This is a genomic window from Bradyrhizobium sp. JR3.5, assembly GCF_054057015.1.
Window position 1 is genome coordinate 6,196,317 of sequence record NZ_JBSRYV010000002.1, and the last position, 115,343, is coordinate 6,311,659.

84 protein-coding genes and 9 pseudogenes (1 of these 93 only partly in view) are annotated in these 115,343 nt (G+C 62.8%); 52 read left to right on the plus strand and 41 right to left on the minus strand.

All coding sequences use genetic code 11. The features are described 5' to 3' along the window. The 10 genes and pseudogenes from ACVWW1_RS46360 to ACVWW1_RS46405 form a co-directional block, all read left to right on the plus strand. A pseudogene (locus ACVWW1_RS46360) lies at positions 1–641 on the plus strand (amidohydrolase) (it extends 1,028 nt beyond the left edge of the window). Then, entirely contained in the window at positions 641–1,729 is a 1,089-nt protein-coding gene (locus ACVWW1_RS46365) for a CobW family GTP-binding protein (RefSeq protein WP_456660501.1), read from the plus strand. Before ACVWW1_RS46360 ends, ACVWW1_RS46365 begins: the two are co-directional and overlap by 1 nt. 133 nt (positions 1,730–1,862) lie before the next feature. Next, positions 1,863–2,333, plus strand: a pseudogene (locus tag ACVWW1_RS46370) (ABC transporter substrate-binding protein); the annotation flags it as partial. 133 nt (positions 2,334–2,466) lie between these two features. Further along, entirely contained in the window at positions 2,467–3,087 is a 621-nt protein-coding gene (locus ACVWW1_RS46375) for an ABC transporter substrate-binding protein (RefSeq protein ID WP_456660827.1), read from the plus strand. A 1-nt stretch (position 3,088) separates the two neighbouring features. Then, positions 3,089–3,820, plus strand: coding sequence for an ABC transporter ATP-binding protein (locus ACVWW1_RS46380; RefSeq protein WP_456660502.1), 732 nt, complete (start codon positions 3,089–3,091; stop codon positions 3,818–3,820). Further along, on the plus strand, positions 3,807–4,505 hold the full coding sequence (locus tag ACVWW1_RS46385) for an ABC transporter ATP-binding protein (RefSeq protein WP_342722814.1): 699 nt from the start codon (positions 3,807–3,809) through the stop codon (positions 4,503–4,505). Before ACVWW1_RS46380 ends, ACVWW1_RS46385 begins: the two co-directional genes overlap by 14 nt. 16 nt (positions 4,506–4,521) lie before the next feature. Further along, on the plus strand, positions 4,522–5,388 hold the full coding sequence (locus ACVWW1_RS46390; protein ID WP_097676476.1) for a branched-chain amino acid ABC transporter permease: 867 nt from the start codon (positions 4,522–4,524) through the stop codon (positions 5,386–5,388). Positions 5,389–5,393: 5 nt separating this feature from the next. After that, positions 5,394–6,413 carry a branched-chain amino acid ABC transporter permease gene (locus tag ACVWW1_RS46395; RefSeq protein WP_456660503.1) on the plus strand — a complete coding sequence of 340 codons (1,020 nt, stop codon included), beginning with the start codon at positions 5,394–5,396 and terminating at the stop codon, positions 6,411–6,413. Positions 6,414–6,478: 65 nt separating this feature from the next. Beyond that, a complete protein-coding gene (locus tag ACVWW1_RS46400; protein ID WP_456660504.1) occupies positions 6,479–8,491 on the plus strand; it encodes a copper amine oxidase in 2,013 nt (670 codons plus the stop codon). Between the two features lie 26 nt (positions 8,492–8,517). Further along, on the plus strand, positions 8,518–8,793 hold the full coding sequence (locus ACVWW1_RS46405; RefSeq protein WP_456660505.1) for a hypothetical protein: 276 nt from the start codon (positions 8,518–8,520) through the stop codon (positions 8,791–8,793). A 123-nt stretch (positions 8,794–8,916) separates the two neighbouring features. Here ACVWW1_RS46405 and ACVWW1_RS46410 read toward each other — a convergent pair whose 3' ends face one another. From ACVWW1_RS46410 to ACVWW1_RS46420, 3 genes and pseudogenes are all read right to left on the minus strand, one after another. Beyond that, positions 8,917–10,269 (minus strand): aminotransferase class III-fold pyridoxal phosphate-dependent enzyme, encoded by a 1,353-nt coding sequence (locus ACVWW1_RS46410; RefSeq protein ID WP_456660506.1) that lies wholly within the window; start codon positions 10,267–10,269, stop codon positions 8,917–8,919. Positions 10,270–10,388: 119 nt separating this feature from the next. Next, positions 10,389–11,055 (minus strand): annotated as a pseudogene (locus ACVWW1_RS46415) (HAD family hydrolase). Continuing rightward, the gene (locus tag ACVWW1_RS46420) at positions 11,052–12,314 is read right to left on the minus strand and encodes a Tm-1-like ATP-binding domain-containing protein (RefSeq protein WP_456660507.1); all 1,263 of its coding nucleotides are present in this window, start codon (positions 12,312–12,314) and stop codon (positions 11,052–11,054) included. Before ACVWW1_RS46420 ends, ACVWW1_RS46415 begins: the two are co-directional and overlap by 4 nt. A gap of 218 nt (positions 12,315–12,532) precedes the next feature. Between ACVWW1_RS46420 and ACVWW1_RS46425 the strand changes: the two are divergent. The 5 genes and pseudogenes from ACVWW1_RS46425 to ACVWW1_RS46445 all read left to right on the plus strand — a co-directional run bounded on the left by ACVWW1_RS46425 (position 12,533) and on the right by ACVWW1_RS46445 (position 17,383). Next, positions 12,533–14,018 (plus strand): annotated as a pseudogene (locus ACVWW1_RS46425) (aldehyde dehydrogenase). After that, complete coding sequence (locus ACVWW1_RS46430) at positions 14,015–15,403, plus strand: transaminase (protein WP_456660508.1); 1,389 nt, start codon at positions 14,015–14,017, stop codon at positions 15,401–15,403. Before ACVWW1_RS46425 ends, ACVWW1_RS46430 begins: the two are co-directional and overlap by 4 nt. Further along, a complete protein-coding gene (locus ACVWW1_RS46435) occupies positions 15,403–16,200 on the plus strand; it encodes an SDR family oxidoreductase (RefSeq protein ID WP_456660509.1) in 798 nt (265 codons plus the stop codon). Before ACVWW1_RS46430 ends, ACVWW1_RS46435 begins: the two co-directional genes overlap by 1 nt. Positions 16,201–16,253: 53 nt before the next feature. Next, positions 16,254–17,024, plus strand: a complete 771-nt coding sequence (locus ACVWW1_RS46440) for an SDR family NAD(P)-dependent oxidoreductase (RefSeq protein WP_456660510.1) — start codon at positions 16,254–16,256, stop codon at positions 17,022–17,024. 98 nt (positions 17,025–17,122) lie between these two features. Then, positions 17,123–17,383: a hypothetical protein gene (locus ACVWW1_RS46445; RefSeq protein ID WP_176532249.1), complete on the plus strand. Its 261-nt coding sequence runs from the start codon at positions 17,123–17,125 to the stop codon at positions 17,381–17,383. A gap of 181 nt (positions 17,384–17,564) precedes the next feature. On the opposite strand, the gene ACVWW1_RS46450 is transcribed toward ACVWW1_RS46445, so the two are convergent. Then, on the minus strand, positions 17,565–17,939 hold the full coding sequence (locus ACVWW1_RS46450; RefSeq protein ID WP_176532248.1) for a hypothetical protein: 375 nt from the start codon (positions 17,937–17,939) through the stop codon (positions 17,565–17,567). Positions 17,940–18,266: 327 nt separating this feature from the next. Between ACVWW1_RS46450 and ACVWW1_RS46455 the strand changes: the two genes are divergently transcribed. Both ACVWW1_RS46455 and ACVWW1_RS46460 read left to right on the plus strand, forming a co-directional pair. Next, positions 18,267–18,896, plus strand: a complete 630-nt coding sequence (locus ACVWW1_RS46455; RefSeq protein WP_456660511.1) for a hypothetical protein — start codon at positions 18,267–18,269, stop codon at positions 18,894–18,896. A 285-nt stretch (positions 18,897–19,181) separates the two neighbouring features. Beyond that, on the plus strand, positions 19,182–19,739 hold the full coding sequence (locus ACVWW1_RS46460; protein WP_456660512.1) for a DUF3617 domain-containing protein: 558 nt from the start codon (positions 19,182–19,184) through the stop codon (positions 19,737–19,739). 27 nt (positions 19,740–19,766) lie between these two features. On the opposite strand, the gene ACVWW1_RS46465 is transcribed toward ACVWW1_RS46460, so the two are convergent. Further along, a complete protein-coding gene (locus ACVWW1_RS46465; RefSeq protein WP_456660513.1) occupies positions 19,767–20,204 on the minus strand; it encodes a hypothetical protein in 438 nt (145 codons plus the stop codon). 238 nt (positions 20,205–20,442) lie between these two features. Here ACVWW1_RS46465 and ACVWW1_RS46470 point away from each other — a divergent pair, with 238 nt between their 5' ends. Continuing rightward, positions 20,443–31,479, plus strand: a complete 11,037-nt coding sequence (locus ACVWW1_RS46470) for a DUF5801 repeats-in-toxin domain-containing protein (RefSeq protein WP_456660514.1) — start codon at positions 20,443–20,445, stop codon at positions 31,477–31,479. Further along, positions 31,394–32,689, plus strand: a complete 1,296-nt coding sequence (locus ACVWW1_RS46475) for a calcium-binding protein (RefSeq protein WP_456660515.1) — start codon at positions 31,394–31,396, stop codon at positions 32,687–32,689. Before ACVWW1_RS46470 ends, ACVWW1_RS46475 begins: the two co-directional genes overlap by 86 nt. 75 nt (positions 32,690–32,764) lie before the next feature. Here ACVWW1_RS46475 and ACVWW1_RS46480 read toward each other — a convergent pair whose 3' ends face one another. The 6 genes from ACVWW1_RS46480 to ACVWW1_RS46505 all read right to left on the minus strand — a co-directional run bounded on the left by ACVWW1_RS46480 (position 32,765) and on the right by ACVWW1_RS46505 (position 40,832). Further along, entirely contained in the window at positions 32,765–33,775 is a 1,011-nt protein-coding gene (locus ACVWW1_RS46480) for a transglutaminase-like cysteine peptidase (RefSeq protein ID WP_456660516.1), read from the minus strand. Between the two features lie 222 nt (positions 33,776–33,997). Continuing rightward, positions 33,998–35,245 carry an HlyD family type I secretion periplasmic adaptor subunit gene (locus ACVWW1_RS46485; RefSeq protein ID WP_456660517.1) on the minus strand — a complete coding sequence of 416 codons (1,248 nt, stop codon included), beginning with the start codon at positions 35,243–35,245 and terminating at the stop codon, positions 33,998–34,000. A gap of 15 nt (positions 35,246–35,260) precedes the next feature. Next, the gene (locus tag ACVWW1_RS46490) at positions 35,261–37,426 is read right to left on the minus strand and encodes a type I secretion system permease/ATPase (protein WP_456660828.1); all 2,166 of its coding nucleotides are present in this window, start codon (positions 37,424–37,426) and stop codon (positions 35,261–35,263) included. 254 nt (positions 37,427–37,680) lie between these two features. Continuing rightward, entirely contained in the window at positions 37,681–39,396 is a 1,716-nt protein-coding gene (locus tag ACVWW1_RS46495; RefSeq protein WP_456660518.1) for a TolC family outer membrane protein, read from the minus strand. 294 nt (positions 39,397–39,690) lie between these two features. Beyond that, positions 39,691–40,146 carry a hypothetical protein gene (locus tag ACVWW1_RS46500; protein WP_456660519.1) on the minus strand — a complete coding sequence of 152 codons (456 nt, stop codon included), beginning with the start codon at positions 40,144–40,146 and terminating at the stop codon, positions 39,691–39,693. A 149-nt stretch (positions 40,147–40,295) separates the two neighbouring features. Beyond that, on the minus strand, positions 40,296–40,832 hold the full coding sequence (locus ACVWW1_RS46505) for a LabA-like NYN domain-containing protein (protein ID WP_456660520.1): 537 nt from the start codon (positions 40,830–40,832) through the stop codon (positions 40,296–40,298). 902 nt (positions 40,833–41,734) lie between these two features. Here ACVWW1_RS46505 and ACVWW1_RS46510 point away from each other — a divergent pair. The 10 genes and pseudogenes from ACVWW1_RS46510 to ACVWW1_RS46555 all read left to right on the plus strand — a co-directional run bounded on the left by ACVWW1_RS46510 (position 41,735) and on the right by ACVWW1_RS46555 (position 57,608). Beyond that, positions 41,735–42,028, plus strand: coding sequence for a hypothetical protein (locus ACVWW1_RS46510; protein ID WP_456660521.1), 294 nt, complete (start codon positions 41,735–41,737; stop codon positions 42,026–42,028). A 974-nt stretch (positions 42,029–43,002) separates the two neighbouring features. Next, positions 43,003–43,434: pseudogene (locus ACVWW1_RS46515) on the plus strand (DUF4347 domain-containing protein); the annotation flags it as partial. A 42-nt stretch (positions 43,435–43,476) separates the two neighbouring features. After that, positions 43,477–47,928: a beta strand repeat-containing protein gene (locus ACVWW1_RS46520; RefSeq protein ID WP_456660829.1), complete on the plus strand. Its 4,452-nt coding sequence runs from the start codon at positions 43,477–43,479 to the stop codon at positions 47,926–47,928. A 1-nt stretch (position 47,929) separates the two neighbouring features. Then, on the plus strand, positions 47,930–50,611 hold the full coding sequence (locus ACVWW1_RS46525) for a beta strand repeat-containing protein (RefSeq protein ID WP_456660522.1): 2,682 nt from the start codon (positions 47,930–47,932) through the stop codon (positions 50,609–50,611). Beyond that, positions 50,496–51,323 (plus strand): annotated as a pseudogene (locus ACVWW1_RS46530) (Ig-like domain-containing protein); the annotation flags it as partial. The gene ACVWW1_RS46525 and the pseudogene ACVWW1_RS46530, both read left to right, overlap by 116 nt. Positions 51,324–51,411: 88 nt before the next feature. Next, a pseudogene (locus tag ACVWW1_RS46535) lies at positions 51,412–51,594 on the plus strand (Ig-like domain-containing protein); the annotation flags it as partial. 24 nt (positions 51,595–51,618) lie between these two features. Continuing rightward, positions 51,619–53,982, plus strand: a complete 2,364-nt coding sequence (locus ACVWW1_RS46540) for a beta strand repeat-containing protein (protein ID WP_456660830.1) — start codon at positions 51,619–51,621, stop codon at positions 53,980–53,982. Between the two features lie 194 nt (positions 53,983–54,176). After that, positions 54,177–55,910, plus strand: a complete 1,734-nt coding sequence (locus ACVWW1_RS46545; RefSeq protein WP_456660831.1) for a type I secretion system permease/ATPase — start codon at positions 54,177–54,179, stop codon at positions 55,908–55,910. A gap of 119 nt (positions 55,911–56,029) precedes the next feature. Then, positions 56,030–57,289 carry an HlyD family type I secretion periplasmic adaptor subunit gene (locus tag ACVWW1_RS46550; RefSeq protein WP_456660523.1) on the plus strand — a complete coding sequence of 420 codons (1,260 nt, stop codon included), beginning with the start codon at positions 56,030–56,032 and terminating at the stop codon, positions 57,287–57,289. A 130-nt stretch (positions 57,290–57,419) separates the two neighbouring features. Continuing rightward, positions 57,420–57,608 (plus strand): hypothetical protein, encoded by a 189-nt coding sequence (locus ACVWW1_RS46555; protein WP_456660524.1) that lies wholly within the window; start codon positions 57,420–57,422, stop codon positions 57,606–57,608. A gap of 565 nt (positions 57,609–58,173) precedes the next feature. Here ACVWW1_RS46555 and ACVWW1_RS46560 read toward each other — a convergent pair. Next, on the minus strand, positions 58,174–59,748 hold the full coding sequence (locus tag ACVWW1_RS46560) for a hypothetical protein (protein ID WP_456660525.1): 1,575 nt from the start codon (positions 59,746–59,748) through the stop codon (positions 58,174–58,176). Positions 59,749–60,425: 677 nt separating this feature from the next. Beyond that, entirely contained in the window at positions 60,426–60,593 is a 168-nt protein-coding gene (locus ACVWW1_RS46565; protein WP_456660526.1) for a hypothetical protein, read from the minus strand. A gap of 108 nt (positions 60,594–60,701) precedes the next feature. Here ACVWW1_RS46565 and ACVWW1_RS46570 point away from each other — a divergent pair, with 108 nt between their 5' ends. From ACVWW1_RS46570 to ACVWW1_RS46650, 17 genes are all read left to right on the plus strand, one after another. Then, positions 60,702–60,917, plus strand: a complete 216-nt coding sequence (locus ACVWW1_RS46570) for a hypothetical protein (protein WP_456660527.1) — start codon at positions 60,702–60,704, stop codon at positions 60,915–60,917. 68 nt (positions 60,918–60,985) lie between these two features. Beyond that, positions 60,986–61,492, plus strand: a complete 507-nt coding sequence (locus tag ACVWW1_RS46575) for an A24 family peptidase (RefSeq protein ID WP_456660528.1) — start codon at positions 60,986–60,988, stop codon at positions 61,490–61,492. A 1-nt stretch (position 61,493) separates the two neighbouring features. Further along, entirely contained in the window at positions 61,494–62,462 is a 969-nt protein-coding gene (gene cpaB / locus ACVWW1_RS46580) for a Flp pilus assembly protein CpaB (protein ID WP_456660529.1), read from the plus strand. A gap of 8 nt (positions 62,463–62,470) precedes the next feature. Continuing rightward, positions 62,471–63,661: an AAA family ATPase gene (locus ACVWW1_RS46585; protein WP_456660530.1), complete on the plus strand. Its 1,191-nt coding sequence runs from the start codon at positions 62,471–62,473 to the stop codon at positions 63,659–63,661. Beyond that, positions 63,658–65,103, plus strand: a complete 1,446-nt coding sequence (locus ACVWW1_RS46590; protein WP_456660531.1) for a CpaF family protein — start codon at positions 63,658–63,660, stop codon at positions 65,101–65,103. Before ACVWW1_RS46585 ends, ACVWW1_RS46590 begins: the two co-directional genes overlap by 4 nt. Beyond that, complete coding sequence (locus ACVWW1_RS46595; protein WP_456660532.1) at positions 65,103–66,029, plus strand: type II secretion system F family protein; 927 nt, start codon at positions 65,103–65,105, stop codon at positions 66,027–66,029. Before ACVWW1_RS46590 ends, ACVWW1_RS46595 begins: the two co-directional genes overlap by 1 nt. Beyond that, on the plus strand, positions 66,026–66,934 hold the full coding sequence (locus ACVWW1_RS46600; RefSeq protein ID WP_456660533.1) for a type II secretion system F family protein: 909 nt from the start codon (positions 66,026–66,028) through the stop codon (positions 66,932–66,934). Before ACVWW1_RS46595 ends, ACVWW1_RS46600 begins: the two co-directional genes overlap by 4 nt. 19 nt (positions 66,935–66,953) lie before the next feature. Continuing rightward, positions 66,954–67,592 carry a methyltransferase family protein gene (locus ACVWW1_RS46605; RefSeq protein ID WP_456660534.1) on the plus strand — a complete coding sequence of 213 codons (639 nt, stop codon included), beginning with the start codon at positions 66,954–66,956 and terminating at the stop codon, positions 67,590–67,592. A gap of 27 nt (positions 67,593–67,619) precedes the next feature. Beyond that, positions 67,620–68,057 carry a hypothetical protein gene (locus tag ACVWW1_RS46610; RefSeq protein ID WP_456660535.1) on the plus strand — a complete coding sequence of 146 codons (438 nt, stop codon included), beginning with the start codon at positions 67,620–67,622 and terminating at the stop codon, positions 68,055–68,057. A gap of 9 nt (positions 68,058–68,066) precedes the next feature. Continuing rightward, positions 68,067–69,395, plus strand: coding sequence for a pilus assembly protein TadG-related protein (locus tag ACVWW1_RS46615; RefSeq protein ID WP_456660536.1), 1,329 nt, complete (start codon positions 68,067–68,069; stop codon positions 69,393–69,395). Between the two features lie 60 nt (positions 69,396–69,455). After that, the gene (locus ACVWW1_RS46620; RefSeq protein ID WP_456660537.1) at positions 69,456–69,806 is read left to right on the plus strand and encodes a pilus assembly protein; all 351 of its coding nucleotides are present in this window, start codon (positions 69,456–69,458) and stop codon (positions 69,804–69,806) included. 413 nt (positions 69,807–70,219) lie between these two features. Further along, positions 70,220–70,522 carry a hypothetical protein gene (locus ACVWW1_RS46625; RefSeq protein WP_456660538.1) on the plus strand — a complete coding sequence of 101 codons (303 nt, stop codon included), beginning with the start codon at positions 70,220–70,222 and terminating at the stop codon, positions 70,520–70,522. Further along, positions 70,482–71,789, plus strand: coding sequence for a type II and III secretion system protein family protein (locus ACVWW1_RS46630; protein ID WP_456660539.1), 1,308 nt, complete (start codon positions 70,482–70,484; stop codon positions 71,787–71,789). The genes ACVWW1_RS46625 and ACVWW1_RS46630 overlap by 41 nt, the downstream gene beginning before the upstream one ends. A 688-nt stretch (positions 71,790–72,477) precedes the next feature. Then, positions 72,478–72,945, plus strand: a complete 468-nt coding sequence (locus ACVWW1_RS46635) for a tetratricopeptide repeat protein (protein WP_456660540.1) — start codon at positions 72,478–72,480, stop codon at positions 72,943–72,945. Positions 72,946–73,373: 428 nt separating this feature from the next. After that, positions 73,374–74,570 (plus strand): glycosyltransferase family 87 protein, encoded by a 1,197-nt coding sequence (locus ACVWW1_RS46640; protein WP_456660541.1) that lies wholly within the window; start codon positions 73,374–73,376, stop codon positions 74,568–74,570. A gap of 1,153 nt (positions 74,571–75,723) precedes the next feature. Beyond that, complete coding sequence (locus tag ACVWW1_RS46645; protein WP_456660542.1) at positions 75,724–79,134, plus strand: MSCRAMM family protein; 3,411 nt, start codon at positions 75,724–75,726, stop codon at positions 79,132–79,134. Positions 79,135–79,420: 286 nt separating this feature from the next. Continuing rightward, positions 79,421–80,854 carry an SdrD B-like domain-containing protein gene (locus tag ACVWW1_RS46650; RefSeq protein ID WP_456660832.1) on the plus strand — a complete coding sequence of 478 codons (1,434 nt, stop codon included), beginning with the start codon at positions 79,421–79,423 and terminating at the stop codon, positions 80,852–80,854. Between the two features lie 86 nt (positions 80,855–80,940). Here the strand turns inward: ACVWW1_RS46650 and ACVWW1_RS46655 are convergent, their stop codons facing one another. From ACVWW1_RS46655 to ACVWW1_RS46685, 7 genes are all read right to left on the minus strand, one after another. After that, positions 80,941–81,291 (minus strand): hypothetical protein, encoded by a 351-nt coding sequence (locus ACVWW1_RS46655; protein WP_456660543.1) that lies wholly within the window; start codon positions 81,289–81,291, stop codon positions 80,941–80,943. Further along, a complete protein-coding gene (locus ACVWW1_RS46660; RefSeq protein ID WP_456660544.1) occupies positions 81,260–82,531 on the minus strand; it encodes an ERF family protein in 1,272 nt (423 codons plus the stop codon). Before ACVWW1_RS46660 ends, ACVWW1_RS46655 begins: the two co-directional genes overlap by 32 nt. Continuing rightward, positions 82,515–83,327: a YqaJ viral recombinase family protein gene (locus tag ACVWW1_RS46665; RefSeq protein WP_456660545.1), complete on the minus strand. Its 813-nt coding sequence runs from the start codon at positions 83,325–83,327 to the stop codon at positions 82,515–82,517. The genes ACVWW1_RS46660 and ACVWW1_RS46665 overlap by 17 nt, the downstream gene beginning before the upstream one ends. A gap of 1,281 nt (positions 83,328–84,608) precedes the next feature. Beyond that, on the minus strand, positions 84,609–85,028 hold the full coding sequence (locus ACVWW1_RS46670; protein WP_456660546.1) for a hypothetical protein: 420 nt from the start codon (positions 85,026–85,028) through the stop codon (positions 84,609–84,611). 308 nt (positions 85,029–85,336) lie between these two features. Further along, complete coding sequence (locus ACVWW1_RS46675) at positions 85,337–86,155, minus strand: terminase large subunit domain-containing protein (RefSeq protein ID WP_456660547.1); 819 nt, start codon at positions 86,153–86,155, stop codon at positions 85,337–85,339. Further along, positions 86,148–86,636, minus strand: a complete 489-nt coding sequence (locus ACVWW1_RS46680) for a hypothetical protein (RefSeq protein ID WP_456660548.1) — start codon at positions 86,634–86,636, stop codon at positions 86,148–86,150. Before ACVWW1_RS46680 ends, ACVWW1_RS46675 begins: the two co-directional genes overlap by 8 nt. 353 nt (positions 86,637–86,989) lie before the next feature. After that, complete coding sequence (locus ACVWW1_RS46685) at positions 86,990–87,118, minus strand: hypothetical protein (protein WP_456660549.1); 129 nt, start codon at positions 87,116–87,118, stop codon at positions 86,990–86,992. 171 nt (positions 87,119–87,289) lie between these two features. On the opposite strand from ACVWW1_RS46685, the gene ACVWW1_RS46690 reads away from it, so the two are divergent. Then, positions 87,290–89,845: a hypothetical protein gene (locus ACVWW1_RS46690; RefSeq protein WP_456660550.1), complete on the plus strand. Its 2,556-nt coding sequence runs from the start codon at positions 87,290–87,292 to the stop codon at positions 89,843–89,845. A 64-nt stretch (positions 89,846–89,909) separates the two neighbouring features. Here ACVWW1_RS46690 and ACVWW1_RS46695 read toward each other — a convergent pair whose 3' ends face one another. Next, positions 89,910–90,656, minus strand: a complete 747-nt coding sequence (locus ACVWW1_RS46695) for a hypothetical protein (protein ID WP_456660551.1) — start codon at positions 90,654–90,656, stop codon at positions 89,910–89,912. 586 nt (positions 90,657–91,242) lie between these two features. Further along, positions 91,243–91,509: a hypothetical protein gene (locus tag ACVWW1_RS46700; RefSeq protein WP_173642050.1), complete on the minus strand. Its 267-nt coding sequence runs from the start codon at positions 91,507–91,509 to the stop codon at positions 91,243–91,245. Positions 91,510–91,974: 465 nt separating this feature from the next. Here ACVWW1_RS46700 and ACVWW1_RS46705 point away from each other — a divergent pair, with 465 nt between their 5' ends. Both ACVWW1_RS46705 and ACVWW1_RS46710 read left to right on the plus strand, forming a co-directional pair. Then, positions 91,975–93,108 (plus strand): Y-family DNA polymerase, encoded by a 1,134-nt coding sequence (locus ACVWW1_RS46705; protein ID WP_456660552.1) that lies wholly within the window; start codon positions 91,975–91,977, stop codon positions 93,106–93,108. A 215-nt stretch (positions 93,109–93,323) separates the two neighbouring features. Then, on the plus strand, positions 93,324–93,533 hold the full coding sequence (locus ACVWW1_RS46710) for a hypothetical protein (protein ID WP_176532218.1): 210 nt from the start codon (positions 93,324–93,326) through the stop codon (positions 93,531–93,533). A 183-nt stretch (positions 93,534–93,716) separates the two neighbouring features. Here the strand turns inward: ACVWW1_RS46710 and ACVWW1_RS46715 are convergent, their stop codons facing one another. Further along, on the minus strand, positions 93,717–94,523 hold the full coding sequence (locus ACVWW1_RS46715; protein WP_456660553.1) for an SGNH/GDSL hydrolase family protein: 807 nt from the start codon (positions 94,521–94,523) through the stop codon (positions 93,717–93,719). Between ACVWW1_RS46715 and ACVWW1_RS46720 the strand changes: the two genes are divergently transcribed. Then, positions 94,510–95,463: a hypothetical protein gene (locus ACVWW1_RS46720; RefSeq protein ID WP_456660554.1), complete on the plus strand. Its 954-nt coding sequence runs from the start codon at positions 94,510–94,512 to the stop codon at positions 95,461–95,463. The two genes, ACVWW1_RS46715 and ACVWW1_RS46720, sit on opposite strands and share 14 nt — an antisense overlap. Positions 95,464–95,853: 390 nt before the next feature. On the opposite strand, the gene ACVWW1_RS46725 is transcribed toward ACVWW1_RS46720, so the two are convergent. The 10 genes and pseudogenes from ACVWW1_RS46725 to ACVWW1_RS46770 all read right to left on the minus strand — a co-directional run. Further along, entirely contained in the window at positions 95,854–97,179 is a 1,326-nt protein-coding gene (locus tag ACVWW1_RS46725) for an NAD(P)H-dependent oxidoreductase (RefSeq protein ID WP_456660555.1), read from the minus strand. A gap of 5 nt (positions 97,180–97,184) precedes the next feature. Beyond that, positions 97,185–97,748 carry a dTDP-4-dehydrorhamnose 3,5-epimerase gene (gene rfbC, locus ACVWW1_RS46730; RefSeq protein WP_456660556.1) on the minus strand — a complete coding sequence of 188 codons (564 nt, stop codon included), beginning with the start codon at positions 97,746–97,748 and terminating at the stop codon, positions 97,185–97,187. Positions 97,749–97,768: 20 nt separating this feature from the next. Next, positions 97,769–98,749: a GHMP family kinase ATP-binding protein gene (locus ACVWW1_RS46735; protein ID WP_456660557.1), complete on the minus strand. Its 981-nt coding sequence runs from the start codon at positions 98,747–98,749 to the stop codon at positions 97,769–97,771. Between the two features lie 130 nt (positions 98,750–98,879). Continuing rightward, positions 98,880–99,947, minus strand: a complete 1,068-nt coding sequence (locus ACVWW1_RS46740; protein ID WP_207836904.1) for an NAD-dependent epimerase/dehydratase family protein — start codon at positions 99,945–99,947, stop codon at positions 98,880–98,882. Next, entirely contained in the window at positions 99,940–101,193 is a 1,254-nt protein-coding gene (locus tag ACVWW1_RS46745) for an HAD-IIIA family hydrolase (RefSeq protein WP_456660558.1), read from the minus strand. Before ACVWW1_RS46745 ends, ACVWW1_RS46740 begins: the two co-directional genes overlap by 8 nt. Continuing rightward, positions 101,193–101,438 carry a hypothetical protein gene (locus ACVWW1_RS46750; protein WP_456660869.1) on the minus strand — a complete coding sequence of 82 codons (246 nt, stop codon included), beginning with the start codon at positions 101,436–101,438 and terminating at the stop codon, positions 101,193–101,195. Before ACVWW1_RS46750 ends, ACVWW1_RS46745 begins: the two co-directional genes overlap by 1 nt. After that, positions 101,338–101,943, minus strand: coding sequence for an SIS domain-containing protein (locus ACVWW1_RS46755; RefSeq protein WP_456660559.1), 606 nt, complete (start codon positions 101,941–101,943; stop codon positions 101,338–101,340). Before ACVWW1_RS46755 ends, ACVWW1_RS46750 begins: the two co-directional genes overlap by 101 nt. A 66-nt stretch (positions 101,944–102,009) precedes the next feature. Further along, the gene (locus ACVWW1_RS46760; protein ID WP_456660560.1) at positions 102,010–103,191 is read right to left on the minus strand and encodes a glycosyltransferase family protein; all 1,182 of its coding nucleotides are present in this window, start codon (positions 103,189–103,191) and stop codon (positions 102,010–102,012) included. A gap of 35 nt (positions 103,192–103,226) precedes the next feature. Further along, positions 103,227–103,937: a GMC family oxidoreductase gene (locus ACVWW1_RS46765; RefSeq protein WP_456660833.1), complete on the minus strand. Its 711-nt coding sequence runs from the start codon at positions 103,935–103,937 to the stop codon at positions 103,227–103,229. A gap of 112 nt (positions 103,938–104,049) precedes the next feature. Next, positions 104,050–104,892: pseudogene (locus tag ACVWW1_RS46770) on the minus strand (GMC family oxidoreductase); the annotation flags it as partial. A 243-nt stretch (positions 104,893–105,135) separates the two neighbouring features. Between ACVWW1_RS46770 and ACVWW1_RS46775 the strand changes: the two are divergent. Beyond that, positions 105,136–106,461 (plus strand): lipopolysaccharide biosynthesis protein, encoded by a 1,326-nt coding sequence (locus ACVWW1_RS46775; protein ID WP_456660561.1) that lies wholly within the window; start codon positions 105,136–105,138, stop codon positions 106,459–106,461. Positions 106,462–106,965: 504 nt separating this feature from the next. Here ACVWW1_RS46775 and ACVWW1_RS46780 read toward each other — a convergent pair. The 3 genes and pseudogenes from ACVWW1_RS46780 to ACVWW1_RS46790 all read right to left on the minus strand — a co-directional run. Next, positions 106,966–108,039, minus strand: a pseudogene (locus ACVWW1_RS46780) (O-antigen ligase family protein); the annotation flags it as partial. Between the two features lie 24 nt (positions 108,040–108,063). After that, on the minus strand, positions 108,064–108,414 hold the full coding sequence (locus ACVWW1_RS46785; RefSeq protein ID WP_456660562.1) for a class I SAM-dependent methyltransferase: 351 nt from the start codon (positions 108,412–108,414) through the stop codon (positions 108,064–108,066). Further along, positions 108,395–108,805: a hypothetical protein gene (locus ACVWW1_RS46790; RefSeq protein ID WP_456660563.1), complete on the minus strand. Its 411-nt coding sequence runs from the start codon at positions 108,803–108,805 to the stop codon at positions 108,395–108,397. Before ACVWW1_RS46790 ends, ACVWW1_RS46785 begins: the two co-directional genes overlap by 20 nt. Positions 108,806–109,401: 596 nt before the next feature. Here ACVWW1_RS46790 and ACVWW1_RS46795 point away from each other — a divergent pair. Further along, positions 109,402–110,571, plus strand: a complete 1,170-nt coding sequence (locus tag ACVWW1_RS46795; RefSeq protein WP_456660564.1) for a glycosyltransferase family 4 protein — start codon at positions 109,402–109,404, stop codon at positions 110,569–110,571. An 87-nt stretch (positions 110,572–110,658) separates the two neighbouring features. Here ACVWW1_RS46795 and ACVWW1_RS46800 read toward each other — a convergent pair whose 3' ends face one another. The 5 genes from ACVWW1_RS46800 to ACVWW1_RS46820 all read right to left on the minus strand — a co-directional run bounded on the left by ACVWW1_RS46800 (position 110,659) and on the right by ACVWW1_RS46820 (position 115,149). After that, positions 110,659–111,063 (minus strand): recombinase family protein, encoded by a 405-nt coding sequence (locus tag ACVWW1_RS46800; RefSeq protein WP_456660565.1) that lies wholly within the window; start codon positions 111,061–111,063, stop codon positions 110,659–110,661. 162 nt (positions 111,064–111,225) lie between these two features. Further along, positions 111,226–111,408, minus strand: a complete 183-nt coding sequence (locus ACVWW1_RS46805) for a sugar transferase (RefSeq protein ID WP_456660566.1) — start codon at positions 111,406–111,408, stop codon at positions 111,226–111,228. A gap of 13 nt (positions 111,409–111,421) precedes the next feature. Continuing rightward, positions 111,422–112,384, minus strand: a complete 963-nt coding sequence (locus ACVWW1_RS46810; protein ID WP_456660567.1) for a sugar transferase — start codon at positions 112,382–112,384, stop codon at positions 111,422–111,424. 68 nt (positions 112,385–112,452) lie between these two features. Next, positions 112,453–113,445 (minus strand): NAD-dependent epimerase/dehydratase family protein, encoded by a 993-nt coding sequence (locus ACVWW1_RS46815; RefSeq protein ID WP_176532201.1) that lies wholly within the window; start codon positions 113,443–113,445, stop codon positions 112,453–112,455. 195 nt (positions 113,446–113,640) lie between these two features. Further along, complete coding sequence (locus ACVWW1_RS46820) at positions 113,641–115,149, minus strand: right-handed parallel beta-helix repeat-containing protein (protein ID WP_456660568.1); 1,509 nt, start codon at positions 115,147–115,149, stop codon at positions 113,641–113,643. Positions 115,150–115,343 lie beyond the last annotated feature (194 nt).

Genomic DNA, 115,343 nt, shown 5'->3' on the forward strand with positions numbered 1-115,343 from the left:
GAAGCTCGGCCTCGCGGCGAAGATCCATTGCGCGGGAGACGCAGCGGTGACGCAGGCGCTCGACGCGATCGATGTGGTGCGCAGCTTCAACGGCCCGACCCACCTGATTCACCAGATCGCGCATGCGAGCTACATCGCGCCCGACGACATCAAGCGTTTCGCCGAGCTCGGCGTCGCGGCCGATCTGTCGCCGATCATTTGGTATCCGACCATCTTCCTCGAGGCGCACAAAGCCGCGATGGGCGAGGAGCGGGCGCAACGCTTCTGGCCGAACAAGGACCTGAAGGCGGCCGGCGCGTTGATGGCCGGCGGCTCGGACTGGCCAGTGATCCCGATCCCCGATCCCTGGCAGGGCATCGAAGGCATGGTGACCCGGCAGAATCCAACCGGGGATTTTCCCGGCAAGTCGTTGTGGGCCCGAGCAGGCGCTCGATCTCGCCACCGTGATCGACATCTACACCATCGACGCCGCGCGGGCGGCCGGCCTAGGCCAAACGATCGGCTTGATCGAGGTCGGCAAGTCGGCCGACCTGATCGTGCTCGACCAGACGATCTTCGACATCCAGCCGGACCAGCTCGCCGACACGCGGGTCGAGATGACCTTCTTCGAAGGCCGCAAGGTCTACGAGCGGGGTGCGTGATGATTGCTGTGGATCAGATCCCGGTCACGGTGCTCACCGGCTTCCTCGGCAGCGGCAAGACCACCGTGCTGAACCATCTGCTGCGCCAGCCGGAGCTCAATGGCGTCGTCACCATCATCAACGAGTTCGGCGAGGTGGCGCTGGATCATCTGCTGGTCGAGAGCAGCGAGGATCGTCTCGCGCTGCTCGACAATGGCTGCATCTGCTGCTCGGTGCGCGAGGATCTGATCGAGACGCTGGCCGATCTCGCCGGCCGCCGCGCCGCCGGCACCGTCCCGCCGTTCCACCGCGTGCTGGTCGAGACCACCGGGCTCGCCGATCCCGTGCCGGTGCTGCACACGCTGATGACAGCGCCCGACGTCGTTGGCCGCTACCGGATCGACGGCGTGGTCGCGACCGTCGATGCCGTCAACGGCATGCGCACCCTCGAGGCGCACGTTGAAGCCGTCAGGCAGATCGCGGTCGCCGACCGGCTGCTCGTGACCAAGACCGACCTTGCAGCCGATGATGCACTCGCGCAGCTCGACGCGCGGCTCGGCGCGATCAATCCGGTCGCGACGCGCGCGCATGTGCGGAACGGGGTGGTCGATCCGGCGAAGGTTCTCGATGCCGGTCTGTTCGATCCGTCGGCCCGCTCGGCCGATGTGGTGCGCTGGTTCGATCTGGCGTCGCAGGCGGCGAATGCGCCGCATCATCACGCCGAGCACGATTGCGACGGCGCAGAATGCGGCCATCACAGCCACCACGCGCACGATGCCGGCGTATCCTCCTACAGCCTGATCATCGACGAGCCGATCCAGCGTGACGCGTTCGCGCGCTGGCTCGATTATGTCGCTGCGCTCAAGGGCGAGGACCTGCTGCGCTTCAAGGCGATCGTGCATGTCGCCGAACAGCCCGATGCGCCGGTCGTGGTGCATGGCGTGCAGCATGTGTTCCATCCGCCGATCACGCTGCAGGGCTGGCCGTCGGCGGACCGGCGCTCGCGGCTCGTCTTCATCGTGCGCGGCATCCCGCGCCGGATCATCGAGAACACCTTGTGCAAGTTCGCAGCAGTGAGCCGTGCGGCGATCCAGCGATCGGCGGCCTAGGCAGGATTCACTTCAGACAATTGTTTCAGGGGAGAGGGACATGACGGAGAATTCGAAGACCAACTCGTCCATCGGCCGGCTCAACCGGCGCACACTGCTGAAGGCGGCCGGTGCGACCGGTCTCGCATCGGCGATGAACGTGCCGCTGGCCAACATCGCGCGCGGCGCCGGCAGCACCATCAAGATCGGTTGGGTCGGTTGCCTCTCCGGCGTCCGGGCGCCGTTTGCCGAACCCGACACCTGGATTCATGAACGCATCAAGGCCCGCCTCAAGGATGGCCTCAAGATCGGCGGCAAGACCTGGCAGGTCGAGTTTGTCTTCAAGGACAATCAGTCCGATCCGAACCGCTCGTCGGTGGTTGCGAGCGAGCTGGTGCTGCGCGAGAAGTGCGACCTGATCCTGATCGAGGACGGCGACGCGCAGGCACCGGTGCAGGAGCTCGCCGATGCCCGCGGCATTCCCTCGATCTCGACCATGGTGCCGTGGCAGGGCTGGATGTTTCCGCGCAAGTCGACGCCCGATAAGGGCTTCCCCTACAGCTATCACTTCTTCTGGGGCGCCGATGATGTCGTGAAGAACTTCCTCGGCATGTGGCAGTCAGTCGAGACCAACAAGAAGGTCGGCACGCTCTATATCGACAATCCCGCCGGTCAGGCGTTCTCCGACCCGAAGGTCGGCTTGCCCGGGCGGCATTACGCAGGCGGGCTATCAGGAATTCTCCGCCGGAAAATTCCAGATTGCGACCGACGACTTCACCAATCAGGTGTCGTCCTTCAAGAACAATGGCGTCGACATCGTCTCCGGCTTCACTTACGGCAATCACTGGGTGACGCTGTGGAATCAGGCGGCCCAGGCCGGCTTCAAGCCGCAGATCTGCACGGTGGCGGCGGCGTTCCTGTTTCCAAGTGCGGTGAATGCGCTCGGCGATCGTGGTGACGGCATGTCCACCGAAGTGTGGTGGACGCCGGCCTATCCGTTCAAGTCGTCGCTGACCGGACAGACCGCCGCCGAACTCGCCGCGGAATGGGAGAAGACGACGGGCAAGCAATGGACCCAGCCGATCGGCTACGCCCATGCCTTGTGGGAGGTTGCGCTCGCCGCATTGCAGAACAGCGATCCGAAGGACAAGAACTCGCTGCGCGATGCCGTCGCGGGTCTCGACATGGAGACGGTGGTCGGACCGGTGAGGTTCAAGGGAACGCCGATCAAGAACGTCGCGGTGACGTCGCTGTCGGGCGGGCAATGGCGCAAGACCAGGGGCGGCAAGGCGAAATACGAGCTCTTGATCGTGCACAACGGGACGGCGCCGTTCATCCCGAAGCAGGCCGATCTCGCATTGCTGTCGAAGCTCGCCTGAGATGGCACCGCTTCTGCGCGTCAGCGGGCTCTCGAAGCGTTTCGGCGAGATCGTGGTCGCCGATAACGTTCGTTTCGAGCTGGCGCGCGGCGAGTGCCTCGGCGTGATCGGCCCGAACGGCGCCGGCAAGAGCTCGCTGTTGAACCTGATCGTCGGCCTGCTCACGGCCGACGGCGGTTCGATCATGCTCGACGATAAGGAGATCTCAGGCCTGCCGCCGCATCGCCGGGCGCGGCTGGGGCTCGGGCGCGCGTTCCAGATCCCGCAGCCGTTTCCGCATCTGTCGGTCTACGAGAACGCGCTGGTCGCGGTGTCCTACGGCGCGGGCCTGTATGGCGAGGCGGCATCGATCTGGACGATGGAGGTGCTGCAGCGCACCGGGCTCGACGCCAAGGCGGACAAGCTCGCGGGCGCCTTGCCGCTGATCGACCGCAAGCGGCTGGAGTTCGCCAAGGCGCTGGCCTCGAAACCCAAGCTGATCCTGCTCGACGAGATCGCGGCCGGGCTGACCGAGCCCGAGGTCGAGCGCCTCGTTGCCATCATCAAGTCGGTGAAGGCAGATCACGCCATGATCTGGATCGAGCACATTCCGCACGCTTTGCGCGCAGTGTCGGATCGGATCCTGGTGCTCGATTTCGGCCGCAAGGTGCTGGAGGGGCCGCCGGCCGAGGTCATGGACAGCGCGGTGGTGCGCGAGATCTACATGGGATTGAAGGCCGATGGCGTTGCTTGATGTGAACGGCCTGCAGATCTTCTATGGCGATCTCCAGGCCGTGTTCGACATGAATTTCACGGTCGCCGACGGCGAGGCGGTGGCGTTGGTCGGCGCCAACGGCGCCGGCAAGTCCACGTTCCTGAAGGCGCTGGTCGGGTTGAACGAGGAGCGGCGAGGGGCGGTGCATTTCGACGGCATCGACATCTCGCAGATGCCGGCGGAAGAGGTGTCGCGGCTCGGGCTCATCATGGTGCCCGAGGGGCGCTTGCTGTTCGATTCGCTGACCATCGAGGAGAACCTGCTGATGGGCAGCGTCAACCGTCGTAAGGGCAGCTGGACGCTACGGCGGGTGTTCGACCTGTTCCCGATCCTGGAAGAGCGGCGGCGGATGTTTCCGGGCCAGCTCTCCGGCGGCCAACAGCAGATGGCGGCGATCGGCCGCGCACTGATGTCGAACCCGCGGCTGTTGCTGTGCGACGAGATTTCGCTCGGGCTCGCGCCCGTCGTGGTCGAGCAGATCTATCGCTCCTTTGCCGACATTCGCCGCGAAGGCACCGCCGTCGTGCTGGTCGAGCAGGATGTCAAGCGCGCGCTCGCGACGTCGGAGCGGATCTACTGCCTGTTAAAGGGACGGGTGTCGCTAACCGGCCCGGCGCAAGGGTTGCAGCCGGAACAGCTGACGCACGCCTATTTCGGTAACTAGCCAGGATTGGCACGATATGATCTGGGTTGAGACATTGATCAACGGAGCCCTGCTGGGCGGGCTCTACGGCCTGCTCGGCATAGGGCTCGCTCTGGTGTTCGGCGTGATGCGCGTCGTCAACATCGCACACGGCGAATTCATGGTGCTGAGCGCGTTCTGCGCGGTGCTGCTTTCCAACCTGTTTCCGCAGGTGTCGCCGCTGCTGATGCTGATCCCGGTGATCGCGCTGTCGTTTGCAGTCGGCTGGCTCTATCAGGCGGCCATCGTCAACCGCGTGGTGACGTCGCCCGATCCGCTGTCGCCATTGCTGCTCACCTTCGGCGTCTCGGTGATCCTGCGCAACGTCATGGTCGAGATATTCGGCGCCGACGTGCGCAGCCTCCAGGTCGGCGAGCTGTCGCGCGCCAGCCTCGAGATCGCCGGCCTCAACATCGGCATCATGCCGTTGCTCACGCTGGTGCTGGCCGCACTGCTGTTCATGGCGCTGCAGCTCGTGCTGCGCCATACCGAGTTCGGGCGGATCGTGCGCGCCACCGCCGACCGCCGCGACATCGTCCGGCTGTCCGGGGTCAAGCCGGATCGGGTCTACAACTATGTCATGGGCCTGTCGCTCGCGCTTGGCGCGATCGGCGGCGTGCTGCTTGCGGTGCGGTCGAGCTTCACGCCGTTCTCCGGCGCCGAACGGCTGCTGATCGCCTTCGAGGTCGTGGTGCTCGGCGGGCTCGGCTCGTTCTGGGGCGCATTGCTCGGCGGCATCGCGCTCGGCATGGCGCAGTTGATCGGGCTGAAGATCGATCCGAATGCGGGGCTGCTCTATGCGCACCTCCTATTCTTCATCATGCTGTTGATCCGCCCGTCGGGTCTCGTGTCGAGCAGGGTATGACGCAGATGCCGACACGGACAATTCTCCTTGCCTGTGCCATCGTGCTCGTCGCTGCTATCGCCGGCGCGCCCTTCGTGCTGAACGAGGGCATCCTGCGGCTCGCGACCGAATGCCTGCTGCTGCTGACGATGGCGCAGATGTGGAACCTGCTGGCGGGCTACGCCGGGTTGGTGTCGCTCGGCCATCAGGTCTTCATTGCCTTCGGCGCCTATGCACTGTTCATGACCTCCGGTTGGCTCGAGGTGACCCCGATCTGGGTGCTGCCGGTGGCGCCGCTGGTGGCCGCGGCCGTCGCGGCGATCATCGCCTTTCCACTGTTTCGTTTGCGCGACGCCTATTTCTCGATCGCGATGTGGGTGTTCGCCGAGATCATCGGCGCCTTCACGATGAAATCGCAGGCGATCGGCGGCACCTCGGGCGTGCCGCTCGCCACCAGCAAGCTGATCGATTTCGACTGGTTTGAGCCGACCATGTTCTGGCTGGCGGGCGGCCTGACGCTGGTCACCATCGCGGCGCTGTACAAGATGATGACCTCGAGCTTCGGGCTCGGGCTGATGAGCGTGCGCGACAATGATCTCGCCGCGATGAGCGTCGGGGTCGACGTCCGGCACAATCGCTTCATCGCCTTCGTGCTCTCCGCGGCTGGGTGCGGGCTTGCGGGTGCGTTGAGCTTCATGGGCAATCTGTTCATCGCGCCGCTCGCGGCGTTCGACGTCAACTGGTCGGTCTACATGATGTTCATCGTGATCATTGGCGGTATCGGAACGCTGGAAGGCCCGATCCTCGGCGTCATCATCTTCTTCGGCCTGCGCGAATTGATGACCGGGCCGCTCGGCCTGTCCGGCGGCTGGTATCTGGTCGGGCTCGGTATCATTGCCGTCGTCGTGATGATCGTGGCGCCGCGCGGCATCTGGCCGGCCTTGCGCGATCGCCTCGGCGTGCGGCTGCTCGACGTCCACCGTGTCGCGCCACGGCCGGCCGCGGCCACCATCCTGCCGGGCGCATCGGAACGGGTTACCGGATGAGGCGGGCCTTCACGCCGTCACCATTGCTTGTATTCTGACAGTTCTAGCTTTGCGTGGAGGGTGTGATGGCTCTGATATTCCGGGGATGCGGATCGGCATTGGCCGGCCTGGTTGCGATGACGATGGCGGCGCCGCTGCCGGCGCAGGCCGAGCGCAGGATGTGGCCGCAGGCGGCCGCGACGCACCCGATGGATGGGCTGACGACGGACGAAATCCGTTCGGTCTCCGAAATCCTCCGTGGCGCCGGCAAGCTCGACGATGCGGCGCGGGTCGTCTCCATGACGGTCGACGAGGACCCCAAGGACGAGGTGCGGGCGTGGAAGCCCGGACAACCCTTCGCGCGGCGGGCGAATGCGACGCTGCTGAGCGGCGGACATCTCTACGAAGCGCATATCGATCTTGCCGCGCGCAGCCTGCTCGGCTGGGATGAGATCAGGGATCATGAGGCCGCGCTGACGATCGACGAGCTGATGTCGGCCGGCGATCTGCCGAAGCAGGACCCGCGCTGGATCGCCGCGATGGCCAAGCGCGGCATCACCGATTTCCGCAACGTCATGTGCCTGCCGCTGACGGTGGGGCCGGTGAGCGACCCGGCCCTGAAGGGCCGCCGCCTGCTCAACGTGCCCTGTGTCGACACCACCGGCGCCGCCAACAATCTCTGGGGCAAGCCGATCGAGAACCTGGTCGCCCAGGTCGATCTCAAGAGCAGGACGGTGCTCTCGGTGACCGATCTCGGCGTGCTGCCGCCGCCGGCGCAGACGCCCTCGCATGCCTATGCCGAATCCGGAAAATACCGCAAGCCGCCGAAGCCGATCGAGATCACCGCGCCCGAGGGCAGCAATGTGAAGGTGGAGGGCGGCCAGGTCCACTGGGACAATTGGTCGTTCCATGTCCGTCTCGAGCCGCGCGTCGGCGCGGTGCTGTCGTTGATCCGCTACGACGATCACGGCACGTTCCGCGACATCGCCTATCAGATCTCGGCGAGCGAGATGTTCGTGCCCTATATGGATCCGGCGCCGACCTGGTCGTTCCGCGGTTATATGGATATCGGCGAATACGGCTTTGGCGTGCTCTCCAGCGAATTGCAGCGCGGCATCGATTGCCCAGAAGGCGCGCATTTCCTTGATCTGACGATCTCGGACACCAAGGGCATGCCGGTTGTCTCCAAGGGCGCGGTCTGCATCTTCGAGCGCCCGACCGGCGATCCGATCTGGCGCCACAGCGAGCTCATCAACAACACCGCCGAGGTGCGGCCGAACAACGAGCTGGTGGTGCGGATGGCGCCGGTGGTCGGCAATTACGACTATCTGGTGGACTACGTGTTCGACCGCGCCGGCAACATCGACGTGCGGCTCGGCGCCTATGGCATCGATGCAACCAAGGGCGTCGCAAGCCGAACCTTGAGCGATCCGACGGCGAAGCAGGACACGGCCTACGGGACGCTGGTCGACGAGCGGCTGCTGGCTGTCAATCACGATCACTACATGACGTTCCGGATCGACATGGACGTCGACGGCACCGCGAATCGGCTGGTCGAGGACCGCTTCAGCGTCCGCCGGCTGGATGAGGGCCAGCGCAAGAGCCTTTGGCAGGTCGACACCAGGCCGGTCGCGAACGAAGGGCCGATCACGACGCCGCTGAACGCGGCGCAGTTCAGGATCGAAAGTACGGGCAAGACCAACAAGCAGGGCTATCGCACGAGCTATCAGCTGATGCCCGGACACTCCGACGTCTCATTGCTCGCCAAGGACGATCCGATCCAGCTCCGCGCCGGCTTCAGCGCCTACACGCTATGGACCTCGGCCTACGCAAGGGACGAGAGATATGCCGCAGGCATGTACCCGAACGAGAATCCTGAGGTCGATGGCTTGCCGAAATGGACCGCCGCAAAGCGGCCGATCGAGGATCGTGACCTCGTGCTGTGGTACACGGTCGGCTTCCGCCATGTGCCGCGCGCCGAGGATTGGCCGGTCATGCCGGGCCTTTGGCACGGCTTCCGGCTCCGCCCGTTCAACTTCTTCGATCGCAATCCCGCGCTCGACGTGCCGCCGATGGTGAATGCCAGGGACGCCAAATGAGTGGCCGCGTGCATCGCACGGGAGCCGTGGCCGGCGCGCTGCTGGCGTTGTTGGCGGCGCAGCCGGTCGCGTGGGGCGCGACGGCCGAAAACAGCGCTGACGATGCGTCCTTGCTCTATTTGAGCAGCGGCGACTGGGAGCGCCAATCCGCGCCGCGCAAGGTCGCGCTCGCGGCCGACTTCATGCGGATCTTCTGCACCGACCAGAAAATGTCGGCGGCATCGCTCGCCGATTGCCTCGACCGCGACAAGGCGGATGGCGCGCCGTTCGAGCGTGCTATCGCTTGCGTTGGCGCACGATAACTTTGGTGTAGTCCTATCCCCGTCATTGCGAGCGAAGCGAAGCAATCCATCGCGCAGCGTGTGGAGGTATGGATTGCTTCGTCGCTGTCGCTCCTCGCAATGACGAAGAGGCCTTACAACGTCTTAGCCGGCCGCTGAGAGGCCGGCGTCGATCCCTTCGGCTATTGCCTTCACATCCGATGAGGTGAGGATCAGGGGCGGGGACAGAATGAGGTTGTTGCCGGAGACGCGCAGCATCACGCCGGCCTCGTAGGCGGCATCGGCAACCTTCGCCATCGTCTTCTTGTCGGCGGGCTTCTTGCTGTCGCGATCGGCGACGAGCTCGAGCGCGGCCATCAGGCCCTTGCCCCTGACGTCGCCGACCAGCGCATGCTTCGCCTTGAGCGCGGCCAGCGCCTGCGCGAGGTCCTTGCCGCGTGCGGCGGCATTCTCGTCGAGCTTGAGGCGGCGGGTCTCGGCCAGCGCGGCAAGGCCCGCGGCGCAGCCGACCGGGTGGCCCGAATAAGTATAGCCATGCCCAATCGAGCCGAACGTGGTCGTGTCAGTCTCGAAGGTTTCCGCGACCTGCTCGCCGATCAGCGTCGCGCCGAGCGGGAAATAGCCCGAGGTGATCGCCTTGGCCATCGTCATCATGTCGGGCTTGACGCCCCATAGCCGTGAGCCCGACCAAGCGCCGGTGCGCCCGAACCCGGTGACGACCTCGTCGGCGATCATCAGGATGCCGTGCCGGTCGCAGATCTCGCGCGCCAGCTTCATGAAGCTGTCCGGGGGCACGATCACGCCGCCGGCCCCTAATACCGGCTCCATGATGAAGGCCGCGATGGTATCGGCGCCCTGGAATGCGATCTCTTCCTCCATCGCCGCCGCGCACAGCTGCGCGAGCCTGGCAGGATCGGTCTCGTTGAAGGGATTGCGGTAGGTCGACGGCGCCGGGATATGGAATACGCCTGGCAGCATCGGCTCATAGTTGCGGCGGAAATTGGCGTTGCCGTTGACGGAGGCGCCGCCGAAATGGGTGCCGTGATAGCCCTTCTTCAGCGCCAGGAACTTGGTGCGGTCGGCCTGGCCCTTGATCTTCCAGTATTGCCGCGCAAGCCGCAGCGCGGTCTCGACCGAGTCCGATCCGCCCGACGTGAAGAAGGCGCGAACCATGCCTTCCGGCTTGAACCATTCGGTGAGCTCGTAGGCGAGCTCGATCGAGGGGCCGCTCGAGGTGCCGCGGAATCCTGAATAATACGGCAGCGCGCTGAGCTGGTCCGCGATCGCCTTCTTGATCGGATCGCAGCTGTAGCCGAGGTTGACGTTCCACAGGCCGCCGACCGCATCGATCACGGTGTTGCCGTCGATGTCGGTGACGTGGACGCCTTCGCCCTTCATCACAATCCGCGGCGGCTGCGCCCGCATCTCGGCGGGATGGGCCATCGGATGCCAGATCGGCTTGGCGTTGTTCTCAACCAGGAAGTTTCTGTCGCGCATGATCGCTCTCTGTCCGGCTGGAGTCTTTTCCGTTCCGATGGAATCGGAACGGGGCTCCAGATTCTAGTTTTGACGCGTTTTCTTCACGCGAACCGGTACCCACTTCGCTCGAAAACGCTTTAGTCGAATTGCAGCCCGAAGTGCCGAAGGGCCTCGCGGTAGGACGCGGCTGGGCTGCGTACGTCAAACAGCACCGTGCGCATGTTGTACGCGGCGGCGCCCGTGATGTTGCGGCGCTGGTCGTCGACGAAGACGCAATCTTCTGCTTCCAGCGCCAATTCGTCCAGCACGCTTTGATAGGCGCGCGGATCGGGTTTCAGGATCCCGGTATGGGTCGCGTCGACGACGGTGTCGAAGCGCTTGAGGATGGAGAGGCGGGTGCGAAACTCCGCACCGTAGAACAGGTCGAGCTCGTTCGAGAGGATCGCAAGCCGGAAACCGGCGTCGGCGGCGAGGGCGATCGCGCGCACCGCCTCGGGGCGGATCACAGTGTCGGGATCGGCACCGCGCGCGCGTTTCACGAAGGTTTCCATGTCGCACCAGTCCTCGCCGACCATGCGCCCGACCTCGCGGCTGCGGGTCAGCCAGTAATCGCGTTCCGAAATCTCGCCGCGCTGCATGGCAGCCCAGAGCGGATCGCTGTCGGGGGGCAAATGGTCCGAGCCATTTCAGCGTGCACGGCGCGAGTCCGAGCGCGCGCTCGGTCAGATCATGGGTCTCGAACAGGGTCTTCGAGATGACACCGCCGAAGTCGAGCACCAGCGCCTGGGCGAGCGGTCGCGTCATGCGGCAGCCGTCGCGCGGCCGGGGCGGACAATGCCGGCCGCGACCCATCGGTCGAAGATACCGAGCACCGTTTCGTTGAACGCCGCGCTGTTGATGTGGTCCTTGATCTCGTGCAGTTCGACCGGCGGCTGGATCGCCGACCGCATCGCGTCGACAAAGGCGGCGAGGGCGTCGGGGTCGTGCAGGGCTTCGCCTTCGCGGTCCCATTGCTGGATGCCGCCGGCGGGCAGCACAAAGGCGACGGGCGCGCTGGCGCCGGCGAGCTTCTCCGCAATCGCGTGGGCGATCCGGCGGCGATCGGAGGCTCCCGAAGTCGCCGACGCGAGCAGCCGGTTGTGCGCGTGGAACGGCCGATCCGAGAGCTCGTTCGGAATCCCAAGCCAGGCCGGGAAGTCGACCATGTCGACCGCCCCGGGGGCGACGATCTGCGGAATGCCGGCTCTGCCCGCATTCTCGAGCCGGTCGGCGCCTGAATTGACCACCGAGCCGGTGAGCTGATTGGCGACCTCCTGCAGGCTGAGGTCCAGCACCGCGGCAAAGCCACCCTGGGCGGCGATCGACTCCATGGCACGGCCACCCATGCCTGTGGTGTGGAAGACGACCACTTCATAGCCGCGCTGCTCGAGCTGCGGCTTGAGCTCCACCATGTAGCGCAGGCAGCTCTTGCCGAGCGAGGTGATCGCAACGACCGGCCGGTCCCGACTCGGCTTGACGGCGCTTTTCGCCGCGCCGACGATCGCGCCGCAGGCTTGCGACAGCACGGCGGTGCAGGTGCCGTTGAGGCCATAGAGGCCGCCGGCCCACAGGATCATCATCAGATCGGCGGCGACGCGCTCGGGCGGAATCAGATGCGAGAAGGCGACGGTCGAGACGATCAGCTTCGGCAGGCCGAGCGGCAGCGCCTGCGCGACGTCGAGCGCGAGGTCGGTTCCCATCGTACCGCCGATCGCGATCACGCCGTCGATGGCATCGCGCGCCGCAAGCTCGCGCGCCAGATTTGCGGCGCCAATCGCCATCAGGGACATCGCGGAGTTTTCGTCGCCGCTGGATGCGATCGCCGCGATCGTGGTCTGCGCAGCGGATGCCACCGCGTGCTTGTCATGTGCGGGTTGATACGGCGGATCGCCGAGCACGCTGATGTCCATCATGATCGTGCTGCCGCCGGCGCGCGCGATGCACTCGCTCATGAACAGCAGTTCGTCGGCCTTGGTGTCTCCAGTGCCGATCAGAAGAATGCGGGGCTGCGTGATCTCGGGCATGACCTTCGGCTCGCCGGCGGCGTGAGGGATGTGGACGAGTTGGTTTGCACCCAGCGGGCAGGGCGTTCGGCCATCGTGCGATCACGCTATGAGGGCGCTGGCCGCGGCGACATCCACCTATCGGTTGATTGCTGCCAAAGCCTTGATTTGGCGAGGATTGCACCATGCCAGCGGTCCTCGGTCGGGAGCCGCTTTTGTCACCGTCATGATGATCGCGCATGCAGCAAGCCCAGATCGATCTGTTACGCTCGGCCGCAATTCCGGCCCAGCAGCTCTTCATCGGCGGCCGGCCGGCGCAGGCGATCGGCGAGGCACGGCTCGATGTGGTGTCGCCGATCGACGGCAAGGTGCTGACGACGATTGCAGACGGCGACGCGGCCGATGTCGACCTTGCGGTGAAGCGGGCACGACAGGCCTTCGAGCAGGGAAGTTGGTCGCGCGCGGCACCGGCGCAGCGCAAGAAAGTGCTGTTGCGGTTCGCCGATCTGATCGAGCAGCACGCGCTCGAGATCGCGGTGCTCGGTGTGCGCGACAACGGCACCGAGATCGGCATGGCCTACAAGGCCGAGCCGCTGTCGGCGGCCGGCACCGTCAGGTACTACGCCGAGGCGATCGACAAGGTGTATGGCGAGATCGCGCCGACCTCGGGTGACGTGCTCGGGCTCGTGCATCGCGAGCCGCTCGGTGTCGTCGGCGTCATCGTGCCTTGGAATTTCCCGCTGATGATCGGGGCGTGGAAGATCGGTCCCGCACTCGCCGCCGGAAACTCGGTCGTGGTCAAGCCGCCGGAGCTGGCATCGCTGACCCTGCTGCGGCTCGCCGAGCTTGCGACCGAGGCAGGCCTGCCGGACGGCGTGCTCAACGTCGTCACCGGCCGCGGTGCATCGGCCGGCGAGGCGCTCGCGCTGCATATGGATGTCGATGTGCTGGCCTTCACCGGCTCGGGCGCGGTCGGCCGCCGGCTGCTGGAATGCTCGGCGCGGTCGAACCTGAAGCGGGTTCATCTCGAGCTTGGCGGCAAGTCGCCCAACATCGTCTTCGCCGATGCGCCCGACATCAAGCATGCGGCCAAGGTCTCTGCGAACGGCATCTTCAGGAATTCGGGCCAGGTCTGCGTGGCGGGCTCGCGGCTGCTGGTGCAGTCCGCGATCTATGATCGCTTCATGGATGAGCTGCTCGACGCCACCGCAAAGCTCAGGGTCGGCGATCCCCTCGATTTGACGTCGGATATCGGCGCCATCTCGAGCCAGGTGCAGTTGCGCAAGAACCTGGACGCGGTTGCCCGCGCGGAAGCGCAGGGTGCGAAGCGGCTGGTCGGCGGCGAGCAGATCCACGTCGAGAGCGGCGGCAACTTCATGGCGCCCGCGATCCTCACCGAGGTGGCGCCGTCGATGGAGGTCTGGCGCGAGGAGGTGTTCGGCCCGGTACTGGCGGTCACGCGGTTCGACGGCGAGGATGAGGCCACGGCGCTCGCCAACGCGACGCCCTATGGACTTGCGTCGGCGGTGTGGACCGGAAGCCTGTCGACGGCACATCGCATGGTGCGCGCCATCAAGGCCGGCGTCGTGCACGTCAACGCCTATGGCGGCGCCGATATCACGGGTGCCGCTCGGCGGCTTCAAGCAATCCGGCTTTGGACGTGACAAGTCGCTCCACGCGCTGGACGCCTATACCGACCTCAAGACCGCCTGGATCGCGCTATGACATCAGCAACTACTGAGCGCGCAGGCGTTCTGAACCGTTTGCTCGATGCCGAGCAGGAGCGCTTTCGGGCACTGCATCCGCGCTCGGCGGCGGCCTGGCAGCAAGGCAGGCAGCACTACCTCTATGGCGGTCCGTCGCACTGGATGCGGCGCTGGGCCGGCGGTTTTCCGATCTATGCCGAGGAGGCGCACGGCGCGCATATCAGGGACATCGACGGCCGCGACTACATCGACTTCTGCCTCGGCGACACCGGCGGCATGTGCGGCCACGCGCCCGAGGCAGTGACGGAAGCCGCGCTGGCCCAGCTCAAGCGCGGCGCGACCATGATGCTGCCGACGGAGGGCAGTATCTGGGTCGGCGCCGAGCTGTCGCGCCGCTTCGGCCCGAAATACTGGACGCTGACGACGTCGGCGACCGATGCCAACCGCGCCGCGATCCGCATCTCGCGCATGATCACCGGCCGCCGCAAGGTGCTGGTGTTCTCCGGCTGCTATCATGGCGGCGTCGAGGAGGCCCATGTCGAGATCCGCGACGGCCGCGTCGGCCTGCGTAACATGATCCATTCCAACGGCATCGATCATGATGCCGTGAGCCGGGTGGTCGAGTTCAACGACGTCGCGGCGCTGGAGGCGGCGCTGGCGCAGGGCGATGTCGCCTGCGTGCTGACCGAGCCGCTGATGACGAATTTCGGCATGATCCCGGTCGACCCTGGTTTCCACCAGGCCCTGCGCGATCTGACCCGCCGCGCCGGCACCGTGCTCATCATCGACGAGACCCATACGCTGTCGTGCGGACCGGGCGGCTACACGGAGGGCCACGGGCTCGAGCCCGACATCTTCGTCGCCGGCAAGGCGATCGCGGGCGGCATCCCCGCCGGCGTGTTCGGTCTGAGCGAGGAGATTGCCGAGCGGCTCTGGAAACGCGTCCCCCATGTCAATCCGCGCGAGCGGCAGTCGGCGCATCTTGGATTCGGCGGCACGCTCGCCGGCAACGCGCTGACGGTCGCGACCATGCGCGCGGTGCTGGAGAAGGTCCTGACCTCAGCGAATTACGAACGGATGATCGGATCCGCGACCTGGCTCGCGCAGGAGGCGCGCCGGCTGATCGAGGCGGCCGGACTGCCCTGGCACGTCACCCAGATCGGCGCGCGTGCCGAGATCATGTTCATGCCACGGCCGCCACGCAGCGGCGCCGACGTCATTGCCGGCCGGCAACCCGATCTCGAGACCTTGCTGCATGCGTTCTACATGAACGAGGGCATTCTGGTGACGCCGTTCCACACCATGCTGCTGATGTGTCCGGCGACGTCGGAGCGGGACGTGGACAAGCACACGGCGGTGTTCGCGCAGTTCATCGATCTGCTGCGCGGCGCGGGAGCAATCTGATGCAGGCGCTTCCGTTCAATCTCGACGGCCGGGTCGCCATCGTCACCGGCGGCGGCCGCGGGATCGGTGCGGCCATTGTCAGGCGTCTTGCGCAGGCGGGTGCGACCGTGGTGATCGCCAACCGGACGCCTGACGTGGCCGCGGTGCTGGCGCGCGAGCTCGCAGACGATGGACGGGCCGCGCATTGCGTTCCGTTCGACCGGCTCGATCGCAGCGGCTTGCGTACGATGATTGACGATGTCACCGTCAAGTTCGGCCGGCTCGATATTGTCGTGCACAATGCCGGTGGTTGTCCGTGGGCATCGCTTGACAAGCTCGACGAAGCCAAGCTTGACGAGACGCTGACGCTCAATCTGAACGCCAGCATCTGGCTCGCACAGGCTGCGATTCCGCATATGCGCGCCGTCAGCTTCGGACGCATTCTGGTGACATCCTCGGTCTCGGCGCGCGTTGCGATGGGCGGCGGCGCGCATTACTCGGCGGCAAAGGCCGGCGTCAACGCGTTTATCCGCGGCGCCGCCTTCGAGCTCGCGCGCGACGGCATCACGGTCAATGGCGTCGAAGCCGGCTTCATCGAGAAGCCCGGCCGGGGCACCATGAGCGCGCCGGAGAACAAGGCGAAGCTCGAACGCTTCATCCCGATGGGGCATATGGGGAGCGCGGACGACATCGCCTGCGCGATGCTCTATCTCGCCTCCACTGAGGCCAAATATGTCACCGGGCAGACCATCGTCGTCGACGGCGGCTCGACGCTGCCGGAGACCGGATTTGCCGTCGAACGGCAGTGGGGGCTCTAGATGAGCATGATCCTTTCGGAAGACCGGTTTCCACTTTTCCGGATCATGCTCTGATGCCGCGGCTGGACGGAAAGACCGCGCTGGTGACCGGCGCAGCCACAGGGATCGGCCGGGCCACGGCTTCACTGCTGGCATTGAGCGGCGCGCGCCTCGTGCTGTTCGGGCTCGGCGACGCCGAGCTTCAGGCCGCCGCAGCGGAGTGCGGAGGGCAGGCGGTCCATGGCGACGTCACGCGTCCGGACGACATTGCCAATGCCGTCGCCGCCTGCGGCGCCAGGCTCGACATCGTCGTCAACGCCGCCGGCTTGATCGTGCCGGATCAGCCTGCAAGCGTCTCCGACGAGGTCTGGGCCAGGACGCTTGATGTCAACCTCACAGGGACCATGCGGGTCTGCCGGGCATCCCTGCCGCTGCTCCGGCAGCGCGGCGGCGCGATCGTGAACATCGCCTCGGTTGCCGCATTCAATGCCAGCCCGGACAGCACAAGCTACGCCGCCAGCAAGGCGGCCGTCGTCGCCTATACGCGTTCGCTGGCCTATGCCCACGGCGCCGACGGCGTTCGCGCCAATGCCGTGGCGCCCGGCTGGGTGCGGACGCCGATGAGCGCCCATGAAATGCAGCTGCTCGCGGACCAGAATGGCACCACCGCCGAGACCGAATTTCGCGGCGTCGAGCGACGGATCGCTTTGGGACGGATGGCCGAGCCTGCCGAGATCGCGGCATGCTGCCTGTTCCTCGCTTCCGACGAGGCGTCCTTCGTGACCGGTGCGGTGCTGGTCGCCGACGGCGGTGGCCGCTCACCGACGCAAAACCGCGCCGTGTAGACGGCCGGTTGGCGTCGCGGCGCGGGCGGCCGGCACCTTGATAAGGACCGCCGGATTTGGCACTCTCGAGTCGTCACGTCATTCGATCGAGGGGCGTTATGAACAAGTCATTTTCTGTGATCATTGCCGCGGCTGCTTCAATCGTCGTTCTGTCATCGACGGCGGCGCGATGCGGCGACTATCCGTTTGGGGATCCGCCGTACCGGCTGGACTACGTGCAGGAACCTCAGATCGAATCGGGCTGCTGGAAGTGGAATTGGCAGCAATATCAGTGGCAGGACCACTGCCCGGTCTACGTCTATCCGAAGGCGTATATGTTCTCGCGATCGTCGCGCGTCGTGCTCCGCACCAAGGGGTGAGGAGCGGCCGGCATCATGATGTGCTTTTGTGTCACCCCAGTCGGCGTGGCGCGGAGCGCGCAGTAGATCGGGCCGAATCGCTATCGCGCTCGACCGTCTTGTTTGGGCACGAACTCCGCGCAAGCGCGGAGCGCTTGTCGCGAGGGAAGGCTGCTTCGCGGTTTTCCGGATCAGGCTTTGATCAGTGCGCGATGGCGCAGGCCACCTGGTGGTGCTTGCCGAAGTTGAGCAGCGCGTTTTCGCGGAAGCCGTCCAGCCAGATGCCGTGACCGGCATAGCGATAGCCGACTCCCATCGGCACCAGCCGCACATGCACGCCGCCGGAATGACCGGTCAGCAGCGAGGCGGTGACCACTTCGCCCTCGACCGACACGGCGCGCGGGCACAGCGGATACTGATGGCCATTCTCGCAGGTGAAGACGATCTCGGTGCAGGTGCCGGCCGGTGCTTTCGTAATCAGGCCGAGGTCCGCGGCCGCCGCCGGCCGGGAAGCGCCTGATAGCGTTGCGCCCAAGGCCAACATGCCCGCGACCATGTAGCAAATCCGAATACGCATCAGTGCCCCCTCGTCCAGCGATAGGCTAAGTAATTGAGCAAAAAATATCTCGCGCTAAATGAGCAAAAAAAACCTCCAAGGTCAAACCTGTCCGGTGCGCTTTCAGGTCCCGTCCTTCGACTGCTCGCGCGTTTTGTGGCCTGATGTTGCGCCCTGGGCGGCGGCGCAGGCCCAGGGCCGCATGAGGGGAGCGCCGAGTGTTGCAAGTTTGCTGCAGTGAGTCGGAATTCGGCTAGAAGCTGTCGGGTAGGGTTAACGCGCCTTTACTGGCCACAATTGGCCTGCAAGTGGTGTGACGTATTGAGTCGTGTTCCGGGGACTGCTTCAATGATCGGACCGGACCGCATCACGAACGGACTCGAACGAACGTCGGGGGTGGGAATGGACTTCCGTGGTGGCATTGCAGGTTCGCTACTGGCTTTAATGATTGTCTCGATGCCGTCGCTGACGGTTCATGCACAGACGCCAGTTCTTCAACCGGCGAACGGCCGGGCTACGGCGGTTCAACCTGGCCAGAACGATCAGTCCTTTTCCGGCCCGAGCTTCCGTAAGGGCTTGTGGCGCTTCATAAGGACGCTCGACGTCGTCAAGACCGCGAACAAGAACTTCAAGTATCGGGTGGTCAACGCGGAAACGACGCGCTGTGTTGACCCGACTTACGCCATGAAGGCGACCTTTTCGTCGGAGCCGGTCGGAAGCTGCGTCTCGGACAAGCCGGAAAAGGTCGGCAACAAATACACCTTTGGGCACCGGTGCGATTACATGGGCGCGGTTAGCACTGTCATCACCGTGCGCAGCGACGAGGCCTATACCGAGCTGAATGAGGTCAGTACTGGCGAGCATCCCAGGACCGACATGGTGGTCGCAACGAGGATTGGCGACTGTGACGGCGGCGGCGCAGCTAACTCTGCCGCAGCTAACTCTGAAGTGTCAGCTGCGGCGCGTTTGCAGCACTAGCTGGCGATCAGCCGCGGAGCTTGCCCAGTTCGGCTCGTCGGAGGCTGAAGCATACGCTTGGTTTGCGGCGGGCGGAGACCGGACCGTTGCTTTCCGGAGAGAGGTTTCCGCAGCCGGCCTTGATCGTGCTTCGCGTCGGGTCGAGTCTTGACGGCGCAGAACTCCAGCCAAAAGGGCGAGTATTTACTCGACCTTAACTCGAAGTGTTCTGGAATGAAGTGAGGTGGGGCGTGCTTCAAGTGAAGTCACGCGATGTGCATCGTGCAGCCGATAAGGATTCAACGAATGACTTCGCGTGAGGGCTTCGGGCCGTCGAAAGTCTTCGCATGCACGCTTGGCGTCGTGGCCGTCCTTGCCGTGTCCTTGCTCGCTTCCCACAGCGCGGCGGCCGAGGAGAGCTTCAGCGGGCCGACCTTCCGAAAGGGGATGTGGCGATTCACGCGGACGCTGGAATTGGTCTCGCCCTCGAACGTCCGGCAGAAGCTGCTCGAGCGCGAAATGACCCGCTGTGTCGACCCTACTCAGGCGATGAAGGCGACATTTTCATCGCCATCGATCGGAAATTGCCATTCTTCAAGGCCGGAGAAGATCAGCAACAAATACGTCTTCTCTAACCGGTGCGACTACATGGGGCCGGTCAGCACCGTCATCACAGTGCTGAGCGACGAGGCCTATACCGAGGTCAACGAGGTGCACGGTCAGGCGCCGCGGATGGACCGGGTGGTCGCCCGCCGGATCAGCGATTGCCGGGAGGACAGGGCACAGCTTGGCCAGCCGGCCGCCGCGCCGAGCGAGGTCTCGCACGATGTCGAGCAGGAAACGGCCGACGGTGAGCCGCTATAGGGCGGTGCTCGGGCCTGCAGCGGGCCGTCAGATCTTTTGCTGGTTACCCGGCCCACCCACCTTGACGGTGATCTTCTGAATCTCGGTGCGGCCACCCTGATACTTGACTTCGATGGTCAGGGCGTCATCGCCGAGAAATTCGGGCGGCGCCTTGTAGAAGGCGACGTAGGCGGGCACCTCGAGTGCCAGGCAGGCCTTGTAGTTCGTCGCTTTGGCCTTTGCCGACTTCACCACGACTTTTCCAGCTGCCGGTGGACTGACCAGGCGGATGGTTGGCAGCGGCCCTGACGTGCAGTCAGGCAATACGTTGAGATAAACGCCGATTTGGGTGTCCCGGTTCGGTAGGGCCTGGACCTGGCGTTCGACCGTGGTCTCCGGCGGGACCGGCTTTGGGGCTTGCGCGGATGCCGCGCTGATTGCGCCCCAAAACAAAACCGCGGCGTATCCCTGACGAATCACCCGCATCGACCACTCCAAATCACCGGCAAGCATCAAACCGGACCGGCGGCGCGTATCGCCTTTCGGCCAAACAAAATTGGCTAAGCCGTTGTTCTTGCAGCTTCGACCTGTTCGATCTTTACCACACTCGCAGGGAAAGCATTGATTAACCAAATACATTTCTTGACCGGGGGGAGGGTTAACAATAGCCTAAAACTAAATTTTTCTACAACTTTTCCTCTAATCGCATTTTGCGGAGTTGATAATGCAGGGTTCGTTTCAGGTCGCTCAGGCTACCGGCACCGGCAATTCCACCAATTCGGCTCCCGTACGAATTTACAAGCTGACGAAGCCGCTGACCGATCAGGCGGTGGTCGTTAATCTTGGATACGACCAGCATGTGAAGGTCGACTTTTCGTCGATCGCCAATGAAAAGATCACGCTGGTCCATATCGGCGAAAAGCTGATCATCCTGTTCGACAACCAGTCGACCGTCACGGTTGAGCCGTTCTTCGACTCCCGCGCCGATAGCCAGGGCGGCCAGTCGCAAGACGGTGGCGCGCGAAGCAACATCACGGTCGAGATGGCGCCCGGTCGCGACGTCACGGTCCAGGAATTCGCAAATCTGTTTCCGATCGGCACGGACTCGTCCGTGCTGCCGGCGGCCGACAATGGCGGCAACTCGAACGGCAACGCGCAAGCGAGCGGCGCGAATTTCAGCCCATTCGCGGTCGATCCGCTCGGCCCCGTGGGCACCAATGAACTGGCGCCGCAGGAAGAGCTGCCGGGCTTCAACATCCAGCTGCCGACCGGCTTCGTGCTCACACAGACTACGCCGCCGCCCACCATTTCCGGCGGGCTTGTGCCGGCGCTGATCGTCGACGAGAGCTTCCTGACCGCTGCGACCAACCATGGTGTTGCCGGTTCGGGGCTGGGGCCGGCAGGAACAACGGTCGCGTCCGTTCAGGTGTCGTTTAACGTCAATGCGCCGGGCGGGCAGCAATCGCTGACCTTTGCGCTGTCCGTCACTTCACCGAACGAGGACTCCGGTCTGATCGATTCGGCGACCGGTCAGCACGTGCTGTTGACGGTCAACGCGGCCGGCGTCGTGGAAGGGCGCACGGCCGCCGGCGGCGATCTCGTCTTCACGGTCGCGGTTGATGGCACAGGGCACGTGACGCTGACGGATCTGCGCGCCGCTCACGAGGGAACACCCGGCAATTTCAACGAAGGAATTTCGTTGGCGTCCGGTCTGATCACGCTGACCGCGACAGTGACGGACAATGTCGGCCAAACCGCAACCGCAAGCGTCGATGTCGGTTCGCACCTGACGATCCTTGACGATGGTCCGAGCATTGCGGTGAGCGGGACCGGTCCGGCGCTGACCGTCGATGAGAGCAATCTAACGGCTCTGACCAACGGCATCGACGGCACGATCCACAATGGCCAGACGTCGGTGAGTGGTTCGTTCGCCAGCCTGTTTACGGCGGCGAGCGGCGCGGACGGTGTTGCTGACCCGGCGCATCCGGTCAGCTATGCGCTGTCGATCGATACCAGCAAGCCGACCGGCCTGGTGGACTCGCAGACCGGCGAGAACGTGGTGTTGGTGTTGAACAACGGCGTGGTGGAAGGCCACACCGCGAGCGGCAACCTCCTGGTGTTCACGCTGTCGGTGGACAGCAACGGCGTGGTGACCTTCACCGACGACCGCGCGGTGAAGGAGGCTGACGGCACCAACCCGGACACCAGCGAAGGCATCAGCCTCGCGAACGGGTTGGTGACGCTGGTTGCGACGATCACGGACAAGGACGGTGACCAGGCGAGCTCGAGCATCGACCTCGGCAAGCAGGTGACGTTCCTGGACGACGGCCCGAGCGTGACGGCGGTTGCCTCGGGAGTGACGGCGGCGCTGGATGAGAGCGGCCCTGCCGGCACGGCCACGATCGATACCGGCGCCATCGTCAAGGGTGATGATCCGGACGTTGCGGGCTCCGGCTATATCTCGCATGCGGTGAGCACCGGCTCGCTGGTGACGCCGACGCCGGTGTTCGGCGCGGACGGTCCGGCGGCGGCGGCTGCGACGGCCTATGGTCTGACGGTGACGAGTGCATCGTCCGGCCTGTTTGTGACCGACGGCTCCGCGATCAACCTGCAGCTGGTGAACGGCGTGGTGGTCGGCGTGGTGTCCGGCGGTGCCTTCAATGGCGAGGCTGCGTTTGCGATCTCGATCAACAGCAGCACCGGCGTGGTGACGGTGGAGCAGTATCTGTCGCTGCATCAGGACAGCGCCTCGAACACGCCGAACGATGCGGTGACGCTGACGGCGGGCAGCCTCGGCATCACGGTGACGGTGACCGACGGCGACGGCGACCAGGCGAGCACGCCGGTCGACGTGTCGACCAAGATCAGCTTCGCAGACGACGGCCCGAGCGTGACGGCGGTTGCCTCGGGAGTGACGGCGGCGCTGGATGAGAGCGGCCCTGCCGGCACGGCCACGATCGATACCGGCGCCATCGTCAAGGGTGATGATCCGGACGTTGCGGGCTCCGGCTATATCTCGCATGCGGTGAGCACCGGCTCGCTGGTGACGCCGACGCCGGTGTTCGGCGCGGACGGTCCGGCGGCGGCGGCTGCGACGGCCTATGGTCTGACGGTGACGAGTGCATCGTCCGGCCTGTTTGTGACCGACGGCTCCGCGATCAACCTGCAGCTGGTGAACGGCGTGGTGGTCGGCGTGGTGTCCGGCGGTGCCTTCAATGGCGAGGCTGCGTTTGCGATCTCGATCAACAGCAGCACCGGCGTGGTGACGGTGGAGCAGTATCTGTCGCTGCATCAGGACAGCGCCTCGAACACGCCGAACGATGCGGTGACGCTGACGGCGGGCAGCCTCGGCATCACGGTGACGGTGACCGACGGCGACGGCGACCAGGCGAGCACGCCGGTCGACGTGTCGACCAAGATCAGCTTCGCAGACGACGGCCCGAGCGTGACGGCGGTTGCCTCGGGAGTGACGGCGGCGCTGGATGAGAGCGGCCCTGCCGGCACGGCCACGATCGATACCGGCGCCATCGTCAAGGGTGATGATCCGGACGTTGCGGGCTCCGGCTATATCTCGCATGCGGTGAGCACCGGCTCGCTGGTGACGCCGACGCCGGTGTTCGGCGCGGACGGTCCGGCGGCGGCGGCTGCGACGGCCTATGGTCTGACGGTGACGAGTGCATCGTCCGGCCTGTTTGTGACCGACGGCTCCGCGATCAACCTGCAACTGGTGAACGGCGTGGTGGTCGGCGTGGTGTCCGGCGGTGCCTTCAATGGCGAGGCTGCGTTTGCGATCTCGATCAACAGCAGCACCGGCGTGGTGACGGTGGAGCAGTATCTGTCGCTGCATCAGGACAGCGCCTCGAACACGCCGAACGATGCGGTGACGCTGACGGCGGGCAGCCTCGGCATCACGGTGACGGTGACCGACGGCGACGGCGACCAGGCGAGCACGCCGGTCGACGTGTCGACCAAGATCAGCTTCGCGGACGACGGCCCGAGCGTGACGGCGGTTGCCTCGGGAGTGACGGCGGCGCTGGACGAGAGCGGCCCTGCCGGCACGGCCACGATCGATACCGGCGCCATCGTCAAGGGTGATGATCCGGACGTTGCGGGCTCCGGCTATATCTCGCATGCGGTGAGCACCGGCTCGCTGGTGACGCCGACGCCGGTGTTCGGCGCGGACGGTCCGGCGGCGGCGGCTGCGACGGCCTATGGTCTGACGGTGACGAGTGCATCGTCCGGCCTGTTTGTGACCGACGGCTCCGCGATCAACCTGCAGCTGGTGAACGGCGTGGTGGTCGGCGTGGTGTCCGGCGGTGCCTTCAATGGCGAGGCTGCGTTTGCGATCTCGATCAACAGCAGCACCGGCGTGGTGACGGTGGAGCAGTATCTGTCGCTGCATCAGGACAGCGCCTCGAACACGCCGAACGATGCGGTGACGCTGACGGCGGGCAGCCTCGGCATCACGGTGACGGTGACCGACGGCGACGGCGACCAGGCGAGCACGCCGGTCGACGTGTCGACCAAGATCAGCTTCGCAGACGACGGCCCGAGCGTGACGGCGGTTGCCTCGGGAGTGACGGCGGCGCTGGATGAGAGCGGCCCTGCCGGCACGGCCACGATCGATACCGGCGCCATCGTCAAGGGTGATGATCCGGACGTTGCGGGCTCCGGCTATATCTCGCATGCGGTGAGCACCGGCTCGCTGGTGACGCCGACGCCGGTGTTCGGCGCGGACGGTCCGGCGGCGGCGGCTGCGACGGCCTATGGTCTGACGGTGACGAGTGCATCGTCCGGCCTGTTTGTGACCGACGGCTCCGCGATCAACCTGCAGCTGGTGAACGGCGTGGTGGTCGGCGTGGTGTCCGGCGGTGCCTTCAATGGCGAGGCTGCGTTTGCGATCTCGATCAACAGCAGCACCGGCGTGGTGACGGTGGAGCAGTATCTGTCGCTGCATCAGGACAGCGCCTCGAACACGCCGAACGATGCGGTGACGCTGACGGCGGGCAGCCTCGGCATCACGGTGACGGTGACCGACGGCGACGGCGACCAGGCGAGCACGCCGGTCGACGTGTCGACCAAGATCAGCTTCGCAGACGACGGCCCGAGCGTGACGGCGGTTGCCTCGGGAGTGACGGCGGCGCTGGACGAGAGCGGCCCTGCCGGCACGGCCACGATCGATACCGGCGCCATCGTCAAGGGTGATGATCCGGACGTTGCGGGCTCCGGCTATATCTCGCATGCGGTGAGCACCGGCTCGCTGGTGACGCCGACGCCGGTGTTCGGCGCGGACGGTCCGGCGGCGGCGGCTGCGACGGCCTATGGTCTGACGGTGACGAGTGCATCGTCCGGCCTGTTTGTGACCGACGGCTCCGCGATCAACCTGCAGCTGGTGAACGGCGTGGTGGTCGGCGTGGTGTCCGGCGGTGCCTTCAATGGCGAGGCTGCGTTTGCGATCTCGATCAACAGCAGCACCGGCGTGGTGACGGTGGAGCAGTATCTGTCGCTGCATCAGGACAGCGCCTCGAACACGCCGAACGATGCGGTGACGCTGACGGCGGGCAGCCTCGGCATCACGGTGACGGTGACCGACGGCGACGGCGACCAGGCGAGCACGCCGGTCGACGTGTCGACCAAGATCAGCTTCGCAGACGACGGCCCGAGCGTGACGGCGGTTGCCTCGGGAGTGACGGCGGCGCTGGATGAGAGCGGCCCTGCCGGCACGGCCACGATCGATACCGGCGCCATCGTCAAGGGTGATGATCCGGACGTTGCGGGCTCCGGCTATATCTCGCATGCGGTGAGCACCGGCTCGCTGGTGACGCCGACGCCGGTGTTCGGCGCGGACGGTCCGGCGGCGGCGGCTGCGACGGCCTATGGTCTGACGGTGACGAGTGCATCGTCCGGCCTGTTTGTGACCGACGGCTCCGCGATCAACCTGCAGCTGGTGAACGGCGTGGTGGTCGGCGTGGTGTCCGGCGGTGCCTTCAATGGCGAGGCTGCGTTTGCGATCTCGATCAACAGCAGCACCGGCGTGGTGACGGTGGAGCAGTATCTGTCGCTGCATCAGGACAGCGCCTCGAACACGCCGAACGATGCGGTGACGCTGACGGCGGGCAGCCTCGGCATCACGGTGACGGTGACCGACGGCGACGGCGACCAGGCGAGCACGCCGGTCGACGTGTCGACCAAGATCAGCTTCGCAGACGACGGCCCGAGCGTGACGGCGGTTGCCTCGGGAGTGACGGCGGCGCTGGATGAGAGCGGCCCTGCCGGCACGGCCACGATCGATACCGGCGCCATCGTCAAGGGTGATGATCCGGACGTTGCGGGCTCCGGCTATATCTCGCATGCGGTGAGCACCGGCTCGCTGGTGACGCCGACGCCGGTGTTCGGCGCGGACGGTCCGGCGGCGGCGGCTGCGACGGCCTATGGTCTGACGGTGACGAGTGCATCGTCCGGCCTGTTTGTGACCGACGGCTCCGCGATCAACCTGCAACTGGTGAACGGCGTGGTGGTCGGCGTGGTGTCCGGCGGTGCCTTCAATGGCGAGGCTGCGTTTGCGATCTCGATCAACAGCAGCACCGGCGTGGTGACGGTGGAGCAGTATCTGTCGCTGCATCAGGACAGCGCCTCGAACACGCCGAACGATGCGGTGACGCTGACGGCGGGCAGCCTCGGCATCACGGTGACGGTGACCGACGGCGACGGCGACCAGGCGAGCACGCCGGTCGACGTGTCGACCAAGATCAGCTTCGCAGACGACGGCCCGAGCGTGACGGCGGTTGCCTCGGGAGTGACGGCGGCGCTGGATGAGAGCGGCCCTGCCGGCACGGCCACGATCGATACCGGCGCCATCGTCAAGGGTGATGATCCGGACGTTGCGGGCTCCGGCTATATCTCGCATGCGGTGAGCACCGGCTCGCTGGTGACGCCGACGCCGGTGTTCGGCGCGGACGGTCCGGCGGCGGCGGCTGCGACGGCCTATGGTCTGACGGTGACGAGTGCATCGTCCGGCCTGTTTGTGACCGACGGCTCCGCGATCAACCTGCAGCTGGTGAACGGCGTGGTGGTCGGCGTGGTGTCCGGCGGTGCCTTCAATGGCGAGGCTGCGTTTGCGATCTCGATCAACAGCAGCACCGGCGTGGTGACGGTGGAGCAGTATCTGTCGCTGCATCAGGACAGCGCCTCGAACACGCCGAACGATGCGGTGACGCTGACGGCGGGCAGCCTCGGCATCACGGTGACGGTGACCGACGGCGACGGCGACCAGGCGAGCACGCCGGTCGACGTGTCGACCAAGATCAGCTTCGCAGACGACGGCCCGAGCGTGACGGCGGTTGCCTCGGGAGTGACGGCGGCGCTGGATGAGAGCGGCCCTGCCGGCACGGCCACGATCGATACCGGCGCCATCGTCAAGGGTGATGATCCGGACGTTGCGGGCTCCGGCTATATCTCGCATGCGGTGAGCACCGGCTCGCTGGTGACGCCGACGCCGGTGTTCGGCGCGGACGGTCCGGCGGCGGCGGCTGCGACGGCCTATGGTCTGACGGTGACGAGTGCATCGTCCGGCCTGTTTGTGACCGACGGCTCCGCGATCAACCTGCAGCTGGTGAACGGCGTGGTGGTCGGCGTGGTGTCCGGCGGTGCCTTCAATGGCGAGGCTGCGTTTGCGATCTCGATCAACAGCAGCACCGGCGTGGTGACGGTGGAGCAGTATCTGTCGCTGCATCAGGACAGCGCCTCGAACACGCCGAACGATGCGGTGACGCTGACGGCGGGCAGCCTCGGCATCACGGTGACGGTGACCGACGGCGACGGCGACCAGGCGAGCACGCCGGTCGACGTGTCGACCAAGATCAGCTTCGCGGACGACGGCCCGAGCGTGACGGCGGTTGCCTCGGGAGTGACGGCGGCGCTGGACGAGAGCGGCCCTGCCGGCACGGCCACGATCGATACCGGCGCCATCGTCAAGGGTGATGATCCGGACGTTGCGGGCTCCGGCTATATCTCGCATGCGGTGAGCACCGGCTCGCTGGTGACGCCGACGCCGGTGTTCGGCGCGGACGGTCCGGCGGCGGCGGCTGCGACGGCCTATGGTCTGACGGTGACGAGTGCATCGTCCGGCCTGTTTGTGACCGACGGCTCCGCGATCAACCTGCAGCTGGTGAACGGCGTGGTGGTCGGCGTGGTGTCCGGCGGTGCCTTCAATGGCGAGGCTGCGTTTGCGATCTCGATCAACAGCAGCACCGGCGTGGTGACGGTGGAGCAGTATCTGTCGCTGCATCAGGACAGCGCCTCGAACACGCCGAACGATGCGGTGACGCTGACGGCGGGCAGCCTCGGCATCACGGTGACGGTGACCGACGGCGACGGCGACCAGGCGAGCACGCCGGTCGACGTGTCGACCAAGATCAGCTTCGCAGACGACGGCCCGAGCGTGACGGCGGTTGCCTCGGGAGTGACGGCGGCGCTGGATGAGAGCGGCCCTGCCGGCACGGCCACGATCGATACCGGCGCCATCGTCAAGGGTGATGATCCGGACGTTGCGGGCTCCGGCTATATCTCGCATGCGGTGAGCACCGGCTCGCTGGTGACGCCGACGCCGGTGTTCGGCGCGGACGGTCCGGCGGCGGCGGCTGCGACGGCCTATGGTCTGACGGTGACGAGTGCATCGTCCGGCCTGTTTGTTGTGACCGACGGCTCCGCGATCAACCTGCAGCTGGTGAACGGCGTGGTGGTCGGCGTGGTGTCCGGCGGTGCCTTCAATGGCGAGGCTGCGTTTGCGATCTCGATCAACAGCAGCACCGGCGTGGTGACGGTGGAGCAGTATCTGTCGCTGCATCAGGACAGCGCCTCGAACACGCCGAACGATGCGGTGACGCTGACGGCGGGCAGCCTCGGCATCACGGTGACGGTGACCGACGGCGACGGCGACCAGGCGAGCACGCCGGTCGACGTGTCGACCAAGATCAGCTTCGCAGACGACGGCCCGAGCGTGACGGCGGTTGCCTCGGGAGTGACGGCGGCGCTGGATGAGAGCGGCCCTGCCGGCACGGCCACGATCGATACCGGCGCCATCGTCAAGGGTGATGATCCGGACGTTGCGGGCTCCGGCTATATCTCGCATGCGGTGAGCACCGGCTCGCTGGTGACGCCGACGCCGGTGTTCGGCGCGGACGGTCCGGCGGCGGCGGCTGCGACGGCCTATGGTCTGACGGTGACGAGTGCATCGTCCGGCCTGTTTGTGACCGACGGCTCCGCGATCAACCTGCAACTGGTGAACGGCGTGGTGGTCGGCGTGGTGTCCGGCGGTGCCTTCAATGGCGAGGCTGCGTTTGCGATCTCGATCAACAGCAGCACCGGCGTGGTGACGGTGGAGCAGTATCTGTCGCTGCATCAGGACAGCGCCTCGAACACGCCGAACGATGCGGTGACGCTGACGGCGGGCAGCCTCGGCATCACGGTGACGGTGACCGACGGCGACGGCGACCAGGCGAGCACGCCGGTCGACGTGTCGACCAAGATCAGCTTCGCAGACGACGGCCCGAGCGTGACGGCGGTTGCCTCGGGAGTGACGGCGGCGCTGGATGAGAGCGGCCCTGCCGGCACGGCCACGATCGATACCGGCGCCATCGTCAAGGGTGATGATCCGGACGTTGCGGGCTCCGGCTATATCTCGCATGCGGTGAGCACCGGCTCGCTGGTGACGCCGACGCCGGTGTTCGGCGCGGACGGTCCGGCGGCGGCGGCTGCGACGGCCTATGGTCTGACGGTGACGAGTGCATCGTCCGGCCTGTTTGTGACCGACGGCTCCGCGATCAACCTGCAGCTGGTGAACGGCGTGGTGGTCGGCGTGGTGTCCGGCGGTGCCTTCAATGGCGAGGCTGCGTTTGCGATCTCGATCAACAGCAGCACCGGCGTGGTGACGGTGGAGCAGTATCTGTCGCTGCATCAGGACAGCGCCTCGAACACGCCGAACGATGCGGTGACGCTGACGGCGGGCAGCCTCGGCATCACGGTGACGGTGACCGACGGCGACGGCGACCAGGCGAGCACGCCGGTCGACGTGTCGACCAAGATCAGCTTCGCGGACGACGGCCCGAGCGTGACGGCGGTTGCCTCGGGAGTGACGGCGGCGCTGGACGAGAGCGGCCCTGCCGGCACGGCCACGATCGATACCGGCGCCATCGTCAAGGGTGATGATCCGGACGTTGCGGGCTCCGGCTATATCTCGCATGCGGTGAGCACCGGCTCGCTGGTGACGCCGACGCCGGTGTTCGGCGCGGACGGTCCGGCGGCGGCGGCTGCGACGGCCTATGGTCTGACGGTGACGAGTGCATCGTCCGGCCTGTTTGTGACCGACGGCTCCGCGATCAACCTGCAGCTGGTGAACGGCGTGGTGGTCGGCGTGGTGTCCGGCGGTGCCTTCAATGGCGAGGCTGCGTTTGCGATCTCGATCAACAGCAGCACCGGCGTGGTGACGGTGGAGCAGTATCTGTCGCTGCATCAGGACAGCGCCTCGAACACGCCGAACGATGCGGTGACGCTGACGGCGGGCAGCCTCGGCATCACGGTGACGGTGACCGACGGCGACGGCGACCAGGCGAGCACGCCGGTCGACGTGTCGACCAAGATCAGCTTCGCGGACGACGGCCCGAGCGTGACGGCGGTTGCCTCGGGAGTGACGGCGGCGCTGGACGAGAGCGGCCCTGCCGGCACGGCCACGATCGATACCGGCGCCATCGTCAAGGGTGATGATCCGGACGTTGCGGGCTCCGGCTATATCTCGCATGCGGTGAGCACCGGCTCGCTGGTGACGCCGACGCCGGTGTTCGGCGCGGACGGTCCGGCGGCGGCGGCTGCGACGGCCTATGGTCTGACGGTGACGAGTGCATCGTCCGGCCTGTTTGTGACCGACGGCTCCGCGATCAACCTGCAGCTGGTGAACGGCGTGGTGGTCGGCGTGGTGTCCGGCGGTGCCTTCAATGGCGAGGCTGCGTTTGCGATCTCGATCAACAGCAGCACCGGCGTGGTGACGGTGGAGCAGTATCTGTCGCTGCATCAGGACAGCGCCTCGAACACGCCGAACGATGCGGTGACGCTGACGGCGGGCAGCCTCGGCATCACGGTGACGGTGACCGACGGCGACGGCGACCAGGCGAGCACGCCGGTCGACGTGTCGACCAAGATCAGCTTCGCAGACGACGGCCCGAGCGTGACGGCGGTTCAGGACGCGATCATGCCGAACCTGAGCAATACTCAGGTCGACGGTACGTGGCAGCCGATCTTTGGTGCAGACGGGCCGAGCCTGACCAGCGCGATTGGTGTCGCGCTGTCGACCGGGACGATCAACGGCATCACTTACACGCTGACGGATGCACCCGATGTGGGCGGACATGACCTAAAGCAAGTCGTCGTTAACAACGGTACGTCATCGTACACATTCTACGAATATACGACGTACGATCCGGTCAGCCATTCAGGCGAGATGTTTGCGTTCACCGATCCGAGCGCGGCGACGCCGTTCTTTGAATTGAACGTGAACGTCGATGGGACGTACACATTCCATCTCGACACCAACACGCTTCAGTCGACGACGAGCTTTAACGTGTTGACCCAGATCAGTAACGGCCCGGCCGATTACATCACGATCAATGGCACGACCGTTACCTATGGTAACGGCAACGACGCCGACTTCCGGATTCGATGTACTTATCGACGGGTACTCGGACACAAATACCGATCCGAACGCGAATAGCGGCGGCGACGGAAACCGAATCTCCAAAGACCAGAACGGTATGGGTCTGCATAACTCGAATCTCGAGACCGGCGAGACGATTTTCTTCGAGTTCGGCGCTCAGCAGAGTGCCTTCAGCCTCGTCGTCGGCAAGGCGACGACGACGAGCGAGCACTTTCTGGTTACGCTGTACGACCAGAACCATAATTTCATCGCAAGCGAGAACGTGGTCCTGCCCGACGGATCAACGCTGTTGGTCGATGCTGCGCATTGGGGCACGGGCGGAACCGGTACGACCAGCGGGGCCTTCGGCAACTTCTATGAGGTGGATATCAAGAACGTCGCCGCGGGCGGTTCAGAAGACTCAAGCATCGTTATCACCGGCTTCCAGTTCAACGAGCAGGTGACCGTCGGCAATACGGCGTTGAACTTCAACCTGACCACTACGGATGGTGATGGCGATTCCTTCACCAGCTCCGACAATCTGACCGTCTTGCTACAGGGGACTCATACCGGTAACGGATACCAACTGACCGGCGCAAACGGTGCGCCGGAGGTTCTCGCCGCCTCGGCCGGCGCTGATACGTTGATCGGCGGTACCGGCGGCGGCGACACTGTCGACTACAGCAACACGACGGGAGGTGTTGGCGTAACGATCGATCTCTCGGCTGAGACGGATACGGTTGCTGCAACTGTCGGCCAGGCCGCAACCGGAGATGTCATCAAGGGTGTCGAGAATATTATCGGAACGCAGTACGCCGACATCCTTACCGCAGCTCCAGGCGGGAGTATCCTAATCGGCGGCGGAGGAAATGACACGCTGAACGGCGGCGTCGGAAACGACACGTTGATTGGAGGTGCTGGCGACGACACGCTGAGTGGCGGTGGCGGCAACAACATCTTTGTTCTGCAAGGCTCGGGAGGTGGGCACGACAGCATCAGCGGCTTCTCCGCCTTGGCTGACCAGATCTTTGTCGACGTCGCGAGCCAAAATCTTACGATCGGGACTTCGACCGGGATCACGGCCGGACAGTTCACCAGTTCTGCTGCGACTGGCAGCGATGAGAACGCGCTGAATGCCTGGAACGAGAGTGCCAGCGCCAACAAGTTCTTCTTCAACAACGCAAGCGGCGAGCTCTGGTACTCGGCGAATGGCACGGGCGCAGACAAGGTGGATCTTGCGCATGTGAGCACCGGCGTGCCGGCTGCCGCAAATATTCATACGATGTAAGATAGCTTACCACTTGAAGTGAAAGTCCGCGGAGACCTCTCCGCGGATTTTTTATTGGATCTGCTCGCGGGCGGGCTACATGAACGGTGGCAGGAAGCCCGCGAGAGGGCTGGCTGCATCTGCCGACTCCGCGCCAATCCACTCCGCGTCTGCCGCATCGGCCGCCGCCGGCGCCGCGTCGAGTTCGTCGCCAAACGGAAGCCGCTTGGCGTAGGGCGCCGCAAACAGCTGTACGCCGCGGCCGTTGATCGCAAACATCGGCGTGAAGTTGTCGAGTTCGCCGTCGTCGATCAGTTCAGAGCGGCGGCTGTCCAGGATCAGCCAATGGCCGTCCAGCCGCGCCGCCAGCACGGCATGATCCTGGCGGATGGCGCGATCGCGGCCGAGCACCAGGCGCAGCTCCTCACGCGGGAAGCCGGCTTCGCTGAGCGCGATGTATTTTGCGATCGCGTAGTCCTCGCAATCACCCCTGCCGGTGGCAAAGGTGGCGAGCGGGGCGGTCCAGCGGTCGGCCTCGCCGTGCTGGGCGAAGTCGCTGACATAGCGGATCGCCTGGTTGACGGCGCGGTTGGCCTCATCCAGCCGCTCGCGTCCGGATTTGGACTTGACCGCGTTGATCAGGCGGAGGAATTGCGCGGCATTGGGCGGGCAACCGGCGGCGTTCTCCCGGCATTGGTCGAGCACGATCCGCTCCTTGGCAAGATCGGCTTCGAGGCCGCGCCATTTGCGCCACAGGCCGTTTTCCGGTGCGCGGAAGATGAACAGGCCGAAAGGCTCGGCGCCAACGGGCGGAAGCGGCTTCGCCGCGGTCAACGCGTCGGTCGCCGTATTCAGCGGCGTGAGCGAGGCGGTGCGAATGGCGTTCGGACCACGGCCGCGCCGCCGGTCGAGCTTAGCCAGTACGTCGGTGATGGTGAAGAAGGTGGCAGGCGGGCGGTTCGATGAGGCATCCGAGGCCGGCGCGAGCTCGCCGGCGGGATTGCCGAGAGGAATCTCGTCCGCTGCAAACGCGGACGGCGCTACAAGGCTTATTGAAAATGCGGCCATGGCCATGACCGCCGACGAAGCAATCTTCAGCGACTTCATAATGACGTCCCCAATGTCGGGGACCGTCAACGTCTGTGCGTCGACCTGCGTCCCCGCTGTTATCGGGACGCAGACTGGCGCCTTGGCCGCTTAAGCAGAGTTAAGTGGAAGGGGCTGCTCCTGGATTGTCGGGAAGGCGGTCAACCCAGGGTTTGCTGGTTCGTTCGAAATTGAACGACCGCAGATCATGATCGGTTAACCACGCACTCCGGAGGGCCCCGATCAGCGTTCGCGCAGGGCCTCGTCACGCAGCAGCCGAGCGGGCTTGACGATATAGTCCAGCACGGACTTCTCGCCGGTCAGGACTTCAACCGTGGTCACCATTCCCGGAATGATCGGCAGCGGATGCTGCTCGCTGCCGAGATGGTTCTTATCGGTGCGTACCATGACCCGATAGAAGGTCTCCGGCCGTTCGGTCTTTTCCTTGTCATCGACTATCGTATCGGCGCTGATGCGTTCGACCTTGCCCTTCAGCGATCCATAGACCGAGGAATCGTACGCGCTGATCTTCACCACCGCATCCTGGTTGGGGCGGATAAAGGCGATGTCCTGCGGACGAATCCGGCTTTCCACCAGCAGCGTGTCGTCCAGCGGCACGATATCCATGAGGTTGGCGCCGGGTGCGACGACGGCCCCGATGGTGCTGACGTTCAACTTGTTGACGATGCCGTGGACAGGCGCCTTCAGGTCGGTGCGGCGCACCCGGTCTTGGGCGGATTTGATGTTCTCGTCGAGGACGGCGAGGTCGCCACGCGATTTGGCCAGATCCTCGTCGGCTTGCGAACGGAACGACGCGGTGATGTTTGCGATCTTCGATTGTGCCTCCGCGAGCTGTCCCTTCATCTCGGTTGCCTGCCGGTCAAGCCGCAGCATCTCGATCTCTGGCACAACCTTCTGATCATACAGCCTGCGCGTCAGGGTCTGCTCACGTTCCAGGAGCTTGAGGGAGCCGCTGAGGCGAGTGACCTGCTGATTGAGGACGTCGATGTCCTGCGCGACTTTCTGACCCCGCATTTTGAACACGCTGGCCTCGGTCGCAACCGCGGCAGGAACCACCTTGTCGATTTCATCGGGAAAGGCGATCTCGCTTCGTCCCCGCGCCTCGGCCTCGAGGCGGGCCACCCGCGCCGCCATCGCCGCTCGGCGCTCGCGGATTTCACCGAACTCGGAGGCGAATTTCGTATCGTCGATGCGCATCAGGGATTGGGCCTGCTGAACGATGTCGCCTTCCTGCACCAGGATGTCGCCGACGATGCCGCCTTCGAGCGACTGGACCACCTGCATCTGCCGCGACGGCACGACGCGGCCGCTGCCGCGCTTGACCTCATCCAGCACTGCAAAGTGAGCCCAGATCAGAAACGTCCCAAGCAGGGCGCAGGACGTCCACAGTAGCATGCGCGAGGTGCGTGGCGTGCGCAGCAGCGCCGCGGACCGGATATCATTTGCAAATGCAAAATCGGAAGATGCCATAATATATTTTGCTCGTTATGCAGATTTCGGCTGGATCGTATTCTCGGGTGCCGGCGCCGTTGATGCGGGCTTTCCCTGCAGAAGGGCAAGCACCTTGTCGCGCGGGCCGTCGGCAACCAGGCGGCCGTTGTCGAACAGCAGCAGGCGATCGACCATGTTCAGCAATGACAGACGATGGGTCGAAATGATGATGGTCATGCGCTCGTCACGGAGTCCCTTGAGGCGTTCAAGGAACTCTTGCTCACTGCGAATATCGAAGTGCGCGGTCGGCTCATCAAGAAACAGCACGCGCGGCTTGCGGATCAAAACGCGCGCAAGTCCGATGGCCTGCTTCTGGCCGCCCGACAGGCTGCGGCCGCCTTCCGAGATGAGCATATCATAGCCCATCGGGTGACCGGCGATGAAGCTCTCGACGCCCGAGAGCCGCGCGGCAAGCAGGACTTCCTCGTCGGTCGCTTCGGGTTTGCCGAGCGCGATGTTGTCGCGCAGCTTGCCGAAGAACAGATCGGTATCCTGCATCGCAAAGCCGATGCCGGCGCGCAGGTCCGACGGATCGTATTGGCGCGAGTCGACGCCGTCGACCAGGATGCGACCTTCCTTCGGCTCGTAAAATCCGAGCAGCAACCTGCCGACCGTGGTCTTGCCCGAACCAACCCGGCCGATGATGCCGACCTTTTCTCCACCCTCGATCTTGAAGCTGACCTTTTCGAGAGCATGGCCCGGCGCGTTGGGGTAGGCGAACGAGACGTTCTCGAAGGCGACCTTGCCGTCGTCAATCCGTCTTGCGACATAGGATCGGGTCGGCGACCGCTCCCGCTCGATCGACATGATGCGGTCGATGGCCTTGAGGGCCGTTAGTGTTTGCGTTCCCTTGGTGATCACAGATGCGATTCCGGCGATCGGCGCCAGCACGCGGCCGGCGAGCATATTTGCGGCGACCAGCGCGCCGACGCTCAGCTTGCCGTCGAGGATCAGGAAAATTCCGACGATGACGAGGAGCAGGCTCGTGATCTGCTGGGCCGCGCTCGCGCTCGTCAGCGACATCGACGACCAGAAATGGACATCCTCGCCGGATCGGGCGGTCGCGGCGACCGAACGCTCCCACAAGGTCTGCATGCGGGCCTCGGCGCCGGTCGCGCGGACGGTTTCGAGAGCGGACAGGGATTCGACCAGCACGCCGTGCCGGGCAGCGGATTCGGCCTGCAGGCGCTTCATGGCGCGATCGAGCGGGCGCTGCAGCAGGAAGCCGATCAGCATGACGAGCGGGAGCATGATCAGCGGAATCCAGGCCAGCGGTCCGGCGATGATGAACAGCACCCCGACAAACAGGATGGCAAACAGCAGGTCGGTCGCCGAAACAACGCTTCCGGACGTGAAGAACTCGCGCACCGAGTCGAAGTCCCGGAGCTGATTGGCGAGGATGCCCACGGAAGTCGGCCGTTGCGCCATCTTCACTGCCATCACATGCTCGAAAATGTTGGCGGCCAGCACAACGTCGATGGTCTTGCCGGTCACGTCGATCATGCGGCTGCGGACCATGCGGAAAATGAAATCGAAGACGATTCCGAGCCCCATGCCGATCGAGAGGGCGATCAAGGAGGGGATCGCGCCGTTGGGGATGACGCGGTCATAGACGCTCATCGTGAACAGCGGCGTCGCCAGCGCCAGGATGTTGGTCAGAAAGGCGGCGATCGCGATGTGTCCGTAGCTGCGCCAGTGCGTCTTCACCACCGACCAGAACCAGTGGTTCTTGGGAATGTCTCCTGCCGCGACGGTACGAGCATCGGCCTGTGCGGCACTTCTCACCAGGAACGCGTAGCCGGTGTAGTCCGCACCGATCGAGGCAACTTCAGCGACGCGCGGGGCGTTCGGGGTCGTCGGATCAACGAACTTGATGGCCTTGTTCGCCGGGTCCACGCCGAGAAGGATGAGCGCGGAGCCGTCCTTCATGATGAGGACGGCCGGCAGCACCAGCGCGGGAATATCTGCGATGTCGCGCCTGACGGCCTCGGTCTCCAGGCCCGCGCGTCGTGCCGCGCGGTCGTAGAGCGAAACGGACAGGCGTCCATCCGTGATCGGAAGTCCGCCGAGCAGTGCTTCACGGCTCACGGCGCGGCCGTGATGAGCGGCGAGATAGGTCAGCGATGCGGTGAGGGGATCATCGCCGAGCGCACGCGGCAGGCTTGTTGCGGCGGGCTTTGACGTTGCATCATCTGACGGGGAGCGGCCGGCGCCAGTCGCCGCGCTGGGGGTTCGAAACAACAACTGAAACCTCGACAACCAAAATGGAAATGCAGAAATCGCATGCGATGATTTCGTGCAGGCTACAACAAATGGCGAACAAAATCAGCGAAACTTGCTTTAAGTATTAATACGGAATCGAAAGGGCCCCGTTCGGGGCCCTTTTGATAGTCCCTGATGTTGGCTGACGGCTTCTATTGAGCGGAACTCGGGAAGGCCGACAGGAGCCAGTGGGGCTTTGTCGACGCATAGGAGCTCGCATTGGCCGTGACCGACGGATCCGCGTAGATGACATTCGGGCCGTCCGCAGCGCTCTTTTGCTGCTGCATCCATTCCGCGGAGCCGGGCACCGCCGCGGTCGTGGCGGTCGCGCCGGAGAATCGGTCGGCAAAGCCGGTATCCTTCGGCTGGGCTGCCGAAGCTGCGGCATAGCCCTTGGCAGGGCGGACCGTGGCGGCGGGAGCCGGAACGCCGACATGCAGCGGTTCGGGACCGGTTTGCGGCAGGTTCACGCGGAGAGTGGGGAACGAGTAGCGCGGCAGGCCAATCGAAAGCATGTCGGTCGGCGCAGCGTCGACCGGCGGCGGAGCCTTCAGATACTCGATCAAGGTGCCCATCGCGGCCAGCAGCTGGTAGTCGGCGAAAACGACGACGCTGCGGGCGGAGGTGAGCGAGACCGACGCGTTGAAGAACTGATTCTGGGCATTCAGGAGATCGATCAGCGAGCGCTGACCGAGTTCGTATTCTTTCTGGAAGGCTGCGATGGTCTTCCTGTCCGCTTCCAGCTGGCGCGTCAGAGCGGCAATGCGCGTGGCCGTAATTGTACGGGCATTCCACGCCTTGTCGATCGATTCATAAGCGTCGCGCTGGAGGCGGGCGTGACGCATGGTGGCTTCGGTATAGCGCTCGGCCTTCTCCGACCTGTTCCAGGCATCCTGGCCGCCGCGGAAGATGTCCCACGACATCACTACCTTGCCGCTGTAGTCCTCATGCGTAACGGCGGGATTGCCCGGGGCCGTCACGTACGGGAATGAGTTGTCGTAATGGGTCGCCCGTCCCTCGAGATAGAACTTCGGGCCGAACGTTCCGTCCGTGGCCTTGAACGCATGTTTGGCGGCGTCGGCGTCAGACTGTGCCGCCGCAATCGTCGAGTTGAACCGGAGGGTGGTCGCCAGCGCTTCGTCGCGGCTGTTCGGCAATCCCGCGAGAGGGGCGGGGAAGCGAACATTGATCGGCTCAAGGCCAACCGTCTTGCGGTACTTCGCCCTGGCGTCATCGAGGCTGCGCTGGAATTCGGCGAGCGCCGCGCGGGCGGCCTCGACGCGTTCTCGCGCCTGCTCAAGGTCGCCTTCGCCGGCCCGGCCGCCGGAGAAGCGGGAGTTCACGTTTGAGAAGATCTTCTCGTGATTGGCGACGTTTTGCTGGGCAAGGCTCACCAGCCGGATGTAGCGGACGACGTCCATGTAGCCTTCAGCGGCGTCGAGGGCCAGCAGCTCGGTGCGTTCCTTGACGCGGGAGGCCGCAGCATTTACCCGCGCGGTCTGCCGCCAGACGTCGTAGATCGACGAGAAGCCGTCCCAGAGCAGCTGGCGCACCACTACTGATTCCTGGCTGCCATTCCGCCACGGTCCAGAACCAACAGTCGGAGCCTGCAGGGACGGGCTGATGAAGCCCGGCGATTGATCGAACTTTTCCGGTCCGTAGCTGGCGTCGATACGGACCTGCGGCAGCAGCGTGCTCTGAGTCTGCCTCAGCTCGCTTTCGGTCGCCCGCCGATTTGCAGAAGCTTCGCCCACGCCCGGGTTGGTCTGCATCGCCTGGCGCAATGCATCGTTAATTGAAAAAACCTCGGCACATGCTGGCGTTGCCGCCAGGCAAAGGCACGCGATGACCGTGTATGCCGATTTCATAATTTCCCGCCCCTACTCATCAAAATTGATCGCGTTACTCACAAAAAAAATACGCAGAATCTCCCTAAAGCGTAACAAAGGAAGGTTCCGCGACCTATGACATTTCAGCCACACACCCGCTCTAAGTGCAGACGGCGCGGCGGGCGCTGGTGAGCGCAGATCGGAACATTTTTATTTAAATTCAATTGGTTAATTGCTGCTGGCCAGGCATGCGACTTGGTGCCGACCAGCAACACCGGCGACCGGAACAGAGTAGGTCAGTTAAATTCGTCTTAACGGCCGGCCAGCCACCCGCTACTGCTCGCGACAGGTCGCCAGATAGGTTGCAACGAACGGAGCGGCCTTGGCGTCGGGTGAGGGGCCCCCCAGGCGGCTCGTGAGCTTGTAGAGCGACTTGTTGCCAAAATAGAAACGGAAGATCTCCGCCGTGGACTCGTCCACGCGGGTTGCAAAAATCGATGCAGCCGTACGGTGCGCGGCCGCAAAGACATAGGTGGTGAGCTTGGCTGCCTTGCCTTCCGTCGCGACGGACGTTCCCCAGGTGACCGAGAAGGTCTCGCCATCGATCACGACGGATGGCCGGACCGTATCCAGATCATCATCGATCCACTGAACGTCGCTGCCCTTGCCTGAGGGGCCAACCTCCACCCGTTTGCCGCGTGGCGCGTCACAGCTGAACCTTGAAGGTTCAGCTATCGCTGCGCTTGTCGTCGCCAGCAACAACAAGACGCAGCCGACCGACCTCCACATTGGCTTTCCCTCTGCAGTTGCGTTGGTTGGGTTCATACTGATGGCTGCGCGCGGCCCGCGCAACTCGGTGATGTACGGATGCGGTCGGCCGGGCCGCGCGCGCGTCTCCAGCCGATCTCCGCCGGCGATCTCGGAAGGCGCCCGCAACGTCACTCCGGGGCTATCGGATGCGCGGGGCGCTCGATCGATGACCTGAGGCTCTCGAGTTCAACGAAGGCATCGGCATGCCTGCGAAGCTCATCGGCGATCATCGGAGGCTTGGTTCGAATGCTGGAAACGACGGTGACACGCACGCCCATCCGCCTGACCGCTTCGACAACGGCTCGCAAGTCGCCATCGCCAGAGAACAAGAATACGTGGTCGATGCGGTGCGCGATTTCCATTGCATCGACCGCGAGCTCGATGCCGATGCTGCGCTTCATTCGCCGCCGTCCATCGCCGTCGTCGTGCTGCTTGGCGGCCTTTCGCCTGACTGCATATCCGTTGTAATCGAGCCAATCCACCAGCGGACGAAGGCTGCTGAACTCGTCGTCGTCCCTCACGACCGTGTAGAAATAGGCGCGGACGATTTGCCCGTGCTTGCCGAACTCCAAGAGTAATCGCCGGAAGTCGACCTCAAAGCCGAGGCTCTTGACCGTGGTGTGCAAATTCGCGCCATCGATGAAAAGTGCAATGCGATCGGTCATCTCGAGCCCCATGACGCCGGATCAGTCGCTCTACGTTTTGGTTCTGGAAATATCGCGAGCGCATGCTGGGCGCTCTGATTGAAATGCCTGATCCTAGAGCAAGGACTCGGCGGTGATGAAGCGAAATTTTCGACACCGGCCGGTGCCATGATGATCATGCGCCTATTGATAAGGCAATGGTGCAGCGCGGCCTGCGGTGCCGACGAGCTGCCGCGCCGCTGCGTGAGAGGCAACTATTGCGTCACCAACGAAACTACATCTAAAATCAATCGGGTGTACCGGCGCCACCTCGTGCCGACGCGATATTTCGAGATACCACTTTTTTGCTGATACAGATTTTCGCCATACTAGTTTCGCCGGAGGGACGAGGACGGCGTCGCGTCCCCGCATTGCGCAGACAGTTTGTTCGTGCTGGCGGGCGGGGATGCGCGGCGGTGCGTCTTCTGCGCCGTCTCAACGAGTCTCTCGCCTTCATCGATAACGAACCGTCGCAATCGACCTGCTGACTCGATGTGATGTTCGTATCAGTAGGGGCCAGGTGGGGCTCGCGATGGGGCTTGCCGTGAGCGACACAAACAATCGGGCGCCGGATCAAGCGGCGAGCCAGGGAGGATTGGCCAAGGCGCGCGAGATGCCTGGTCGTTCTCTCCCTCTGTATCCTGCTGCCCTGTTGCGGGGCCGCTCGCCAGGCCATCGAAAAGGAGGCGGGACCGGCAACGGAGACCGCAACAGAGCCGGCGACGGAGACGACCACGGCACCGGTACCGGCACCGGCACCGGAAACCGCACCGGCGGCGGAAACCGCACCGGCGGCGGAAACGGTCAACCTGAGCGGCGCGCTCGCGGGATGCCGGAGCGCCTTTCCGGATCAGATCGCGCAAGCGGTGGCGCGGGCGTCGTGCGTGATCAAGGCAACCGACCTCGTCCGGCCGCTGTTGCCGTTTCCTGAGCTGCTCGATCGGGAGAATGCCCTGCGCAAGGCGTTGGCAGAGCAGGTTCAAGCGCGCGCCATGTCCCTGCTCGAGCGAAACGTCCAGATCCAGAAGTTGCATTCGCAGCTCCTCGACGAAGAGCGCAGCCGGCTGCCGGCCACCCCGGCCGACGCGGACAAGCCGCCGCTGGCGGTCACGCAGTGGCGACAATCCAACGGGGAGGGGTGTGGCCGGCTCGGAGGGGACTCTGCGAGCTGCTTTTGAGACGGACGAACTTGGGCTGCTACTGCGTTTCGCCCATGGGTCTGGGTCGACAATGATCGGCAGCGCGGGAGAGACAGCATTCTTTGGCTGGTTGTCGCATCAGTTTTTGCCGGCCTGATCGTGGAGCCGACGCGCAGTGATCGCTTCGGCCTTGGTTGCCGCCGAGAATCTGATCGATAGCGATCAAATTGGGATGCGAAGTTCTTGGACCGAGCAAATTCCGTAGAACCACGGACAATTCGTGAGCGCGAAGGAACCGCTTGGAGAAGCGACGTTAATCGTTAATAGAGCGTTTTCGCGCGGCTCTGGACGGTTGCACAAATTTGCGCCAGATTGCAGCCAGTTGGGTTAAGGGATTTTTTGCGAACGCGATTTGCGGACAAAATAGCGAAGTCTTCCCAAGGCCAAAAAGAATTGAAGACAAGATTTGCAGGCGTGCGGAGCACAGGCCGCACGCGAAGCTGGCAGGGTAATGGCGGTCGGAGTCTTTTCACGGTAGGCGTTTGTAGCACATGCGTGGCTTTGGCCGCGTGCCCCATGAATATTGCTGATGGGCATCGTGTGCGTGTTGTTGTGAATTGATTTTCGGGTGCGCTCACACCCGCTCTGTGTCGGCAGAGTTTGAGGAGCGTGTAGTGAGTCGCGTTGATTTTTTTCCGGAAGGCCATATTCCGTCAGTCCATCGTTCGGTCGGGCCTTCACTTGCCGTCGCAAAGGATCTGCCACCTCTAATCGATCAGACAATCTCGACGGAGCCCGTCGCCCTGATCGACGCATCGACAATCGCCAAACGCGATTCATTCGAAACGCCGTCGTTGCTGGCAGCAGTCCATCCAGACCGAACCGAATTTTCAGAACTAGTCGATTTTGGGAGTAGCAGTATGACCGCTCGTTCCGACGTTGCTTCAATCTCTCCGAACGCTTCGCGCACCAACGGACGGTTCCAGCTCAATCATTTTCAGCGGAGGGCGTTCATGAGTGCAAGCGACAAGCGCGAGATCGCCTTCATCGACCGCGGCATTGATGACCACGAGACGCTGCTTGCCGGTATCCGGCCGGATGTCGAAGCGGTCCTGCTCTCCGATGAGGAACCGGCACTCCGCCAGATGGCGCGAGCGCTTAAGGGCAGGGCAGGATGGGAAGCGATCCACGTGATCGCGCACGGAAAAGCCGGCGAAATCTCCTTCAGCTCCGGGGCGCTGTCGCTTGAAACTCTTCCCGATCACATCGATGAGCTTTCCCTGATCGGAGCAGCCGTTGCTGATGGTGGAATTCGACTGTGGTCTTGCCAAACCGCCCGAGGCAAACGGGGCCGGGCGTTCCTCGTGGCTCTCGCGGATTGCGCGCAAGCTGACGTGCGAGGCTCGAGCAGTCTTGTCGGATCCTCCGATCGCGGCGGAACCTGGACTCTCGACACCACTGCTGTCACTCCCATCACAAGCGAAGCCATGGTCAGCTACCAGGGCATCATGGATACTGGCACCGGCACGACGGTCGACAACCTCAATGTGCTCGATGCGATTAAAACCAACGACACCAACGGCGTCGAATACATCTACTGGGCCGACATTTCGACCTTCCTAACGACCGGCACGAACGCCACCCAGACCGTCACCATTCAACAGGCGTTTCAGGCCGGCCAACTGCTGCTGACATTCCAAGTCGGCACTTCGTACTATACGATCGGCTATAACAGTTCGTCGTCTGTCTACTATCAGAGCGGATTGGGAAGTGGATTTTTCCTGGAGCAGACTGATCAGTATGGAAAACCCGTGGGTCAATTCGATCCGATCACCGGGCAAGTCGTTACGGGCGCCCAACAAGCATTGCTGAGCGGTATTAGTGGCTCGATTTCCGACTTCGTCGCGAAGGTCAACAATCTTTCACTGTTTAGCGGCTCTACCCAGCTGATCACCGATTCCATCGATGGCGGCGCGGGCAAGGACAACATTCAGGGCATCGCCAGCAACGCGGCCATTCACAATATCATCCAAGGGGGCGCCGGTGCCGACGTTCTCACCGGTGGCCTCGGCTCCGATTATTTCGTCTTCGCCCGAGCCACTGACTCACCGGCTGCGGGGCAGCTCAATTCAGGCGGACAACTTGCTCAGACCTGGGACCAGATCACCAATTTCCAGGTGGGTTCAGACAAGATCGATTTCAGCCAGCTGATCAGTGACCAGTCGGTCGCCAGCGCGGGAGGCGTAACCGCGTTCGCGGCCGGGCTTGCGGAATTCCGCTGGTTTGGCGCGCAGTCGGCGAACACCACCTCGATGGGATCCGCCAACGGCTACGGCGTTTGGTACACCCCCGACGGATCCGGCGGGTCCTATGTCTATGCCGATACGAATGGCGACGGTGTTGCAGATCTGAAGTTTGACGTCGCTGGCGTTACCGCGCTCAATCCCAGCGATTTTATCGCAGTCGACCCGCCCAGCACGTTCACGGTCCATATCAATCCGATCGAGCCCAGCCAATCAAACCAGTGGCTGATCAATCTCGCCGATGCAAATGCGGGGGTCACCGTAACGGGCACAGTGACCCACTTCACGCCCAGCGCTCTGCTCATCGTTACGCTGAATGGCCACAACTATACTGCCACTGTCGCGGCCAACGGCACCTGGTCGGCCGTCATTCCAGCCGCGGATCTCGCGCATAACCTGCTGCCCGACGGGGGCTACACGCTTGCTGCGACGGTAAAGGTTGGTAGCTCTACGGCTGCTTCAGATTCCCATTTGGTAACCGTCGATGAGACGCCTCCGAGCGAGACGATCAGCTCGACAATCGGGACCAATACCGGGCTGACAGCGACGATCAGCAGCGGCGGGCTGACCAAGGACAACACACTGGCGCTGTCCGGCACGGTGAGCGACGCCAATGGTGTGGCGTCGGTGCACGTGTTTGAGGGCAGCACGGACCTTGGTGCTGCCACGATCACCGGCAACACCTGGACGCTCACGACCGCCGCGCTGTCGGACGGCGCGCACAGCTTCACGGCCAAGGCGGTGGACAACGCCGGCAACAGCACGACGACGGCAGCGATCACGGCGACGGTCGACACCACGGCGCCGAGCGAGACGATCAGCTCGACGATCGGGACCAATACCGGGCTGACAGCGACGATCAGCAGCGGCGGGCTGACCAAGGACAACACACTGGCGCTGTCGGGCACGGTGAGCGACTCCAATGGTGTCAGCTCTGTGCATATTTTTGAAGGCAACACGGATCTTGGCGCGGCCACGATCACCGGCAACACCTGGACGCTCACGACCGCCGCGCTGTCGGACGGAGCGCACAGCTTCACGGCCAAGGTGGTGGACAACGCCGGCAACAGCACGACGACGGCGGCAATCACGGCGACGGTCGACACCACGGCGCCCAGCGAGACGATCAGCTCGACGATCGGGACCGATACCGGGCTGACCACGACGATCAGCAGCGGCGGGCTGACCAAGGACAACACACTGGCGCTGTCGGGCACGGTGAGCGACACCAATGGTGTCAGCTCTGTGCATATTTTTGATGGCAACACGGATCTTGGCGCGGCCACGATCACCGGCAACATCTGGACGCTCACGACCGGGGCGCTGTCGGACGGCGCGCACAGCTTCATGGCCAAGGCGGCGGACAACGCCGGCAACAGCACGACGACGGCAGCGATCACAGCGACGGTCGACACTACGGCGCCGAGCGAGACGATCAGCTCGACGATCGGGACCAATACCGGGCTGACCACGACGATCAGCAGCGGCGGCCTGACCAAGGACAACACGCTGGCGCTGTCCGGGACGGTGAGCGACGCCAATGGTCTGGCCTCGGTGCACGTGTTTGACGGCAGCACGGACCTGGGTGCTGTCACCATCACGGGCAACGCCTGGACGCTCACGACCGCCGCGCTGTCGGACGGCGCGCACAGCTTCTCGGCCAAGGCGGTGGACACTGCCGGCAACAGCACGACGACGGGAGCGATCACGGCGACCGTCGACACCACGGCGCCGACCGTGAGCTTCGACACCGTGTCGTTCAGCGACACCGGGGTTCAGGGCGACCACATCACCAAGACCGACAGCGTGACGCTGTCCGGCTCGGTTGGCGATGACGTGCACGTCCAGACCGTCGAGGTGTTCGACAACGGCACCTCGCTCGGCCTTGCCACGGTTTCCAACGGCACCTGGAGTCTGACCACCGCGGTCGGCCAGGGCAGCCACAACACCTGGTCGGCGACGGCGACGGATGAGGCCGGCAACACCACCAGTGCCGGCAACACCACGCTGGTCCAGGTCGACACCACGGCGCCGACCGTGAGCTTCGACACCGTGTCGTTCAGCGACACCGGGGTTCAGGGCGACCACATCACCAAGACCGACAGCGTGACGCTGTCCGGCTCGGTTGGCGATGACGTGCACGTCCAGACCGTCGAGGTGTTCGACAACGGCACCTCGCTCGGCCTTGCCACGGTTTCCAACGGCACCTGGAGTCTGACCACCGCGGTCGGCCAGGGCAGCCACAACACCTGGTCGGCGACGGCGACGGATGAGGCCGGCAACACCACCAGTGCCGGCAACACCACGCTGGTCCAGGTCGACACCACGGCGCCGACCGTGAGCTTCGACACCGTGTCGTTCAGCGACACCGGGGTTCAGGGCGACCACATCACCAAGACCGACAGCGTGACGCTGTCCGGCTCGGTTGGCGATGACGTGCACGTCCAGACCGTCGAGGTGTTCGACAACGGCACCTCGCTCGGCCTTGCCACGGTTTCCAACGGCACCTGGAGTCTGACCACCGCGGTCGGCCAGGGCAGCCACAACACCTGGTCGGCGACGGCGACGGATGAGGCCGGCAACACCACCAGTGCCGGCAACACCACGCTGGTCCAGGTCGACACCACGGCGCCGACCGTGAGCTTCGACACCGTGTCGTTCAGCGACACCGGGGTTCAGGGCGACCACATCACCAAGACCGACAGCGTGACGCTGTCCGGCTCGGTTGGCGATGACGTGCACGTCCAGACCGTCGAGGTGTTCGACAACGGCACCTCGCTCGGCCTTGCCACGGTTTCCAACGGCACCTGGAGTCTGACCACCGCGGTCGGCCAGGGCAGCCACAACACCTGGTCGGCGACGGCGACGGATGAGGCCGGCAACACCACCAGTGCCGGCAACACCACGCTGGTCCAGGTCGACACCACGGCGCCGACCGTGAGCTTCGACACCGTGTCGTTCAGCGACACCGGGGTTCAGGGCGACCACATCACCAAGACCGACAGCGTGACGCTGTCCGGCTCGGTTGGCGATGACGTGCACGTCCAGACCGTCGAGGTGTTCGACAACGGCACCTCGCTCGGCCTTGCCACGGTTTCCAACGGCACCTGGAGTCTGACCACCGCGGTCGGCCAGGGCAGCCACAACACCTGGTCGGCGACGGCGACGGATGAGGCCGGCAACACCACCAGTGCCGGCAACACCACGCTGGTCCAGGTCGACACCACGGCGCCGACCGTGAGCTTCGACACCGTGTCGTTCAGCGACACCGGGGTTCAGGGCGACCACATCACCAAGACCGACAGCGTGACGCTGTCCGGCTCGGTTGGCGATGACGTGCACGTCCAGACCGTCGAGGTGTTCGACAACGGCACCTCGCTCGGCCTTGCCACGGTTTCCAACGGCACCTGGAGTCTGACCACCGCGGTCGGCCAGGGCAGCCACAACACCTGGTCGGCGACGGCGACGGATGAGGCCGGCAACACCACCAGTGCCGGCAACACCACGCTGGTCCAGGTCGACACCACGGCGCCGACCGTGAGCTTCGACACCGTGTCGTTCAGCGACACCGGGGTTCAGGGCGACCACATCACCAAGACCGACAGCGTGACGCTGTTCCGGCTCGGTTGGCGATGACGTGCACGTCCAGACCGTCGAGGTGTTCGACAACGGCACCTCGCTCGGCCTTGCCACGGTTTCCAACGGCACCTGGAGTCTGACCACCGCGGTCGGCCAGGGCAGCCACAACACCTGGTCGGCGACGGCGACGGATGAGGCCGGCAACACCACCAGTGCCGGCAACACCACGCTGGTCCAGGTCGACACCACGGCGCCGACCGTGAGCTTCGACACCGTGTCGTTCAGCGACACCGGGGTTCAGGGCGACCACATCACCAAGACCGACAGCGTGACGCTGTCCGGCTCGGTTGGCGATGACGTGCACGTCCAGACCGTCGAGGTGTTCGACAACGGCACCTCGCTCGGCCTTGCCACGGTTTCCAACGGCACCTGGAGTCTGACCACCGCGGTCGGCCAGGGCAGCCACAACACCTGGTCGGCGACGGCGACGGATGAGGCCGGCAACACCACCAGTGCCGGCAACACCACGCTGGTCCAGGTCGACACCACGGCGCCGACCGTGAGCTTCGACACCGTGTCGTTCAGCGACACCGGGGTTCAGGGCGACCACATCACCAAGACCGACAGCGTGACGCTGTCCGGCTCGGTTGGCGATGACGTGCACGTCCAGACCGTCGAGGTGTTCGACAACGGCACCTCGCTCGGCCTTGCCACGGTTTCCAACGGCACCTGGAGTCTGACCACCGCGGTCGGCCAGGGCAGCCACAACACCTGGTCGGCGACGGCGACGGATGAGGCCGGCAACACCACCAGTGCCGGCAACACCACGCTGGTCCAGGTCGACACCACGGCGCCGACCGTGAGCTTCGACACCGTGTCGTTCAGCGACACCGGGGTTCAGGGCGACCACATCACCAAGACCGACAGCGTGACGCTGTCCGGCTCGGTTGGCGATGACGTGCACGTCCAGACCGTCGAGGTGTTCGACAACGGCACCTCGCTCGGCCTTGCCACGGTTTCCAACGGCACCTGGAGTCTGACCACCGCGGTCGGCCAGGGCAGCCACAACACCTGGTCGGCGACGGCGACGGATGAGGCCGGCAACACCACCAGTGCCGGCAACACCACGCTGGTCCAGGTCGACACCACGGCGCCGACCGTGAGCTTCGACACCGTGTCGTTCAGCGACACCGGGGTTCAGGGCGACCACATCACCAAGACCGACAGCGTGACGCTGTCCGGCTCGGTTGGCGATGACGTGCACGTCCAGACCGTCGAGGTGTTCGACAACGGCACCTCGCTCGGCCTTGCCACGGTTTCCAACGGCACCTGGAGTCTGACCACCGCGGTCGGCCAGGGCAGCCACAACACCTGGTCGGCGACGGCGACGGATGAGGCCGGCAACACCACCAGTGCCGGCAACACCACGCTGGTCCAGGTCGACACCACGGCGCCGACCGTGAGCTTCGACACCGTGTCGTTCAGCGACACCGGGGTTCAGGGCGACCACATCACCAAGACCGACAGCGTGACGCTGTCCGGCTCGGTTGGCGATGACGTGCACGTCCAGACCGTCGAGGTGTTCGACAACGGCACCTCGCTCGGCCTTGCCACGGTTTCCAACGGCACCTGGAGTCTGACCACCGCGGTCGGCCAGGGCAGCCACAACACCTGGTCGGCGACGGCGACGGATGAGGCCGGCAACACCACCAGTGCCGGCAACACCACGCTGGTCCAGGTCGACACCACGGCGCCGACCGTGAGCTTCGACACCGTGTCGTTCAGCGACACCGGGGTTCAGGGCGACCACATCACCAAGACCGACAGCGTGACGCTGTCCGGCTCGGTTGGCGATGACGTGCACGTCCAGACCGTCGAGGTGTTCGACAACGGCACCTCGCTCGGCCTTGCCACGGTTTCCAACGGCACCTGGAGTCTGACCACCGCGGTCGGCCAGGGCAGCCACAACACCTGGTCGGCGACGGCGACGGATGAGGCCGGCAACACCACCAGTGCCGGCAACACCACGCTGGTCCAGGTCGACACCACGGCGCCGACCGTGAGCTTCGACACCGTGTCGTTCAGCGACACCGGGGTTCAGGGCGACCACATCACCAAGACCGACAGCGTGACGCTGTCCGGCTCGGTTGGCGATGACGTGCACGTCCAGACCGTCGAGGTGTTCGACAACGGCACCTCGCTCGGCCTTGCCACGGTTTCCAACGGCACCTGGAGTCTGACCACCGCGGTCGGCCAGGGCAGCCACAACACCTGGTCGGCGACGGCGACGGATGAGGCCGGCAACACCACCAGTGCCGGCAACACCACGCTGGTCCAGGTCGACACCACGGCGCCGACCGTGAGCTTCGACACCGTGTCGTTCAGCGACACCGGGGTTCAGGGCGACCACATCACCAAGACCGACAGCGTGACGCTGTCCGGCTCGGTTGGCGATGACGTGCACGTCCAGACCGTCGAGGTGTTCGACAACGGCACCTCGCTCGGCCTTGCCACGGTTTCCAACGGCACCTGGAGTCTGACCACCGCGGTCGGCCAGGGCAGCCACAACACCTGGTCGGCGACGGCGACGGATGAGGCCGGCCGTGCACGTCCAGACCGTCGAGGTGTTCGACAACGGCACCTCGCTCGGCCTTGCCACGGTTTCCAACGGCACCTGGAGTCTGACCACCGCGGTCGGCCAGGGCAGCCACAACACCTGGTCGGTGACGGCGACGGATGAGGCCGGCAACACCACCAGTGCCGGCAACACCACGCTGGTCCAGGTCGACACCACGGCGCCGACCGAGACCATGAGCTCGACCCTTGGTACCAACACCGGCTCGACCACCACCATCAGCAGCGGCGGCCTCACGAAGGACAATACGCTGGCCCTGTCGGGAACGGTCAGCGATGCCAATGGGGTTGCCTCAGTTCACATCTTTGACGGTGCGACGGATCTGGGCGCCGCGACGGTGAGCAGTGGCAACTGGAGCTTCACCACGGCAGCGCTCTCTGACGGCAGCCACAGCTTCACTGCGGTGGCCGCGGACAACGCCGGCAACGTCACGACGACCTCCCCGGCAGTGACCGCTACGGTGGACACCACGGCGCCGACCGAGACCATGAGCTCGACCCTTGGTACCAACACCGGCTCGACCACCACCATCAGCAGCGGCGGCCTCACGAAGGACAATACGCTGGCCCTGTCGGGAACGGTCAGCGATGCCAATGGGGTTGCCTCAGTTCACATCTTTGACGGTGCGACGGATCTGGGCGCCGCGACGGTGAGCAGTGGCAACTGGAGCTTCACCACGGCAGCGCTCTCTGACGGCAGCCACAGCTTCACTGCGGTGGCCGCGGACAACGCCGGCAACGTCACGACGACCTCCCCGGCAGTGACCGCTACGGTGGACACCACGGCGCCGACCGAGACCATGAGCTCGACCCTTGGCACCAACACCGGCTCGACCACCACCATCAGCAGCGGCGGCCTCACGAAGGACAATACGCTGGCCCTGTCGGGAACGGTCAGCGATGCCAATGGGGTTGCCTCAGTTCACATCTTTGACGGGTGCGACGGATCTGGGCGCCGCGACGGTGAGCAGTGGCAACTGGAGCTTCACCACGGCAGCGCTCTCCGACGGCAGCCACAGCTTCACTGCGGTGGCCGCGGACAACGCCGGCAACGTCACGACGACCTCCCCGGCAGTGACCGCTACGGTGGACACCACGGCGCCGACCGAGACCATGAGCTCGACCCTTGGTACCAACACCGGCTCGACCACCACCATCAGCAGCGGCGGCCTCACGAAGGACAATACGCTGGCCCTGTCGGGAACGGTCAGCGATGCCAATGGGGTTGCCTCAGTTCACATCTTTGACGGTGCGACGGATCTGGGCGCCGCGACGGTGAGCAGTGGCAACTGGAGCTTCACCACGGCAGCGCTCTCCGACGGCAGCCACAGCTTCACTGCGGTGGCCGCGGACAACGCCGGCAACGTCACGACGACCTCCCCGGCAGTGACCGCTACGGTGGACACCACGGCGCCGACCGAGACCATGAGCTCGACCCTTGGTACCAACACCGGCTCGACCACCACCATCAGCAGCGGCGGCCTCACGAAGGACAATACGCTGGCCCTGTCGGGAACGGTCAGCGATGCCAATGGGGTTGCCTCAGTTCACATCTTTGACGGTGCGACGGATCTGGGCGCCGCGACGGTGAGCAGTGGCAACTGGAGCTTCACCACGGCAGCGCTCTCCGACGGCAGCCACAGCTTCACTGCGGTGGCCGCGGACAACGCCGGCAACGTCACGACGACCTCCCCGGCGGTAACGGCAACAGTTGATACCACAGCTGATGCGGCACCTCTTATCACCTTCTCAGGTGTAAACAGCCACACTGGAAACAACGTCAATAGTCTTTCAGTCACGATCAGCAATATCGATTCCGACCTGCAATCGATGATTGTGACAGTTTCAGATCAAAGTGGACATTCCGTTTCACACACGCTCACGGCGTCGGAGATTAATACCGCCAAGACAAACGGGACAATAACGATTTCCGGTAGTAGCCCGGTTTGGGGCTCGCTATCAGACTTGAAAGGAAATCAGTCCATGCAGGCCTCGGCTTCCGTTACCGATGCCGCAGGAAATAATGTTACGCGGACAGAAACGGGGACCTTCCCGGCAGGCGTTGCGGGAGCGCCAATTGATTTGGGCCTGGAAGGCGCGGCTATACCATCCAACACCACGATTCACATTGGCGGTATGCCTTCGGGTTGGTCTTTAAGTTCCGGAACCCAGAACATTGACGGCAGTTGGTCATTCCAATACGCCGAATCCCAATACGTCACAGTCCAAACGCCTCTGTCCTTTGTGGGTGCGGTCGTCCTCACAATTGGTATCGATATGGCAAATCCCGATGGGTCACTCGATACGTTCTTCGAGAATGTCAATATCGAAGCGTTTGGGGTCGGCTCTCCGATCTTTGCGTGGTCTGCCGATGATCATCTAAGCGGCTCAAGCGGACACGATCTCTTCGTGTTCTCGAAGCCAATCGGCAACGACTTCGTGCACAGCTTCGAGGTGTCCTCCGATGTCATCGACCTGATCAGCTACGGCTGGCAGAGCTTCGCCGACGTTCAGGCCCACACCGCGGATGACGCGAGCGGCAATGCGGTGATCACGTTGATCGACGGCCAGACCATCACGCTCGATGGCGTGCATGCGGCGGACCTGACGGCGGCGAACTTCGAATTCGACGTGACGCCGACTGTCGAAAATCCCGGCCCGATGACCATCGGCGATGGCTCGATGCTGCCGCTGTCCGGTATCATCAACAACACGGGCGAGATCGACCTGCAGGGGTCGGGTGATGATACCTTGCTGCAACTGATCCAGACCGGCATCAAGCTGGAAGGCGGCGGCCACGTGGTCCTGTCCGACGATGACCACAACATCATCGCCGGCACGGCCTCCAACGTCACGCTTGATAACGTCGACAATATCATCTCCGGTGCGGGCCAGATCGGGCAGGGCAGCCTGATGCTCAGTAACGAGGGCACCATCGATGCCACCGGCACCCATGCCCTGGTGATCGACACTGGCGCTAACGTGATCGCCAACGCCGGCACGCTGGAGGCGACCGGTGCGGGTGGGCTGGTGCTTGCCAGCGCGGTGACCAACAGCGGCTTGATCTGGGCCAATGGCGGCACGGTCACAGCAGAAGGCGAGGTTACCGGCAATGGCAACGCTCTGATCAGCGGGGCCGGCACCATCGAGTTCGGGGCAGGCTCGACGGCAGGCGTCACCTTTGACGCGAATGCCGCCGGCCACCTGATCCTGGATGATGCCTTCCACTTCTCCGGCACGGTGAGCGGCCTCGATGGCAATGACGACATCGACATCAAGGGCCTCGGCTCCGGCGCTGGCACCACGTTGAGCTTCACAGAAAACCAGGCGGGAACCGGCGGCACTTTGACGGTGTCCGACGGTGCTCATACCGCGAACATCGTCCTGCTCGGTCAATACGATCCGACCGGCTTTGCCGAGAAGGCCGACGCCACGAATGGCACGGTGATCACCTATGATCCGCACCACATCGCCTGAGGGGCGCGAGCTCCGTCAGGCGGAGCGAACGATACGAGGAGAGGCCGAACTCCGTAAGTTTACCCTCCTGCTCGTTTTGCGCCGGCAGCGCTTTGGCGCGGTTGCCGGCTGTGCTACATAGAGCAGATTGATGATCGATTTACTTGCACCTTTTGGCTGTCGCCTATTGGCTGCCAGTCATCATATTTTCAGGGATGGCTCCGGCCAGATTTCGCGTGAGTTCCTTTCGTAAAAGAACGGACGAATTGCGGCAGTCACTGCAAGCCTGCCACGGCTATTTTACAAATGCAGCCACATTCAGCCTGGCCATTAACCTGCTCTACCTGGCCGGGCCATTGTACATGCTGCAGGTCTATGACCGCGTGATCTCGAGCGCCAGTGAGATCACCCTGCTGATGCTGACGCTTGCACTATTGCTGGCGTTCATGGCGCTTGCGGGTCTCGATGCGGTACGGGCACGCGTGCTGACACGCACCAGCATCCGCCTAGATCGGAAGATCGCGCCGCGGGTGATGACCGCCATCATCGACCATTCGGCAAGATTAGGTGGCGCCCGCAGCCAGCTGCTGCGCGATTTTGACACGTTCCGCCAGTTCATCACTGGGTCCGGAATTCACGCTGTCTTCGATCTGCCCTGGGCACCGATCTACATCGCGGTGATTTTCGCTCTACACCCCTTCCTGGGCGCATTTGCGCTGGGGAGCTCGATCATTCTGGTCCTGATGGCCTTTCTCAGTGAATGGATCGTCAAGCCTCCGCTCTCCGAATCCGGCGAGGCGGCAAATCGGAATTACAGCTTCACCGAGATGAGCCTGCGCAACACCGAAGTGGTGCGCGCCATGGGGATGACCGCTGGTCTCTTAAATCGTTGGAGCCGGGACCGCGACCGCATGCTCGAGCGCCAGGTCGCCGCAAGCGATCGCGCCGCCACGATGCAGAGCATGATTCGTTTCCTGCGGCTTTCGATGCAATCCTTGATTCTCGGTCTTGGCGCCTATCTCGTGATCGAGCGGCTGACCACCGTAGGTGCGATGTTTGCCGCCAGCATCCTGCTTGGCCGTGCGCTGCAGCCGGTCGAACAGATCGTTGGGTCATGGCGCAGCCTGGTCTCGGCCCGCGGTGCATTCCTGCGGGTGCGCGAGCTATTGGCTGCCAATCCGCCGCATCAATCAGGGCTGACGCTGCCGCGACCCGAGGGCCGTCTTTCCGTCGAAACGCTGTCCTATGCCGCGCCTGGAACCTCGAAGCCCATTCTGCGCGGGGTCACCTTCCAGATCGAATCGGGTGAAGTCCTCGGGATCATCGGCCCCTCGGGCGCCGGCAAGTCCACGCTGGCGCGCCAGATCGTTGGCGTTCAGGCCCCATCCGCAGGTGCCGTCCGCCTTGACGGATCCGATGTTTCGACCTGGATCAGGTCATCGCTCGGCCAGCATTTGGGCTACCTGCCTCAGGATATCGAGCTGTTCGCCGACAGTGTGGCTGCCAATATCTGCCGGTTCGATCGAAAAGAGGACAGGGAGATCATTTCGGCGGCGCAGATGGCCGGTGTGCACGAGATGATCCTTCGGCTGCCCGAGGGCTATGATACCCAAGTAGGCGAGGGCGGCGCAATCCTGTCCGGTGGCATTCGCCAGCGTATCGCCCTCGCTCGTGCGGTTTACGGCAATCCGAGCCTCGTTGTGCTCGATGAGCCAAGTTCGAATCTCGATTCGGAAGGTGATGCCGCGCTCGCAGAGTGCGTCATGGAGCTAAAAAAGCGCGGAACGACTGTGGTGATCATTTCGCATCGGCCAGCCACGATCGGCGTTGTCGATAAAGTGTTGGTGTTGCGTGAGGGCGTCGCCGAGATGTTCGGACCCCGGCACGAGATCCTCTCGCGTCTCACCAGGCCGGTGCCGGTTCCGGCGGTTCGGGGAGCGGCTGGTTAGGAAAAATCATGGCATTGCTTGATGTCCTAGACTTGTCGATGCGCCCCGGAGCCGCCCCACGCGGGACAAAACCCGCGAACCAGGATGGCGCGCCAAGCGACTCCATTCGCAAGGTTGCTGTGGCGGGGTGGCTGATCATCGCGATCTTCTTCGGCGGTATCGGGACCTGGGCGGTGACCGCGCCGCTCAACGGGGCGGTGGTTGCGAACGCGGTCGTGAAGGTCGATGGCAACCGCAAGAGCCTCCAGCACCTCGATGGCGGCATCGTTAAGGAATTGCATGTCAGGGAAGGCGACAGGGTGCTCGCGGGCGATCTGTTGATCGTTCTGGACGAGACCCAGGCTCGCGCAGAGCATGAAGTGCTGACGCAGCAATATGCCGTGCTTCGTGCGTCGGAAGTCCGGCTGCTGACCGAGCTGGATCATGGCTCCCAGCTTGTCATGCCGCCGGATCTGAAGGCGCGCTCTGACGATCCCTATTTCAAGAGCGTCTGGAACGGGCAGGTCAGTCAGTTTGACACCCGCAGGGCCTCGCTCGAAGGGCAAAGAAGTGTCGTCCGCGAGAAGATCAACCAGCTGGGATCGCAGATCGTTGGTGCGGAAGCGCAGGTGAAATCGTTCACCAACCAGATCGATTCGGTGCACAAGGAGGCCAAAGACATTGCGCCGCTCGTCGAACGCGGGTTGATCGCCCGTCCACGCATCCTGCAGCTGGAGCGGACCGCGTACGGCCTCGAGGGCCAGATCGCAGATGCAAACGCCAGCATCGCCAAGGCACGCCAGGCCATTGCCGAGCAGGAGCAGCAGATCGCCCAGTTCGACAACGATCGGATGACCGACGTCACGAAGGACTTGCGCGACACCCAAGCCAAGCTCCTGGAGGTGATCCCGAAGGCGATGAACGCCAAGGCAGTGCTGGGCCGCATGGAGATCCATGCACCCTACACCGGTCGCGTGGTTGGGCTGAGCGTGTTTTCGGTCGGAGGCGTGATCCAGCGCGGCGACAAAATTCTGGACATCGTGCCTGACGAGGATTCGCTGACCATCGAAGCGCAGGTCGCCGTCGAGGACATCAGCGACGTTCACCCGGACACCCGCGCCGAAGTTCACCTAACAGCCTACAAGCAACGGATCGTTCCGATCATTCATGGCGACGTCATCCAGATCTCGGCGGACCGCTTGACGGATCCCAAGACCAACAATCCGTATTACACGGCCTTTGTTCGGATCGACCAGAGCGAATTGGCCGCGATGCCCAACATCCGCCTTTATCCGGGAATGCCGGCAACCGTGATGATCCCAACGGTCCAGCGAACCGCGTTTGATTACATCGTGGGGCCGCTGGTGATGTCGTTCAATCACGCGTTCCGGCAGAAGTGAGTCTTGGACCGATCCCTTGGGGCCAGTCTGGTTCGCTGGCGCCCAATTGTTTTGAAGTCGCTGTTGCACCCGCACCACCAATAACGCTGCTGTGCAGGTCTATGCTGCCCCCTGCAACCTGGGCGCTCTCATGTATGACGTATATTTGGGCGGCAAAAACGATCTGCTGGTGATCCGGCGTGGGCTTCCCATCCCTTCGACGTTGGGCGGAAGCTGGCGCAAAAAGAAACGTACCGTGCGATCGGTGAGCGAAAGAATTCGGGAGGACGTCGAAAAGCGTGGCTACCACTGGCGCAAGCTGGCCAGTCGGGTTCGATGAAACAGCTACGTTGAGGAGCAGATTCTGCTCTACGCTCGCCTTAAGGCTCTGGTTACCGTTTTCGGCCAGCATTCGCTATGTAGGTAGGTCGCGATGAGCGACAGCGAAGTTTCGATCCAACGTGAAACTTTGACAGCCCGGTTGGCGGTCTCTTTCGTAGGGGGCCCATTATGATCAAGGGCTTTGCAATAGCCGCATTGGCGGTGCTGGGAGCATCGCAGGTAGATCAGTATCTCACGCATGGTCGGTACACCGACGCGACGCTGGCCATGCTAAGGCAGATCAGGCACTCATTTCGCATCTGAAACGCCCGGCGCGTCAACACACGCACCGGCTCCAGCCTCTCTGCGCCAGCGTTGGGGGATTCCAATCCAACGGGGAGAGTTGCGGCCGGCTCGGACGGGCCTCTGCGAACTGCTTTCGAGACGGCGCGAACTCTGCCAAGGTCTCTCTTCTTGGAACCGATGGGCGGCAGCGATCAAGGTGAGACCTCGCTCTCATCCTGATTGTCGCGCCATAAACCGAGCAGTCGCGCCTGGATCGCCATTGTCGTTGTCATACGAGACTAATGCAACGCGACAGATCGATCCTTGGCCTGCTGGATGCCACCGGCAAGCGCCTTTGCGTATAGCTCGCGCGCCTTCGTCACATCACCGCGTGTTCCGTAGGTCTTCCATCTGGAAAGAACGAGGGGATCATAGGTTTCCGCGAGCATGAAGCTCGCCCGTGCGCTACCCGTCTCGACGGCGTGTTCGAGTACGATCCGCGCGGCACCGATATCCCCTTGGCCGAGCAGGGCGCTGGCGCGCGCCAGCAACCTGGCCGCGTCCGGACCGCCTTGCGCCTCAGCGACCGCTGGCTGCTCTGTCGCAGCCGCCTCCGCGGTTTGAGTTAGCGTGGGCTCGCGGCCGGCCTCGGCCCGGTCGCGCTCCTTCTTCGGAGACGGCCGCAGCACGGCCGTCGCGCTCTTGGCGGCCGTCTTCGCCTGCGCCGCCTCGTCACCGGCCTTGCGTGACGGCGTCAGCTGGGTCTCGAGATCCCGCCGTGCCCTCGCAAGCTCGCCCGTCAGCGCCTCGGCCCTGTCGCGCTCCGTCTGCAGAGACTGTCGCAGCTCCGCCGTGACGCTCTCGGCGGCCCTCTTCGCCTGCGCTGCCTCGTCACGGGCCTTGCTTGAGAGTGCCAGCTGGGTCTCGAAATCCCGCCGCGCCTTCGCAAGCTCGCCCGCCAGCGCCGCGGCCCTGTCGTGTTCCTTGTGCAGCGACTGTCGCAGCTCCGCCATCCCGCTGTCCGCGGCCTGGCTGAGCTGCGTCGCCTGATCGCGCGCCCTGTTCGCCTGCGCTATCTGCATCCCAATGATCTGCTGTGCCCTCGCCAGTTCATTTGCCAGGCCCTCTGCGCGGCGCCGCTCCTTTTCAGAAGACTGTTGCGCTTCCGGCTGCATTGCCTCCGCACCTTGCTTGCCCGGCGCAGTATCCCGCGGTGCCTGTGAGATCGCCCGGTCGGCTTGCTGATGAAGAGCTGGATCCCGCGCCGATGGTTCGGCTTTTTGCAGGTCCTCTCTTGCGGCCTGGGTCTCTTGCTTGACGGCCTCCACGCCAGCTGTGCCAGTCCTGACGTTATCCTGCTCCACAATGTATCGCGTCAAGTAGGCGACGAGCTCGGGGTGGAAATACCAGCCGACGAGCGATGCCCCGACCATCACTGCGGCGATCGAGGAGAGGGTAAACCAGTGCCGCGCGGCCGGTCCGCGCTCCTGTTTGCTCCGCGCGGCCTGCGCTTCAACCCGGACGCCGGCGACCGGGTCCGCGTTCGCAACCAGACGAGTTAATTCCGCCACCCTCGCGCGTTCGGCCAGGCCCGAGGGGAAACAAAAGGAGCGGGGCCCTGGCGACGCCGGGGGGGCGATTGATCCAGTTTCCTTTGGCGGGATGAATTCATCCTGCAGAAAAAATTCATCACCTTCCTCTGGAAGCTGCATTGTTAGCCAATGCGTCGCCGTGATCTCGCTTGGCTCGCCATTTTCCCTAATCCACCCGCGCCCCTCAGCTGACCATTGGGCAGATTCAAAGCTTCCGCTTACGTCATCCTCGAGAATGACGAATGTCCCATCCTTTGGAGCGGTGTCGATCACGCGGCGCATGAAAAAGACGCCTATTCGAAGCGGCTATCCAATTTTTAAGAACGACTTCTCGAATACGCAGACCCTACTCCACCCCATCAAAGGCCTCAAGAAGATAGGTCATTTAGGTACCTGTTCGGGAGGCGAAACGCGCTGCAGAGCGCGAGGGGCTGGAGACCTCGGTTGTGGTCCGACCGCGGATGGCGTGGCCCGCATCCGACCTACCAGCCACGGCCGCCGGCCCGGAGAGCTGTGGCCGGCTCGGAGGGGATTCCGGGACCTGTTACTGAGACGAAAGCGTAAGCCTGTGAACGACAGTGGGCGGGTGCCTTGTGGAACCGGATTGTGACGCCGTCACTCCACGGAGTCGTTCGCGCGACCACTTGTCCGGTGCGCTCTTTGGATGCCGTCACCGTATTCGCACGGAGCGGCTACAATGAAATGTCGAGAAATGCAGAAAACCCTATAATTTAAGGTGTTTCGTGCATTGTCATCGAAGCGTCGCGCCCGTGGAGAGGCGTCCGCGGCTACGCCGGTAGGGTTAATAAACGATTACCAATCGACAGATTTCTCGCGACGCATTATAAGAAAATCCTAGTTGGCATCGGATTTGCCCCCCCGCCAACATATTACGTGAATTTACTCGCACAAGGGATATTTTCCTATGTTGAAGCTTTACATCCAGACCACCGAAGCCTTCAGGCGTCTCCGCGCTCGGACAACGACGGCGTTGTGTCGTTTGAATACGTGATCGTCGCCGCTTGCATCGTCGCCGCCGTTTCGGCCGCGTTCGGTACGGGTACCGCCAGCGGCATCGGCTCGGTTCTGAGCGCCTCGATCACCACGATCGCCGGCAAGGTCGCCACCGCAGTCTCCGCTTAACTCCGGATGTTTGAATGCTGTTGGCAGATCCCGTCTGCCAACAGCGGTCAACCGGATTGCGATGTGTGCAAGCCTTAAGGAGGCTTTCTCCTATGTTGCAGTCGTACATCAAGATCACCGAAGGATTGAGGCACCTGCGCACGGACAAGGACGGCGTTGTGTCGTTCGAATACGTGATCGTCGCCGCCTGTATCGTCGCCGCCGTTTCCGCGGCGTTCGGTACCGGTACTGCCAGCGGCATCGGCAGTGTTCTGCTCGCCTCGATCACTACGATCGGCACCGCGGTTGCCAACGCGGTTAGCGCTTAAGCCCAGAGGACGGGCTCCGGAGGGGGGCATTATTTTGTGCCCCCCGCCTTTTCTGAGGCGTTTATTTCATGAATTGGATTGCGTCCACGACCTCGTGTCTGGAAATCGCATTGTTGTTCTATGTCGCAACGATCGATATCGCGACACGGTTGATCCGAAACGAAATTTGTCTGGCGCTGGCGCTCCTTGGGATCGTCGGCCAATTGGCCAGTCCGATGCAGATCGGCCAGTCGCTGATCGTTGCCGCAATCCTGTTCCTGGCGCTTTTCGTGATCTATCTGCGGGGAGCGATCGGCGGGGGCGACGTCAAGTTGCTGGTTGCCCTGGCGATCGGTCTGCCGCTGACCGGCGTGATTGAACTGTTGACGGCAACTGCACTGGCCGGCGGCGTTCTGGCCGCGGTGCATCTGATGATGCGCCGTCTGCCACAACCGAAGCTGGCGCCCGCCGGGTCGTCGCTGGTGCGCCGGGTCTACGCGGTCGAGCGCTGGCGTCATTTGCGACATGCGCCGCTGCCCTACGGGGTGGCCATCGCATGCGGCGGTATCTGGACTATTTTGAGCAAAGGATTTTGACATGTCGTCCGCTCTCCGCGTCTCGATCATCATGGTGCTGCTGCTTGCGGCTACGGCGCTCGGGCTCATCGCCTATAGCCTGAACCGGCCGAACGATCCGGTTGTTGCCGAGGTGGTCGCGGAAAAGCCGCAGCCCGCAGCTGCGACCGTCGGCTACTTCGTTACGACACGTCCGCTGTCGAAGGGGACATTGGCGCGGGACGAGGATTTCGCCGTACGCCAGGCGGCCCCGAATCGTGTCCCCGCGGGCGCGATCCTCGAAACGCCTGACACCAAAGCCGGGCTGCCCGGTTCGCTGGTTCGCAAGTACGTCGACGCCGGCAGCGCCATTACCCTGGAAGACATCCTGCGTCCGAAGGATCGCGGTTTCCTTGCCAGCGTCCTGGCGCCGGACAGCCGCGCCATCAGCATCAAGGTTGATGAGGAGACTGGCGTCTCGGGTCTGATCAGGCCGGGCGACAATGTCGACGTGGTGTTGACCCAGGTGTTCGAGAAGGGGGCTCCAGTGCGGCGGGCCGTCAGCGAAACCGTTCTGTCCAACGTGCGCGTCATCGCGATCGACCAGGAGATTGCCCAAGGCGGTCGCTCCGTCAGCAATGCCGTCGCAGGGAAGACGGCGCAAACCGTCTCGCTGGAGCTCAAGCCGGAACAGGTCAAGAGGGTCGCCGTTGCAAAGCAGCTTGGAACGCTGTCGTTCGTCGTCCGCGCTGCGGCCGAGCAATGGGACAAGGCTGACACAGGTGCGACATCCAGCTGCGATGTGTCTCCGGAGCTGGCGCGCCAAAGTGCAGTTGCCGGCCAGAGCACGACGGTCGCGATCTATACCGGCAGCGAGGTCAAGCAGTACTCGGTCAGGAAGCAGGAGCTCGACGACGACGCCCTGGCGAACTGCGACGTCTCGCAGGCGGCCGACCGTCAGACGACAGCAGTGGTGGGTGACGCGAGCAAGGGGTCGGAGAAAAGTCGATGAGTGCGAACATGGCTGTGATGGAAACACCCGAAGAAACGACGTCCCTTGTTGCGCGTAACCGGATCGTCTGCTTCGTCAACGACGAGCTCAGCGCTGCGGCCCTTCGCAAGGGTCTCGATGGCTGCAACCTGGTGATCCGGCGTGGCACCATTCGTCATGCGACACGCATGCTCGAGACCGACACCGATCTGTACGCGCTGGTGACCGATATCAGCGGGATGGATGATCCGTTCACTGAACTGGAGCGTCTGGCCAGCGTCTGCCCGCCCGATGTCAAGGTGTGTCTGATCGGCGACAACCGGGAAATCACCTTCTACCGCGAACTGATGGAGATCGGCCTTACCGAGTATCTTCCGACGCCGATCACAAGGGATATTGTGCTGGACCAGCTCCGGCCGAAGCTGCTTGGCGACGTCGCGCCGGCACATAATGACCGTGGCGGGCACGTGGTGTCGATCTGCGGCGCGCAGGGCGGCGCCGGAGCGACCAGCATCGCAATCAACCTCGCAATGCAACTGGCCGAAACCACCAAGGCGAAGGTGGCGCTGCTCGACCTGCATCTGCAGGGCGGCGAGACCGCGGTGATGCTCGGTGTTCGCCCCGGACCCGGCCTCCGCATCGCGCTTGAAAACCCGATGCGAGCCGACACGCTGTTCCTCGAGCGGGCGGCGATCGAGGTGAACGATCGGGTTGTCCTGATTTCCGGCGATGAAGAGCTTGATGCCAAGCTCGACATTACGGAAGCGGGCGTGCGGCACGTGCTGGGCCTGCTCCGTCAGCGGTTCAACTACGTCGTTGTCGACGTGCCGGTGCCGTTTCCGGCATCGATCTATCCGGTCATCCAGATGTCCCGTCATGTGCTGGTGCTGCTGGAGGCCGAAGTGACAGGCCTGCGCAATGCCCACGCACTTCGCAACGCCGTCACCAACATCGCCGGCAAGGATCGGGTCTTTACTTTGCTCAATCGCGCCGACCGCGCCGGCGGCCTGCCCAGGGCGACGATCGTCAAGGCCCTTGGCGCAGAGCCGGACATGATCATCCCCGATCTCGGCAAGGGAATGACCCAGGCGGTCAACCTCGGCATTCCGGCGCTGAAGCACGTATCCGGGCTTCGGCGTCACCTTGCCCCGATCGTACGGGAGATCACCGGCGTCGGTGCCAAGAAAAAGGCCGCGTGGAAGAGGTGGCTCGGGCTATGAAAAAGTTCGGCAGGCGCGCAGACGAAATGCCGGTGCGGATGCCCGGAGCGGTGCTGGTCACGCCGTCGGCGGTCCCAAGCGCGCAACCGGCGCCGCCGGCCTTACCGCCGGAGGAATCAAGCGTGGCGCCATCGGCGTCGAGCCTGTTCGTATCGGCGCCCAGGCATGACGAGCCCTCCACGCATCATCCGGTGATGTCGGCGTCACTCCGTGAACGGGTGATCGAGCAGATCGAGCCGGCGGTGGCCACCACGGTCTCCCGCGACGTCCTGCGGCGGCAGATCGAGGAAATCATCCACGGCATCGCCAACCAGGAGCGGCTGGAACTGTCGGGCCGCGAGCAGCTCTTCCTGGCGGAGGAAATCGCCGACGACATGACCGGCTACGGGCCGCTGCGTCCGCTGCTGCTCGACCAGACGATCAACGACATCATGATCAATGGGCCGAACAACGTCTATGTCGAGCGGGCCGGCAAGCTCGAGCGGGTCGCGGTCCGGTTTCGCGACAATGACCACATCGCTTCCGTCGCACAGAAGATTGCCTCGCAAGTCGGCCGACGTGTCGACGAGTCCAGCCCAATGGTGGACTGCCGTCTGCCTGACGGCAGCCGCGTCAACATCATCCTGCCGCCGCTGGCGATCCATAGCCCCTGCATCTCGATCCGAAAATTTCCGAACCGGCGTCTGAACATCGCCGGGATGATCGAAAACGGCTCGATGACGCCCGCGCTTGGACAGTTGCTGGAGATCGCCTCCCGCTGCCGGCTCAATGTCCTGGTCTCCGGCGGCACCGGTTCCGGCAAGACGACGCTGCTGAATGCCTTGAGTCAGTTCATCGACAACAGCGAGCGCATCGTCACGATCGAGGACGCGGCGGAGCTGCAGCTCCAGCAGCCGCATGTGATCAGCCTGGAGACCCGGCCCCCGAGCCTTGAAGGCACCGGACAGGTGACGCAACGCGATCTCCTGTGGAACGCGCTGCGTATGCGGCCGGACCGCATCGTCGTGGGCGAGGTGCGCGGCGCCGAGGCCTTCGACATGCTGCAGGCGATGAACACCGGCCATGATGGATCGATCTCCACCGTGCATGCCAACAGCACGCGCGATGCCCTGACCCGCGTGGAGAACATGGTGCAGATGGGGCAGGTCAATCTGCCGTCGCGCGCAATCCGATCGCAGATCGTGGCCGCGCTGGATCTTATCGTGCAGGTCGAGCGCATGCGGGACGGCCAGCGCCGCATCATACAGATCAGCGAGGTGATCGGCCTGGAAGGCGAAGTGATCACCACCAACGACATCGCGCTGTTCGAGTACAAGGACGAGGACGTTCACGGCCGGATATCGGGCACCTACCGCTCCACCAACGCGGTTCCGAAATTCAAGAGCCGCCTCGTCTATTACGGGCTCGATCGGGCCTGGGCAGATGCGATGAGGCAGATCTGATGTCGACGCCCTTGATGATCGTCCTGGTGCTGCTGCTGTGTGCTGGGGCAAACACCCTTTGGCTCGACGCACGACAGAGGCGAATGGATCGCCAGCTCGAGATCGCCTTGCCGACGGCTGAAGCGGCGACTCTGGTGTCCATCCGTCGTGCGGCGAAGACCTCGCGTTGGCATATGCTGCATCGCCTTTCCAACTACCGTCCCGACGCGGTGTACATGCTACGCCCGATTTACGTGCTGCTCGCAGGGGGAATGGCAGGGGCGGCAATCATCTATGTCAATGCGTTCCTGAAGTTTCCGGGCCTCTATGCGGGCATTGCCGCCGCGGGCGTCGCCATCCTGGTCGTGCGCGGGCTGTTCGGATGGCAGCAACACCGCTTTGCAAATCAACTGTTCCAGCAACTTCCAGACGCGGTTCAGCTGGTGACGAGTACGGTCCGGTCCGGGTTGCCCGTCCACGAAGCATTTCGCACCATCGCCCGCGAGATGCCGCAACCGACATCCGGGCAGTTTGCCATCGTCTGCAGCGAACTGAATATGGGCCGGTCGCCCGAGGAGGCTGTGGAAGGCGTCTACCAGCGGACGCAGGTGCCGGAATATGCGATGTTTGCGGTGACCCTGGCGGTGCAATTGAAGACCGGCGGCAGCCTGGCGGAAACGCTGCAAACGCTGGGTGAGACCGTGAGCCAGCGGGTTGCGCTGGCGGCCCGTGCGAAGGCCTTGGCGGGAGAGGTCATCTTTTCATCGCGTGCGCTCACCTTCGCGCCGGTCGTTATCGGCGGGATGCTTTACCTGATCAATCCGCGGTCGATCGATCTGCTGTTGTTCGATCCGCAAGGCAATGTGCTTCTCGCTTATGCGGCTTGCTCGGTCCTGGTCGGGCATTTCGTGATCCGTTGGATGGTCAGAAGGGAAACCACCCTATGACGGCTGTTCTCGGTTTTGCCACTCTTGCCGTCGGGGTTGCGGCTGCGACCTTCCTGCTGATCATCCGCGAGATGCACCTTCGTGCCTTGAACACGCGGGTCTCGAACGCCGTGCTGGGAATTCCCGACCGATCGAGCTCGTCGAACGACCTGATCGGCTGGCTCTCATCGGTCGGCATGCGCTACAGGCGCTTCTACGGCCAGGAAAACCTGGACCAGCTGCGGATGATTCTCCAGTCGGCCGGGTTCAATCATCATCGAACGCTGCCGATCTGGCTCGGCTTCAAGACGGTCAGCTCATTTGCATTTCCGATCACGGCCTTCGCGGTCTCGCAACTTCTCGGGCGGCCGTTCACCGACGTGATGATCTTCACGCTGATTGGCGTGGCGTTTGGAATCATGATTCCGCGTCTGATCTTGCTGGTCGTGAAGCGACGCTTCGATGCGGCGATCCGGCTCGGCACGCCCGACACCATCGATCTGCTTGTCGTTTGCAGCGAAGCCGGCATGGGCCTGGAGAGCGCGATTGAGCGTGTGGCGGACGAGATGTGGGAGACCAATCCCGCCATCTGCCACGTGCTGCGCGGTCTTCTCGACGATCTGCGGATCCTGCCGAACCGTGCCGACGCCTTCGAGAAGCTCGCTGCCACGTCGGAGGGCCTCCGTCGTTTCGGCACCATGGTCAGTCAAAGCCTGCAATATGGCACGCCGCTGAGCCAGGCCCTGCGCAGCATCGCAGTCGACCTGCGCCGGGAACGCATCACCAAGCTCGAGGAGCGCGCCCACAAATTGGGCGCCAAGCTCACCGTTCCGATGGTGTTGTTTTTGCTTCCGGCGATGTTCGTCATCCTGGGCGGAAGCCCGTTCCTTCACCTGATTCGTACCTTCGCCGACCTGGGTAAGTAAGCCCATGAGTGCTAGTGTAATGAGCCTTTCGACGAACCTGGCCTACGATCGGCTCACCCGAATGCTGGGCAGCGCGTGGTTCCTCCTGTTGGCGCTTGCCGTGTCGTTCAAGCTCGCCACCCCGGCGGGGGAGCCGTGGCCATCGCTCGTGTCGAACTTCTTTGTCGCGGTGTTTTACCTGATGCTGGCGCTGCTGATCCTGATCCGGGGGCCTGCGAAGGCGCAGGCCGAAGGGCTGCTGCCGAGGATCGCCGCGTTCGTTGGCACATACTGGCCGTGGACGATCACGTTTTTCGAGAAGACCGAAGGCACATTGCCGAATCTGTTGTCCACGGCTTTCGTGCTGACCGGCATGATCATGATCCTCGTCACTGTCCGCCATCTCGGACGGTCGTTCAGCCTGGTGCCGCAGGCGCGTTCGGTGGTGCAGACCGGGCCGTATCGGTGGATCAAGCACCCGCTCTATCTGTCGGAAGAAATCGTGTTCGTCGGCGTTGTGTTGCAGCATCTGAGCTGGATGACCGTCGCCTTGCTGTTCCTGCATATCGGCATCCAGGTCTGGCGAATTCATTACGAAGAAGACGTGCTTCGGCGCACTCTTCCTGAATATTCCAGCTACGAGGCCTCGCGCTGGAGACTGATTCCTTATGTCTGGTGAGTGGTCATGCGCTTCCGGAAAAGCCGCGTGAGCGGCAAGCGTTCGCTGATCGCGGATCGACGCGGCGCCGTCGCGTTCGAGATGCTGTTCGTGTTCCTTTTCCTGTTCGTGGTTATCCTGCTGCCGCTGGCCGACCTCGCGATGGCGGGCTTTCAATACATCCAGGCGTTCGCGGCATTACGAGGGTTTGGGCAATATTTGCAGTACCATCAGCCAACGGATGTCACGAGCACGTCGGATTGGCTGGCGACTGTGCGTCCCAGGGCCACCGCTAATCCGAGTTATCCTATCAGCGATCCTCAAATCATTTGCGGTGACAATCAGGCCGGCTGTTCGGACGCGACGCTCTCGCCCAAATACTATTTGTACACGACGACCATAACCTTTGCGCCCATGGTGTTGAGGTCTGCGCTTTGCAGCAGTTCCTGCACGTACACGCTGTCATATTCTGAACGGTTTCAATAGGAGGGCTCCATGCGCGACATACTCCATTGCCGTCGAGGTTCGGCCGCGTTCGCGACTGTGGTCGCCTTGATACCTCTGATTGGAATGATGGCGCTTGGCGGTGAGGCGGGGTCTTGGTATGTTACCAAGCAACGCGCGCAGAATGCCGCTGATGCAGCCGCCTATTCGGGCGCCCTGCGGCTCGCTTGCTCTCTCGGATCACTTACGTGCGCCGATACGCAGTCTGTGGACTATCGCGGCAAGCAATTCGCAGCGCAGAACGCGTTCTGCAACTCAGGTGACACGTCGTATCCAGGCTCTATCTGTGCGGCCAGCCTTCCGAGTGGCATCTCGCAAACGGTTGCGATCGCTTCGCTTACGTCGTGGAACGGAAACACCGGAAACTTCATTCAAGCCACAGTTAGTCAGCAGCAGCCGGCGTACCTGGCCGCAGTGCTCGGCTTGTCTACGGTCAACATCGCCGCGGCAGCTGTTGCCGAAGTCAAGAACCCGAAAGATCTATGTGCGTTGGGACTCGGGAGGTGGCCCCAAGGTAGCGCACTTACCATCGGTGGCAACGTTACGACCGCCGGAAATGGCTGCGGGCTAATGTCAAACGACACTGTCAAATACTCCAGCACTCCGACTATCACGGGGTCAGGCTGGCAGATCGATGCTGCGAAGGGCTGCCTTCCCAACGTCACTCAGTGCAATAGCCTCAACGCGCCATACAACTATTTTATGCCTGCTGCGACGAATCCACTGCAAGCACTTGACACCGCTTCGTTCAACTCATGGACCGGCAAGACGACTAAACTGTCATGCAGTGGTACGTTGACGCCAAACGACAGTACCAATTTGTATGGTAATTTGAGCTGTACGAACGGGGACACGGTAGCTTTCTCCCCCGGAACCTACTTCTTTTACAACGCAACAATCACAATTAATGGCGGAACCGTCAGTTGCCCGGCCTGTAACGGCACAACATTAGGCGTTACGCTTGTGTTGCTCGGGGATTCATCGATTTCCATCAGTGGCACCGCTTCGGTTAGCCTTTCAGCACCTTCTACCAACGCTACCTATCCTGCACTCGCTGGCGTTCTGATTGACGATCAGGCGCCAAATAAGAGTAAGAATGCCGTCACCGTAAACGGCAATAGTAACATGATTGATTTGGGCGGCGCGATGTACTTCCCGAACGTTGGTGTTACGTGGAGCGGAACGGGCGCCAATGCGAACACGACGTGTTCAGAGGTAATAGCCAATACTTTGACGATGACCGGTAGCGCTTACTTGAGCACGAATGGCTGTGTCCCTGGCACGGTTGCTCGTACCCAGGTCGTCTATTTGGTGCAATAATGAGAAAGATAGACCAGCGGGGCGTTGCAGCACTGGAGTTCTGCCCTCATCGCTGTGCCCTTGTTCACCCTGATCTTCGCCGTCTTTGATTTCGGGCGCTACGCGATCACGATGCAGTCGCTGCGCATCCTTGCCGATGCGAGCGCTCGCGCGAACATGATCAATTGCTACACACCTGCTGTACTGCAGTCCACATCACCATCCACTTGTACTGGTGACTACTTGTCCGCTACAGACAAGCGGGCCGCCGCGCCCTTCCTTTATGCCGCCGGTCTGACGCCGACGGTGGCCACGACCGCGGGGGCCTACGCGCTGACGGTGACGGCGTCGCAGTCGGGCTTCACCATGATCATGCCGATCTGGGGCACGTCCCTCAACGCGCCGAGCGCGTCCACCACAATTCCGTTCTGAGGCGGACCGATTCGTTGGGGGGTATTGGGCCTGTCGGGACCCGGGCGGCCGGCGGAGCCGCGTCGGCAGGCTGGACATAGCCCACGCGGGCTACGGAAGTGGTGCGCGCTGGCAACATCGGGGAGTTTTCTCAGGCATCGGCGCAGCCTGGCGGACCTCTTTCCTTGCAATCAAGGGGGGCCGCGGGAGATGATCCCGAAGCCGCCATGTGCGGCCCGGCGAGTGGGGATGCGACCGGAGTGAACTGGCTTTTGGTTCAGCTTAGCGCGCCGGGGATGGGAATTCGCAAGTAACTATTTGTAGTCGGACAGACTGTAAGCTCTACGGCGTGATGGACGAACTGGAGTGATCGGGACGCCGCGGCCGTAGGTTTACGGGGGTCGTCGCGGAGGCGCGGCGAAGGGGATGGCATGATGGGAAGTCGCGTTTCGGATGGTGCGGGACGTAGGCTGGTCGCCTTCAGCGCGATGGCGCTTGGCGTTGCGGTTGCCCTGATTCATTCCGCCGATCCCGTACTGGCTGCGGACCGGCGTGCCCCGTCGTCCGGTGGCGGCGTCTTCGTCAGCGAGATGAGCGACGTCCAGCGCGTCAGGGTGACGCTCAACAAGTCGCGCACTTTCAGGGTCGAGACGGCCGTTCTCGTCGATCGTCGCGGGCTCGCCCGACATCGTCGACGTGAAGTCGCTGAGCGACCACCTGATCTACGTCCAGGGTAAGAAGACCGGAACCACCAACGTCATCCTGTTCGACAGCTCGATGAAGCAGATCGGCATTCTCGATGTCGAGGTGACGCTCGATATCGGCAATCTGCAACAGAACATCCAAACGAGCACGGGCACGCGCGGCATTCGCGTGTCTGCATCGGAAGGCCAGGTGGTGCTAAGCGGAATGGCCGCCGATGCGGTCGCCGCCGAGCGAGCGATGTCGATTGCCAAGGGCAGCGTTCCCGAGGGCGGCATCGTCGTCAATGCCATGAACGTGGCTGCGCCGCAGCAAGTCATGCTGGAGGTGCGCTTCCTCGAGGTCGCGAGGTCCGCTGGCCGCGAACTAGGCGTGAACCTCTATGCCGGCAACGGCAACCTCACGCAGGTTGGAAACAGCGGAACTGCGGGCCGTCCTGTCCCATCATCCACCCCTCAAGGTGTTCCTGTTCTAGCCACTGCGTCAGGGCTAGCAGGTGCCGCAACCCCGTTCGGTAACCTCTTAACGAATGTGCTGAGAACGAGTAATGGCACTTCGGTCGATCTCCTGCTGCAGGCGCTGGAGACGAAAGGGCTGGTGCGCAGCCTGGCCGAGCCCAACCTGATGGCGTTGTCGGGCGATGCGGCGCGCTTCCTGGCCGGCGGGGAATTTCCGGTGCCGGTAGCTTCTAACACTACGAACGGCTTTCCCACCACCACCATCGAATTCAAGAAATTCGGCGTCGAGTTGGGCTTCGTACCCACTGTGCTTTCGCGCGGCGTGATCAACCTTCGGGTTGAGCCGTCGGTCAGCGAACTCGATTTCACCAATGCCGTAACCATCGCTGGAACGGTGATCCCGGCATTGAGCAGCCGCAACGCTCGGACCACGGTTGAATTGCGCGACGGCCAGAGCTTCGCGATCGCCGGGTTGCTCCAGACCCGCAACGCACAGGATGTCCAGCAATTGCCATGGATCGGCTCGGTGCCAGTCCTCGGTGCGCTGTTCCGAAGCGCATCTTATCAGCAGAAAGAGACGGATCTGGTGGTCATCGTGACACCGCGCCTGGTCGCGCCGGCGGTCCCGGGACAAACCCTCGCGTCGCCCCTCGATTCGCGATTGCCCGCAAATGACGTCGACTTCTTCCTCAACGGCCAGATGGAAGTGAAAAAGCGCTACACTGACTACGTCAATTCCGGCGGTGACATCAAAGGACCCTACGGGCACATCATCGCCCCCGATGTCCGGATGTCTGCGCCACCTGCGGTTGCAGCCGAGCCCATAGTCAAGACCCTCAACTGAAGGACGACCGATATGACATGCACGGCGTTACTCGCAGTCTTTACACTGGGGGCTTGCAACGGCTTGGCTGGCAATGACGAAATGGATCGTTACTTCCAGCGTTCGGATACCATCACCTTAAGTGCCGGCGACGCGAAGCAGGTCAATGCCGTGACCCACACGATCCATCCCTGGCCGAGCTACGTCGGCGATCGCAGGATCGTTTCCCAGGCGGCGAAGACCGAACGCGCTATTCCGCGTTATCGTCTCGGTAACCAACCGCGCGATCCGTTACCGGCGTTCGGGGGAGACGCGCCAGGGTTGGGGCACCCCCCAATGGGAGTCGCGGGCGCAACGGCAGCAGCAGTGGACGCAGGTGGTGTCGTCGGCTTGGGCACTGGCGTGGCCAACGTAGGCGTCCCACGTCGATGAGTTGAAAAAGTTCTCTTGTTTCCGGTGGTATCAAGACCAAGCGTGACATTCGCGGCGGCTGGATCCGGCGTCTTTTTCAAAGTGGGACATGTGGCGTCCCGGTAACAGGTCTGTAAGCCCACTCATGTTAGCGTGGAACGAAATTTCGAACGGTTGCGGATATTGCAAACGGGACGGTAGACGGGGATAACGGTAATGAGGCGCTTACTCCTATGGCTTGCTAGCGCCTTACTGGCCACACGCATTGGCGGCTTGCGAGACGGTGCAAGAATATACTGTGCGTGACGCTGCTGTCGTTGCGCCCGGCGCTCCAGCCGGTCCGGACCCTGTGCAGGAGCCGACCGACGTCAAATATTACCCTTCCGATGAACCTGTTCGGATGGGGTTGGAGCACTACAACCGCGGCAATTACGGAATCTCGCAGCGCTATTTCAAGGACGCCGTCGAGAAGGCGCCGAAGGACGTCACGGCCTGGGTCGGGCTTGCGGCGAGCTATGACAAGTTGCGCCGGTTCGATCTTGCCGATCAGGCCTACGCGCAGGCGATCCGGATTGGCGGCGAGACCGTCCAGATCCTGAACGACCAGGGCTATTCCCTCATGCTGCGCGGCAATCTGAACGGCGCGCGGCGCAAGTTCGAGAAGGCGTATTCGCTCGATCCGGGCAACCCGGTCATCGCCAACAATCTCGAGCTTCTCAACGGCAGCCGGAAGTTCATCGAAAGGCCGCCGAACAATCAGCCGTAGGCTGACAGCCGCACGACGGTCGCCCGATTTTCATGATGTTTCCGGACCCGGGCAGCGCGGATCAAGGCAGCATCGGCTATGCCTATGTGAGCGATTGCTGAGGACCCCACCTCGCGTTGTTGCATAGGCAAACCAGGTCAACTGCAAACAGACTCCGCAACCGAATGACGGGACCTTCGCTGTTTGAATTGGTCCCGCAGCTTTGGCAACCGTGGTTTGACGGTCCGAAGCATTGCGGGCTGCTGAGCCCGGTCATAGCGGAAGGTGTGGTGCCGCCCTCTCGACCACGCTCATTGAATCAACGGGATGCCGCAGGAACCGTCCTCAAAGTCTGCAGGGCTCTCCGTTAACTAACGGGCCCCCAATCCGTTGCCGCACCAGAAAGCGCAATGGTAGATTGCGCTTTTGACGGGATCGCGCGATTTTTCATGACCTGGGTTATTTCGCACGAGGACGGCGAGGATCGAGGGCAGGCGATTGCCTGCCTAATCCTGCTCAGTATGACGATACTGGCTTTGGCCCTGATGTTTATCAGTGGAGCCGGTCATCCGGGCATCGACTTCTCTTGTTTTTGGGCCGCCGGCTCCATGGCTTTGAAGGGCCATGCTGCGACCGCCTATGATTGGGGCCAACTGCGTCAGATGCTCGTTCAGATGCAGCCGGCGGATCATGCGCCGTATTCCTACGACCAAATGCCGGTTCCGTTCTTCTATCCTCCGGTGTTTTTTCTGGTTCTGGCGCCCTTGGCGCTGTTGCCCTTTACAGCTGCCTTCTGGATCTGGAGCGCGGCAAAGTTGTTTTGCTGGCTGTTGGTGGTCTACTCCATTCGGGCGCGTTCAGGCGCGCTGCTGCTGGCATTGGCAGCACCGCCCGTCGTCTACGATTTTCTTTCTGGCCAAAGCTCGCTGCTTGCGGCAGCGCTGCTGGGTGGCGCCCTGCTGCTATTGGACAGGCGCCCGATCGTCAGTGGTTTCTTGATCGCGCTTCTCATCTTCAAGCCTCAATATGGCGTTCTTCTCCCCCTCGTACTGATCGCCACTGGACGTTGGAGCGTTGTCATAGCGGCCTCCTTGATGGCGTCCGCTCTGCTGCTGCTGTCCGGGACCATCTTCGGCTGGGATACGTTCACGGGATTTCGTGAAGCAGCGACCTTCGCGACGACGCAGTTCCATCTCACTGGCGCGCTGCCGTGGTACAAGTTGCAGAGCATCTATGGCCTGTTTCGCCTTGCCGGCTTTGGCTACGGGTTGGCCATGTCGCTGCAGATCCTTGTCGCGTCGACCTGCGCAGTCTGGGTGCTGATCACGTGGCGGCGCGATGTAAGCTTCGCCGTCAAGGCCGCCTGCCTGCTTGCGGCAACGCCTCTGATTTCTCCTTACTTCGCCATCTACGACATGCAGATCCTGGTGATCGCGTTGGTGTTCCTCATGAGCGATGACCGGATCACTCCGCCATCAAGGCGATCCTTCCGATTCGGCGTCGGTATTATATTTGCGCTGGGATATGCCTTCCCGGTCGCGCTTGTGCCGGTAGGTCCATTCATGTGCGCCACGCTGATCGCGGTCATCTGGATGAGATTGCGGCAGCTCGACGCTAGCGGGACAATTCCGGTTCGTGTTTCCTGATCCGGATCGGGTATCAACTGAGATCCCCGGGAGAGCATTCAAATGCCCGGTCAAGCAAAGTAGCCGGTTCAACCCGCGCTCGCGATGGTGACGAGGTTGTTTAGTACGGGCGTGGCGCAAAGGCCATCACGACAGCGATATGGTAATGGTTGTCGCTGAGCCAAAGCAATCACGTCACGAGATATGTCAAATCGAGCTCAGGGATGAGCAACCCTTAACGATGTCTGAGCCAGCCAGATGAAGGAGTTCGTTCATTCAATGCGGGCGCTACGTTCGTGGACACCAGGTACTCCAGGAACACGTTGAACGGCCGGCTTCTAGCCCACTTCATTCTTGGACTCTCGATGCTCCTCCGAATGCGTGGCAGAATGATTCCATGGGCGGTGAACGGATCCCCCGACGTTGATCGACGGTCCGCCATGACCCGCGGCGCTGGGAACGTCTCGCAAAACTCGAACAGATTCGGAATCACGAAGCGCGATGCCCGGCCCAACAAGGACGAAGCCCAAGACCGGCCCAAGGAAAACAAAGCGCCAGCGAACTGGTCAGTACTCCCTTATCGATTGAATCTCGTTCTCGCGAGAGGTTGAGCGCGTCGTCCCACTGCGTGCCGAGATGACCGCGCTGCACCATTACGTTCTCCTTAAAAAGTGGTTTACAATTTGAAACACTGGTGTTTAGCTATTGACATACTACGCGAGCTGTAGGCTGTGCCCCGCCGTGGTGGGACTGCAATAAAAGTCAAAGGTTGCGTAATGTCGCGTCGGGGTAAATCGTCATAGAAGCTGGACTGTGCCCGATCGGCGCGTCCGGCTGTTTTTGTTTGGCGTGCAAGTGATGGTGGGTGATGCGGCCGCTTCCGTGGGCATCGTGCTGATGCGCCACGGCATTGCTAGCGAGTCGCGGGCGGACATTGCAGTGCACCCGGAAGGGTAGCCTGATGATTGTTTTGGAATGACCTTGTAATCGCGTGGCCCGTTAGGGCCGACGAACTTCGAAACGATCGCTTCGGTTGAATTGCGCGAGGTCCGTGGAGCACTCGCTTCCGCGGGCTCTGCGGTTGTGCGTCGATATCGAACTGGTCGCACTTTTCAGCATGGCAGTGCGGTCGCACTGCGAAAAACCGTGATGGATAGTTAGCAGGAGATTGGTCATGGCGACGTACAAATACGATCCCGCTACTGGCACCTACGTCCTCAGCGACGATCTGTTCTCGGTCACCACAGATCTCTCGGACTACGCTCCCGGGTCGACAGCGAGCTTCACCGCATGGAACGTGACGCCAGGTGGCTCCATCCAGTTCACGGTCTGGCACACGATCGGCGCCGGTCCGGATGGCATTTGGGGCACCGCCGACGATCAATTGGGTACACCGCTCAGCGGCAGCACGCCGTGGACGGTCACGGATGGCGGGTTTGGTGATCTCGACGGCACCGTCAACGGCAGCATCACGACCTCATGGTACGTCAATTCGGATGCAGCGAACCAAAGCTTCCTGCTTACGGCTTCCGACGGGACGACCGGATTGCTGGCGACAACCGGCTTTACCGACGCAACGCAATTCATCGATCTCACATTCCAGGACACCCAGACCGTTACGAGCGGCTCGGTCAGCGCCATTTTCTCGACCTCGGTCACGACGGTCGGTGCCGGAACGGGCCTTCTTGATCCCTTCGTCCGGCTCAGTACGAATGGCGACACGGAGCAGGGCTACAACACCGATTATAACGGAGCTGCGCTGCTGGATAACGCCGCCAAGGGCGGCACCAATTTCGTCCACTCGTTGCAGCTCGCCAATCTGCCCATCGAATTCCACAATGGTGTCGGTTATTACCGCTTCGAGCTCGACATCAACCAGCTCAACTCATCCGACAAGATCCTGCTCTCGCTCGATGCGCTGCAGATCTGGCAAGCCGGTGTCGGCGATCTGCACGACTATGCTCCCGGCGCGACTCCGGCCCAGGGCACGGGCGCCTTCCCGGCGGCGGACAACGCCACGCTGATCTACAATCTGGATGCCGGTGGCGATAAATTCATCGGACTGAACGGCAGCCTGCAGTCGGGCAGCGGCAACACGGCCGATATGTCGTTCCTGATTCCGATCAGTTCCTTCGATCCAAATCAGGCGTATGTCTATCTCTATTCCGCGTTCGGATATCAGCCGGGCACGTACGATTACAGCTATGCGGACACCAACGGAACGACCCACACCGGCACCAGTGCGTGGACCACCAATGACGGCTTCGAGGAGTGGGACCGCCAGAACGGGCAGGTCATCGACGGCTACAAATTCGACGACCTCAATGCCGACCATACCTGGCAGACCGGCACCGAGCCGGCCCTCAATGGCTGGAGGGTCTATCTCGATCTCAACAACAACGGCGTGCTCGATTCAGGTGAGCCGTCGGTCTTGACCGGCAGCATAGATCTGAACGGCGACGGCATCGCCGGCAATGACGCCAACGAGGTCGGTTACTATCGCTTCTTTGTCACGCCGGGCAGCTATACGATCCGCGAGGTTCCGCAATCCGGATGGACCCAGTCGGCGCCCGTCGGCGGCGACTATGTCGTCACGCTGGCCGCAGGAGATGTCAGCCACAACAACAATTTCGGAAACCTGCAGACCGCTTCGATCTCGGGTCACAAATACGAGGATGCGGACGGCAACGCCGCGACGACGGGTGACGAAACGCCGGTGAGCGGCTGGACGATCACGATCTACAACGATGCCAACCATAACAACAGCGCTGACCCCGGCGAGCAGGTGGCGCAAACTACGACCGATGCGACCGGCTCGTATTCCTTCACCGGCCTGTTGCCGGGCGACTACCTGATCAAGGAAGAGGACCGGTCCGGCTGGGTTCACGTGACATCGGCGCAGATCAATCTGGACAGCGTCACCTCGGGCCAGAACCTCACCAACGAGAATTTCGTCAACTTCAAGACCTTCAGCATCTCCGGAACCAAGTACACCGACATCACCGGCAACGGCATCACCGCTGACGACACGCCGCTCGCCAACGTGACGATCTTCATCGACAAGAACAAGGACGGCGTCTTCGACGCCGGCGATCTGTCGACGACGACGGCAGCCGACGGCACCTGGTCGTTCACCGGGCTCGATTACACTGTTGCCGGCGACAAGGTCTACGAGGTTCTGCCGTCCGGCTACGTGGAGACGGTCGGCACCGCCGGCTACACCATTGTCGGTACCTCGGGCCACGACCAGAGCGGGCTGGACTTCGCCAACTTCAAGACCTTCAGCATCTCCGGCACCAAGTACACCGACATCACCGGCAACGGCATCACCGCTGACGACACGCCGCTCGCCAACGTGACGATCTTCATCGACAAGAACAAGGACGGCGTCTTCGACGCCGGCGATCTGTCGACGACGACGGCAGCCGACGGCACCTGGTCGTTCACCGGGCTCGATTACACTGTTGCCGGCGACAAAGTCTACGAGGTTCTGCCGTCCGGCTACGTGGAGACGGTCGGCACCGCCGGCTACACCATCGTCGGCACCTCGGGCCACGACCAGAGCGGGCTGGACTTCGCCAACTTCAAGACCTTCAGCATCTCCGGCACCAAGTATACCGACATCACCGGCAACGGCATCACCGCTGACGACACGCCGCTCGCCAACGTGACGATCTTCATCGACAAGAACAAGGACGGCGTCTTCGACGCCGGCGATCTGTCGACGACGACGGCAGCCGACGGCACCTGGTCGTTCACCGGGCTCGATTACACTGTTGCCGGCGACAAGGTCTACGAGGTTCTGCCGTCCGGCTACGTGGAGACGGTCGGCACCGCCGGTTACACCATTGTCGGTACCTCGGGCCACGACCAGAGCGGGCTGGACTTCGCCAACTTCAAGACCTTCAGCATCTCCGGCACCAAGTACACCGACATCACCGGCAACGGCATCACCGCTGACGACACGCCGCTCGCCAACGTGACGATCTTCATCGACAAGAACAAGGACGGCGTCTTCGACGCCGGCGATCTGTCGACGACGACGGCAGCCGACGGCACCTGGTCGTTCACCGGGCTCGATTACACTGTTGCCGGCGACAAAGTCTACGAGGTTCTGCCGTCCGGCTACGTGGAGACGGTCGGCACCGCCGGCTACACCATCGTCGGCACCTCGGGCCACGACCAGAGCGGGCTGGACTTCGCCAACTTCAAGACCTTCAGCATCTCCGGCACCAAGTATACCGACATCACCGGCAACGGCATCACCGCTGACGACACGCCGCTCGCCAACGTGACGATCTTCATCGACAAGAACAAGGACGGCGTCTTCGACGCCGGCGATCTGTCGACGGCGACGGCAGCCGACGGCACCTGGTCGTTCACCGGGCTCGAATTACACTGTTGCCGGCGACAAAGTCTACGAGGTTCTGCCGTCCGGCTATGTGGAGACGGTCGGCACCGCCGGCTACACCATTGTCGGCACCTCGGGCCACGACCAGAGCGGGCTGGACTTCGCCAACTTCAAGACCTTCAGCATCTCCGGCACCAAGTATACCGACATCACCGGCAACGGCATCACCGCTGACGACACGCCGCTCGCCAACGTGACGATCTTCATCGACAAGAACAAGGACGGCGTCTTCGACGCCGGCGATCTGTCGACGACGACGGCAGCCGACGGCACCTGGTCGTTCACCGGGCTCGATTACACTGTTGCCGGCGACAAAGTCTACGAGGTTCTGCCGTCCGGCTACGTGGAGACGGTCGGCGTCGCCGGCTACACCATCGTCGGCACCTCCGGTCACGACCAGACCGGGCTCAACTTCGCAAACTTCCAGCTGTTCAGCATCTCCGGTCACAAGTACACTGACATGAACGGCAACGGCGTCGTCGATCCGGGCGACACCGGCCTTGGCGGTGTGACGATCTTCATCGACAAGAATAAGGACGGCGTCTTCGACGCCGGCGATCTGTCGACGACGACGGCAGCCGACGGCACCTGGTCGTTCACCGGGCTCGATTACACCGTTGCCGGCGACAAGGTCTATGAGGTCAACCCATCAGGTTACGTGCAGAGCCTGGGCCAGGCGGGTTACACCATTGTCGGCACCTCGGGCCACGACCAGACCGGGCTGAACTTCGCCGACTATGTGAATGGCTCGATCCACGGGTTCAAGTTCAATGACCTCAACGCCGACGGTGTGTTTGACGGATCGGACACGCCGATGGCGAACATCACCATCGAACTGAAGGGTGATGTGGACGGCAACGGCACCGTCGATACGGTCGACACTGTAACCGATGCGAACGGTGACTTCTCGTTCACAAACCTCCATCCTGGAACATACACGATCAGCGAACTGTTCACGGATGGCGCGAACTGGGCTGCGACCGTCGACCACAACGGCGACGGCATTGGCGATGCGACCACGACGGTCACGGTTCAGAGCGGGCAGGAGCTCGTCGCGGTCAGCGGCGAAGAGGGACAACTCGACTCTCTGCACACTGAAGTCAATGTCGGCAATGAATTGACGTTCGGCAACCACCAACTCGGTGCGGTTGGCCTGACCCCGGGCTTCTGGTGCAACCACGAGTATGTGTGGGATGCTCCGATCAGCGGTGCCGACAACAGTCAGGGTAAGGTCGACGGAAACGGCATCTCGCTGGCTTCCAAGCTCGCATCGTCGGGCGTCATCACCCAGCCCGATATTGCTAATCTGTTGCCTGGGACTGTTGACGTCGATCACGACGGCCACAAGGATCTGATGTTCGAGGCTTCAGATGGCAAATGCCTGGTCATCGAATGGGATGATGCTCAGGAGATCGTCTGCCAGAACACTGGAACCGGTCCGGACAAGCTTGGCGATTTCACGCGCTATGCAATCACAACGCTGTTGAACGATGTCGGCGTGCCCAACTTCAACGCACCGAGCGGGTTGATCGACGACATCGCTCACTGGCTGATCAAGTACGGCGGTGCCAAGCTGGCAGACACGAACGGCGATGGCAGCATCACGTCCGCCGACTGTTACGTCCTCGATTACAACAATTCGCACGAACCGGGCAAAGACGGGTTCAGCACGACGATCAAGGCAAGCAGTACTGCATGGCAGACCGGAGCTCCGGGCATTCCGTCCGGCAGCGGCATCTTCGCGACGATGAATGCTCTGACCGATGGTACGTCGAAAAACATGGTCGTCGACTCGCAGCAGACGCTGGTGACGTCGGTGATCGACGAGGGAAGCTATTTTGGTCTCCTCGGCGTGGCGCCGAACAATCCAGACGGGTATCTGCACCTGATGTGACGGGTCCTGGATGGCCTTAGTCCTCATGCAAGATGCGGACGATTTGGTACTGCAACTCGCGGCGCTCCATGTGCGCATGGGCCGCCTCACACCGTTGTAAGTGTCGCGAACGCCAGACGCGCCTCGATTTCGGTCGCGGCAAGGGGATCGAGCCGCCAACTCAGCACGTTTTGCCGCGTGCAATAGTCGGCCTCATCTTCGAACTCAGGCGCGATGCCAACCACGTCGATACTGCGTAAGGCGGCCTCGATCGCCTGTTGCCGATAGCTCGCAAGCAGCAGGCGGTAGCGCTGGATCTCCCAGGAAAGTTCGGCGACGTCGATCGCAAGCAGCCATTCAATGGCAGAGCGCGGCGCCAAATCAGCGAAGATCGCCTGACGCAGCGCGTGGTAATCGTCAAGGCGTTCACCGGGAAGCAGCAGGGGAGGCGGCGCCAACCTCGACCGGCAGCGTTGGCGTTGTTGCGGTCAGCTCATGCCGGGCTTGGAATGGCCCGTTCATGGTGCGGAAGCCTTCGACCCCAGGCGCGCGGGAGCGACCGCGCTGACGACGGCGGCGGTAAGCGGGCCGTGGATCGGACTTGCCGCCCCACAAATCATGCGCCACCTGCAACGGCTCGATCTGCAGGTTTGCCCACCAGGCCCTTTCATTGCCATGCCGATGCAGCTCGTGGTGATGGGCGCGGCACAACGGAACGGTGTACTCGTCACTGACCTTGCGGCCGAGAGCCCTGGGTTGGGCGAACTTTAAATGATGGGGATCGCACGGCGTTTGCCGGCAAACGAGGCAGGGTTGTTCCCGGACAAACACGAGGTGCGCCTTGCTGCGCTTGCGCGCCGGTTCTTTGGGATGGGCCAGCGCGGCCTCAGGTGCAGCCGAAGGGCCCCGTAGCGGGGCCTCGGTGCCAGCCGGGGCCTTTGGGAGCGGCTCCGGCGACAGGCCCGAGTCTAGATCGGGGGCAGCCGTCTGTTCGGCCATCCTGGCTCGGTCGGCTTCCTGGAGCTTGGTCAGATAGACGGTCTCGACGAGCTTGGCGTCCGCCTCGAGAAGGGTATTTTTGAGCGGAAGGCTGGCCTTTACCCAGTTGAGCATGTCGTCAGGAGGCAGGACAGCGAGCTGGCTCAGCAGCCGCTCACGAAGCTCGGCGGATTGCTGCGGCGCAAGCATCGCCGGGCGGTTGAGGATGCCTTTGGCTGGCTTGGCCTGCGATCTGGGGACGCTTTGCGGCGGTGCGGCCGACGGGCCGGCCACCGCGTCCGGGGCGTCCAGGTCGTCCTCGCCGGCGATCCCGACCAGGGCGAACAGGGCGTAGCGGCGGGCGTAGGTCAAGGCCGCCCCCATCCGGTGCGGTGCCTCGATATCCTTGACCATGCAGACCGGAAGATCCGAGGAGATCCATTCGCCGGACGAATGGGCGAGCAGGGTGGTGAGGTGGACGTGCCCGGTGGTGGCTTCAGTCCGGGTGGTCTGGATAGTGGCGATCTCCTGCTGGCTCAGTGTTTTGCGGACAATCTCGAGGCCAGAGGCCAGCGACGCATAGCGGAACGTTTGGGGCGCCTCGCGCGGAAACGGCGACCGGGTCGTGGCGGTCAGGGTCTTTTCCGGGTTGACCAGTTCGGCTTGTGCGCGGGCGAGTGCCGCTGCGATCGCGCCGATGGTTTCACTTGACCGATGCATGGGCGTCCTCCGTCGCGACCATTTCAAAGCTGATGGCGCCGGACTTCGAGCGTTTTGCCCTGACGCCATGTCCCGTCGCTTCCTTGGCATCTTCCGGCACAAGCTTCTTCAGTTCCGACTTGGCGCCTTCATGGTCGCCATGCGCAACCCGCGTTCGCATATAGCACGCCGCAAGCTCCGCCCAGCGGTTCGACGACGACATGTCGACCATCCGCACGGCCTCGAGCCGTGGCCTTGGAGTTTCGACGCCAAACAGCGCCGGCGGTTCGCCGGTCTGCACGCAGCGCCAGAACTTCCGTTCGGCGGTCAAGAGAAGATGCTGGTAGAGCGGATCGGCATGAACCGTGATCTCGACCCATTTGCCGCCCCCGGTGATCACCGACAGCACGGCCGAGCGCGCAGCCACCACCCACATATTGTGCTGCAACTGCGCCATGTGTTTTTCGACGGCGGCTTCCTCGGCAAAAGACCAGGGCAGCATGAACTTGGCCTCGAACACCGCACCGGTTTGTTCGACGGTACCGTCGAGCGTTGCGGCCATCCACGTGTGGACCGGATGACGAACGCGCTTCTGGATGTCCTTGATCCTGTGTTGGGTCGAGCGTTCATACGGGCTCCGGTTGAGCTCCTCGGTGACGTTACCGAGCTGAACGATCAGATTCTCGGAGAAATCTATGGTTTCGATTTCGCCTCGTTTCTCCCGCCAGAGCCGAATGAGATTGCTTTCATCGTCGCCCATAATGATGCGGGCGTCCGAGCCGCCGATGAAGGAGCGGCGATCGTGCTTGATCGACATGACCTTGTCCTTTAGGTGCGTTCTGGTTGAGGTCGAACAGCACACGCCATCCGACACGCCATCGGCGCGTCGGGGCCTTCAACGCGTCTTTGAAGCCTTGGCCGAAAGAGGATCGCCAGATTGATGAATCGGCTGGAGCGCGGTTCGCCTTGCGAAGAACGCGGGGGCGCCGAGACGAAGGCATCGTGCGCAGGATGGCCACGGTGATGTCTGATGCGACTTGCGTCGCGGTGACTGAGCCTCTTCGGCTGACCAGTCGAGATTGTCCGGACAGTCCGCCTGCGGTGGTTACTTCGCCGACGCCAAGGCGGGCACACGCGACCCGCCCGGATCAAAGCCGAAAAAGCAAAACCGGTATCTGTGGTAATCAGGCTGCCTTTTTTCTCGGATGAGTTCGCGCAGGACCGCCATTTCCAGACTGGAGGGCGTTCGCCGTCACCGCGAAGAACTCTATTTGATTCTTCATCAGTCAGGCATCGGCCGAATAAAGCTGTTTGCTTCGCGCGGCATCCTAGAAAAACATGATCTACCTATTTTCACCCTCTGGCAGAACCTGATCATGCAGGGCGTGGAGCATCTCATGCAACACGATCGGCCGGCTGGGTTCAAATCATATGGATGGCCGCACCCCGAGCACTTAGGCGTTGGCTGTCCCTGATCGATAGATGTCCGGAGTCCGACGGCCAGTTGATGCGTGGTCCGTAGCAGCCTCTGATCTGAGGCGAGCCAACTCGTCGGCCACGTGTGCACCAATTCCAAGACCCGGGGACTGAGCCCATCTCGACGATATCAACCTGGCTTCGAATCCCATCAGCAGGTCGCGCAAAGTCAGACCTGCTTGCGAATTTCGACAGATCCCGGCGCGAAGATCTGTTCGTGTGCGCGGCTCTCGTCGGCGCTCCGACGCTCAGCCAGGACAGCAGCGATCTCGCCCGGCGTCGCTGACGCTTGTCAAGAATAAGGAACATCACCAACGATCAAGCGCATCTTCTTTCTCGACGTTCGCATTCCTCTGTGGCTCGGTGTTTACGTCGCCCAGGTATGCGGCTTGGGGCGCGGGTTAAGAGGCGCTGGCTGCGGCGGCCCGGACGCGATCGGCGCTGGCGTCATCGAAATTGGTACGGCAAACCCGACCCTGGCCTCACTGGCGAAACTTGCAGATACGCCCGGCGTCGCCGTAGCAGAGTTATTTCTCAAGCAGGCGGTCATTCTCATCGTCGATCTCCGGACCGTAAGGGACGCGCAGCTTGCGAGCAACGTGTCCGGTCCGTAACGCCGACCTTACGTCCATGCCTCCCAACTGATCCTGGAGCGCGGGCGTCGCGGTTTCGGGTGGAGGACGTTCATCCACGAATGCAGGTGAGGATGCCGAGAGGCCCAGGCCACCATCGCCATCGAGATCGCGAGATCATCATGGCCTCCCACCGGGCAGGCATAGATTCGGCCGCTGTCGCGGAGTTCGACCTCGAGCTCCGCCAGTTGCTGATAGGCGCGCGTCACGTCGGAGCCCTTGGCAAGTTTGATCTGACGCGCTTGAAGCTCGCCGTGCAGCAGGTCGAACAGATGAGTTCGGCCGATCGTATAGACCGGCACCGCACCATCGCGAACCTGGCGGATTTTCGCACTGCATCCCATCACCATGCCGCGTGATGTGGAGCCCGATGACCCTCCGGCCGAACGCCTGGTGAAGCGGTTCAGCATAGGAGGGATCCTGGCTGAGGTCGGCCACGATCAGCCCGTTGGAATGATAGCGACGGTCGATCTCGGCGAGCGCGCTTGCGCGGGCCGTGCCGTAGAGATTCTGCTGCAGCTCGCGTGCTTGCAGAATTCCGATCAGATTCGAACTGAAAGGACTGAGACCCCCGATCACGGCGGTCGAATGATCCCTGCTTCGCGCCACGTCGTGCGCAATAATCAATGGCCGACACCACGGCCAGGTTTGCGGATTGTCGGGATGGAACGACATTGCGTACGCCTTTCGTGGTGTGGGTTTAATCCAGGATTTGGGTTCACGGTTGCAAGTTCCTGAAGGGGTTCTCGACGATGCGCCCGGGCGCGCTCACCGCAGGATGGAACGCCTCCCCCGGAGGGTTGCGAGGAACGAAGATCTTCGTCGCGTCCTCGTAGAGTTCCCAGGTGAAGGGGCTGGTATGGGTGCCTGCAGGGATGCCGAGATATTCTCGCTTGTAGTCGTCGTCGGACAGCGCGGCGCGTTCCCGCGCCAGATGTTCGGCTGGGATCGGACAGTCCGGCATGTCGGCGGTGGCCTGCAGTCGCACCCAGCTGGCGTCGTCGCTTTGCCAGGCCTGCCAGAACGGGTCGGTGCGGCTCCAGGCGGTCGACAGCATGGCGAAGCGCGAATGCGCAAAACGCGCCCGCATCGGGCGAACGGCCGCGATCAGGTCGGTCGACAGTCGCGCCGCCTCGTCGGCGATGATCCAGCCGTCGACCGATAGGCCGCGGATCGATTCGTCGTTGCCGGGCAGCGCCAACACGCGCGAGCGGTTGTTCAGTTCAAGGCCGTAGGTGTTGTCGACCACGAGACCGACCCCGGCACGGGTCAGCGTATCCTTGACGCGCCGGACCGCCTCGCCGCTTTGGCGTTGCGCCGGACAGATCACCACCGACAGGCTGTTGCCGGTGTGAACCATTTGATGGGCAATTGCCCATGCCGCGGTTGTCGTCTTGCCGACCTGCCGTGCCGTCAGCGCCAGCAGCTGGACGCCGCGCGGGGCTCGCAGGAATTTCGCTTGCCAAGGCACGGGGGTCTGGCCGACCACCTTTTCCACCCAAAGGACCGGATCAAGCCGGTAGGCGAGCTCACGCAAACTGTTCATCGTCGATCTCCATCAGTGCTGAGGCGAGCTTTTGCTTCATTGCAGGATCATGGTCGAAGCGATCGAGCAGGCGCTCGAGCAGCCGGTCGAGATCGAGATCCTTTTGCGGCGGGCCGCTCGCACCTGTGTCGTGATGAACGGCGAGGCGAGACAGACTGTCGAGCGTCTGGCGCAGCGAATTCAGGCCCGAGAGTGCCGTCTTCAACGAGCCCTCCGCTTGAGCTTGACGCGCGATTTGCTCGATTTGGGCCTTTAGCTCCGCATATGCGTTACCGAGCTCGCCCGGGGAAGGCAGGCAGGCCGCTGCGGCGGTCCCTCGCGCTGTCTCCTTCATGATGATGTTGGAGGACGCAAGCTCCAGGCAGTTGGTGCGGTGGCGATGCAGGCTCGACGGATTGACCCCGTAATCCTGGGCAATCTGGCTGCCAGGCTCTCCGGCGGCCAGCCGCCGGTCGATCTCGGCCCGCTTCACATGCTGGCAGGTGCTGCACTTCCTGGACATCGACCGAAACTCCGATTACGCGATACTGGTTAGGGCAAGGTTCGGCAGGAACCAGGCGGTGGGCTGGCCTTCCGATTCGTCTCGCTTGTGCGGGCTCATTCCGAATCGCTATTCCGAAAGCGACCCGCGCCCCGGTTAATTCCATGTAAAAGTGGATATGCTTACAGGATCGTTAATCGCGACGATCCGACCGCGGCCGCGCGTCATCAATCGGCATCTAAGAATGTAATCCTATGGCCGGGAAGCCCGGCGCCACCCTATCGGAATCAACAAGCGCCCGAAAAATCCCGGTTTCGCTTAAGCCGGAAAGGGGGCAAAGCGGTTCATTCTGCCCAGTTCGCCATCAGCACGGCGTCGACGCGACGGCTGTTTCGCGTGCTGATAATGATGGTGCCGTTGCGGGTCGCAAATTTCGCACCGACCAGTCGTGGCACCTTCTTCGTCAGCGGCAACGGCAAAGATCGGCGGCCCGCCGGACGCCGCCGTCATTGGCCAGGATCCTTAAATCAAGCCGCGTTCCACCGCGCGCACCTAACCCGAAAGAGGTAGGCGAGGGGGCCCCTTGCGAGGGAATGGCATTCGAGCTCGCGTGCGCTATCGTGCCCCATCAGAGGAGGCCAAGGATGGGCCAAATCACCATGCGGCGGGTGATTGTGGACGGGTCGGAGAATCCAACAACCGTCATCCTCCTGGATGAAGTGCACGCCGGTGGCATCGCCGGCGGCTCGAACAATGGGCAGTTCGCTTGTCCGCCGCCGCACCCATCCGGATGGCAGCGAGCCGCGCCCGTGTGCGTCATCGCGACTCTGCTCGCGTCCGCATGGTTATCACAAGCATCGGGCGAAACCCTCCAGGTGCAGATGCGCCCAGGCAGCGACAGATCGGTACGACTGGCGCAAGCAACGAGCAGCGAGCCGAACGGACCGCTGTCGGCCGTCGAGCAGGAGCACCAGAGGGCGGAGAGGCTGACGCGCGAACTCGCCGTCGCCAGGCGCGATCTTGAGGCTTTGCAGGTACGGCTGAAGGAGGCGGCCCAAGAGTCGGCTCGAGCCAGACAGGCAGCCGACAGCGAGATCGCAGAATTGCGCAAATCCCTGCAACGGGAGGGTGAGAGCGCCGACCGATCGGTGGCGGAGCGCCGCGCTGCCGAGTTGCGCAAATCGATGATGCGCGAACAATCCGAACGGATGGAGCGGGACGTTGCGAGAATGCGCGGCGATGCCGATCCGCGGGCTTCGGCGGCGGCTACGGCAAAAGATGGCGCAAGGCCGGCGACCGACAATGGCGTGGAGCTAGAAAGATCGCTTCGTCGGGAACGCGAGCGGGCCGCTCAGCTCGAGCAGGACCTTGCGGCGGCGCGGCGTGAGGTCGGGACGCAGACCGCACTGGCGGCGAGGGCCCGCGCCGAAGCGACTGAAGCAAGGCAGGCGGGAGAACGCGGCACGGCGGAGCTGCAGAAACTCCAAGAGGAGCGCGCGCGGCTGGAGCGGGATCTGGCGGCGGCGCGGCGCGAGGCCGAGACGCAGGCCGCACTGGTAGCGACGGCGCGCACCGAGGCAGTCGAAGCAAAGCAGAAAGAGGGCGGCACGGCGGACCTGCAGAAGTCCGTGCAAGAGGAACGCGAGCGAGCTGCCCGACTGGAGCAGGATCTTGCGGCAGCGCGGCGCGAGGTTGAGACGAAGTCCGCGTTGGCGGCGAAGGCGTACGCTCAAGCCACCGCAGTAAGGCAGGAAGGAGAGAGGGGCACGGCGGATCTGCAAAAATCGGTACAAGAGGAGAGCGCGAGAGCTGCGCGACTGGAACAGGATCTTGCGGCGGCGCGGCGGGAGGCCGAGACGCAGGCCGCACTGGTGACGACGGCGCGCGCGGAGGCAACCGAGGCCAGGCAGAAAGAGCGCGGCATGGCCGAACTGCAAAAGGCCGTGCAAGAGGAGCGGGAGCGAGCCGCGCGACTGGAACAGGATCTTGCGGCGGCGCGGCGCGAGGTCGAGACGAAGTCCGCGTCGACGGCGAAGGTGGACGCTCAAGCCACCGTAGGAAAGCAGGAAGGAGAGAGCGGCACGGCGAATCTGCAAAAATTGGTGCAGGAGGAGCGCGCGAAGGTCGGCCGGCTGGAGCAGGACCTTGCGGCGACGCAGCGCGAGGTCGAGACGCAGACCGCACTGGTCGTGAAGGTGCGCTCCGAAGCGGCCGAACTGAAGCAGGCAGGTGAGAACGGCACGGCGAAGCTACAAAAGACCGTGCAAGAAGAGAGCGAGAGGGCGGCGCGGCTGGAGCAGGATCTCGCGGCAGCGCGGCGCGAGATCGAGACGCAGGCCGAGCTGGTCGTGAAGGTGCGCTCCGAAGCAGCCGAACTGAAGCAGGCGGGGGAGAACGGCACGGCGGAGCTGCAAAAATCCGTGCAAGAGGAGCGCGCGCGAGCGGCGCGGCTCGAACAGGATCTTGCGGCGGCACGGCGGGAAGTCGAGACGAAGGCCGCGTTGGCGGCGAAGGCGTACGCCCAAGTCACCGCAGTCAAGCAAGAACGAGAGAACGACGCGGCGGAACTGCAAAACTCGGTGCAAGGGGAGCGCGGAAAGGCCGGCCGACTGGAGCAGGACCTGGCGGCGACGCGGCGCGAGGTCGAGACGCAGACCGCGCTTGTAGCGAAGGTGCGGGCCGAAGCGGCCGAATTGAAGCAGGCGGGAGAGCGCGAAACGGCGCAACTGCAAAAATCGCTGCAGAAAGCGAGCGAGAGGACCGGGTGGCTGGAGCAGGAACTCGCCCTCGCGCGGAGCACGAAGGACATGCCTGTCGCCGGTCAGATTGCACAGGCCAAGCAGGTCGAGGCGGATGCGGCAAAGCCGGTCGCGGCGGAAACGGTGACAGTCGCCAACGGGCGGGGAGAATCTCCGGCGAATCCAGATGCCCAGGACTTGGCAAGATTGGTGGCGCGCGCGAGCGTGTTGCTTGGGCAGGGTGATATCGGCTCGGCGCGGATCGTGCTCGAGCGCGCCGCTGAGACTGGCAATGCGCAGGCGAGCTTCATGCTCGCGGAAACTTACGACCCACTGATCCTGCCCCAATGGGGAACTTATGGGACGCGCGGCGACGTAACGAAGGCGCGCGATCTCTACGCAAAGGCTGAGGCCGGCGGAGTCAAGGAAGCGAAACAGCGGGTCGATGCGCTGCGCCAATAGCACAGAAGGAGCTGATCGATGATCAGGTTCTGCTTAGGCGGGAGCAAACACCGGGAGGAGGCCACTAGTTCGCCATCAGCAGTGCATCGACGCGACGGCTGCTTCGTGCGCTGATGATGATCGCGCCGTTGCGGATCGCAAATCTCGCGCCGACCAGTCGTGGCGCCTTCTCCGTCAGCGGCGACGGCAACGGAATCATTCCGCCGGTGACGGGATCGCCGACGTTGATCGGCGGCCCGCCGCCGGCGGCCGAAGGGGCCGCCTTGATGTATTCCCTGATCAGCTGAATCTCGTCTCGCGAGAGGTTGAGCGCAGTTTGCTCGCTGCCGGCATCAGAGGCCTTCTTGTCCGCCTCAAGCTTGTCCTGCGCCTCTTGTTGCGCGGCCTCGCGTTTGGCGGCTTCCTGCTCGATCCGTGTGAGACGATCTCTCAGCGGGACCAGCTCCCGCCGCAGCGCAGCGTTGTCCGACTTCAGCGAAGTGATCTGGCCGAGTGCAATCGCTGCGGCAACGCATGCAACGATCGAAATCAGGCTGAGGCACGCAACCGCCAGCCCCGTCACTCCGACGCCGTTGACCGTGTTCCGATCCGGTCCTTCGCGCTTGGTGCGCCGCCGCCGCGCCTGGGCAAATCCAGGCAGGCTGGTGCCGAGGCGTTTCACAAGGTGCGAGAGCCGAGAGCCGCTTCGGTCCGTGTCGTGAATGGAGCCAAAGGCCGGTTCGGGGACGATCGCGGCGCGCGCGGGCAGGTCGGAGGCTGCTGTCGAGCGGCTTGCGCCCGAGGCCGCGCGATCGGCAAGGCCCTCTTGCATCACGAAAGGGATTTGCCGATCGATCGCGCCGGACCGTTCGATCACAGCATCGCGCGGGTCGGCAGCAACGGTCTCTAGGCGCTCCGCCTGCGGTTCGCCCGACTCCTGCTCGCTGAGCTCCTGCGCGTTGAGTTCCTGCTCGACCCGGGACGCTTCAAGCTCGCGCCATAGCGCGAGGCCGGAGTCCGTGATCTGCAGCCCGGCCTCATTGATCGAAGCCCATCCGGATTGGAAGACGTCGGCGTCGCCTAGCTCTGACGATCGCTTCAGCTTCGTGGCTGCATCGCCCGCCCGCGATCATGCGCTTGACTTCGCGGCTGACCTCTTCGAGCGGGATCCGTTGCTCGGGTCTTGCGGCCAGCACGCTCAAGATCGCCAGATTGAACCTCATGTGGCGCCTCTCGATGCCCCGGCAACCGGTCGTGCAGCAGCTGTGCTCCCGTGCCGGCGATGTGCGAACCGCAGAGGAGGTCGAAGCGGATCAATCATGCCGGCGCGGAGGTCCAGTTAGTGAGCCAGGCAAGTGTAGCGGCTCCCTCAGAGGCAAACAATGCGCCTTCCGGCGCATGACATCCGCTGAAGCGCCTCAGAGAAACTCGCGAAGCCTGGAGAGCTCGATCACGTGCTCGGGCGACAGCACCTCCGGCACGAGGGGAGGCTGCGACGTGGTCCGGATCTCGTAGAGATGCCGGGTCTTCTCGGGCTTGCCCATGAAGTCCCGGATGCATTGGTCGAGCGTTCCGTTGACGATCATATAGGGCGCGCGATCCTCTCGCCTGGAATTGCCGAGAGAAGGCCATTTGTAAAGCGAGGCCGCAGCCTGGAAGTCCACCTGATGAGAGTGGTCGGTCATTCCTTGATCTCTACCCGAAAAAGCCTGTTCGTCAAACAACGCCGGCTCATGAGCGAGCTGGCGCAGCGGGACGCGAGAGCCGGCATAATCGCGCTCCCCGGCAGAGAGTGCCCGCGGACCTCGAGCAATCTGCCAACCGCCTCGCGGTGATTCCTTCGACAGCGACCGGCAGCCGGGCCCGCTTCGACGCTTGGCACGACAGCGCGCGCCCGGCGTTCGCCGGGAGGCCGCCAGCGCCCGCGACCATTCCTGGTCGGCCGGAATTGAGTTTGTTCTTGTTTTGTTCAGTTCTCCGTTGTAGCGTCCAAGGAACGAGCAGTTTTGGTCAGGTCAGGGATGAACGGGTTGAGATGGCAACCGCAGCCACCATCCTTCACGCGGACCTGGATGCGTTTTACGCGTCGGTCGAGCAGCTGCTCGAGCCGTCGCTGCGAGGCAAAACCGATCGCCGTCGGAGGCGGGGTCGTGCTTGCCGCGTCCTATGAGGCCAAGGCCTTCGGGGTGTACGGCGGCATGTCGGGACGGGAAGCTCGCCGGCTCTGCCCGCAACTGATTTTCGTCGGCGGCCACTTCAGCGATTACCAACGGCTGGGTGACGCAGCCATCGAGGTGATCGGTGACTTCACCCCGCTCGTCGAGCGCATTTCGATCGACGAGGCGTTTGCCGATGTTGCCGGCTGCACGCATCTGTTCGGAACGCCCGCCGAAATAGCCGCGGCGATCCGGCGGCGCGTGCGCACAGAACTCGGCCTTGCGATCTCGGTGGGCGTCGCGCGCACCAAGCATCTGGCGAAGATCGCCTCGCAGGTCGCAAAGCCCGATGGACTTGTCGTCGTCGATCCCGGCGCCGAGCTCGGATTCCTGCACGAACTCCCGGTTGAATTGATGTGGGGAGTAGGGCCGGTCACCAGGACACGGCTGGACGCGATCGGCGTCTCGACGATCGGTCAACTCGCCAGATTGTCGGAGCGGTCGCTGACGCGGCTGCTCGGTCCGGCGGCGGGCGAGAAACTCGCCGCGCTGGCCTGGAATCGCGATCCGCGACAACTCACGCCGCATCGGCGCGCGCGATCGGCAGGAGCACAATCGGCGCTCGGCCGAAAGCCCGCGATCGAGCAGGTCATTCGGCCGACGCTGCTTCATCTCGCCGACCGCGTCGCCACGCGGCTTCGGGCAAAATCCCGACCCGGACGAACCGTGACGGTGCGCGTTCGCTTCGCCGACCTGAAATCGGTGACGCGCTCGATGACGCTCGATGCGCCCGTGTGCACGACGGTGATCCTCGCCAGCCTCGCCGAGAAGCTGGTGCGCGCTACGCTTGCTGATCACCCGAGCGAGAAAACCATCTCGCTGCTGGCGATCTCGGTGTCGCATCTGGAGGAGCATTGGGATCTCGCACTCGAGCTCCCGCTCGGGCTGGCCGATCAGGCGCTTCGCCCTGGAAGTCCGATCGGGATGGCGCGCTGGGCCGCGGATTGTGCCGTCGACAAGGTCCGCGATCGCTTTGGCTGGGATGCGATCGGATATGGTTCGGCAGCGCTGCAGGTTGTTCGTTCGGTGCCCGACGACTTCCGCAAGCTGGCCGAAAAGGACCTCTAAAGCGCGATGAGATCAGGTTGAATCGTCATCGCGCTTTAGCTTCTTATTTGCGCATGATCTTTTCGGAAAACCGCTTCGCACTTTTCCGGATCATTCTCTAGCGCTTCGCCGATTCACCGGCTTGTCGTTGCATTAAGAAAACGCAATCCGGAATCGCGGGCTTGTGAGTGGTGGCGTGGCGCGCCCGGTCTATCCTGAGCACGCGGAGGATAGCCATGAAATTCAGCTCCGAACTGATCCAGACGATGCGCGACGCGCTGGAGACGGTGATGGCAAGCGTGCCGGCCGATCAATCCGTGTTCGGTCTCAAGGCGGCGGTTGCCGAATGCATCTTGCGGGCGGCGGCGCACGGGCAGACATCGTTCGACGGGTTCGTAGCGTCGGCATCCGATCAGCTGCAATCGATCATCTCGATGCTGACGTAAAGTATGATCCGGAAAGGTGCGAAACGGTTTTCCCTCGCGACCAACGCAAGGCGTTTGCGCGGAGATCATGCTTAAACAATGAACTAAACGCGATGACGATTTCAACCCAATCTCATCGCGCTTTGGCAGACCAGATCGCGCCCAAGCGCCATTGACGGTTCCGGCGCGGCTTTCGTTGGACGCCTACGATGAGCCCATGCCTTCTTTGGCGATCCTGGTCAGGGCCTCGTATCCGGATGGCGTCAGGTGCAGGAGGTCGCTCTTGTAGTTTGCGCACGGCGTCGTGCGTCCGCACGCGATATTGGAGGCATCGATCGTCCTGATGCCGAGTTCCCGGCTTCTTCTGCTGAGTTCGGCATTGACAGATCCGATATTCTCGGCTGCGCCCTTCATCTGGTCGCCTCGCGGAAGAATCTGGATGGAGAAAATCTTGCCGTTCGGCCAAAGCGACCTGATCTCCTCAAACAGCTTTTGATAGGATTCCATCACTCCGCACGGCTTATCGAGATAGATGTTGTTGGTCCCGACCAGCACGATGACGGACTTCGGCCTGATTTTTCGCAGCCGCTCGCGTTCGTGTTCGATGAACCAGAGCGTATTCTGAATCCTGTCGCGTCCGACGCCGAGGTTGGCCACTGGCCCGGCGCCGAGCGAGGCTGATAGTTCCCTCGGCCACGCCTCAACCAGCGAGTCGCCAAGCAAGACCGTCGACACATCGCCGGACAGACCCGACACATTTCTCTCATATTTGCGCAGGGCATCAGCATTGTCCGGCATGGCGGCTGTTACGGCGAACTGCGCATCGGTTCTATCGCATGCAGCTCTCGAACTTTGCGCGCGTCCCGCCGATGGTAGACAGAGCGCCGCGACAATTGATAACGTCGCCGCGACATAGACGATTGACGCGGTGTAGCGGGGTTCTCCATCGTGCGTTTTCGATGTCATTGCGCGGTTCCATCTGAGGGCAATCAATCTGATGTCGCTGAGCATTTCGATCCTGGGACAGTCAAACAGCATCCTGAAGGCAGGCTTTTTCCAGAAATTTCTGGACGCCGATGACACAATTGAAGTGACATCGGCAGGAAGGATCGGTGCATCTCCGTCCTTGCTCGGTCCGTACTTCGCCCAGGGTGATTTCTTCAAAGGCTCGGAGTTTTGCATTGTCGACACGTGCGTGATCGATTTTTCGCTGCTTTCCGCCAATGCGATCGATTACTACGATGTTGTGAGATGGGTCGAGTGGATCGGGCATTCCGCAAAACGCGCCAATTGCGAGCCGGTTTTTGTTTGCATACCGGTGAGCGACATCAACGCATCAAGAACGATCATCTCCGCCTGTATTTCCGTCTGCCAGAAGCAGGACTGGTACTATCTTGATGTAAGGGACGTCATTGCCTCGGTCGTCAAGTCCAAGAACGTAGACGCAAAGGAACTCTACGCAGACGGCAGTCATCCGGCCGAGTTCTTGTCGGGCGTGATAGCGACGCACCTTGGCAATTTCTTGACTAAGATAAGGACGACCGAGACTGCAAAGTGCAAACGCACGTTTGCATTCACGGCTTACGATCGCGTGCCGCTCAAAGATCAAATTGCGGGCACACCGGTGGAGTATTCGTCGAGGCTGATCACGTTTTCGGGTGTCCGGCTGGAACGCGGCGAGACGTACCCGATCCACATCGGGTCGGATTCATCCATCCGCGGCCTCATGGTGAACTCGGCAGCCTGCAAGAGCGTGCTGTCGATCGAGGGAGACAGAACCTTCCACAAGAACCTGCGTCTCAAGCCCTATCACCCGACAAATTTCGAGGCGCGGCTCATTCCGATTTGCAGGCCAATTCGAGACCATCGGGGAATGGTCAGGCTATCGCTGACGAACCAGGATGTCTCCATGAGCGATGTGACGCTGCACAGCTCGCAAGGAGGGGAATGACGAGGGCTTCATCGAAGTTGCCGATCTCGTCGTCGAGCGAGGATACGACCTGGTGACCTACACCACCACGCGACCTGCCGATGCGGCCTCCATCAGATGGATGCCCGATTAATGGATTCGTGTGATCCAATGGGGCGCCCGGCTGATTGAAACTGGCCACGGGCGTGTGCACTCTCCAAGATCGCGCACGCTGGGCAGCCCTGTACGATCGGGACCGGATTTGTCCAGCATGGCGCGTCCCTGCAGACTGCGATACCGATTCCGGTCTTCTGCAACGGCGTCGTAATGCGTTGAATTTACTTGTCTATCTGCGATCCGGCGGTCCAGCCAGGCAAGCGGATTTCTGGAGCTCGGATCACGCGCGGCGGAGCCGCGCGAAACCGATCCGGTCTAGGCAGCCTCAGGGCGTATGAATGACGGCCTGCCGAAGAAGAGGGTGTCTTGCTCCTGGCGCAGCGCATCGCACATTCGGCCCGCCGGAATCTCGACGTCGTCGTATCCGAGCACCTGGTCCCGCGCAACGTTCCGCCGGAGACGACAACCTTCGGCGAGACCGATCGGAAGGAGGCGCTCGGCGTGAGCGACCTGCGCGTTCTCGCACAAGCCGTAGGTCATGTAGTGGCCAAGCCCGTCGATGATCTCGCCAGCCCTGAGATCCCTCTTGGCGGCTGCAACCACGTCGACATGCGGCGCGCCGAGTGGAGTGATGGCTGCATCCCGGAAGATCGCCGCGCGAGCAACCGTGAACGGGACTTCAAAGTGACAAAGATGATAGGGCCAGTAGAAGCAGTAGAGCGGGCCTGCTCCCATCTTGTAGAGCGACAGGTAGTGCTTCTCGACCGTATCGTTCGTCGTCCCAAGTACGAATATACCTGGGTTTGGCATGGCTCCCACACAGTAATCCACGATGCCGGGACCCTCGAGAAGCTCATCGAGCGGGTACCAATTGACCGCTTCCTGGATCGGGGTGCCGGCCTCGACGACCGGACCGTGCATTCCGCGCCTCGCGACCCGCATGCCTGTTGCATTGGCAACGATCGCGTTCTCGAAAGATATCTTGGTGCCGTCTGCGAAGGACGTGACCATCGGGGCCTTCATCCCCCAACGTTTGGCAAACCCCTCCTGGGTCGTCGGATTGCGGTATGGGTCGTGTAGACCTTTGATGTTCCCGCACAGCACGGGTCTAATACCTAATCCCTTCACCCACCGGTACAGATTCATGATGACGCCTGGCTGGTCACCTTCCGTGTTCGTGATGACGACCCCGGCGCGGTCGGCATAGGTCTTCAGAATCGGGCCGAGAGTACCGTCGAGTTCGGCGTTCATCATGACGACGTGCTTGGTTCGGGCGATCGCCTGCATCACCACACCAGCCGCGAATTCGATCGTGCCGGTAACCTCGAGAATCACGTCGATCCCATCAGCGTTGCAAAGAAGCATCGGATCGTCGGTGATCGCGCGCCGGCCCCGGGCGATGCAGTCGTCCAGTTCGTCCACGCGGCGCACTTGTGTGACGTTGCTCTCGCCGGATTCGGCGTACGCCTTGCGGGCTTCCTCGAGGTGACGGTTGCAAATCGCAGCGAGTTCGATGCCCTTGGTATACTGCAGCATCTGACGCGCGATGCCTTTGGCCATGAACCCGGCGCCCACCATTCCGACCCTGATCGGGGTGCCGGCCCGTTGCAGCCGCTCGAGCTCGCGGTCGACGATGAACATGCGATCTACCCCTCATCTGCGGCTGCGACGAGCCGGCGCTCGTCTACAAAATCAGGCCAGCTGCAGTCCTTTTCCGAGATGACGACGGGCTCGGCAGGCCACTCGATGCGAAACGCCGGATCATTCCAGCGCACACCCCGCTCGGCGGTCGGCGTGTAGAACTCGGATACGAGATACGTGACCTCCGTCTCGTCCGCGAGAGTCAAAAAGGCGTTCGCGCATCCTTTCGGGACGAGGAGCATGCGGTAGTTCTCGGCACTAAGCTCGACCGCGATGTGACGCATGAACGTTGGCGAGTCAGGTCTCAGATCGAGCATCACGTCGTGCACGGCGCCGCGAACGCAGCGCAGAAGCTTGGCCTCCTGATAGGGAGCGACCTGGTAGTGGAAGCCGCGCAACGTGTGCTTTTGGCGGTTGAAGGAGATATTCATCTGGGCGATCTGGCTGGGCAGGCCGTGATCGTCGAACTCCTGACTGCACCAGCCGCGGGCAAAAAAGCCGCGGTCGTCGGCTCGCTTTTCAAGCTCTACCGTACAGACGCCCGCAATTTCGGTGGTCTTGAAAATCATCGAATCCTCCAAGACCAGCGTCACCCGGCCGGGTAAAGCACCCGCGAGCCATGGACCTCGTACCCTAGCGACACCAGGGGAAGATCCGAGAGCGCCTGACGCACCCGCTCGCGCTTCTCCGGCTTCACGATGAACATGAGGAAGCCGCCACCGCCAGCACCGCAGAGTTTGCCACCTTCGGCGCCTGCCTCGAGGGCCCGCGTGTAATAGCGATCGATCTCGGAGGTAGTGATCTTGGAAGCAAGACCTCTTTTCAGTGTCCAGCCGCGGTGAAGAGCCTCGCCCACCTGCTCGAGCCCGATCTGTTGACCGGAGCAGAGCGAGCGAAACTCAAAGGCGTCGTTGCGCATGTGTCGCAGAACGTCCAGGTTTCTCGACGTGTTGCTCCTCTGCTCGGTGAGTACCGAGGCGGCAGGGCGCTGATGACCGGTCCAGAACATCATGATGTTGCTGAACAGGTAGGCAACAGAGCCGCTTCGGGCCGGCTGCGGTTCGACCGTCACGCGGCCGCCGCGCCCGAAGCGGAGCAGATTCAGGCCGCCGAACGCTGCGGCGTATTGGTCCTGCTTGCCGATCGGCTCTCTGAGAACTTCCATCTCAATATAGCAGGCCTCCTCAGCCAGTTGGCCGGCGGTGACGCGCTCGCCACGGAAGGCATGGAGCGCGTGGAGCAATCCCACTGCAAAGGCGCTCGATCCGCCCATGCCGGTGGAGGCCGGCATGTCGGCGACGGTGCTGATGAAAATCGGAGGCTCGATGTCGAGAAACTTGAGGCACTCACGAGCAATGTTGTTGTCGATCTCCTCGATCGTATTGACCTGCTCGGTGCGTGAGTAGTTGAGCCGGATCGGCTCGTTGAAGAGGTGGCTGTGACGCTTCACGGTGACGTAGACGTATTTATCAACGGCCGCGCTCAGCACGGCGCCTTCCTCGACCTCGTAGAATTCCGGTAAATCCGTGCCGCCTCCTGCAAAGCTGACGCGGAGCGGGGTCCGTGTCATGACGATATCGGTCGGGCGCCAGCTGGCGTGAGAGGGTCGGAGCCGCTCCGTGTCAGGGACGACGGATGCATGCTCGAGTTCCCGCGTCGATAGAGTTTCCACTGCGCTCGGCCTCCCAGCCTGTCGAGCCTCAGGCCCGATTTCGACTCACGTTGGCTGTGATCTCGGTCCACCTCAGCGAATCGTCGATCGATCCGCTGTCGAGCAGATGCCGCAACCAGCTCAGACGCGTAAAACGCTTGTCCCTGAATGCGTCATGCTTCAGGCCGATACGTTGGAACGCGGTATAGAGTTCCCTCGCTCCGTCCGTGGCCGTCCATCGGAAGCTGAATTCCGGAAAGGTTCGCTTGAACTTGGCAAAATCCGCCTTGTAGGTGCGCTGATCGGCTCCGGGCTGCGGTACGCTCGCGAGTTCGCAACCGGGAACGCTTTGCGCCGCAATCTGCCCGAGCTCGCGGATCTGGTGGTTGAGTTTGTCGGCACCGACGTTGAAGGCCTGGTTGTGGACAGTCTCTAGCGGCGCCTCGAGCACCGCCTGAAACGCGCGCGCAACGTCCTGGACATGGACGACTGGCCGCCACGGAGTGCCGTCGCTCTGGATCACAATGCGGCCAGTCGTGAAGGCGTTGCCCATGAAATCGTTGAGGACCGTGTCGAACCGCATCCGCGGCGATAGGCCGTAGACGGTCCCGTTGCGGCAAAACGTCGGAGAGAAACGATCGTCGGCGAGGGCGCGCAGCGCCGTCTCCGCTTCGACCTTGGAGCGAGCGTATTCGGTGCGCGGCGCGAGCGGCGCATTCTCGTCTACGACTGTCGCTTCGGACGTCCCGTACATGATGCAGGAGGATGAAAAAATGAAGCGCGTGACGCCCGCCTGTTTCGCCAGCTTCGCGAGCCGGATCGTTCCCTGCGAGTTGATCTCCCGCGTCCAGGCTTCGTTCAAATTGCCGATCGGATCGTTGCTGAGTGCCGCCAGATGAATCACCGCGTCGAAACCGGTGAGCTCCTTGGCGGTAACTTCGCGTAGGTCCTGATGGATCGTCGGGACCTCGGCGAGGTCGGGGACGAGTGTGCAGGCAGAGAAATATCCGGTGTCGAGACCGACCACGTCGAAGCCCTGGCGCTGGAGCCAGGGCGCCATGACCGATCCGATATAGCCATTGTTGCCGGTGATCAGGATCCGCTTGTTGTTAGGCATATTCCGGGGTTCCGTTCAGCATTTGCCGGGTGAGGTCGAGGAGCGAATAGTCATCGGTCACGCGCTGGAAGGGACAGTCGGCCGCCGCCGCTGCCGCAGCGTCGCGCTCATCGTCGCCAACGAATAGCGTGCGCGTGAGGTCGAGGTGGAAGTCACGTTGCGCCTGGTAAAGGAGACCGGGTTTCGGCTTGCGGCACTCGCAGCCGTCTTCCCAACCGTGCGGACAGTAATATATCGCGTCGATCGAGCCTCCCGCCTGCGAGACTTCCCGCTTCATGCGGTCGTGTACGGCGTCGAGGTCGGCCTCGCTCATGACGCCACGGCCAATGCCGGGTTGGTTCGAGGCGATGATTGTGCGGTAGCCCCGGTCGTGCAGCAGCCGGAGTGCTTCGAGAGAGCCCGGGCACCACGCCCACTCATTCCAGTTCCGTACGTACTGCGCTTGCGGCGGCTTGCGGTTGAGCACGCCGTCGCGATCGAGGATTACGGTCGGCTTGCGGCGCATGAAGGCTTCCGTCGCCGGCAGGCGATCCAGCGAGCCGACGCTGTAATAGCGGTGATCGCTGGCATAGGCCGTGAGCCGCCCTTGTCGAGCGAGTGGTGTATAGATCGCCTCCTCGAGCAGTGTGTCCTGCTCAGGCAGCAGCGCGAGGGCGAGGTCTGTAAGGATCGCGTAACTGATTTCGACCTGCTGAAGCCCGGGCGTCACGCGCAAACGATCGAATACGCTCACATGACCGTCGTGGTCGAGCAGGGCGCTGCCCCGGGAGTAACGATCCTTGTTGTTATAGACGGTGATCAAGCCGGGCTTCCCGGCTTCGCGGAACCGCGCCCACAGCCGGTCCATCTGCATCGGCCAGTAGTTGTCGCAGTACAGCAGCAGGAAGCAGGGATCGATCATGTGCCGAGCAGTCGCCACCCGGCTGCTGGTCAGTTGGTCGGGTTCCGTTACCGAGTACTCGATGTGCACGCCCCAGTCGCGACCATCGCCGAAGTGGTTCTGCACGACCTCGGGCAAATAGCCGAGGAGGATCAGGACTCGTTCAAAACCCTGGTCGCGCAATTGCTCGATCTGGTACTCCAGGAAAGGGCGTCCGAGAACCGGCACCATCGGTTTGGGCCGATCCTTCGTGATCGGCTGCATACGCGTTCCGCGGCCGCCGGCAAGGATGACCGCCTGTGTCGGCCGATCATAGATCCGGCCTTCGATACGCGCTTGGCGGGACGTGCCGTCGAGGGCGGCCATCAGTTAAGACCTGGTCTGTCGGCAACGAGACACCTTGTGACCGCGTGGCAGATCGCCGAATGGACGTCCTCGACGAGCTCGTACTTGCCTTTCTCGGTCTCGACGCACACCGGCTCATCGACGAGACCTCTCAGCACGCCGCCGTCAAACCCGAGTAGCGCTGCGGTGGTGAGCTTCTGCCTCCGCGCCAGTTCGACCGCGCGAACCAGGTTCGGGGAGTTGCCGCTCGCGGAAATGCAGGTCAATACATCTCCCGGGGGTCGCGAAATTCTCGAGCTGGCCAGAGAATGCCCTCTCGTAACCTTCGTCGTTCGACAGAGCGGAGAACCAGGACATGTTGTCGGACAGACACATGACTTTTAACGGTCGGCAGCCGGAGCGCTTGGTCGCCTTGCCAAGGTCATTGACCCAGTGAGAAGCGGTTGAAGAACTGCCGCCATTTCCGGCGATGTAAATGAACGCCCCTCGGTCGCGAGCCTCACGGAAAACATCGACAAGCCTCTGGACCGCGTGCACTTGAACTTCCGCCAGCACACGCCGCACATTCTCAAAATGCGTCGAGATGACGTCTGATGTCTCCGATGGTGTCGAAATCACCGGTTGCACATGTGGTGATTCAGACCAAATCGTGCGCATACGCCCGGCTCTCCAAGGTGAACAAAGGCTCAAACCTCTGGACGTATTAGACGACAGTTCTTGCCGCGCGACATTCACTCTTTGGGGGTAGGCCGGATGGCGACCAAATATCATTGGTCGCGAGGAGGATGCTTCCGCGCTTTCTTGGTGACGGAAGGCACGAGCATCTCGAGCTGTACGTCACGCCGGCAAGGGCGACATCGCAGCGGCGGCGACTTCTCTGAGCCGGGACTTGCGATCGTGGAGCTGCGGGAGCGGCTCCATTCCGATAGCAGACAAGATGTGCTCCCAGCGGTAGACCCAATCGTGCCGCAGCAAGCTACCCACGGCGTTCGTTCGCCGAATGCGCGCTATTCGCTCCGGCTGCGCATCCAGTTCGTCGATCACGGCAGCGATGTCGCCGGTCTCCGGAGAGACCTCAATCACGGCATCCGGCCAGTCGAAGTACTCTTTGAACTCGGCGCATTGCGGCGCGTTTCCAAGGATGACGGCGCCCCCGGCGGCGCCCTCGAACAGACGTGACGGAAGGACCTGCTCGCCTGCGATCTTGTGCGAGTTTGCACTCACGACTGCCGCGGGATTGAAGCCCATGAAGTAACGGGTGCGCTTGATAGTATTGGCAAGAAGCAGTCGATGTTCCCGCCAATCCTTGACCTGAGAATTGCCGCTCGAGAGCGAGTCATACAGATAGAAGAGGTTGCGGCGTTCAGCCAGCGCCACCAACTGCCGATGTGGTCCCACCGCGCGATTGCCCATCGAATATACATCGACGACCCGCTCGGGGGGCGACGGATACGGTGTGGCAATCAGGCAATCGACGCCGGTCGCCAGAAAGGAACAGGGAGCGGCCGTGTATTGGGAAAGGCGTGCAATGCTTGCGCTGTGAAGCAGAAACACGTGGTCGAACTGGTCCAATAGTTTCAAATATTGGCGATCCTCTTCGAGTGTGCTCGACCAGAGCTCGATCAGATATGCGACGGCGATCTTGCAGCGACCGCGCCAATTTCGGATGCGCGAGAGCTCAACGAAGCTTTGCGGACTCCAGGCCACAAAGAAGAAGACGTCGTAGTTCTGGTCGAGTTCGACCCGCTCAATCGTCGGCGCGTTCTTTAGTCCGAGCCCCTTGCGGACACCGTTGACCAGCCTGTTGAAGTCGCGCTGCACACTCTGGTTGTCGTGAGGTGGCAGGATGCCACCGAGATGTTTCGTCAGGTAGTTGTCGATGCCAGGTGCGACGAGGTCTGCATGATCGCACTCGGTGACGATACGGCAGAACTCGTAGGACGATGCGAAATGGGCTCGATCTTTCGCGTTAAAGTCGGAAGCAACGAGGATTCGTCTCTTCAAAAACCGGTCCTCCATTTACCTTTTAGCCAGCGTGGCCTCTGGATCGCGATCTAGGCCATCAAGGCGCGCTGAGGACGCTCGACACGGTCGGAGGGATCGGAATGCGTTGCGGGCAAAGGATGCCGTCCCAGTATCATGTCTGCGGCCTTTTCTGCGATCATGAAGACGGTCGCGGACGTGTTGGCGGACGGCACAGTGGGCATTATCGAAGCATCCGCTATCCGCAGATTCTCCAAACCGTGGACACGCAACTGATCATCGACGACAGACGCCGGGTTGTCCTGCGGGCCCATTTGGCACGTCCCGCACGGATGATATGACGTCAGTCCAGCCTCCCGCGCAAACCCCAGGCATTCGGCGTCGTCCGTGACCGAGGGACCGGGCAATTCCTCTCCGCAGCAGTAGGGCTGAAGCTCGGGGGCGGCGAGCAGCCGTCGCATCATCCTGATGCCGTCGACAGCGACACGCTGGTCCCTTTCGTCCACGAGAAAGTTGGGCTGGATGATTGGGGCACGGAAGGGATCCGGCGAGCTCGCGCGGACGAACCCGGTGCTGTGCGGCCGTAGCTGGTAGAAGCCGGGCTTGAGGACGGGAAAGCGCTCCCGGAGATTGGAATAATTCCCGATGGCAACGTCTATTTGAACGTCCGGCGTGGAGGAGAGATCCCGCGAATTGGCGAAACCGTATACGAGAGATGGACTGAGAGCGAGAATGCTCGGACGGCCGAGCAGCCATTTGGTGCCTTCCTGGAGTAGATTCAGGCCGCGCCCGCCTGACCGTCTTGCCTTTCACCCGGACGATGAAATGGATCATGTAGTGGTCTTGCAGGTTCTGGCCGACGCCAGGCAGCTCATGCAGCACCGGAACCCCAAGGTCCGCGAGCAATGCCGGTGAGCCGACTCCTGAAACCTGCAGCAGCTTCGGCGTGTTCGCGGCTCCGGCGGTGAGGATCACCTCGCGGCGTGCTTTCACTTCACGAGCCGGATAGCCAGGTCCTTGCGCGTACCGAACGCCGACCGCTCGCTTTCCCTCGAACAGCACTGCGGTGGCCTGGGCTCCGGTCCGAATCGCCAGGTTCCTCTTCTTGGCAACGGGTCGCAGAAATGCCTGCGCTGCACTGACGCGCCAGCCGTTCTCGATGTAGCGCTGATAATATCCGAAGCCCGCCTGCCTTGCGCCATTGTAGTCGGAATTGTGCGGGAGTCCGAGGTTGTGCGCAGCCTCGATGAAAGAATCGCAAAGCGGGTGCTTCCAATCGCAGTCTGTGATCGGCAGCGCTCCCTCGACGCCTCGGTACGTGGTGTCGCATGTCCCGATTCTTCGTTCGGTTTTTTTGAAGTACGGCAGCACGTCGGCGTAGGCCCAGCCCCGGTTGCCGCGTCGGGCCCAACCATCGAAATCGTCGTAATGTCCCCGGTTGTAGTTCATTCCGTTGATGGCAGTCGAACCACCGAGCGTCTTGCCCTGCGGGATCGGTATGGCACGGTTTGCCGTGGCCGGGTTCGGCTCAGTTTCGTACTGCCATGCATATTTCGGAATCGATGCGGCCTTATAAACCCCCGCGGGGACGCGCAGGAAGACACTGTAGTCCGGCGGGCCCGCTTCGAGCAGGCAAACAGTGCAGGCTTCGGTGGCCGCGAGCCGATTGGCCACCACGCACCCCGCGGCCCCGGCACCGACAATGATATAGTCGAAAACCTCTGTCTCCGCCGACATTGCTTCTACCCCACGGGTGCCACTGCACGGTGGATGTTAGCGGACAGGTCTTCGCGTCACTCGGTTCATCGGTGTTACCCCTTCGGAGAGCTTTTTGAGATTGTCATTCGCAGGCATGCTTCTGAGCTGCCGCGGCTCACCATGACAGACAGGGGCTCCAGGGGATTTGGCGTTGCACGTCTGCGGCTTCGCCTGTCTGGAGGGCGCCAGGACTTATGGGGCCTCCCTCAGTGAGGACTTCTGATGAGCCTGCGTAAGCAAGCGGTCAGTTTAGCCATTATGCATGCGGCCGACGTGCTGCAGCCCCTTCTCGTTTTGCCATATGCCGGCAGGGTTCTGGGGCCGCTTCATTTTGGACTTTACGCGTACGCCCTGAGCGTCGGATGGCTCGCAGCCACGATCGTGGAGTATGGTTTTCATTGGACTGCGCAACGCGCCGCTGCGTCCGCCCGGGATGAGCCAGCTGCTATCGCTTCTCTTCTCGCGGAAGTCACTGCCACGAAAGCTGTACTGTGCTGCCTGGTGATGCTCGTCGGCGTCGCCGCCTCGGACGGCCTCATCGCTGTCAGCAAGCCCATGTTTTTGTGCGCCATGCTGACCTCGGTGGGAGGCATCCTGTTTCCGACCTGGCTGTTCATCGGTCTGGAACGTGCATGGCAAGCGGCCATCGCGGTGGTTGTCGGTCGCAGTCTGGCTTTGGTGTGCTTCCTGATGATGGTGACCTCGTCCGCCCAAATCGAACTAGCGGTGGCGATTCAGAGCTCGATAGGGCTTGTCGCTGCCGTTGTCAGCCTGCCGTTCATCGTTCCCGTCGGTTTCAGCGGTTTCCGGGCCGTGACACCCTCCATGGTGGGATTGCAGCTCCGGAACGGCTGGCGAGGATTCCTCTTTACTCTTGTCGAGAGGATGTTCGTGGCTCTGCCCGTTCCGCTTGTCGAGCATTTTTCGGGTTACGTTGCCGCCGGCAACTATTCGATTGCGGAGAAATTCGTGAATGCCACACGGCCTTTTTTCAGGGCCATGTGGGAAACGCTCCTACCCAGAGTCGCATATTGCGCACGCCACGACCCGGAAGCAGGGCTCGCTCTGATTCGGCGTTCCTTGCTGACCCTCGTCGTTGGTGCGGCATTCAGCCTATTCCTGTTCTTTATAGCCCCATATGTCATCCTCTTGTTATTCGGCGAGAGTTTTTCGGGTGCGATCCCGATCGTTCGGGTGATGTCTGTCATCCCGGTCCTGATCAACGCGAATACGTGCACGTCAAACCTCTATATGTTCAACTACGGCCACGAGCGCGCTTGGGCCATTCTCAACGTATCAAGCTTATTGATATTCCTCGCTGTCGCATACCTGCTCTCCCAGCAACTCTCGAACGCGGCAATCGCCGTCGCGGTCGCGCTAATTGCGAGGGAATTCTTTGTGCTAGTGGTCTCAGCAGGTTTCTTCCTGGTGTTTGGTACTGCCAGAGCGCAGGGTCCCGCAACTCAAGGTGACGGCAAAGCGCACGCAAGCGACGTTGCAGCGGGTGCCGTGCTCGCGTCGCGCGCTCAACTTCGCTCCGAACGCTAACTCGACTTGCTTGTTGCCGGTCCTGTACAACCCGCCCGATTTCGTCGGATACCCTGGTCCAGCAGCATCATTCCGGGCTGGTCGCCATCGACGCGCCAGGTTCGATCGCCGGGCGTCGGAGAGGGCAGGGCTCATCGACAACGCCGGGCCTGCCGACACAGCCGTGAACCGCCATAAGAGCCCAGTCAGGCAGGCGGCGACGCTTCGCGTGCACCGGCCGGCAGTGGCGGGCTGGCTCCCGATGCTTCGGATTCGTCCGTACCCAGCAGGTAGCGGTAGATCATCGTCGCGCCGATGCCGAAGCCGATCAGGCACCAGAACCAGATCCCCTGCATCGGCGCCTCGAGTGCGACGTCGAACGAAGCGTTGATGATGCAGGAGGAGACGTAGCAGGCGATAAACAGCATCAACGCGGCCCATTCGGTGTGCCCGCGTCTGTAGGCCAGCACCATGGCGCGAAGCAGCGTGCCAAACCAAGCGGCCAGAAAAAGCAGCCCACAGCACAAGCCCCGGCACCCCCGCGCGCGCCAGGATCGTCATATGGGCGCTGTGCGGGCTGCGCAGGGGCCGCTCGCTGTTAGCCCTCGCAAGCCCGTCCTCGACAGCCAAATTTACCCCAAATCCGCGGCCGGTCCAGAAATACGGTCCATGCACCGTTTTCTCGACGATGGTCCGCCACCAATTCGCGCGCCACTGCGTGGTGTCCTCGGTCTGGGCGCCTCCCTGGCCGACGATGCTGGCGATATTCTCGACGATTTGCGCAACGCTGATCCGCCGTTCGGTCGAGACGCGGGCTTCCTGGTAGCCGGAGACGGTCGTTTCAATCGCGTAGGAAGCGGCAAGCAGCACTGTACCGGTCGCGACGACGACGAGAACTGGGCGCAGTTTGCCGAGCGCCAACGCCGCCAGAACGACTGGCACGGCAAATGCTAGGACGGCTGCACGGCTAACGGCGCCGACCATAACCACTGCCGTGATAAGACAGGCCGTCCAGATCGGAGTTGGCCTGCGCATGCCCGTGAGGATGAACACGGTAGCGCCTGCGAGGTGTGTCGCGACCTCGCCGGCGCCGAGCCAGACCAGGCCGACGCTGGTACCGGGTACATTCGGTATATAGTCCGCAAAATAGAAGCTGAGCGGAAACAGGATGGGGACGACAGGAACGTAGATATCCAGGAATTTCTGGTAGTAGCTAATGATCGTATCGATGCGGCGATAGTCTTCGATCAGAAGGGCGGCGACGACGAAGGCGAAGACCCCGTACACGAGGATCACGCTGTCGCGCAAGGCGTCGGAACCGTAGGTGTCAAGATAAGGAAAGGTGCGCAACAAGGCCCAGCCCATGGCCGCCGCGAGAAGAAGGCTCGGTCCGGATGCGAATACGGCCACCAGACACCCTGAACGCAACAGCACGAAGAGCCCAGCGACGAAGGCGATCTCGCCGACGAAAAGCGGCCGATAGCCCCAATAGGCGAAGCCCTTTCCCATCAACGCATATCCTGCCAGGGCGCAGCAGAGCGCGAGGGTGTAGCGGTCGCCCAGGCTTGCAGAACGGGAAGGTGAGAGAGGGGTGGCCATGATAGGTCAGGATTCATCCCTTGCTTACGGCCTGTAGGCGACCATACGCAGACCTCCATCGATAGCCAGCTTTTGCATCCCGACGTGAAGAAGCGCACGTAACGGAGAAGCCTCAGGGTACCGAACATGCCAGCGCTGACGCTGGACGCGGCTGAATCCATTCTTCTTCAGGATCCCGGCGAGCGCTGCGGGAGTGAAAAAAACGATATGGCCCGGCCTTGTTGCTTCGCGCCAACGTTGACCCATCAGTCGTGCCGGGAAACCAGCTGCGTTTGGAGTGGTGATCAGGAGCCAGCCGCCCGGCGACAAGCGCTCGTACAAGCCTGCCAGCACGCGGCCGGGATCACGAAGATGCTCAATGACTTCGAGGGACACGATCCCGTCGAAGCTCGATCCGTCGGGGAGGTTCTGCAATATCCCGGTAAACTGCAATGCCACGTTCGGCAAGGAATTGATAGCCGAACGGTTCAACAGCGGTGAGCCTGGCGCCGCGCTTCATCAATTCGAAAGTCATTGCGCCGCGGCCAGCACCGAAATCCAGGATGCGCAAGCCGGAAAGGCCACGTACGCCCAGCGTATTTGTCAGGGAATCCACGAGACATCGGGCGACAGCTTCATCCGTAGCGCCGGTTTCGACGGTGTTTTGCTCAGGTTCTTTCCATCCTTCGCGGTAATAGTTCGCAAGCTCCGACTCTTCTGGATAGGGATCACGAAATATCGTGCCGCATTCGCGGCAGCGCAGGAAGCGGGGCGCCTGCCAGTGCACGCAAACGTCTCCCTGGTGCCTGCATTGAGGACAGATCGGAGTATTCATCTTGGTGGTTCACCCTTCGTATGCCCGTGGCGCCGCCGTTCCCGAGTCCAACATCCGCTCTCTCCTACGCAACAATTCTCATGACACCGCCGCAGATGACGTCAGCGCTGGATCAGCGGGAAATTGGATTTTGCTCGAGCCAGAATCACCTCTCGCCCGCCTTGCAGGGTTGTCCGCGCAAACGCCGCGGAGCGGTATCGGTTTGCGCGAATTGTCGATATCCGACCGTGGCTCGTGAAGGATCGATACATCGTGGCACAGGCTCGCGTTGGTCATGTTGTCGGCCCGACAGCCCGAGACTAGTGGTTGCGTACGCCCTGTTGCCGAGAAACACGGGCTATCGGAATGCCTTTCGGAAGTACTTCGCTGGGGGTACCAGGTTCGCCGTTCCGAATTCCATACTCGCATCGTCACCAAAGCTGTCCCCGAGCGCCAACGCGACGTGCTTCCCGCGAAGGCGGGCGCCACGCACGTATGGAGTACACCTGTATTGATCATTGAACCCATGCCTTCTGTGATCCATAATCACAGACGGAGAGGTTGATCGCATGCGTATTGTCCTCACTCGGCGTGAGGCTCTCGACTGGCCCGACGGCGTCAACATTTTCATCGTATCGCTTGCTCAAGCTCTGGCCGATCTTGATCACGAGGTGACGATCGTTGTCGGAAGCCTCCAGAGCCATGAGGAGTACCGGCGCCTGCTAGGTCCTCGTCTCGATCTACCGATCGTTGCCCTGAGCCCCACGCCCTTAACGGGGCTTGCCTCCGCCGCGGCGTGGCTACGCGCGAAGGGGATTATTGATCGCTTGAGGCCCGATCTTGTTGTCCATAGCGAAGCAGTGCCGCTCCCGCTCCGCGGCACGATCGTCCAGGTTGTCCACGATCTCGAACCTCGCAGTGGCCGGCTTGCTCCATTGTGGCGCAGCATTCGGCGATTCAGCACCAAACGGTGCGACTACGTGGTCGCCACGACGACGGAGCTTCGCGATGAACTCGTCCGCGATCTTGGCATGTCACGGCACCAGCTTGCCGTAATCCCCAAATGCATTGAGCTTCAGGCCTACCGTGGGGGCGACCTTGCTGCGCGTGAGCGGGGGGCGATCCTTCATTCCGGAACCTCGCCCTACAAGGATCCCGCCGCCACAATCCGGGCATTCGGCGTGCTCGACGATCCCTCGGTAGGCCTCTACGTTGCAGGCGATATCACTCGACAGACGCAAGCAGCAGTGGATGCTCTCCCGGATCGGATTCGCGGGCGCGTTATCCTCCTGGGGTCCGCGGATGGGCAGACTGTGCGGATGCTGCATGGTCAGGTTAGGGTCGCCGCTTTCCCCACGCGCTATGCGGTCCCTGTCGCGTCTGCAACTGTCATGGAGGCGATCGCCAGCGGAACGCCTATTGTCGGTTCCTCTCGGCTCAGCCGGGATGTGCTCGAAAATGACGTGAACGGGCTTGTGACCGATACGAGCCCAGGTGCGATGGCGATTGCGCTTCGATCCATCCTGAATGATGACGCGTTGTGGTTACGGCTGTCCGCCGGCGCCCGCCGAATGGCTCAACGGTTCGATGGTTTTCTCGTCGCACGGCAGTACATCGAGCTTGCGTCTGGAGGAGCCCGTCGCAGCTATCGTCATGGCGACCGCGAAAGCGGCTCCGGTCTAATCGGCTTTCGCCGGGAGAACCCGCATTCGCTGCGGCGGTTATCGAGCAACGCTTAGAACCCGATACGCCGAGCACCTTGTCAGAATGGATACCCAAAGCTTCGGTGTCCTACCTGGATTCCCGCCGCACGCCGAACGCCGCCGTCACCGTCCGCGCCACCAACCGATGCTCAGATCCCATAGCACAGACCGCAGCGGGGAAGCGCCAAGCGACCAAAGGGGTGCCGATCCGAGGATCATTCGTCCGGTCGTGGTACTCGTGTCAATCGGCGTACCGAGGATGCGAAGGCCGACGCCCTTGCGGCCCAGCCGCTCGATGAGCGCCAGCACGCCCCGGGTCGAATGTGCCACGCGATAGGGTTTCGTGATCGCTATCACGTCCCCTTTCCGAGTGACTTCGATCGCGCGCTGCAACTCCGGCATCTTTCCGAACACGCTGGCCTTCTCGCAAAAATGGTCTTGCGCTCCAAGCGCGGCCAGGTCGCGCTTCTGGGCGTCAAGTCGCTCGATGGGTTCGAGGGGACCAACGCGACAATAGCCCACGATCACGGATCTTTCCCCCTTGTTGTCACCTACCTAAAAAACGGGCCTGAAACATGTGCCCCTTTGGACGGCGGTTCATGGGTCTCGCGGCCACCATCGTGAGTGCTGTCCGCCGCGCTGAACGCGCGCCTCGGGTCCAAAGCCGGTTCAAGTGCACGGGCTGGCCAACTAACGAGCTCCCTTTGCTCCCAGCACGGCTGGCAGCGTTTGCAGTATGATGTACACGTCCAGCCAGAATGACGAATTGTGGATGTAAGAGAGATCCTGCTCTTTCAGAACCTGCAAGTCGCCATCGCTGCGGGACGAAACCTGCCACAGTCCGGTGAGTCCCGGCTGAACGCTGGCGCGCACTGACCGGAATTCTTCATCGAGCTGTTCGATATGGTAAGCGGTGGAGGGGGCGCGGGCCGACCAGACTCATGTCGCCGCGGATGACGTTCCAGAGCTGCGGCAATTCATCGATGCTGGAGCGGCGCAGGAAGTTGCCGATAATCGGCAGAATACGCGGGTCGTTCCGCAGCTTGAAGAACTGTTGCCACTCGGCGCGCGCATGCGGGTTACGATTGAGATGCTCCTCCAGCATACGACTGCTGTCGGCATACATGGTCCGCAACTTGTGCATCTTCACCAGCTTACCGCGGTATCCTACGCGCTCTTGGACGAAGAAAGCCGCGCCTGGGTCGATCAGCTTGATCGATATCACGCCCAGCGCCACGACGGGCAGCGCGAGCAGCCCCAGCGGAACAGCGAATACGATATCCAGCATCCGTTTGAGGAGCCAGTTCTGCCGGGAGTATCGTGCAAGGTCGCGGTCTTGACTGGCCGGACCAGCCAGGATGGCTGAGGCATCCCACAGGTCGAAATGTATCAGCAGAGTTCGCAGCGCGACCTCTACGTAATGGCCGATCAGTAGGAGGCAAGCCGCGTAGGCGATCTGAACGAAGATGACATGGACGATGTTCCAGCCGCTGGCGTTCGCCATCGTGACAATGCTCCACAGCACCATGACAATGCCAACGCCAAGGGCGCGCTGCCGGAAACGCTGGTAGGGTTCCGGGTCCGGACTGTTGTAGAGTCCGGTTACGAAGAACGCGAAAGCGGCAAGGAGCACTGCGACCCCAAGATGCTCCGGCGTCGGTAGCCCGACCGCTCGCGTGAGTGAGCTGGTACAGGCGCCTGCGTCCAATGCGGCGGCGAGATCGCCGCTGACCAGCAAGGCCGTCACGATCGACTTGCGATGCCGACGGACGAATGCAGAGCCACGTTGGCTGCCAGAGGGCAGGTTCGCGCGGCTCGCTTGGCGCAGGTTCAGCCCCTGGTCTGTCATGCTGGTACTTGCTTCCGTTCGGTCTAATGGAAACGTCCCCCAGCTGCGATGTCGGAGGACGTCTGCGACTAGGCGGCTGCGATGTTGGAAAGATCGGGCTTGCCGAGAACTCGCCCTTCGATCCAGCGGTAGGTGGGAACAAGGCCTTGCCGCAGCGTCGTCGCGGGCTCCCAGCCGAGGATCGTCCTTAGTCGCGAATTGTCGCTATTGCGGCCGCGCACGCCTTGCGGCTTCGATGTGTCGTGACGCTTGATCACGGACTTGCCGGCGATGGCGGCAATGATGTCGACCAGTTCGTCGACCGTCACCAATTCGTCTGTGCCAAGGTTCAGCGGCAGGGAATAGTCGGACTGCATGATGCGATGAATGCCTTCGACGCAATCATCAATGTACATGAACGAGCGTGTCTGCTTGCCGTCTCCCCAGATCTGCAGTTCGTCTCCGCTGCGGAGACCGGCGATCTTGCGCGAAAGGGCTGCGGGTGCCTTTTCACGACCGCCGTCATAGGTACCGAGCGGGCCGTAGACGTTGTGGAAGCGGACGACGCGCGTGGGCAGGTGCCAGTCCTCGGTGAAGTACTGGCAGAGCTTTTCGGTATAGAGCTTTTCGAGCCCGTACCCTTCTTCCGGATCGGCCGGAAACGCATCGTCCTCGCGCAGAGGAACGACGTCGGGATTTCGCTGCAGATGCTGCGGGTAGACGCAGGCGGACGAGGAGAACAGGAATCGCTTGACCTCGTTGCACTTTGCGGCCTGCAGCATGTGCGCATCGATCAGGGTGTTGTTGAGCGTGATCTCAGCGTGCTGCGTGCTGATATAGCCGATGCCGCCCATGTCGGCGGCAAGATGATAGACCTCGTCGATATTCTTCGTGACACGCTGGCACTCTGCACGGTCACGCAGGTCAGCAATCATGAACTCGTCGGCGGCGGTCTCTTCGTATTCGGGAGACTTGATGTCGGCGCCACGGACGAAGTATCCAAGCCCGACCAGATACTTGACCAAATGATGGCCGATGAACCCACCGGCACCCGTAACGAGCGCCGTTTTCCTGCCTCGCATTTTCGCGCCTCCATGTTCTCTCGGTAGTTGCCTGAGCTGCATCAGTCGCGGAAGGGATTGAGCAACGTCGAATGCCGACCTTAACCGGACCGTTTCAAAGTCCCGATTGAAACGAGGTGGTAGTCCGAAATCGCAACAACCGTCGATAATATCGGTCGATGCGCGCGGTTTGCGAGCGTCGTGGCCCGAGCCCTGTCAATGGACGAGGAGACTACCGTTCTGTTCGAGCCCGGCGTGCCGCAAGCGGTCCCAATCGAGGACGGCACGTCCCCACGCGAATCTGACCGGCGTGCTTTCGCGAGAGATGCGGTAGACGTTGTGATCGAACCGGTTGTTGCCGGTCTCGATGACATCGGCGTTAGCGTTGTCAGGTCCGACGTCGGAGGCGGCGCCGGCACAAACTGCACCCTCGAATTTCATGTCGTTGTCGTGGATGTGGTTGTTGCGGGTCTTGTAAAGCTCACCCGATTTGGTGCGGCGGCCCTGGTCGACAAGGATGACGCCGCACTTTCCCGCGCTAATGATCAGCTCGTTGCCATAGACATCGACGTCTTGCGATGCGGCAATCAGGAGGTTGTTGCCCCAGAACCCACCCTTGCCGAGGCCGTTGTGTCGAAGCTTGTTGTTGCGGATCACCGCCGCGAACGAGATCTCGTGAAATATTCCGGCTTCGCTGTTTCCTTCGGCGATATTACCCTCGTAGAGAACGTCGCGGCATTCGATGTCGCACCACAAGCCTGGGCCGCGATTGTCGTAGACGCGATTGTCGCGCATGACGACGTTTGAGCTGACCGCAAGTTTAACGCCCCCGGCCTCCCAGTTGGGATTGAATTCGCGGGTGTTGTTCGCGAACACGCGGTTGCGTTCGATCACAACGTCGCGGCCGACTCCCGTGATCCCGATCTGGCCGTTGTGGTGAATGTCGCAGTCGCGGATCCGGGTGCCGGATCCCACCGCGATCCCTGCCGCGCTGTTCAGCCGAAGTTCGCAATTCTCGACCACCCAGCCGTTGGCATCCTGGGCCTGGACAGCGCCCTTCTGGCCGACGCTGGCATATTTCTCGATGATGAGATTCTTGATCAAGATGCCGGGTGCGGTGCTGTCGAATGCGAACGCTGCGACGGTGACTTCGACCTTATGGGCCGATGGATCATTGGCGAGGAATATCTTTCCAGTCGAATGATCGAAGTAAAAGCGATCGGAAGTGACGTCGTTCTTCGTCAACACCTGGGTGAGGGGAACGTCGTCGACGAAGACGGCCTCCGGCAGATTGCAAGCCGGCGCCGACCTGACACATGATCCGACCCGCCGGCCTTGCTGGTTCTGGCCACTGGCAACCCAGTAGGTGCCTTCCCGGCTGAAGTCGGTGAGAATGCGGCTGCCGTTGAGAATTGTCCGGCCTTCCCCATAAAACCGCTGGTTCTTGCGTGGCCGGACGGCCTGGCTGCGATGAATGCCATTCTTCAGACAGAACGCGGCGCCCACTTCGGCCCGATCGACGGCCGGCTGGATCGGTTCGTCCGGCAGAATCGAAATGGCATCGGCCGGGCAGGGCTCCTCGACGGGGCCAGACAGCGCCGGCTGCGCCGAGAGCCAGATCAACGGCGTGAGCCAGGCCGCGAGCTTGATCGTGCGCCGGATGGCGAGGGCTCGCGACAGGCTGGTGCGTCGGAGGCACGGAGCAGACGCGGACAGGGCGATCAAGCAGCCTGACCGAAGCAGAGCAAGCGGCCCTACGATAAAGGTGAATTCGCCGATGAAGATCGGTCGGTCGCCGAAATAAGCAAAGCCGCCGTTTCTGAGCAGCGCATAACCCATGAGAACGCAACATAGCAGGAGAACGTAGCGGTCCGGCCGAGGCAAGGTGCGCGCGGTTGAGGGGGGTATTGTCATGGCTC

Excerpts from the sequence above, each read along its gene's own strand:
- ACVWW1_RS46700 (WP_173642050.1), bottom strand. The coding sequence starts at position 91,509 with ATGACCGACCACTCTCATCAGGTGGACTTCCAGGCTGCGGCCTCGCTT.
- ACVWW1_RS46695 (WP_456660551.1), bottom strand. The coding sequence starts at position 90,656 with ATGCAAGAGGGCCTTGCCGATCGCGCGGCCTCGGGCGCAAGCCGCTCG.
- ACVWW1_RS46455 (WP_456660511.1), top strand. The coding sequence starts at position 18,267 with ATGATCGGACCGGACCGCATCACGAACGGACTCGAACGAACGTCGGGG.
- ACVWW1_RS46450 (WP_176532248.1), bottom strand. The coding sequence starts at position 17,939 with ATGCGTATTCGGATTTGCTACATGGTCGCGGGCATGTTGGCCTTGGGC.
- ACVWW1_RS46475 (WP_456660515.1), top strand. The coding sequence starts at position 31,394 with ATGGTAACGGCAACGACGCCGACTTCCGGATTCGATGTACTTATCGAC.
- ACVWW1_RS46590 (WP_456660531.1), top strand. The coding sequence starts at position 63,658 with ATGAAAAAGTTCGGCAGGCGCGCAGACGAAATGCCGGTGCGGATGCCC.
- ACVWW1_RS46670 (WP_456660546.1), bottom strand. The coding sequence starts at position 85,028 with ATGCTGAACCGCTTCACCAGGCGTTCGGCCGGAGGGTCATCGGGCTCC.
- ACVWW1_RS46640 (WP_456660541.1), top strand. The coding sequence starts at position 73,374 with ATGACCTGGGTTATTTCGCACGAGGACGGCGAGGATCGAGGGCAGGCG.
- ACVWW1_RS46445 (WP_176532249.1), top strand. The coding sequence starts at position 17,123 with ATGAACAAGTCATTTTCTGTGATCATTGCCGCGGCTGCTTCAATCGTC.
- ACVWW1_RS46495 (WP_456660518.1), bottom strand. The coding sequence starts at position 39,396 with ATGAAATCGGCATACACGGTCATCGCGTGCCTTTGCCTGGCGGCAACG.
- ACVWW1_RS46420 (WP_456660507.1), bottom strand. The coding sequence starts at position 12,314 with ATGCCCGAGATCACGCAGCCCCGCATTCTTCTGATCGGCACTGGAGAC.
- rfbC (WP_456660556.1), bottom strand. The coding sequence starts at position 97,748 with ATGATTTTCAAGACCACCGAAATTGCGGGCGTCTGTACGGTAGAGCTT.
- ACVWW1_RS46715 (WP_456660553.1), bottom strand. The coding sequence starts at position 94,523 with ATGCTCAGCGACATCAGATTGATTGCCCTCAGATGGAACCGCGCAATG.
- ACVWW1_RS46380 (WP_456660502.1), top strand. The coding sequence starts at position 3,089 with ATGGCACCGCTTCTGCGCGTCAGCGGGCTCTCGAAGCGTTTCGGCGAG.
- ACVWW1_RS46720 (WP_456660554.1), top strand. The coding sequence starts at position 94,510 with ATGTCGCTGAGCATTTCGATCCTGGGACAGTCAAACAGCATCCTGAAG.
- ACVWW1_RS46595 (WP_456660532.1), top strand. The coding sequence starts at position 65,103 with ATGTCGACGCCCTTGATGATCGTCCTGGTGCTGCTGCTGTGTGCTGGG.
- ACVWW1_RS46740 (WP_207836904.1), bottom strand. The coding sequence starts at position 99,947 with ATGCCTAACAACAAGCGGATCCTGATCACCGGCAACAATGGCTATATC.
- ACVWW1_RS46775 (WP_456660561.1), top strand. The coding sequence starts at position 105,136 with ATGAGCCTGCGTAAGCAAGCGGTCAGTTTAGCCATTATGCATGCGGCC.
- ACVWW1_RS46760 (WP_456660560.1), bottom strand. The coding sequence starts at position 103,191 with ATGGAGGACCGGTTTTTGAAGAGACGAATCCTCGTTGCTTCCGACTTT.
- ACVWW1_RS46625 (WP_456660538.1), top strand. The coding sequence starts at position 70,220 with ATGGGAAGTCGCGTTTCGGATGGTGCGGGACGTAGGCTGGTCGCCTTC.
- ACVWW1_RS46660 (WP_456660544.1), bottom strand. The coding sequence starts at position 82,531 with ATGCATCGGTCAAGTGAAACCATCGGCGCGATCGCAGCGGCACTCGCC.
- ACVWW1_RS46470 (WP_456660514.1), top strand. The coding sequence starts at position 20,443 with ATGCAGGGTTCGTTTCAGGTCGCTCAGGCTACCGGCACCGGCAATTCC.
- ACVWW1_RS46710 (WP_176532218.1), top strand. The coding sequence starts at position 93,324 with ATGAAATTCAGCTCCGAACTGATCCAGACGATGCGCGACGCGCTGGAG.
- ACVWW1_RS46645 (WP_456660542.1), top strand. The coding sequence starts at position 75,724 with ATGGCGACGTACAAATACGATCCCGCTACTGGCACCTACGTCCTCAGC.
- ACVWW1_RS46555 (WP_456660524.1), top strand. The coding sequence starts at position 57,420 with ATGTATGACGTATATTTGGGCGGCAAAAACGATCTGCTGGTGATCCGG.
- ACVWW1_RS46505 (WP_456660520.1), bottom strand. The coding sequence starts at position 40,832 with ATGACCGATCGCATTGCACTTTTCATCGATGGCGCGAATTTGCACACC.
- ACVWW1_RS46755 (WP_456660559.1), bottom strand. The coding sequence starts at position 101,943 with ATGATATTTGGTCGCCATCCGGCCTACCCCCAAAGAGTGAATGTCGCG.
- ACVWW1_RS46400 (WP_456660504.1), top strand. The coding sequence starts at position 6,479 with ATGGCTCTGATATTCCGGGGATGCGGATCGGCATTGGCCGGCCTGGTT.
- ACVWW1_RS46410 (WP_456660506.1), bottom strand. The coding sequence starts at position 10,269 with ATGCGCGACAGAAACTTCCTGGTTGAGAACAACGCCAAGCCGATCTGG.
- ACVWW1_RS46725 (WP_456660555.1), bottom strand. The coding sequence starts at position 97,179 with ATGTTCATCGTCGACCGCGAGCTCGAGCGGCTGCAACGGGCCGGCACC.
- ACVWW1_RS46460 (WP_456660512.1), top strand. The coding sequence starts at position 19,182 with ATGACTTCGCGTGAGGGCTTCGGGCCGTCGAAAGTCTTCGCATGCACG.
- ACVWW1_RS46600 (WP_456660533.1), top strand. The coding sequence starts at position 66,026 with ATGACGGCTGTTCTCGGTTTTGCCACTCTTGCCGTCGGGGTTGCGGCT.
- ACVWW1_RS46795 (WP_456660564.1), top strand. The coding sequence starts at position 109,402 with ATGCGTATTGTCCTCACTCGGCGTGAGGCTCTCGACTGGCCCGACGGC.
- ACVWW1_RS46540 (WP_456660830.1), top strand. The coding sequence starts at position 51,619 with ATGAGCTCGACCCTTGGTACCAACACCGGCTCGACCACCACCATCAGC.
- ACVWW1_RS46465 (WP_456660513.1), bottom strand. The coding sequence starts at position 20,204 with ATGCGGGTGATTCGTCAGGGATACGCCGCGGTTTTGTTTTGGGGCGCA.
- ACVWW1_RS46485 (WP_456660517.1), bottom strand. The coding sequence starts at position 35,245 with ATGGCATCTTCCGATTTTGCATTTGCAAATGATATCCGGTCCGCGGCG.
- ACVWW1_RS46815 (WP_176532201.1), bottom strand. The coding sequence starts at position 113,445 with ATGCGAGGCAGGAAAACGGCGCTCGTTACGGGTGCCGGTGGGTTCATC.
- ACVWW1_RS46585 (WP_456660530.1), top strand. The coding sequence starts at position 62,471 with ATGGCTGTGATGGAAACACCCGAAGAAACGACGTCCCTTGTTGCGCGT.
- ACVWW1_RS46650 (WP_456660832.1), top strand. The coding sequence starts at position 79,421 with ATGAACGGCAACGGCGTCGTCGATCCGGGCGACACCGGCCTTGGCGGT.
- ACVWW1_RS46430 (WP_456660508.1), top strand. The coding sequence starts at position 14,015 with ATGACATCAGCAACTACTGAGCGCGCAGGCGTTCTGAACCGTTTGCTC.
- ACVWW1_RS46390 (WP_097676476.1), top strand. The coding sequence starts at position 4,522 with ATGATCTGGGTTGAGACATTGATCAACGGAGCCCTGCTGGGCGGGCTC.
- ACVWW1_RS46570 (WP_456660527.1), top strand. The coding sequence starts at position 60,702 with ATGTTGCAGTCGTACATCAAGATCACCGAAGGATTGAGGCACCTGCGC.
- ACVWW1_RS46690 (WP_456660550.1), top strand. The coding sequence starts at position 87,290 with ATGGGCCAAATCACCATGCGGCGGGTGATTGTGGACGGGTCGGAGAAT.
- ACVWW1_RS46615 (WP_456660536.1), top strand. The coding sequence starts at position 68,067 with ATGCGCGACATACTCCATTGCCGTCGAGGTTCGGCCGCGTTCGCGACT.
- ACVWW1_RS46735 (WP_456660557.1), bottom strand. The coding sequence starts at position 98,749 with ATGACACGGACCCCGCTCCGCGTCAGCTTTGCAGGAGGCGGCACGGAT.
- ACVWW1_RS46545 (WP_456660831.1), top strand. The coding sequence starts at position 54,177 with ATGGCTCCGGCCAGATTTCGCGTGAGTTCCTTTCGTAAAAGAACGGAC.
- ACVWW1_RS46575 (WP_456660528.1), top strand. The coding sequence starts at position 60,986 with ATGAATTGGATTGCGTCCACGACCTCGTGTCTGGAAATCGCATTGTTG.
- ACVWW1_RS46395 (WP_456660503.1), top strand. The coding sequence starts at position 5,394 with ATGCCGACACGGACAATTCTCCTTGCCTGTGCCATCGTGCTCGTCGCT.
- ACVWW1_RS46665 (WP_456660545.1), bottom strand. The coding sequence starts at position 83,327 with ATGTCGATCAAGCACGATCGCCGCTCCTTCATCGGCGGCTCGGACGCC.
- ACVWW1_RS46365 (WP_456660501.1), top strand. The coding sequence starts at position 641 with ATGATTGCTGTGGATCAGATCCCGGTCACGGTGCTCACCGGCTTCCTC.
- ACVWW1_RS46810 (WP_456660567.1), bottom strand. The coding sequence starts at position 112,384 with ATGACAGACCAGGGGCTGAACCTGCGCCAAGCGAGCCGCGCGAACCTG.
- ACVWW1_RS46480 (WP_456660516.1), bottom strand. The coding sequence starts at position 33,775 with ATGAAGTCGCTGAAGATTGCTTCGTCGGCGGTCATGGCCATGGCCGCA.
- ACVWW1_RS46500 (WP_456660519.1), bottom strand. The coding sequence starts at position 40,146 with ATGTGGAGGTCGGTCGGCTGCGTCTTGTTGTTGCTGGCGACGACAAGC.
- cpaB (WP_456660529.1), top strand. The coding sequence starts at position 61,494 with ATGTCGTCCGCTCTCCGCGTCTCGATCATCATGGTGCTGCTGCTTGCG.
- ACVWW1_RS46560 (WP_456660525.1), bottom strand. The coding sequence starts at position 59,748 with ATGCGCCGCGTGATCGACACCGCTCCAAAGGATGGGACATTCGTCATT.
- ACVWW1_RS46440 (WP_456660510.1), top strand. The coding sequence starts at position 16,254 with ATGCCGCGGCTGGACGGAAAGACCGCGCTGGTGACCGGCGCAGCCACA.
- ACVWW1_RS46385 (WP_342722814.1), top strand. The coding sequence starts at position 3,807 with ATGGCGTTGCTTGATGTGAACGGCCTGCAGATCTTCTATGGCGATCTC.
- ACVWW1_RS46435 (WP_456660509.1), top strand. The coding sequence starts at position 15,403 with ATGCAGGCGCTTCCGTTCAATCTCGACGGCCGGGTCGCCATCGTCACC.
- ACVWW1_RS46520 (WP_456660829.1), top strand. The coding sequence starts at position 43,477 with ATGGTCAGCTACCAGGGCATCATGGATACTGGCACCGGCACGACGGTC.
- ACVWW1_RS46605 (WP_456660534.1), top strand. The coding sequence starts at position 66,954 with ATGAGCCTTTCGACGAACCTGGCCTACGATCGGCTCACCCGAATGCTG.
- ACVWW1_RS46745 (WP_456660558.1), bottom strand. The coding sequence starts at position 101,193 with ATGGCCGCCCTCGACGGCACGTCCCGCCAAGCGCGTATCGAAGGCCGG.